Source organism: Bradyrhizobium genosp. A (assembly GCF_049949275.1).
In the GTDB taxonomy this organism is placed as follows: Bacteria; Pseudomonadota; Alphaproteobacteria; order Rhizobiales; family Xanthobacteraceae; genus Bradyrhizobium.
This window is the reverse complement of the sequence record NZ_CP188196.1, coordinates 6,994,154-7,109,496: the sequence shown is the minus strand read 5'-3', so window position 1 is coordinate 7,109,496 and position 115,343 is coordinate 6,994,154. Positions and strand designations below refer to the sequence as shown.

At 58.8% G+C, this 115,343-nt stretch carries 94 protein-coding genes and 2 pseudogenes (1 of these 96 cut by a window edge); 58 read left to right on the top strand and 38 right to left on the bottom strand.

The window, feature by feature from the left end:
* Window positions 1-58: 58 nt before the first annotated feature.
* The 4 genes from ACP2YP_RS33320 to ACP2YP_RS33305 form a co-directional block, all read right to left on the bottom strand.
* On the bottom strand, window positions 59-1,162 hold the full coding sequence (locus tag ACP2YP_RS33320) for a branched-chain amino acid ABC transporter substrate-binding protein (RefSeq protein ID WP_426420423.1): 1,104 nt from the start codon (window positions 1,160-1,162) through the stop codon (window positions 59-61).
* 595 nt (window positions 1,163-1,757) lie between these two features.
* On the bottom strand, window positions 1,758-2,465 hold the full coding sequence (locus ACP2YP_RS33315; protein ID WP_426426347.1) for a MerR family transcriptional regulator: 708 nt from the start codon (window positions 2,463-2,465) through the stop codon (window positions 1,758-1,760).
* A gap of 56 nt (window positions 2,466-2,521) precedes the next feature.
* Complete coding sequence (locus tag ACP2YP_RS33310; protein WP_426420422.1) at window positions 2,522-2,797, bottom strand: hypothetical protein; 276 nt, start codon at window positions 2,795-2,797, stop codon at window positions 2,522-2,524.
* 982 nt (window positions 2,798-3,779) lie between these two features.
* Window positions 3,780-4,745 (bottom strand): LysR family transcriptional regulator, encoded by a 966-nt coding sequence (locus ACP2YP_RS33305; RefSeq protein WP_426420421.1) that lies wholly within the window; start codon window positions 4,743-4,745, stop codon window positions 3,780-3,782.
* 500 nt (window positions 4,746-5,245) lie between these two features.
* On the opposite strand from ACP2YP_RS33305, the gene ACP2YP_RS33300 reads away from it, so the two are divergent.
* From ACP2YP_RS33300 to ACP2YP_RS33265, 8 genes are all read left to right on the top strand, one after another.
* Entirely contained in the window at window positions 5,246-5,881 is a 636-nt protein-coding gene (locus tag ACP2YP_RS33300) for a NodA family N-acyltransferase (RefSeq protein WP_426420420.1), read from the top strand.
* Window positions 5,878-6,534 (top strand): chitooligosaccharide deacetylase NodB, encoded by a 657-nt coding sequence (nodB, locus tag ACP2YP_RS33295; RefSeq protein WP_426420419.1) that lies wholly within the window; start codon window positions 5,878-5,880, stop codon window positions 6,532-6,534. The genes ACP2YP_RS33300 and nodB overlap by 4 nt, the downstream gene beginning before the upstream one ends.
* A 15-nt stretch (window positions 6,535-6,549) precedes the next feature.
* A complete protein-coding gene (nodC, locus tag ACP2YP_RS33290; RefSeq protein WP_426420418.1) occupies window positions 6,550-7,884 on the top strand; it encodes a chitooligosaccharide synthase NodC in 1,335 nt (444 codons plus the stop codon).
* Between the two features lie 89 nt (window positions 7,885-7,973).
* Window positions 7,974-8,537: a nodulation methyltransferase NodS gene (nodS, locus tag ACP2YP_RS33285; protein ID WP_426426345.1), complete on the top strand. Its 564-nt coding sequence runs from the start codon at window positions 7,974-7,976 to the stop codon at window positions 8,535-8,537.
* A gap of 132 nt (window positions 8,538-8,669) precedes the next feature.
* Window positions 8,670-9,677: a nodulation factor ABC transporter ATP-binding protein NodI gene (gene nodI / locus ACP2YP_RS33280; protein WP_426420417.1), complete on the top strand. Its 1,008-nt coding sequence runs from the start codon at window positions 8,670-8,672 to the stop codon at window positions 9,675-9,677.
* A gap of 3 nt (window positions 9,678-9,680) precedes the next feature.
* Window positions 9,681-10,469 carry an ABC transporter permease gene (locus tag ACP2YP_RS33275; protein WP_426426344.1) on the top strand — a complete coding sequence of 263 codons (789 nt, stop codon included), beginning with the start codon at window positions 9,681-9,683 and terminating at the stop codon, window positions 10,467-10,469.
* Window positions 10,470-10,656: 187 nt separating this feature from the next.
* Window positions 10,657-11,403: a sulfotransferase gene (locus ACP2YP_RS33270; protein WP_426420416.1), complete on the top strand. Its 747-nt coding sequence runs from the start codon at window positions 10,657-10,659 to the stop codon at window positions 11,401-11,403.
* Window positions 11,404-11,909: 506 nt separating this feature from the next.
* Window positions 11,910-12,704, top strand: coding sequence for an SDR family NAD(P)-dependent oxidoreductase (locus tag ACP2YP_RS33265; protein WP_426426343.1), 795 nt, complete (start codon window positions 11,910-11,912; stop codon window positions 12,702-12,704).
* Window positions 12,705-13,272: 568 nt separating this feature from the next.
* Here the strand turns inward: ACP2YP_RS33265 and ACP2YP_RS33260 are convergent.
* Window positions 13,273-13,719, bottom strand: coding sequence for a hypothetical protein (locus tag ACP2YP_RS33260; protein ID WP_426420415.1), 447 nt, complete (start codon window positions 13,717-13,719; stop codon window positions 13,273-13,275).
* A 1,837-nt stretch (window positions 13,720-15,556) separates the two neighbouring features.
* Between ACP2YP_RS33260 and ACP2YP_RS33255 the strand changes: the two genes are divergently transcribed.
* A complete protein-coding gene (locus ACP2YP_RS33255; RefSeq protein ID WP_426420414.1) occupies window positions 15,557-15,991 on the top strand; it encodes a hypothetical protein in 435 nt (144 codons plus the stop codon).
* On the opposite strand, the gene ACP2YP_RS33250 is transcribed toward ACP2YP_RS33255, so the two are convergent.
* The 7 genes from ACP2YP_RS33250 to ACP2YP_RS33220 form a co-directional block, all read right to left on the bottom strand.
* Complete coding sequence (locus tag ACP2YP_RS33250; RefSeq protein WP_426420413.1) at window positions 15,959-16,981, bottom strand: HoxN/HupN/NixA family nickel/cobalt transporter; 1,023 nt, start codon at window positions 16,979-16,981, stop codon at window positions 15,959-15,961. The genes ACP2YP_RS33255 and ACP2YP_RS33250 overlap by 33 nt on opposite strands.
* Window positions 16,982-17,069: 88 nt before the next feature.
* On the bottom strand, window positions 17,070-18,014 hold the full coding sequence (locus ACP2YP_RS33245; protein ID WP_426420412.1) for a GlxA family transcriptional regulator: 945 nt from the start codon (window positions 18,012-18,014) through the stop codon (window positions 17,070-17,072).
* Window positions 18,015-18,424: 410 nt separating this feature from the next.
* Window positions 18,425-19,426 (bottom strand): GlxA family transcriptional regulator, encoded by a 1,002-nt coding sequence (locus tag ACP2YP_RS33240; RefSeq protein ID WP_426420411.1) that lies wholly within the window; start codon window positions 19,424-19,426, stop codon window positions 18,425-18,427.
* A gap of 529 nt (window positions 19,427-19,955) precedes the next feature.
* Window positions 19,956-20,270, bottom strand: a complete 315-nt coding sequence (locus ACP2YP_RS33235; RefSeq protein WP_426420410.1) for a nitrile hydratase accessory protein — start codon at window positions 20,268-20,270, stop codon at window positions 19,956-19,958.
* A gap of 3 nt (window positions 20,271-20,273) precedes the next feature.
* Window positions 20,274-20,894, bottom strand: a complete 621-nt coding sequence (nthA, locus tag ACP2YP_RS33230; protein WP_426420409.1) for a nitrile hydratase subunit alpha — start codon at window positions 20,892-20,894, stop codon at window positions 20,274-20,276.
* Between the two features lie 9 nt (window positions 20,895-20,903).
* Window positions 20,904-21,626, bottom strand: a complete 723-nt coding sequence (nthB, locus tag ACP2YP_RS33225) for a nitrile hydratase subunit beta (RefSeq protein ID WP_426420408.1) — start codon at window positions 21,624-21,626, stop codon at window positions 20,904-20,906.
* A 132-nt stretch (window positions 21,627-21,758) separates the two neighbouring features.
* Window positions 21,759-22,757 (bottom strand): CobW family GTP-binding protein, encoded by a 999-nt coding sequence (locus ACP2YP_RS33220; RefSeq protein WP_426420407.1) that lies wholly within the window; start codon window positions 22,755-22,757, stop codon window positions 21,759-21,761.
* Between the two features lie 185 nt (window positions 22,758-22,942).
* Between ACP2YP_RS33220 and ACP2YP_RS33215 the strand changes: the two genes are divergently transcribed.
* Window positions 22,943-24,625: a methyl-accepting chemotaxis protein gene (locus tag ACP2YP_RS33215; protein ID WP_426420406.1), complete on the top strand. Its 1,683-nt coding sequence runs from the start codon at window positions 22,943-22,945 to the stop codon at window positions 24,623-24,625.
* Between the two features lie 124 nt (window positions 24,626-24,749).
* On the opposite strand, the gene ACP2YP_RS33210 is transcribed toward ACP2YP_RS33215, so the two are convergent.
* Window positions 24,750-26,108 carry a sigma-54 interaction domain-containing protein gene (locus tag ACP2YP_RS33210; RefSeq protein WP_426420405.1) on the bottom strand — a complete coding sequence of 453 codons (1,359 nt, stop codon included), beginning with the start codon at window positions 26,106-26,108 and terminating at the stop codon, window positions 24,750-24,752.
* A 224-nt stretch (window positions 26,109-26,332) separates the two neighbouring features.
* Here ACP2YP_RS33210 and ACP2YP_RS33205 point away from each other — a divergent pair, with 224 nt between their 5' ends.
* The 3 genes from ACP2YP_RS33205 (at window position 26,333) to ACP2YP_RS33195 (ending at window position 29,309) form a co-directional block, all read left to right on the top strand.
* Window positions 26,333-27,169, top strand: coding sequence for an alpha/beta fold hydrolase (locus ACP2YP_RS33205; RefSeq protein WP_426420404.1), 837 nt, complete (start codon window positions 26,333-26,335; stop codon window positions 27,167-27,169).
* Window positions 27,170-27,183: 14 nt separating this feature from the next.
* A complete protein-coding gene (locus ACP2YP_RS33200; protein WP_426420403.1) occupies window positions 27,184-28,806 on the top strand; it encodes an MFS transporter in 1,623 nt (540 codons plus the stop codon).
* Window positions 28,807-29,132: 326 nt separating this feature from the next.
* Window positions 29,133-29,309, top strand: coding sequence for a hypothetical protein (locus ACP2YP_RS33195; RefSeq protein WP_426420402.1), 177 nt, complete (start codon window positions 29,133-29,135; stop codon window positions 29,307-29,309).
* A gap of 235 nt (window positions 29,310-29,544) precedes the next feature.
* Here the strand turns inward: ACP2YP_RS33195 and ACP2YP_RS33190 are convergent, their stop codons facing one another.
* The 3 genes from ACP2YP_RS33190 to ACP2YP_RS33180 are packed head-to-tail and all read right to left on the bottom strand — an operon-like array spanning window position 29,545 to window position 31,254.
* Window positions 29,545-29,985: a DoxX family protein gene (locus ACP2YP_RS33190; RefSeq protein WP_426420401.1), complete on the bottom strand. Its 441-nt coding sequence runs from the start codon at window positions 29,983-29,985 to the stop codon at window positions 29,545-29,547.
* A gap of 28 nt (window positions 29,986-30,013) precedes the next feature.
* Entirely contained in the window at window positions 30,014-30,838 is an 825-nt protein-coding gene (locus tag ACP2YP_RS33185) for a DODA-type extradiol aromatic ring-opening family dioxygenase (protein WP_426420400.1), read from the bottom strand.
* Window positions 30,839-30,840: 2 nt separating this feature from the next.
* The gene (locus ACP2YP_RS33180; protein WP_426420399.1) at window positions 30,841-31,254 is read right to left on the bottom strand and encodes a DoxX family protein; all 414 of its coding nucleotides are present in this window, start codon (window positions 31,252-31,254) and stop codon (window positions 30,841-30,843) included.
* Window positions 31,255-31,394: 140 nt separating this feature from the next.
* Here ACP2YP_RS33180 and ACP2YP_RS33175 point away from each other — a divergent pair, with 140 nt between their 5' ends.
* Complete coding sequence (locus ACP2YP_RS33175; protein WP_426420398.1) at window positions 31,395-32,282, top strand: LysR family transcriptional regulator; 888 nt, start codon at window positions 31,395-31,397, stop codon at window positions 32,280-32,282.
* Window positions 32,283-32,460: 178 nt separating this feature from the next.
* Here ACP2YP_RS33175 and ACP2YP_RS33170 read toward each other — a convergent pair whose 3' ends face one another.
* The 5 genes from ACP2YP_RS33170 to ACP2YP_RS33150 form a co-directional block, all read right to left on the bottom strand.
* Window positions 32,461-32,703 carry a hypothetical protein gene (locus tag ACP2YP_RS33170; protein WP_426420397.1) on the bottom strand — a complete coding sequence of 81 codons (243 nt, stop codon included), beginning with the start codon at window positions 32,701-32,703 and terminating at the stop codon, window positions 32,461-32,463.
* Window positions 32,696-33,607 (bottom strand): LysR family transcriptional regulator, encoded by a 912-nt coding sequence (locus ACP2YP_RS33165; protein WP_426420396.1) that lies wholly within the window; start codon window positions 33,605-33,607, stop codon window positions 32,696-32,698. Before ACP2YP_RS33165 ends, ACP2YP_RS33170 begins: the two co-directional genes overlap by 8 nt.
* A gap of 451 nt (window positions 33,608-34,058) precedes the next feature.
* Window positions 34,059-34,685: a 3-isopropylmalate dehydratase small subunit gene (gene leuD / locus ACP2YP_RS33160; RefSeq protein WP_426420395.1), complete on the bottom strand. Its 627-nt coding sequence runs from the start codon at window positions 34,683-34,685 to the stop codon at window positions 34,059-34,061.
* Window positions 34,682-36,085, bottom strand: coding sequence for a 3-isopropylmalate dehydratase large subunit (leuC, locus tag ACP2YP_RS33155; protein ID WP_426426342.1), 1,404 nt, complete (start codon window positions 36,083-36,085; stop codon window positions 34,682-34,684). The genes leuD and leuC overlap by 4 nt, the downstream gene beginning before the upstream one ends.
* Window positions 36,086-36,282: 197 nt before the next feature.
* A complete protein-coding gene (locus ACP2YP_RS33150; protein ID WP_426420394.1) occupies window positions 36,283-37,746 on the bottom strand; it encodes an MFS transporter in 1,464 nt (487 codons plus the stop codon).
* Between the two features lie 585 nt (window positions 37,747-38,331).
* On the opposite strand from ACP2YP_RS33150, the gene ACP2YP_RS33145 reads away from it, so the two are divergent.
* The 7 genes from ACP2YP_RS33145 to ACP2YP_RS33115 all read left to right on the top strand — a co-directional run bounded on the left by ACP2YP_RS33145 (window position 38,332) and on the right by ACP2YP_RS33115 (window position 45,313).
* Window positions 38,332-39,288 carry a hydroxymethylglutaryl-CoA lyase gene (locus ACP2YP_RS33145; protein WP_426420393.1) on the top strand — a complete coding sequence of 319 codons (957 nt, stop codon included), beginning with the start codon at window positions 38,332-38,334 and terminating at the stop codon, window positions 39,286-39,288.
* Window positions 39,285-40,538 carry a CaiB/BaiF CoA transferase family protein gene (locus ACP2YP_RS33140; protein WP_426420392.1) on the top strand — a complete coding sequence of 418 codons (1,254 nt, stop codon included), beginning with the start codon at window positions 39,285-39,287 and terminating at the stop codon, window positions 40,536-40,538. Before ACP2YP_RS33145 ends, ACP2YP_RS33140 begins: the two co-directional genes overlap by 4 nt.
* Before the next feature lie 56 nt (window positions 40,539-40,594).
* Entirely contained in the window at window positions 40,595-41,251 is a 657-nt protein-coding gene (locus ACP2YP_RS33135; RefSeq protein WP_426420391.1) for a YitT family protein, read from the top strand.
* Window positions 41,252-41,406: 155 nt separating this feature from the next.
* Window positions 41,407-42,399, top strand: a complete 993-nt coding sequence (locus ACP2YP_RS33130; RefSeq protein ID WP_426420390.1) for a LysR family transcriptional regulator — start codon at window positions 41,407-41,409, stop codon at window positions 42,397-42,399.
* Window positions 42,400-43,450: 1,051 nt separating this feature from the next.
* The gene (locus ACP2YP_RS33125) at window positions 43,451-43,756 is read left to right on the top strand and encodes an HU family DNA-binding protein (protein ID WP_426420389.1); all 306 of its coding nucleotides are present in this window, start codon (window positions 43,451-43,453) and stop codon (window positions 43,754-43,756) included.
* Window positions 43,757-44,255: 499 nt separating this feature from the next.
* On the top strand, window positions 44,256-44,696 hold the full coding sequence (locus ACP2YP_RS33120; protein WP_426420388.1) for a hypothetical protein: 441 nt from the start codon (window positions 44,256-44,258) through the stop codon (window positions 44,694-44,696).
* Between the two features lie 224 nt (window positions 44,697-44,920).
* Window positions 44,921-45,313: a hypothetical protein gene (locus ACP2YP_RS33115; RefSeq protein WP_426420387.1), complete on the top strand. Its 393-nt coding sequence runs from the start codon at window positions 44,921-44,923 to the stop codon at window positions 45,311-45,313.
* A gap of 915 nt (window positions 45,314-46,228) precedes the next feature.
* Here the strand turns inward: ACP2YP_RS33115 and ACP2YP_RS33110 are convergent.
* The 3 genes from ACP2YP_RS33110 to ACP2YP_RS33100 form a co-directional block, all read right to left on the bottom strand.
* Window positions 46,229-46,435, bottom strand: coding sequence for a hypothetical protein (locus ACP2YP_RS33110; protein WP_027544430.1), 207 nt, complete (start codon window positions 46,433-46,435; stop codon window positions 46,229-46,231).
* Between the two features lie 357 nt (window positions 46,436-46,792).
* The gene (locus tag ACP2YP_RS33105; RefSeq protein WP_426420386.1) at window positions 46,793-47,011 is read right to left on the bottom strand and encodes a hypothetical protein; all 219 of its coding nucleotides are present in this window, start codon (window positions 47,009-47,011) and stop codon (window positions 46,793-46,795) included.
* 513 nt (window positions 47,012-47,524) lie between these two features.
* The gene (locus ACP2YP_RS33100) at window positions 47,525-48,781 is read right to left on the bottom strand and encodes a right-handed parallel beta-helix repeat-containing protein (RefSeq protein WP_426420385.1); all 1,257 of its coding nucleotides are present in this window, start codon (window positions 48,779-48,781) and stop codon (window positions 47,525-47,527) included.
* Between the two features lie 619 nt (window positions 48,782-49,400).
* Here ACP2YP_RS33100 and ACP2YP_RS33095 point away from each other — a divergent pair.
* The gene (locus ACP2YP_RS33095) at window positions 49,401-49,607 is read left to right on the top strand and encodes a cold-shock protein (protein WP_426420384.1); all 207 of its coding nucleotides are present in this window, start codon (window positions 49,401-49,403) and stop codon (window positions 49,605-49,607) included.
* Window positions 49,608-50,016: 409 nt separating this feature from the next.
* On the opposite strand, the gene ACP2YP_RS33090 is transcribed toward ACP2YP_RS33095, so the two are convergent.
* Complete coding sequence (locus ACP2YP_RS33090) at window positions 50,017-51,348, bottom strand: M16 family metallopeptidase (RefSeq protein ID WP_426426340.1); 1,332 nt, start codon at window positions 51,346-51,348, stop codon at window positions 50,017-50,019.
* A gap of 59 nt (window positions 51,349-51,407) precedes the next feature.
* Window positions 51,408-52,802 (bottom strand): M16 family metallopeptidase, encoded by a 1,395-nt coding sequence (locus ACP2YP_RS33085; protein ID WP_426420383.1) that lies wholly within the window; start codon window positions 52,800-52,802, stop codon window positions 51,408-51,410.
* Between the two features lie 1,026 nt (window positions 52,803-53,828).
* Between ACP2YP_RS33085 and ACP2YP_RS33080 the strand changes: the two genes are divergently transcribed.
* From ACP2YP_RS33080 to ACP2YP_RS33070, 3 genes are all read left to right on the top strand, one after another.
* On the top strand, window positions 53,829-55,898 hold the full coding sequence (locus ACP2YP_RS33080) for a prolyl oligopeptidase family serine peptidase (RefSeq protein ID WP_426426338.1): 2,070 nt from the start codon (window positions 53,829-53,831) through the stop codon (window positions 55,896-55,898).
* 1,343 nt (window positions 55,899-57,241) lie between these two features.
* The gene (locus ACP2YP_RS33075) at window positions 57,242-57,814 is read left to right on the top strand and encodes a GNAT family N-acetyltransferase (protein ID WP_426420382.1); all 573 of its coding nucleotides are present in this window, start codon (window positions 57,242-57,244) and stop codon (window positions 57,812-57,814) included.
* 1,178 nt (window positions 57,815-58,992) lie between these two features.
* Window positions 58,993-59,517 carry a hypothetical protein gene (locus tag ACP2YP_RS33070; protein ID WP_426420381.1) on the top strand — a complete coding sequence of 175 codons (525 nt, stop codon included), beginning with the start codon at window positions 58,993-58,995 and terminating at the stop codon, window positions 59,515-59,517.
* A 259-nt stretch (window positions 59,518-59,776) separates the two neighbouring features.
* Here the strand turns inward: ACP2YP_RS33070 and ACP2YP_RS33065 are convergent, their stop codons facing one another.
* The 4 genes from ACP2YP_RS33065 to ACP2YP_RS33050 all read right to left on the bottom strand — a co-directional run bounded on the left by ACP2YP_RS33065 (window position 59,777) and on the right by ACP2YP_RS33050 (window position 63,296).
* Window positions 59,777-60,685 (bottom strand): LysR family transcriptional regulator, encoded by a 909-nt coding sequence (locus tag ACP2YP_RS33065; protein ID WP_426420380.1) that lies wholly within the window; start codon window positions 60,683-60,685, stop codon window positions 59,777-59,779.
* Between the two features lie 501 nt (window positions 60,686-61,186).
* The gene (locus ACP2YP_RS33060; RefSeq protein WP_426420379.1) at window positions 61,187-62,374 is read right to left on the bottom strand and encodes a diaminopropionate ammonia-lyase; all 1,188 of its coding nucleotides are present in this window, start codon (window positions 62,372-62,374) and stop codon (window positions 61,187-61,189) included.
* A gap of 99 nt (window positions 62,375-62,473) precedes the next feature.
* Window positions 62,474-63,079, bottom strand: a complete 606-nt coding sequence (locus ACP2YP_RS33055; RefSeq protein WP_426420378.1) for an AMP-binding enzyme — start codon at window positions 63,077-63,079, stop codon at window positions 62,474-62,476.
* A gap of 58 nt (window positions 63,080-63,137) precedes the next feature.
* Window positions 63,138-63,296, bottom strand: coding sequence for an AMP-binding protein (locus tag ACP2YP_RS33050; RefSeq protein WP_426426337.1), 159 nt, complete (start codon window positions 63,294-63,296; stop codon window positions 63,138-63,140).
* 297 nt (window positions 63,297-63,593) lie between these two features.
* On the opposite strand from ACP2YP_RS33050, the gene ACP2YP_RS33045 reads away from it, so the two are divergent.
* The 4 genes and pseudogenes from ACP2YP_RS33045 (at window position 63,594) to ACP2YP_RS33030 (ending at window position 71,171) form a co-directional block, all read left to right on the top strand.
* The gene (locus tag ACP2YP_RS33045) at window positions 63,594-64,265 is read left to right on the top strand and encodes a TetR/AcrR family transcriptional regulator (RefSeq protein WP_426420377.1); all 672 of its coding nucleotides are present in this window, start codon (window positions 63,594-63,596) and stop codon (window positions 64,263-64,265) included.
* Between the two features lie 1,079 nt (window positions 64,266-65,344).
* On the top strand, window positions 65,345-67,171 hold the full coding sequence (gene glmS / locus ACP2YP_RS33040) for a glutamine--fructose-6-phosphate transaminase (isomerizing) (protein WP_426426336.1): 1,827 nt from the start codon (window positions 65,345-65,347) through the stop codon (window positions 67,169-67,171).
* A 252-nt stretch (window positions 67,172-67,423) separates the two neighbouring features.
* Window positions 67,424-68,016 (top strand): annotated as a pseudogene (locus tag ACP2YP_RS33035) (efflux RND transporter periplasmic adaptor subunit); the annotation flags it as partial.
* 44 nt (window positions 68,017-68,060) lie between these two features.
* Window positions 68,061-71,171, top strand: coding sequence for a multidrug efflux RND transporter permease subunit (locus ACP2YP_RS33030; RefSeq protein WP_426420376.1), 3,111 nt, complete (start codon window positions 68,061-68,063; stop codon window positions 71,169-71,171).
* Between the two features lie 252 nt (window positions 71,172-71,423).
* Here the strand turns inward: ACP2YP_RS33030 and speD are convergent, their stop codons facing one another.
* Window positions 71,424-71,816, bottom strand: coding sequence for an adenosylmethionine decarboxylase (speD, locus tag ACP2YP_RS33025; protein WP_426420375.1), 393 nt, complete (start codon window positions 71,814-71,816; stop codon window positions 71,424-71,426).
* Window positions 71,817-72,511: 695 nt separating this feature from the next.
* Between speD and ACP2YP_RS33020 the strand changes: the two genes are divergently transcribed.
* Both ACP2YP_RS33020 and ACP2YP_RS33015 read left to right on the top strand, forming a co-directional pair.
* Window positions 72,512-78,979, top strand: coding sequence for an amino acid adenylation domain-containing protein (locus ACP2YP_RS33020; RefSeq protein ID WP_426420374.1), 6,468 nt, complete (start codon window positions 72,512-72,514; stop codon window positions 78,977-78,979).
* Window positions 78,972-80,399, top strand: a complete 1,428-nt coding sequence (locus ACP2YP_RS33015; protein ID WP_426420373.1) for an MATE family efflux transporter — start codon at window positions 78,972-78,974, stop codon at window positions 80,397-80,399. Before ACP2YP_RS33020 ends, ACP2YP_RS33015 begins: the two co-directional genes overlap by 8 nt.
* Before the next feature lie 80 nt (window positions 80,400-80,479).
* Here the strand turns inward: ACP2YP_RS33015 and ACP2YP_RS33010 are convergent, their stop codons facing one another.
* Both ACP2YP_RS33010 and ACP2YP_RS33005 read right to left on the bottom strand, forming a co-directional pair.
* A complete protein-coding gene (locus tag ACP2YP_RS33010; RefSeq protein ID WP_426420372.1) occupies window positions 80,480-80,737 on the bottom strand; it encodes a hypothetical protein in 258 nt (85 codons plus the stop codon).
* 221 nt (window positions 80,738-80,958) lie between these two features.
* Window positions 80,959-82,674: an outer membrane beta-barrel protein gene (locus tag ACP2YP_RS33005; RefSeq protein WP_426420371.1), complete on the bottom strand. Its 1,716-nt coding sequence runs from the start codon at window positions 82,672-82,674 to the stop codon at window positions 80,959-80,961.
* Between the two features lie 48 nt (window positions 82,675-82,722).
* On the opposite strand from ACP2YP_RS33005, the gene ACP2YP_RS33000 reads away from it, so the two are divergent.
* A complete protein-coding gene (locus ACP2YP_RS33000; protein ID WP_426420370.1) occupies window positions 82,723-82,863 on the top strand; it encodes a hypothetical protein in 141 nt (46 codons plus the stop codon).
* A 178-nt stretch (window positions 82,864-83,041) separates the two neighbouring features.
* Here the strand turns inward: ACP2YP_RS33000 and ACP2YP_RS32995 are convergent, their stop codons facing one another.
* Window positions 83,042-84,001 (bottom strand): class I SAM-dependent methyltransferase, encoded by a 960-nt coding sequence (locus tag ACP2YP_RS32995; protein ID WP_426420369.1) that lies wholly within the window; start codon window positions 83,999-84,001, stop codon window positions 83,042-83,044.
* Window positions 84,002-84,009: 8 nt separating this feature from the next.
* Window positions 84,010-85,362, bottom strand: coding sequence for a radical SAM protein (locus tag ACP2YP_RS32990; RefSeq protein WP_426420368.1), 1,353 nt, complete (start codon window positions 85,360-85,362; stop codon window positions 84,010-84,012).
* Window positions 85,363-86,522: 1,160 nt separating this feature from the next.
* Here ACP2YP_RS32990 and ACP2YP_RS32985 point away from each other — a divergent pair.
* From ACP2YP_RS32985 to ACP2YP_RS32960, 6 genes are all read left to right on the top strand, one after another.
* Complete coding sequence (locus tag ACP2YP_RS32985; RefSeq protein WP_426420367.1) at window positions 86,523-87,146, top strand: hypothetical protein; 624 nt, start codon at window positions 86,523-86,525, stop codon at window positions 87,144-87,146.
* 26 nt (window positions 87,147-87,172) lie between these two features.
* Window positions 87,173-87,574 carry an SxtJ family membrane protein gene (locus ACP2YP_RS32980; protein ID WP_426420366.1) on the top strand — a complete coding sequence of 134 codons (402 nt, stop codon included), beginning with the start codon at window positions 87,173-87,175 and terminating at the stop codon, window positions 87,572-87,574.
* Between the two features lie 7 nt (window positions 87,575-87,581).
* The gene (locus ACP2YP_RS32975) at window positions 87,582-87,734 is read left to right on the top strand and encodes a DUF5989 family protein (protein WP_234684985.1); all 153 of its coding nucleotides are present in this window, start codon (window positions 87,582-87,584) and stop codon (window positions 87,732-87,734) included.
* 3 nt (window positions 87,735-87,737) lie between these two features.
* Window positions 87,738-89,573, top strand: coding sequence for a carbamoyltransferase family protein (locus ACP2YP_RS32970; RefSeq protein WP_426420365.1), 1,836 nt, complete (start codon window positions 87,738-87,740; stop codon window positions 89,571-89,573).
* A gap of 94 nt (window positions 89,574-89,667) precedes the next feature.
* Window positions 89,668-90,675 (top strand): SGNH/GDSL hydrolase family protein, encoded by a 1,008-nt coding sequence (locus ACP2YP_RS32965; protein WP_426420364.1) that lies wholly within the window; start codon window positions 89,668-89,670, stop codon window positions 90,673-90,675.
* 26 nt (window positions 90,676-90,701) lie between these two features.
* Entirely contained in the window at window positions 90,702-91,886 is a 1,185-nt protein-coding gene (locus ACP2YP_RS32960; protein ID WP_426420363.1) for an SGNH/GDSL hydrolase family protein, read from the top strand.
* Between the two features lie 76 nt (window positions 91,887-91,962).
* Here ACP2YP_RS32960 and ACP2YP_RS32955 read toward each other — a convergent pair whose 3' ends face one another.
* Complete coding sequence (locus tag ACP2YP_RS32955; RefSeq protein WP_426420362.1) at window positions 91,963-92,514, bottom strand: hypothetical protein; 552 nt, start codon at window positions 92,512-92,514, stop codon at window positions 91,963-91,965.
* Here ACP2YP_RS32955 and ACP2YP_RS32950 point away from each other — a divergent pair.
* The 18 genes and pseudogenes from ACP2YP_RS32950 to ACP2YP_RS32865 all read left to right on the top strand — a co-directional run bounded on the left by ACP2YP_RS32950 (window position 92,513) and on the right by ACP2YP_RS32865 (window position 109,557).
* Window positions 92,513-93,604: a hydrogenase small subunit gene (locus ACP2YP_RS32950; protein WP_426420361.1), complete on the top strand. Its 1,092-nt coding sequence runs from the start codon at window positions 92,513-92,515 to the stop codon at window positions 93,602-93,604. The genes ACP2YP_RS32955 and ACP2YP_RS32950 overlap by 2 nt on opposite strands.
* An 18-nt stretch (window positions 93,605-93,622) precedes the next feature.
* The gene (locus tag ACP2YP_RS32945; protein WP_426420360.1) at window positions 93,623-95,413 is read left to right on the top strand and encodes a nickel-dependent hydrogenase large subunit; all 1,791 of its coding nucleotides are present in this window, start codon (window positions 93,623-93,625) and stop codon (window positions 95,411-95,413) included.
* A gap of 17 nt (window positions 95,414-95,430) precedes the next feature.
* On the top strand, window positions 95,431-96,174 hold the full coding sequence (gene cybH, locus ACP2YP_RS32940; RefSeq protein ID WP_426420359.1) for a Ni/Fe-hydrogenase, b-type cytochrome subunit: 744 nt from the start codon (window positions 95,431-95,433) through the stop codon (window positions 96,172-96,174).
* A gap of 17 nt (window positions 96,175-96,191) precedes the next feature.
* Window positions 96,192-96,773 carry a HyaD/HybD family hydrogenase maturation endopeptidase gene (locus tag ACP2YP_RS32935; protein WP_426420358.1) on the top strand — a complete coding sequence of 194 codons (582 nt, stop codon included), beginning with the start codon at window positions 96,192-96,194 and terminating at the stop codon, window positions 96,771-96,773.
* Between the two features lie 26 nt (window positions 96,774-96,799).
* A pseudogene (locus ACP2YP_RS32930) lies at window positions 96,800-97,087 on the top strand (HypC/HybG/HupF family hydrogenase formation chaperone); the annotation flags it as partial.
* Window positions 97,088-97,319: 232 nt separating this feature from the next.
* Complete coding sequence (locus ACP2YP_RS32925; protein ID WP_426420357.1) at window positions 97,320-97,721, top strand: hydrogenase accessory protein; 402 nt, start codon at window positions 97,320-97,322, stop codon at window positions 97,719-97,721.
* 40 nt (window positions 97,722-97,761) lie between these two features.
* On the top strand, window positions 97,762-98,625 hold the full coding sequence (locus ACP2YP_RS32920) for a hydrogenase expression/formation C-terminal domain-containing protein (protein ID WP_426420356.1): 864 nt from the start codon (window positions 97,762-97,764) through the stop codon (window positions 98,623-98,625).
* Window positions 98,622-98,831, top strand: coding sequence for a rubredoxin (locus tag ACP2YP_RS32915; RefSeq protein WP_027544465.1), 210 nt, complete (start codon window positions 98,622-98,624; stop codon window positions 98,829-98,831). The genes ACP2YP_RS32920 and ACP2YP_RS32915 overlap by 4 nt, the downstream gene beginning before the upstream one ends.
* Window positions 98,828-99,343: a [NiFe]-hydrogenase assembly chaperone HybE gene (hybE, locus tag ACP2YP_RS32910; protein ID WP_426420355.1), complete on the top strand. Its 516-nt coding sequence runs from the start codon at window positions 98,828-98,830 to the stop codon at window positions 99,341-99,343. The genes ACP2YP_RS32915 and hybE overlap by 4 nt, the downstream gene beginning before the upstream one ends.
* The gene (locus ACP2YP_RS32905; RefSeq protein WP_426420354.1) at window positions 99,340-100,434 is read left to right on the top strand and encodes a hypothetical protein; all 1,095 of its coding nucleotides are present in this window, start codon (window positions 99,340-99,342) and stop codon (window positions 100,432-100,434) included. Before hybE ends, ACP2YP_RS32905 begins: the two co-directional genes overlap by 4 nt.
* A complete protein-coding gene (gene hypA, locus ACP2YP_RS32900; RefSeq protein ID WP_426420353.1) occupies window positions 100,427-100,768 on the top strand; it encodes a hydrogenase maturation nickel metallochaperone HypA in 342 nt (113 codons plus the stop codon). The genes ACP2YP_RS32905 and hypA overlap by 8 nt, the downstream gene beginning before the upstream one ends.
* Window positions 100,768-101,697 carry a hydrogenase nickel incorporation protein HypB gene (gene hypB / locus ACP2YP_RS32895; protein ID WP_426420352.1) on the top strand — a complete coding sequence of 310 codons (930 nt, stop codon included), beginning with the start codon at window positions 100,768-100,770 and terminating at the stop codon, window positions 101,695-101,697. The genes hypA and hypB overlap by 1 nt, the downstream gene beginning before the upstream one ends.
* Window positions 101,697-103,961 carry a carbamoyltransferase HypF gene (gene hypF, locus ACP2YP_RS32890; protein WP_426426335.1) on the top strand — a complete coding sequence of 755 codons (2,265 nt, stop codon included), beginning with the start codon at window positions 101,697-101,699 and terminating at the stop codon, window positions 103,959-103,961. Before hypB ends, hypF begins: the two co-directional genes overlap by 1 nt.
* Entirely contained in the window at window positions 103,961-104,197 is a 237-nt protein-coding gene (locus ACP2YP_RS32885) for a HypC/HybG/HupF family hydrogenase formation chaperone (protein ID WP_426420351.1), read from the top strand. Before hypF ends, ACP2YP_RS32885 begins: the two co-directional genes overlap by 1 nt.
* The gene (gene hypD / locus ACP2YP_RS32880; protein WP_426420350.1) at window positions 104,194-105,333 is read left to right on the top strand and encodes a hydrogenase formation protein HypD; all 1,140 of its coding nucleotides are present in this window, start codon (window positions 104,194-104,196) and stop codon (window positions 105,331-105,333) included. Before ACP2YP_RS32885 ends, hypD begins: the two co-directional genes overlap by 4 nt.
* Window positions 105,330-106,370 carry a hydrogenase expression/formation protein HypE gene (gene hypE / locus ACP2YP_RS32875; RefSeq protein ID WP_426420349.1) on the top strand — a complete coding sequence of 347 codons (1,041 nt, stop codon included), beginning with the start codon at window positions 105,330-105,332 and terminating at the stop codon, window positions 106,368-106,370. The genes hypD and hypE overlap by 4 nt, the downstream gene beginning before the upstream one ends.
* Before the next feature lie 784 nt (window positions 106,371-107,154).
* Window positions 107,155-107,460 carry a hypothetical protein gene (locus tag ACP2YP_RS32870; RefSeq protein ID WP_426420348.1) on the top strand — a complete coding sequence of 102 codons (306 nt, stop codon included), beginning with the start codon at window positions 107,155-107,157 and terminating at the stop codon, window positions 107,458-107,460.
* Between the two features lie 813 nt (window positions 107,461-108,273).
* On the top strand, window positions 108,274-109,557 hold the full coding sequence (locus ACP2YP_RS32865) for an NAD(P)/FAD-dependent oxidoreductase (RefSeq protein ID WP_426420347.1): 1,284 nt from the start codon (window positions 108,274-108,276) through the stop codon (window positions 109,555-109,557).
* A 1,836-nt stretch (window positions 109,558-111,393) separates the two neighbouring features.
* Here the strand turns inward: ACP2YP_RS32865 and groL are convergent.
* The gene (gene groL / locus ACP2YP_RS32860) at window positions 111,394-113,043 is read right to left on the bottom strand and encodes a chaperonin GroEL (RefSeq protein WP_426420346.1); all 1,650 of its coding nucleotides are present in this window, start codon (window positions 113,041-113,043) and stop codon (window positions 111,394-111,396) included.
* A gap of 87 nt (window positions 113,044-113,130) precedes the next feature.
* Entirely contained in the window at window positions 113,131-113,445 is a 315-nt protein-coding gene (locus tag ACP2YP_RS32855; RefSeq protein WP_426420345.1) for a co-chaperone GroES, read from the bottom strand.
* Window positions 113,446-113,791: 346 nt separating this feature from the next.
* On the opposite strand from ACP2YP_RS32855, the gene ACP2YP_RS32850 reads away from it, so the two are divergent.
* Complete coding sequence (locus ACP2YP_RS32850) at window positions 113,792-114,223, top strand: hypothetical protein (RefSeq protein ID WP_426420344.1); 432 nt, start codon at window positions 113,792-113,794, stop codon at window positions 114,221-114,223.
* 986 nt (window positions 114,224-115,209) lie between these two features.
* Window positions 115,210-115,343: the 5' end (the start) of a glycoside hydrolase family 18 protein gene (locus ACP2YP_RS32845; RefSeq protein WP_426420343.1), read on the top strand. It continues 1,033 nt past the right edge of the window; only the first 134 of its 1,167 coding nucleotides appear in the window; its start codon is at window positions 115,210-115,212; its stop codon lies beyond the right edge, outside the window.

Genomic DNA, 115,343 nt, shown 5'->3' with positions numbered 1-115,343 from the left:
GCATCACTGCATCGGGCGGCTGAACGAACCCATCGAACCGTGATGAGTTGCGATCAATTCACTCGGCCTGTTCGACGATGTTGTCTTGCCAACGGTAGACAATGAAGCCGGGAGCCGAATTGTCGCCCTTGGCGTCGAACCGGACGGCACCGATCACTGTGTCAATTGGCTGCGAACGAAGCGCAGCTGCCACTTTCGATGAATCAAAAGTGCCGGCGCGCTTTGCGGCCTTCGCCCATGCCTGCACAGCCGCATAGGCGTAAAGCGAATAACCTTCCGGAGACCGGTTGGAGGCCTTGAGACGTGCCACGACGCTCCCCGCCTCAGCATTCTTGGTGGGATCCGGCATAAAGGTGAACAGTGTTCCGTTTCCGGCTTTGCCCGCGATCATCGAAAAATCGTGGGTCATCAGAGGATCATTGCCCATCACGGTCATACCTGCACCTGCTTCTGAGGCCTGACGCACGATCAGCCCGATCTCATTGTAGTAGCCACCGATGTAAGCAAGTTTGATTCCGTCCGCTTTCATCCTCGAAACCAGGGCCATGTAATCCTTCTCCCCGGCCACGTAACTTTGTCGCTTCACATCCGACATCCCAACCTCCCGAAGATGAGCCGCAACGACATCGGCAATGCCTTTGCCAGCGGTGCTCCTGTCGTCAAGGACAGCAATCTTGGTGTTGGGGAAATGTCGGCGGATATATTCGGCCGCCACGACACCTTGCTGGTCGTCGCGCCCACAGATACGAAACACGGATTTGATGCCACGCTCTGTGAGCGCGGGATTGGTGGATCCGGGCGATATCTGAATAAGTTGCGCCTCGTCGTAAACGTTGGAAGCCGGTATTGACGAGGAAGAGCAAAAGTGGCCAACGACCAACTTGACCTGATCTGATGCAAGCCGATTGGCGACTACGACCGCCTGCTTGGGATCGCACGCGTCGTCGGCGACGCTCAACAAGACCTTCGTTCCTGGAAGGAGGGCTGACGCATTCAAATCATCGACGGCGGCAGCAGCACCGTCCCGCATCTGCGCTCCAAGCGCAGCATTGCTTCCAGTCATCGGTCCTGCCACGGCAATATTGATGTCGGCCGCAGATGCAGCGGACATCAAAGCAAGGAGTGCAATAGCTGCGAGAGAAATGGCGCCATGGATTGACATTAAGAGCTCCCCATGCGGGCTTGAGTTTGCGTCAGATTCTGCCTGGATTTGTTTTTGCTGAGGCGTCGAACAATGACAGCCGTCGGATCGGCGGCCCTTGCTGTGAGCCGTTCTCCGCCCGGTGTTCTCGCGCGTGCCGCGGTGAGCGAAACATGGGCGAAGGATGCCCAAAAGAGCCTTTCTTTCGGCAGGCACTCGGGCAGGGTCAGAGGAAAGCGGGCTCGAAGCACACTCGCGGTCGGCGCAAACGAATTCGCGCTGATCAGACTCTGGTAGCGCCATAACGATCCTTTATTGCGAGAACGCGCAGCTTGGAAAACCAGGCGTACAGGCCCAGGCCAACCCTCGCCCGTGAGAGCGTCCGCGCGTTAATCCGGGCGTCAGCCCGATTCAATCGTACAATCTGACGTTACGTCCGATTCAAGCCTGTTCGAGAGACGCATCTCTCGAGGTCGCGAGCGGTTCTCGTGGAAGGAGAAACAGCAACTAGGTTGATGGGGAGGCACGGAAGGAAGAGGCCGAGCCGGAAACGCAGCAGTCGCGACCTGTGGCCGCCAATCATTTAAATGAAGCATGTATCTGAATCGCGGCTGCGTTAGTGCCTGTCTTGCAATGCGGCCATTGCGAGATCAAGGTACTGCATCAAGCTGTGGTTCCAGCCGGACAGGTTGCGTGGCGTGCTCAGTCGCGCAAGAACTTTCAGCATGGTTGAGGCCGCTGGGTCGGTCCCGGCAATTTCTGTGATGAGCGTGCGCGCCTTCAGCGCCACGGCGGCGGCCCGCTCGCTGCACGGGTGCTCGCCATGATCGACACAATCGCGCAACTCATCCCGGATCTGCCGCCAGCGCTCTTCTCGATCAACGCCGAGCGCGCACGTGCATGGAGACTGGGGGCGCGCTTCAGCGCGCGAAGCTGCATTCAGAGCAGCAGGCAGCTCATGCATGCTGACTTGCGTGTCAGAGTCCGTCGTCATGTTACGCAAACGATCCCGCAACTGGGTCGTGCGCGTGACCTGAAGTTCAATTTGCTCCAAATGCTTGCGCAGGAGGTCAGTAAGTGACGTCGTGCCCCCCATTGCTGTGCGAATATCATTCAGCGAGAAGCCAAGCTCGCGCAGCGCGCGAATTTGCGACACTCGTTGAATGCTCTCGCGTTCGTACATTCGATGACCGCCGTCCGTGCGTTCGGACGCGCTGAGCAGACCCGTATGCTCGTAGTGATGCAGCGTGCGTACCGTTACCCCGGTAGCCTCCGCAAGTTCTCCAATGCGCCATCGACGCCTTCGTGGTGTAGCTTTGATCATGATGTTCAATTGGCAAGCCTACAACCTGACGTCACGTGAGAATCAAGCTACTTGAATCAGCTGGTTGAGCAGTCGTTCGTTCTGGCGCAAGCAGGCTGGCTCTCCTCCGATCGCCGCTCAACCGAGTGGGCAGATGGAAGGGCGTCGAGCAAGAGCATAAGGGACGCCAAGTCGGATTGGCTTGCTGCTGTACGCTCCAGAACAAGTTTGGCGATTGTGATCCGGTTTTCAGGCGTACGCATAGATGCCGGCAATGACGCGATGGCTTTATCAAAGATCGCGCCGATGACCGTGAGATCTTCCGGATCGTAGACACCACTATACTGCAGCATTGTTCGGCTCCCTGTTTGTGATCGTTAGCTGGCCGAGGCGCTTGACTGCGCCGTTGGGCGAAAAGACGACCGATCGGCGGCGTTCAGCGAGGAAGGCGCGATACGCACTCAAGTGACGCGGTTGAGCAACAGCGACGGACTTGCCTTGCTCGAAATCCAGGCAGCCGCTGCCAGGCGAATCTGGACAATCGAATGCTCTGCGGTATCCACGACCGACTGGTGCGCGAAACTGACGGCGAACTGTTCGGGTCAGAGCATCGCGACGCCTGAACGATCACCGCAAGGGCCGGCGGAGCGGGGTGATGGCAAGTGAGAACGACCGATGAGAGCGGGTGGTTTGCGGTGCGTGATTGAGGGAGAGCAGGCGCTCTTTTGCGCGAGCGGCCAAGGACTGTCGAACTATCATTCCCGTGCCCATGCGGATACTGGAGCCGGATGATCGGCTGATATCTGCGCGGTAGTGAGTTCAGGCTGGCGCAGGCGCGAGGCGGTTTTCGCATGATCTCAAAAACGAGATCAACTTGCGCGTCCGTGCAGCCCCTGGCGTGTTCGACATGTGAATCGGCCGCAAATTGCGCCTCGCCAGTCGCACCAACTGATTCGCAATTTCGTCGTCGATCGACATCGATCAGCACTGTCAGAGACCAATGACATGTTGGCTCCATTCCTAGAGACGATCGCAAGCGGCACATTGCATGTCGATGAGAACGACGGGACTGCGCGGCTATCACCAAAGGGGGGCGTCGTCAAATTTTCGCGGCGACTGGGTGATGTTGACGCAACACACTTGGCGCCGTCAGCAACCCGAGTGTGTTGCGTCTGCTCAGCCCTTCGCTCTCGGCTCGGCGTCATGCGCCGGCTCTGATGGCGGGGCCAAACAGTTGAACGCGAAGATGCAACAAGAGAGCGTTTTTCTGCTTCTGCCGCCGTTCACTAGCAGGTCGCTTTCAGTTCACACCTGAATTTTGCAATAGTGTTCTATTCACTTGGAAGGCGAACACTCTTCCAAGGCCTGTCGAGTTGCTGCAGTGGCGCGCGCCGATGGCATGCGCGAAGCCTGCTCCAACAATATTGTCCGCATCCAGATGCTTGCCGGATCGGTATTGTGAAGGGCCGGCCATTGAACGGCCTCTGTGAAAGACGGAATTGGCAGCGGAAGATCGACGATCCGCAGGGGCGTCGTCTTTCCGAAATGCCTGGCCAGCAACGAGGGCATCGTGCCTATACGACCGGTGCCCAGGAGCATGGGTGGAATCATGCTGAAGCTTTGCACGACAACCTCGAGGCGTCGCTTGAGACCGTGCTCAATCAAGAACCATTCCTCGATCGAAGGCCTTCGCGTACGCCCGAATTTAGCCGCTACGTGTCCCATCGACATGTATTTCTCGAACGTCAGGTTGCGTGAGAGCTGCTTGTTGCTCCGGCACCCCACGCATACGAGTTTTTCCTCGAACAGCGCCGCTCTTGGGTGGGAGCGCGACATGTACATTTCCGGCAAGACAAGGAAGTCAATTTCACCGCGCTGGAGAAGCTCATCGGGGTCGTCGGCGAGAGGCAGAAAGTCGAACGTAACGCCAGGAGCCTCCCGTGCGACCCTCTCCACGATGGCCTGAAAAAACACGACCATAACAAAGTCAGAAACGCCGATCCTGAACCGGCGGTCCGATAGAGCTGGATTAAACGCATCCCGCGAAATAATGGACAGCTGGATGTGCAGCAGGGCTTCGCGAATTGGGCCGGCGAGTCCTTCGGCGCGTGGTGTCGGGACGAGTTCTCGGCCCCTCATCGCGAATAGATCGTCGCGAAAGTAGGAGCGCAACCGGCCAACCGCCGCGCTCATGGCCGGCTGGCTCAAGTTGATTCTCCGCGCTGCCGCCGTGAGGTTGCGCTCCGTCATCAGAGCGTCGAGCGCGACGAGAAGGTTCAGATCAAGCCCTTTGAAACGCATGGTGGGAAGTATCCAATCGGTGGATGTCTACCATAGAAACAATCGATTTTACCAATTTGATGCAGTGCGAGATACCAAAAACGTCGGATCGGAGTGAGGCGTACCACAATGATTATTAATCGTTGGACCAGCCCCGAGAGGGATTTTCTAGCGTCCTCTAAGCATCCATCGCGGCGCATGTCGAACGCGACCCCGCCGTTCCTCGGTCCGCGTTCGGATGTCAGGCGCGCTGGCAACGCGTCCAAACGGATCGCGGCTCGAAGGCGATCTGCCCAAAGCGCTGCTGAAATATCCGCCCGGTCTTATGCGAATGGCGCCGCGCCTCGATGTCATCTTCATGTCATCTCCATCGCGAACGCGGCTTCTCCGAACGGTGAGCACTGGATCCAGGCGACCCGCGCCAACCTCTCCCGTTGGCGCATGAATGCGCCCGGCGAGAATAAGTGACGCGCGTGCACAAAGTACCAGATCAGATCTCGAACGTCGCAACGGGGACCACCATGAACATTGCCATATCCAACGATACAGGAGCGTTCTCCACGCACTCCAAAGTCCGGTGGAGGGTGTGCTGGGAAAACGAGTTGCAACTTGCTGAACACATCGAACTGTCCGAGTTCTTTCGTAAGACGTACGGGCCGACCGGTGAATTTAATGCAAAGCCGTTCGAAGGCGGACGAAGCTGGGCCGGCGCGAGGCCCGAGATTCGTGCCATCGGCTACGATGCGAACGGCATAGCAGCTCATATCGGCGCACTGCGCCGCTTCATCAAAGTCGGAGACGTCGACCTGCTCGTGGCTGAGCTAGGATTGTACGGTGTTCGTCCGGATCTGGAGGGGCTGGGGATCACCCACTCAATGCGGGTGATGTATCCGGTGCTGCAGCAGCTCGCGGTCCCGTTTGGCTTTGGTGCAGTACGGCAGGCGTTGCAGAAGCATGTGACCAAGCTGGTCGGCCGTCAGGGTCTCGCAACGATTTTGCCGGGAGTGAGCGTGCGTTCAACGCGGCCGGATATTCATCTGGACTTGCCGCCGACCCGTACCGACGACGACTTGGTGGTTCTGGTCTTCCCAATCGGACGTCCGATAAGCGAATGGCCGGTCGGGATCATGATCGATCGGAACGGGCCAGAGCTGTGACCTACCTTGGCCGCTTGTCGGAAGTGCGAAGCGAGCACGTTGGCGTCACCGGAGATCGTAACGTTTACCTGACCTTCGACGACGGTCCGGATCCACGTTGGACGGCGTCTATCCTTGATGTTCTCGCGGAGCACGGGGTGCCGGCGACTTTCTTCGTCATCGGGGCGTGCGCGGCAGCTCACCCGAGGCTGATCCAACGAATAATCGCAGAAGGGCATGAAGTCGGAAACCACACGATGACGCATCCCGATCTCTCCAGATGCGAAGCAGCTGAAGTGGAACACGAGATTCAGTCGGCGAGCGACGTCATCAGGACGGTTTGTCCCCAGGCGTCACTGCGGCACATACGTGCGCCGTATGGCATCTGGACTGACCAGGTACTCACGATGTCGACCAAAGCCGGACTGGTCCCCTTGGACTGGTCAGTAGACCCGAGAGACTGGTCTCGTCCCGGGGTTCCGGCGATTGTCGACGCAGTGCTGGCGTTGGTCCGGCCCGGTGCTGTTGTGCTCTTGCACGACGGATGTCCTCCCGTCGAGCGCGAACAAGCCATCGATTGCGGTCGCGATCAGACCCTCGAGGCGCTTTCCCGGCTTATTCCGGCATTGGGCGAGCAAGGATTCGCCATCTGCTCACTTCCTCAATCTCATTGAAAAAGAGCCGCCCCCATGAATCTGCTTGCCACAACAAGCGTTGTCGCTGTGTCGTCGTATGCCCTGCTGTCCTCCATCTACAGGAGCATGCAGACGCTCAACGCGCTCCGAACACAGATCCCGTCCCCGACTGACGACGCTTCCGAGACCGGTCCGCTGCCGAGCGTCGATGTGATCGTGCCCTGCTTTAACGAGGACCCGCGCACGCTGTCGGCGTGCCTGGAGTCGATCGCAAGCCAAGACTACGAAGGGCAAGTGCGGGTGTACGTGGTAGATGACGGCTCGGAAAATCGTAGGTACCTGTGGCCTGTACAGGACACCTACACAGATGATCCGCGGTTCAACTTCATGTGGCTGGGAAAGAATGTTGGCAAGCGCAAGGCGCAAATTGCAGCGCTACGCCGCTCGTCCGGCGATTTGGTTCTCAACGTCGATTCAGATACGACAATCGCCGTCGACGTGGTGACCAAACTTGTACGGAAGATGCAAAATCCAGCGGTTGGCGCTGTTATGGGGCAGCTCACAGCCAGCAATCGAAGCGGCACTTGGCTGACCAGGCTGATAGATATGGAGTACTGGCTGGCCTGTAACGAAGAGCGTTTGGCGGAAGCTCGCTTCGGAGCCGTCTTGTGTTGCTGTGGCCCCTGCGCCATGTATCGCCGATCGGCGCTCGATTTGGTCCTCCACGAGTACGAGACGCAGTATTTTCGAGGAAAGCCAAGCGACTTCGGCGAGGATCGCCATCTCACGATCCTGATGCTCGCGGCCGGATTTCGAACTGAGTACGTTCCTGACGCGATCGCAGCAACCGTCGTTCCGGATAGGCTGGTGCCATATCTGCGTCAACAATTGCGGTGGGCACGGAGTACCTTCCGGGATACAGCGCTTGCGCTACCCCTGCTGCCAAGCCTCGACTTCTACATCACGCTGGACATTGTCGGGCAGAACCTCCTTCCGCTTCTGCTCGGCGTTTCAATAGTGACCGCGCTTGCGCAAATCGCCATGACGAGCGAGTTGCCGTGGCCGACGGTACTGATCATCGCGTCAATGACCATGGTTCGCTGCAGCTTGGCAGCATTTCGTGCCCGACAGCTTCGCTTTCTCGGTTTCGCTCTACACAAACCGATCAGCATGTTCCTGTTACTTCCCGTGAAGGTATATGCGTTGTGCACATTGAGCAACAGTGACTGGTTGTCGCGCAAGTCCGCCAATATGCCAGATTCAGGTGAAGGCCAGGCCAGCACGCCGAGGCAGAGCGCCACGTTAGATGCCACAGGCCATTCGGGTATTGCACCGTCGATGGGCGAAACGGCTACACGTGCACATGCTTTTGACGTTGACGGTACCTGACAGGCCTGGAGGCGACGCGTAACTGTGCGCGTCAAAGAGGTGAGAAGCTCGTGAGCCTAGACAAGAACTATCAGTTGCTAGAGCGAGAAATGGTCGCCGATGATCCGTGGCGTCTGGACGCGAATCCGTTCGAGCGGGAGCGATACACGCAAATGCTTCGGATGTCGCTCTCCCGCCAAAGCATCACAAGCGCGTTGGAGGTCGGGTGCGCTGCGGGCGCATTCACCGAGATGCTCGCGCCTCACTGCAAGCGGCTCACGGTCGTCGACGTCGTGCCGCAGGCCATTAGCCGCGCACGTCACCGGACGGAGAGATGGTCACACATCGGCTGGAAAGTCGCCGACCTCCAACACTTTTCACCACCAGAGCGGTTCGACCTTATTGTTGTAGCAGAAGTCCTCTATTACCTCAGCGATACGCTGGAGATGCGCACAGCGGTCGACAACTTGGTCGGAATGCTCGCGCCAGACGGGCTTCTGGTTTTCGGATCGGCGCGCGACCACATCTGCCGACGCTGGGGACACATGGCCGGTGCAGAGACCGTCATCGCCATGTTGAATGAAGCGTTGGTCGAGGTCGAGCGTGTCCACTGCCAAGGTGAGTCGGCTAACGAAGATTGCTTGATCACTAGCTTTCGGAGGCCGTCTGCATAAGCAATCCGCTTCGCAGGCTGACATATCACTAAGTCAGAGTTGCCGTATCGCAGACGGATCGCATTGCGGTTGTTGAAGGCGAGATCAGCGAGCTGGTCCGGCCGACAAATTGTAGCAGAAGGAATAGAAAAAATGCTTGGCGGCGTCGAAGCAGCGCCAATCTCAAGGCGAACAATCGCGACGGAGCCGGCGCCGGTCACGCCGGCTGACAGGGGGGCCGGGCGCGGATCGAACGTGGCTATCGATTTCACGACCGTGAAAAAGTCCTATGGCGAGAAGGTGGTCGTCGACCAGCTGTCGTTCACGGTGGCATCGGGAGAGTGCTTCGGCCTGTTGGGACCGAACGGCGCGGGCAAGAGCACGATTGCGCGCTTGATTCTCGGGATGTCCACGCCCGAGGCTGGCAAGATAACCGTGCTCGGCGAGAAAGTGCCCGCACGCGCTCGATTGGCGCGCAAGCGCATCGGCGTCGTTCCGCAAGCTGACAATCTTGATCTCGAGTTCACCGTACGCGAAAACCTGCTGGTGTTCGGGCGCTATTTCGGGATGACAGCAAAGGATGTCGAGAAGATCACGCCGTCCCTTCTCGAGTTCGCCCGCCTTGAGAGCAAGGCAGACGCGCGGGTGACCGAACTGTCCGGTGGCATGAAGCGGCGTCTTACGCTGGCGCGGGCGCTCATCAACGATCCGGAGATCCTTATCTTGGATGAGCCGACCACCGGGCTCGATCCGCATGCGCGCCATTTGATTTGGGAGCGGCTGCGCGCGCTGCTGTCGCGCGGCAAGACCATCCTTTTGACGACGCACTTCATGGAGGAGGCGGAGCGATTGTGCGATCGCCTGTGCGTCCTCGAGGCAGGACGCAAGATTGCCGAAGGGCCGCCACACACATTGATCGACGAACAGATCGGTTGCCCAGTCATTGAGGTCTACGGTGGTGATCCGAACGAGCTCTGCGCACTCATCAAGCCGCTCGCTCAACGCACCGAAATCAGCGGCGAGACGCTCTTTTGCTATGCGCCGAATCCAGAGCAGGTGCTCGTGCGGCTGCGTGGGCGGAGCGGACTTCGTCTGCTTCAGCGGCCACCGAACCTCGAGGACGTCTTCTTACGGTTGACCGGACGGGAGATGAGGGACTGAATGATGTGGGAGCAGTACGCGGCGGCTCTGCCCGCCAATGCGTGGAACTGGAGCGCCGTATGGCGCCGGAATTACATGGCTTGGCGCAAAGCCGCGCTGGCATCGCTTCTGGGAAACCTCGCCGAGCCCATGAGCGCCTTGTTCGGTCTCGGCTTCGGCCTGGGACTGATGATCGGCCAAGTCGATGGCATTTCATACGTCGCCTTTCTGGCTGCTGGGATGGTCGCGACAAGCGCGATGATTTCGGCGACCTTTGAAACGGTCTATGGGGCCTTCGCTCGGATGAATGCCCAGCGCACCTGGGATGCCATCCTTTGCACGGAGCTCACGCTTGGCGACGTCGTTCTCGGGGAATTGGCGTGGGCAGCGACAAAGGCCGTTCTGGCAGGAACAGGAATTACGATTGTAGCCGCCGCGCTGGGCTATGCGGCGTGGCCCTCCATCCCTTACGCGCTGCCGGCTGTCGCGCTCACTGGTGTTGCTTTCGCCAGCCTCGCCATGGTCGTGATAGCGCTCGCGCCCAGTTACGACTACTTCGTGTTTTATCAGACCCTCTTTCTCACACCCATGATGTACTTGTGCGGTGCGATCTTTCCCGTAGCTCAATTGCCCATCGCGCTGCAGCGCGTAGCAGAGGCGATGCCGCTAGCACATTCGATTGATCTCATTCGGCCAGCAATGCTGGATCGGGACGCCAGCAGCGTCGGCCTGCATATTGGGGTACTTTGCATATACACTGTAGTCGCGTTCGTCGTATCGGCTTTGCTGCTTCGCCGCCGGCTGATGCGTTGAACAAACCATGCCTCACATAGTGTGAATAAGTTCTGCGGAAATTTGCGGGTATGGGAGCCAGCGGCAAGAATGCTCGTATCTCGCCGATATATCCGCCTTGTGGAAAGATAGTATCACGTGCGGGCTGATCTAGCCTCATTGGTTAGAGGCCGAACTGTCTCGACCGAGTCAATCAGGAGCTGTCACAATGTTGAAATCGGAACGATCGCCAGAGCCATTCGTCATCCTCGCGATGCCGAGGAGCGGCACCCACTATCTGGAAGAATTGCTCAATGAACATCCGAACGTGGTGAGCAACGGGGAATTGCTCAATGAGTACGATCAAAATTGGCCCGACAAGGCGCGGCTCCTACGTAGTGATCGAGAGCTTCTGGAGTGCGCCTACCTGCGCTATCCAACGCCGAGCGACAATATCGACGTGACTCATGTTGGCTGCAAGATTAACGAACCGCAGTTTCATGACCGTCCGGGGATGATGGCTGAGCTGGCCGGTTGGCCGCGCCTTAAGGTCATCGTGTGTCGTAGAAATCCGCTGGAATCGCTTCGCTCACTCGTTCAAGCGAGGCAAACCGGTGAATGGCTGAAATACAGCTCTGATAGCGACGACTCGCAACCGCCACTCGTCAGCCTAAGCGTCAGCAGCTGCGAAACCTACTTCAAGACCACCGCTGAGTTCCACGATAGGATCGGGCAATCCTTCGCGTCGACCAACATCCTCGAGCTGGAGTATGAGACGCTTCTTCGCGAGCCGCACCTGTGCTTGGAGTTGGTTTGGGAATTCCTCGGGGTTCGTATGCGGAATGTTTCCGGTCGCGTCAAACTTCAGCGCCAGGAAGTGCGACCGCTCGACCAAACCGTAGAGGATTTTGATGAGTTGCGTCGCCAATTCAAAGAGGGACCTTACGCCAGGTACTTTGAGGCTGCTGACGCCTGAGGATGGCCTTCTATTCCGCGGCGCCCGCGTTCGAATGCCTCTTGGTGGATTAGGGCAAGAGCAGCGGTATGAACCGCTGCGGTTGCCAGCGAGCGGGCGTCTCGAATTGGCATGCACCATTGGATGGACGGATGGGTGCCCCTCCTGTTGCTGATAGCTCCTCGAGGATCGGGACGAGCCGCGTGCGGCGGCATTCAACATCGGCAGGACCTTCACTCGCGCGTTCAGCCCAGATTTACTGAACGAAGTGTTGCGCAGCTGTGCGCGAAAAGAGTGAAGGTCATGTCGCGCGCAGTCCTCGCGTTGCCGCTGTCGGAAAACCAACGGACTTGATGTCTGGAACTCGCCAAGCAGGTCGTAAGCCACGGCGCTTTGCTTCGCGACACGCGTGAATCACTCTGTCGATAGAGATGGCCCAAATCCTGCAACCAAGAAGGTTGAGCGTAACCTGATAGGAGGCGTGTTTGAGGGCCGATCTGCCGAACAAGGATGCGGTCGCCAGACGAATGTCGGTTGACAACGAGGACAGTTCATTCAAATCGGACAAGGCACGCGTCCGGCGGAGAGACCGAAAGACGCTGCTGCTGACCGGAGCATCGCGTGGGATAGGTTACGCCACCGGAAAGCTGTTTTCGGAGGCCGGCTGGCGTATTATCTCCTGCGCGCGACAACCGATCGATGCCCGGCGATGCCCTTGGGAGGCCGCATCCGACAATCATGTCCAGCTCGACCTCAGCGAACATCGGTTGCTGCCGCGCGCCGTCGCCGAAGTCAAAGAGCGCCTCGCGGGCGCGCCGTTGCACGCCCTGGTCAACAATGCAGCGATGTCACCGAAGACGACGAGCGGCGCACGACTAACATCGTTGGCGACATCGATCGAGACCTGGATGGACGTATTCCATCTCAATTTGGTGGCTCCAATTCTGCTTGCGCAGGGGCTCTTTGGCGAATTGAAAGCCGCGTCTGGATCGATCGTCAACGTGACCTCAATTGCAGGCTCGCGAGTGCACCCCTTCGCCGGCAGTGCCTACGCGACTTCGAAAGCCGCTCTCGCGTGTCTCACGCGCGAGATGGCTCACGACTACGCGCCGCATGGAATTCGTGTGAATGCAATCGCCCCGGGCGAGATCAAGACGGATATTTTGTCACCGGATACGGAAGCACGGGTCGTCCCGAACATTCCGCTGCGCCGGGTGGGGACCCCTGAAGAGGTCGCTAAGGTCATCTTCTTCCTGTGCTCGGATGACGCCAGTTATATCACCGGCGTCGAAGTGCCGATCAATGGTGGCCAACACCTCTGATCGGCTGAAGATGGACCGATCGTGCACGACACAAGCGTGTCTCTCTGGCCGACGCCTGCGACGGTCAATCGAAACGGCAACGAAGCGACACATCAAAGAATTTAGGTCGGAGATCTGGTCAGGAGATCCGTGCGCCGACGAACGTCAACACATTTGCGCTTGCTCTTGTGGTTGCGTTGCGAAGGGCGCCGTTCGCAATCACGAGCCGCCCAAGCAAAGCTTGCGGGTTCGGATGCAAATTGGCTCGCGTCATTCACCTTCAGCAACACTGGATTGGCGAAAGACTGTAGTTGGCCGCGTTCACCCAAAGTCGCTGTAGAGGCTTGCCGCTACGGGCATCCGGCTGAGTTTCTTGTAGCTCAAAATTGCGCGCGTAAACGCGCTCATAAGCGGTGCTTTCAACGCATTTAGGAAGCGAAATGTTGCCGAGCAGGTTGATCTCATGGTGGCTCCATGAAAAAAGCCCACCGTTGAACTCTCCTGATACTGAACTCTTGCACCTTCTGATGGAACTCGGAGGCAAATCCTCGCGGATCGCCGGCGGATTGGTTTTCGGCGGCGCCGTACTTCAGCCGCTCTGTGAGGACGCGCTGTCATTCTTCTTCCTGCCTAGCAGCTTTCCGGTCTTGCGATCTACGAAGTGCAACTGGGAACAGGCGGGGCAAAACACGCCTTGAAACTGGTGTTCGGCCGCTTCGTCGTCATTTAGCCGGTGCTGAACCACAACTCGTGTGATCGGGCAGAGGAAAGTGATGGTGCGCATATCTGCCCCATGCTGCTGGGCTCGGGTGAACAGGAAAACGGCCCGGCAGTGCGTGACCTCGCAACCAGCGCAGGTCCCGGCATGCCACTCGGGATTAATCCAAACTACGACACCTGAACTGGGCCGCCTTGTTCTCGCGCAAAACGCCATCACCCAGTTTTTCAGATCGATGATCAATGCGTCGATTGGCACGATTGATGTCTTGCGGTCTTCTTCAATCGGAGTGAACCGAACTCCAATGTGCTGCGGCATCTCGATGGGGCATCGCACAAACTCGGATAGAGGTCGGTCAGGAGCGGCCTTCCGACGAAATGTGCTTCAGGAGCTGCAAGCGCTGCGCAAGAGCCAGAAAACAAGTCAGGTTGGAGATCACGCACGCTCGCTGCAAGCTCCTGCGACGTGCTGCATGAAGATGGTCGCCCGCGGGCGCCAACTGAGTCCGGATGCCGGTCATGCGGGAATTTGCGCCTTTGGCGTTAGAGAGCGCAAGCAGTCGCTGCAACATGATCGTTCCGGAGAGTTGCGCTCTCGGCAGTGTCCGTATGCAACTGCGGCCGACCAACCGCATCGACGCAGCTGGTGGCCTTGGTCGCGCCCATGGCGGGACGGGCTTGGCTCGATCGCGTCTAGCTGCGAGTCGTACTGGCAACGGCATTGCGACCAGCACGAGGCAGTCCTGGAACCAAGGGCGTGCTTGTGGAACGCACATGCGCTTTGTGGCGCTGAAGGGGCGTGTTGTTGAACTCGAAACGTGGCATTCGCTGGTATCTCGATCCATCGAGGATGCTTGCGCGTGCACGGCAGCGGGAGCGCCGCCAGATGGCCGCGAGCCCATGGGCGGCATGGCGCTTACGAGAACGTGGCGAAGAGCAAGAGAGCGCCCCAAAGCATCAAGCTGAGGAGAAGGGCCGCGAGCGGCCATAGATTCCAGGTCCTCAAGGGCTGCGAGGCATGAGACGACAAATAGCCATCGCCCCCATTCAGGTGTAGTCTTGGTGTGCGCCAGTGCATCATTCTTGTCCTATTCTGTGTGTTTTAATTGTCGATCGAAGGTTCGAACTTGGCGGCCAGAGCGAACGCGACCCGCTACGTCTGGCCACGATCCCTGTGTTGACAAGCTCCGATCATCAGCCGTCACATGTCCGCCGAGAAGGGCTCATGCGGCGCAGCGTGGTCCCCGGTTCGATCGTCGCCCGAGAGTGCCGCTCGTCTCGGCGCGATAAGTGTCTTCGTCGGCTCGTTCCCGCTTCTCAACGGCCCTGGTCATCGCGCTCTGCCAGACCATTGGGCTTTTGAAGCATCAGACAGGAAGCGAGCTCGGCTCATTTCCAGAGACTGGATCATCACGGAGCGGTTCGCCCTAGCTGAATTGGAGACACTCTAGCTTGGTCCGATCCAGTTCCGTTCGTCGGAATTGCTTCAGTGGACAAGCTCGGATTTGCATCGCTCGCGCGCCATTTAAAGTGGATGTAGCGGCCGGTTCGGCGGTCCATGGTCAGTCGAGTTCCTATCAGTGATTCGTTTACACTGCCGCCGGCTGATGAAGCCGGCGAGGGGTCATAGTCGGCGAAGCTGACCGCCCGCTGACGGACGTGAGGGGCGTGCGAGCGAGACCGCTTTAGGCGGTCCGCGTTAAGAGTCATGGGAATGCACACTTCCCGCACGAGCGCAGCTGCCGTCTCGGCGGAGAATTGAGGACGCGCGTCCTCTTGCGCGCAAAAATCGTTTCATCGCTCTTGCAGGGAAGTCTCTCGACGGAGCTATCGGCTCCGGCGCGCACCGGTTGGGGTGGAGGTGCCTCGTCGTAAGGTCGGCGAAGTGGTCATCCCGTGGTCCCACGGTCATGAAGGGTTACTGGCGACAATCCGAAGCGACGTTTGCGGCATTGCGCGACGGCTCGATGCATTCGTGACACGCCGGGGTGATGGATCAGACGGCTTTCATCTATATCGTCGACGGCCCAAGGACATGATCGTGACCGGAAGCGAGAATGTCTATTCCGTCGAAGTCGAGAATGCCATTTCACTGATGCCGGAGGTCGCCGAGGTCGCCGCCCATCGGGATACCGGACGATGCCTGGGGCGAAGCCGTGCACGCATATGTCGTGCCGAAGGAAAGTTCAGAGCTGTCGTTGGAGAACGTCCAGGCATTTTGTAGAGCGCATTTCGCAGGCTTCAAATGTCTTCGCAGCGCGGAAATCAGGCGCCAATCGCTGCCGCTCTCAGGTGCCGGAAAAATTCTGAAAGCCGAGCTGAGAAAAGCCATTTTGGTCCGCCAGGGAACATGGGTCAATTGGCCTTGTCCAACCTTTGAATGCCGCGGTGGCAAGGCTGTGGCGGAGGAGACCTGGCGTATCCGTCGAACGACCGAACGATCGGCCATGTCGATTATCGTGACCATCGGGGTGCGCAAATCAACAGCCTGCCCAGAGAGGTCAGGCGCGCGGCTACTGCACGCGTTTCAGCGGTACTGGCGTTACGCGCGATCTTGTCTACTGACCAGGGCTCGGCGCTGGAACACTTGAGGTGGCTTCCAACCGCAAGTTGTCATAACCTTTAAATCGATAGAGCAGGGCCGAGCAGATCCAGCTCGCGATGAAGATCGCAACAATGACATAACCCAGATTATCCATATGGGCGTTCAGACTGCGCACGATGCTCCATAGGCCGTTTTCGAGCCCGAGCTTGTCGCTCACCAAGCCAAGCACCTCGACGGTGCCGATGAACATTGCGACCACCACCGAGATGGACGTCAAGGTCAGGTTGTACCAGAGCTTGCGAGCCGGCTTGGCAAATGCCCAGCCGTAGGCACCGCTCATCAACGCACTGTCCGCGGTGTCCATCAATGTCATCCCAGCCGCAAACAGGAGCGGAAACAAAAGGATCATCCAAAAGGACGTGCCTTGGGCGGCTTCCGTGGCCGATATTCCGAAAAGGCCGATTTCGGTGGCGGTGTCAAAGCCGAGACCGAATATGAAGCCGACAGGAAACATATGCCACGATCGCGTGACGAGGCGGAAGAGCGGACGGAACACGCGATTCAGCGGACCTTGCGTCGACAGAAGCGACTCAAGATGATCGTCTGTGAGTCCGTGGCCGCGTTTTACGCCCGAGAAGGCCGCCCATATTGATCTCAGAATGAAGTAGTTGGCCAACCCGATCGCGAACAAGAAGAATGCCGAAACGCTGGTGCGAATCAGACTGAAGTCGCCGAGTGCGTTGGTAGGCACGGACAAGGCGGTCCCGGAAACTGCGATCGAAGCCAGCATCACGATGCTCGAATGGCCGAGCGCAAAATAGAAGCCGGTAAGGGTCGCCGGCTTTCGATCCTGCATTAATTTGCGCACGACGTTGTCGATCGCGGCGATGTGGTCGGGATCAAAGGCATGTCGCAAGCCAAAGACGTAGGCCAGCAGCGCCGTCCCGAGCAATTCTGGCCTTCCGCCGAAGACCTGCAGGGTCCATACCCAGATCGCAATGTTGCCAATGATCAAGGCGGAGAAGTTCGCGACCATCCCGACCTTCGATCGCGACCACTGAGGAATAAACATCACCGCCGCACCATCATCACTATACTTCCTCGCACTTCGTTGCAGGGGTTGTCTAGACGATCTCCATTGGAAAGTCAGAATCGGCCGCGGATTTGACGATTGTTTGGCGATACTCCGCAGGCGGAGCTTGGAAGGCGCGCACGAACGCGCGACGCATGTTTGCCGGGCTGCCGAACCCAACCCGATGGGCAATTTGCCGGATGGACAGCGGTGTCGTCTCCAGCATGATTCGGGCGGCCTCAACCCGGACCTTTTCGACAAATCGAGCAGGAGTGGTCGTCAGTTCGTCGATGAATGCACGGCTGAAATTTCGCGGGCTCATCGCCGCGCGCTCGGCGAGTGCATCGACCGACAAATCAGCATTCAGATTGCCCAGCGCCCAATCCATCACCTCGCTGATCTGCGTATTTCGGATCGACTGCGCCTTGAGGAATTCACTGACTTGAGGCTGATTGCCTGGCCGCCGCAAAAAGACGACCAGCATCCTGGCTACGTCCAGAAATGTAGCCTGTCCACAGTCGTTTTCAATCAGATACAGGCAGAGATCAATCCCGGCCACCCCACCGACAGCCGTATAATAGGGACCGTCACGTACGAAGAGCTGATCCGGCTCTATGCGAATGCGGGGAAACATGGCCGTAAATTGCAGGGCATGGTCGTGAAGCGTGGCAATCCGCCGTCCGTCGAGAAGGCCAACTGATGCAAGGAGGAACGTTCCAGTGCAGGTTGCGCAGATCCGGCGCGCAGATCGCGCCGTTCGCGTCAGCCAATCGATCAGGAGCCTGTCGCTTCCGGTCGCTCGAAATTCGTGGCCGCCGGCAATCAAGATGGTGTCGTAGACGGTATCAAGGCCAGGTCCGATGATCTTGTCGGGGAGGAGGCGTACTCCGGCGCAGCCCATGATTGGACCGGGAGTTGCGCCGATCAGATCGATTTTGTACCGGACTGAAGTCGCCGTCGACCGGCTCGCTGCGTTGAAAGCATCGATCGGCCCCATGAAGTCGATCGCCTTGGACCCGTCGAGGACGACGATCCCTACGCTAACAGTATGTTCGGGATCTCCACCAATTCCACTGAATGGGCGAGAGGAGGGAGCGCTAACGTGCGCCATTGAAAGAAGCCTCAATCCTGCGATGTCAGATTGTTGGTGCACGCGTGAGGCTTGGTGTTGCCGGCTCGCGCGCCCGCCAGTTCACGATCAGACAAAGCTGCTCGATTCAATGTAACGTATCTGGCGGCGGCGTTTCGGCCAAAGTTACGTCAGCATCGGCCATCTACGCGCAGTGTCTCCGTCCAGAGCGGGGGCTATGATGGGAATGGCGGGCTTGTAGACGCAAGCATGAACCCGCCGCGCCTGAGTTCTTCGCGCAGCGCTCCCGCCTCAGGCAGAAACGAGTCGAGCCCTGTTCATTGCCTGTTGGCTGCCGGATAGTTGGCAGGGGTATTACCCGTGCCGGCCCAAGCGCTTCGAAACCGAAGCCGGTATTCACCAGGACCAATGCCCAGATTTCGGACGAAAACGCGCCTCATGCCATCGGCATTGCCAAAGCCACAGCGTGTGGCGATCTGCTGGAGCGATCGTCCGGAATCTTCGAGGAGCAATCGTGCTGCGTCCAGTCGTGCCGCGTCCACAAATTCAGCCGGCGTCATGTTCATTTCCTGGCGAAACACACGCGCGAAATTCCGAACGCTCATGCCAGCTTGTTCGGCCAGATTTTCGACCGAAAGCTGCACGGCAAGGTTATCGAGAACGTATTGTTGAACCTGCTGAATTTTGGTTTTGCCAGACATTTGCGCAGCAAGATGGGCGCTAAACTGCGATTGTCCGCCAGGGCGCTTTAGGAACATGACCATGTAGCGCGCCACAGTCAGAGCCAACTCTCGTCCATAGTCTTCCTCGACCAGAGCAAGCGCCAGGTCCATCCCCGCGGTAACGCCTGCAGTGGTGCAGAGATTGCCGTCTCTGATAAAGATCTGATCGGAATCGACACTCAGATTGGGATAATCATTCCGCAAACGCGCGGCGCATTCCCAGTGGGTTGTTACACGCTTGCCGTCGAGTAAGCCGGCAGCCGCGAGCAAGAAGACGCCCGTACAGACCGATCCGAGACGGCGGACCGATCCGGCTCGCCGACGCAGCCATTGCACTAGCGCGGGGTCTATCGTCGAAAATGACGGATCACCACCGACCAAAAGCGTGTCGATCGGCTCGTCAGGTTCAAAAATGTGCCGATCAGCGACAAAGCGCAGTCCGCCCGTCCCCAAAATGGGATCCGCAGATCCGGCCATAACCTGCACGCTGTAGGCACTGGGATCTCCAAGCCGCCTGGCTGCCTCCCAGAACACTTCAGCGGGGCCGACAATGTCTAGAGACTGAACGCCGGGAGGCGCGAGCAACGCGATGCGCATTGGTAATCCTCGTTGGGTCCAACTCGATGCAAGTTTTGTTCCGCACCTCGTGCATGACGCGTCACTTTCGGCCAAATTACCGCGAGATTCGGACTCCTGCACGGGATTAAGATCTTCGGCTTGCGAAAGACTGCAGTAAATCCGGGGTAGGATGATCGCCGGCGGTCTTCCTTACGGATGCCGCTCACGCCAATATGGCTGCGGACTGGGTCTGGCCCTATCAGAGATCGCTCGGCGGAGATCGCGTGTCTCCGGCATGTGGTGCCGACGCAACAAGCGACCGGCCTCCTGCGCGTGCATCTAGCTCATATCACATCGAATTATCGCGTCGCAGGTATGCAGAGGCTGTCGCGACCGGCAACGGACCGATGCAAGCGTCTCGGATCACCGGTATGAGCAAAGAGATCGAACAAATTCATACAGATTGGGCAGCTTACCATGGAGATCGCGCTAACCGGTTCCGATGTTCTCGGCCCAAAAATGCCTTGCTGACCAGAATGCGGTCGACCATCTGATGCAGGAATGCCTATCAAGACCTCTCTGCTGATGGATCGACGCGGCCGGATCGCTCGACCATTCGCTCCAGGACAGTGAGCCAGATTTCATAGTAATTCCAACTCGGGTCGGTCCTTTCGTGGGTAGCCTCCCAAGCAGCAATCGTCGATATCAGCTCCGAACGGAAGTCATCCCATTCAAACACGCCCTCTTTGGAAAGCGCCAACGCCATACCAAATACCTGGCGCTGCCAAGGCGCGCCGAAGCATAAGCTGCCGTTGTCCTTGGGTGGCATGTCGGATTTCCCCAGCATGCTCCCCAACGCGAAATGCTCGAAATTCGTCTGCATCCCTCAACCACCTGGCGATTTGACAACGGCGACGCCCATCATCGACTCGGGCGTGACCAGAGCCGCTAATTGCTCTTCGCTCAAGCCATCGGTTCCCGCCGGTCGTTCAGGTACAACGAACCAGCGGATCTGGGCGCTGCTGTCCCAGGCTTGGATTTCCTTGTCTGGATCTATATGCAGGCCAAATTCGCTCAGCACCTTTCGTGGCTCGCGCGCAGCTCGTGCGCGGAAGGAAGGGTCCTTGTACCAGTAGGGCGGGAGACCAAGAAGCGGCCAAGGATAGCAGGAACAGAGCGTGCAGATGACGAGGTTGTGCACCTCCGGCGTGTTGAGGGCGGCTCGTATATGCTCGCCCTCCGCCCCGGCCCCCTTGGTGACGAAGTTCATCTTTGCGACAGCAGCCATGGTGTCTTCCGCTACAAGGGCCTTGAAAGCAGGATCAACCCAGGCCTTCGCAACGAGTCTGGCGCCATTGAACGGGCCCATTTCGGTTGCGAAGATCGCCATGATCTTGTCGACGGTCTCGCTGGTGATGATGCCCTTCTCGATGAGAAGAGCCTCCAGCGCGCGTGCGCGTGCTGCATTCACGATCTCGCGGTCCGCGGGATACTCGAAACGTTGCATGCTGGCTCCTCAGGATGCGTTAGCTGGCTCGAGATAGGCTTCGAACAGATCTGCATAGAAGGTGAAATTGCTCTCGGTATTGCCCGGCCAGAGGACTCCGGGATCGAACCTGACGCAGTAAACGGGCATCGCTGCGCCGATTCCATCAGGCCCGGTGTCGCAAAGGTAAGCGTAAGCATCGGGGTAAACGCCGTCGATGACGCCTGCCTTGTTGCGCAAATGGCCAGGCAGGCGAGTGTGGTCGACCGATTTCGGGTCGGCCACCCGAATAGCATCCCCGGCGGCGAACCGCGGTTCAGCCGACCGCTCGCGCTTTGGGTCGTCCCCAATCAGTAGATATTGTTTTACCCGGGCATCCACTGCAGGGTCTCCACCCTTTGGCAGTGCGGGGGGCGAGGCCAGGAACGCCTTCGTGCGCGCGTCGAGTTCGGCCTGCGTAATGTAACCGTTGGCGACGAAATAGCCCGAGATTCCGCCGAGCCACTTCTCATAGTAGCGAAACTTGAAGTAATCGAACGGGTTCATTGCTTCTGCGCCTTTGCGCAGGTCCGCCCATGTCCATTCGGTGTTGAATGTACTTGGCGTTTGCTCAAGGTCGAGCTGCGGGCTCAGCGCCATCATCGCGGTGTGGATTCCGAAGATTCGTTCTTCCCAGGGTTCCACAAACACGCGTGTTTCGAGCGGAGCCGGATCGAGGCCCTCAAGGCCTCCGAGATAGTGTTGTAGCTTCATGCGAGAGCCACTTTCATTCAGGTTGAGCCCACCCCGGTGCGCAGCCGGAGCGGCGGCGGATAGAACAGCAAATCGACCATGTCTCCGATGCCCAGGAAATGGCAGCGGGGGATACCTGACTGCCGATCCGCCTTAAGCAACGAGACTCGCATCTGGTTGAGTCAGCTCGGCGATCTCGTTACGAATTCGAGCCGGATCGAGTCCTTTTCCGATGAAGACGATCGCGCTGGTGCGGGGCTCCGTAGCGGCCCATGCGCGACCTGGCCGGCCTTCGAGCGTCATATGGACGCCGTGAAACACCCAACGCCGCGCTTCGCCCGCGAGCGAAAGAATGCCCTTGGTACGCAGGAGGGCTGCGCCGTTACTTTGAACGAAAGCATTCAACCATCGGAAGAACCTCGGTCCGTCCAGAGGATGCTCTTCGCGGATTTCCACGCTGGCAACGGCTAGATCGTGCTCATGCTCGAGGTTCGAAAGCAGTTGCGGCTCGATGGTCAAGCAGTTCCTCAAGTCGAAGGCCTTAACGTCGACAATCGAAGCCACATTCACCCGACCCTCGGTCGGCCTGATCACGCGAACCATCGGATTGATGGCTCGGATGGTCGCCTCGCATTTGGCGGAACCCTCTTCGCCAACGACGTCCAACTTGCTGATCACCGCGATGTCAGCAAAGGCGATCTGCTCTGCCGCGACGTTCTCGCCGGAGCTTTGGTCAGCAAGCCATCGGTCAATATGCGCAGCGTCCACCACTGTCACGACCGCATCGAGTATGGTCGTTGCAGAGAGCACTTCGTCGACAATGAAGCTTTGTATGATGGGGGCGGGGTCGGCCAGGCCTGTGGTCTCGATCACGATCCGGCTGATCGGTCTCGTTCCGGAGAAAAGATTGGTAATCGTCGAAACGAGATCCGTGCGTACCGTGCAGCAGATACAGCCGTTGTTGATCTGAAGGATCGTTTCGTCGACACCCACAACCAACTCGGCGTCGATGCTGATGGCTCCGAACTCATTCACGATGACAGCGGAATTCGCCATCAGATCGCTTTCAAGAAGTTGATTCAGCAGCGTCGTCTTGCCCGATCCCAGAAAGCCAGTCAGGACAGTGACTGGAATTTTGTGTGATGGTGCCATTAAATTCGCGCTTGCTCCGCCGTTCCATGGACGAGGCTAGTTCGGGCGGCCACAGGGCGCAAGTTTGGCCGGCGTGCAAATCCTGCCAAAGAGGCTCAACTTCATGCAGCTACTGCGATGTTTAAGCCTACGGTAACAGGCTCGGGACAGGTTACAGATCATTTTGCTCATTGTGAGAGAACCCTATGTCCCATGGCGGCTTGAGATCGAAATTCATCGTCATTATCGCCCTCGCCCTCACGGGCATGATCGTTCTGGTCCCGATTGCGCTATATACTATACGCAACCAGATGATGCTGGATCGACAGGCCAAGATCCAGCAGATGGTCGACATCGGACATGGCATCCTGGCGCACTATCAGAAGCTTCAAAGCGATGGAAAGCTTGGCCGCGAGCAGGCCCAGGCCGCCGCGATCGCCGAGATCAAGGAGTTGCGCTACGACAAGGTTGAGTTCTTCTGGATCAACGACATGGCTCCCAACATGATTATGAGCCCAGCCAAACCTGAGCTCGACGGCAAGCCGGTCGGAGAACTGAAGGATCCAGCTGGCAACTACCTGTTTCGGGGCTTTGTCGACGTCGTACAAAAGCAGGGTGCCGGCTTCCACAGCTACCTGTGGCCTAAGATGGGCTTCGATCAGCCCGTCCGCAAACTCTCCTATGTAAGAGGTTTTGCGCCCTGGGGCTGGATCATTGGGACCGGAATCTATCTCGACGATGTCGATGCAATCTTTGGGAAGATCGCATGGACCTTCGCTTGGATCTGCGTTGCCATCTTCGTTCTCGTATCGGCAGTTTCCCTGGCAATCAGCCGCACCGTGACACGGTCACTCATCACGATCACCGCGCTTACCGAAAGGCTTGCTGCGGGTGAAGACAATTTCGAAGTGCCATACACAGGCCGCCGCGATGAAGTCGGGAGCCTGGCGCGCGCTCTGAGTGTATTCAAGGAGAATACGGCCGCTGTCCGCAGGCTGCATACCGAGCAGCAGCAGCTCAAGCAAAAAGCTGACGAAGACAGGCGTAGGATCATGCTCGAACTCGCGGGCAAGTTCGAGGCAAGCGTCGAAAGAGTTGTGCGCGAGGTCTTCGATGAGGCAAGCGAAGTGCAGCACGCCGCCCAGGGTATGGCGGCGAGCGCTAATCACGCCAGCGGCCGGGCAAACTCTGTCTCGGAAGCGTGCCATCAAGCGTCCGAGAACGTACAGATGGTCGCCACTGCCGCCGGCCAACTGTCGGCCTCGATCAACGAGATAAGCCACCGTGTGACCCAGGCGGCCCAAATTGCCGACAAGGCCGCCAATGATGGACAGCGCGCCAATACAACAGTGCAGGGGCTCGCCGCGGCAGCCAGCAAGATCGGGGAGGTCATTGGGCTGATCAACCAGATTGCCGCGCAGACCAACCTGCTCGCGCTCAACGCGACGATCGAGGCCGCGCGCGCCGGTGATGCTGGCAAGGGCTTCGCCGTCGTTGCGGCAGAGGTGAAGTCGCTCGCGACGCAGACTGCCAAGGCGACCGACGAAATAGTTGCGCAAATCTCGTCAATACAAAGCGAGACATCGTCGGTCGTCGGCAACATTCAGAACATCCTCGCCACTGTCACCGAGGTCAACGAGATCTCGTCTTCCATTGCTTCGGCTGTCGAGGAGCAGGGCGTCGCAACGCAGTCCATCGCGCACAGCGTGCGGGACGCCGCATCTGGCACCAATCGGGTTTCGGAGAACATCTCCGAGGTCAATACTGCCACCCTGGCGACCGGGAAGGCGGCGGGCACCGTACTTTCTTCCAGCGTACGGCTCAGCGATAAGTTGCGCCTGTTGCAGGAAGAGCTCAGCAGTTTTGTTGCGGGGGTCAGGGCAGCATAAAGGGAGATCAGTTTCATGGAAAACGAGCGTCCGCTTGCTGCTGCCATCGGGGCCCGGCTCAGGGTCTGGTCCTCGGCGGCCGAGCTTGAGGCGGGCTGCTCTGGCGACGTGCCATCCCCGCGACTCATTGGGATGAGAAGCCCGGCTCGTTGATGAGCCGATATAGGTGCGCGCGGCTAATGCCAAGGAGCTCGGCTGCACGACGCTTGTTGCCGCCCGACTGTGCCAAAGCAGCCCGAACTTCAGTGGCCGTTTGCGACTGGATCCGCTGCTTGAGGAGTCGCGGCGGCTCTGGGCCTTGCTGTTCAGATGGTGGATGTTCGGGCAACATCATCAGCCGACCGGTCACGACGAACCGCGTGAGTACGTTTTCCAGCTCTCGAACGTTGCCCGGCCACCGATAAGCGACGAGCGACATCACCTCTTTTCGGGTCAAATCACGCGTTACCGTTTCCAATCGGTCCGCGATCCGGGTCAGCAATTGTCGCGCAAGATATTCGATGTCGGTCCGGTCACGAAGAGGAGGCACGTCGATCGGCAGCACACCGAGGCGATAGTAGAGGTCCTGCCTGAAACGGCCGGCTCGGGCCAAGTCAAAGAGCGATTGATTGGTTGCGCAAACGATACGTGTGTTGACCGCCACCGGCGCTGTGCCGCCCACCCGCACCATTTCACTTGTCTGAAGAACCCTGAGCAGGCTGCCCTGCAGGTGCAGCGGCATATCTCCAATTTCATCCAGGAATAGCGTGCCACCGGAAGCCAGCTCAAATTTCCCTAGTTTTCCGCGGTTGCGCGCCCCCGTGAATGCGCCGCCTTCGTATCCGAACAATTCGGCTTCGATCAATTCGCCCGGTATTGAAGCGCAATTGATCCAAACGAAAGGCCCATCGGCCCGGCTGGACTGGGCGTGGATCGCATGTGCCGCCAGCTCCTTGCCGGAGCCGGTTTCGCCAGAGATCAACACCGGAAGATCATGCCCGGCAACGACCTCAAGCGATTCTCGATATGAATGAAGCACCGGACCTTCGCCGATGATATCGCTCATGTTGAACCGGGTGCGCCAAGGCTTGTTTGCTTGAGGGATCGCCAGTTCGGCTTGCGTTATCCTGCGAAAGGTCTTCTTCAAAGTGGCAAGATCGGAGAAAAGTGCCAATCCGACTGCACCAATGATGCGGCCATTCTGAACCACCGGCACCTGCCGCGTAATAAGTTGGTGTCCACGCACCTTCAACGGATAGCCCACATGGCTCCCTTCGCCACGTGCAACGAGATGAAGTTTCGTTTGCGGACCCACCACGTCGGTAATATGCCGTCCGACGAACTCCTCGGCTTCCCCGCCCAAGAGCCTGCAATAAGGTTGGTTGATCAGTACGATCGTGCCGGACGTATCCACCGCGACGAGGCAGTCCGATACATGATCGAGGACGAGCTTCAGGAAGCCTGCTTCTTCTGACGATCCGGCAATCAATTGCGAAAGGACCATTGAGGAGACCTGGCTTTCCGGGTGTCACCCTGGCGTGACAGTCATGTCACGGAATTGATACACTAGCCCCGCTATCGATAAGCGTCAATCGAGGCGCCCGCTTGGGGCCTGCGAGGATTTAGATTGCAATACCATGATCTTAGGCTGCAGTACGGCGCCAGAACCCGAAATGGCACGACACTTGCGAACCTCCTGTTTGGACATAGACATCGGGGAGGAGTGCAATGACAGAAATCAGAACCATCACAATCGGGGATACCGTCGTGCAGGTGTCGGGAGCAGGAACGCCGCTGGTGTTTGTGCATGGCTTCACGACCACAGCGGAGTTCTGGTGCGAACAGGTGGAGGCGTTCTCAACCCGTCACCAGACCATTCGTATCAATCTGCCTGGACATGGACGTTCGCCGCGTCCGACGGATCGAAGCTATACGATCGAGGCCTTCGTCGAAGACGTGCTCGGAGTCTATCGTGCCTTGTCGATCGATTCGGCCGTTCTTGTCGGCCTTTCGATGGGGGGGACCGTGGCCCAAAGCTTCACGCTCGCCTATCCTGAGCGTGTGAGAGCGCTGGTGCTTGTCGGGGCCACGCCACACGGGTTGGGCGCAGATGTCAACGTCGATAACGTGCTCAAAGCCATTGACGACGTGGGCGTGGTCATCGCGAGTCAGAACGTGATCGAACGATCGTTCGGCTCTGCCGCAAGTCCTGGACTGGTCGAATTCGCCAAGAACGAAGTCGCAGAGACGCCCGCCTTCGTGGCTCGCCAAGCAATCGTCTCGCTAAACGTGTCGGACACCCGTGCAAGGCTTGGCGAGATCCGCGTGCCGACGCTGGTCGTGGTGGGCGAAGAAGACATCATCACTCCACCGAACGAATCGCAAACCTTGGCGGATGGCATTCCCAACAGTCAGCTGTACAGCATTCCATGGGCAGGGCATTTCCCAATGCTTGAGCGACCGGATGTCTTCAATCGCTTGTTGGGCGAATTTCTTCTGCGGCAGGGGATGCTCCCGCCACGGCTAACCGAAAATGCAACGTCTCGCGTGCATCAAAGCGTTTGATGCGGGAGGATCAGATGTCCGTTCAAGCTATCGAACCAGGAACTAGCTTCGCTTCCGATCATCTCGATCGCGACACCAAACGCATTGTCTTCGCGGCCGCCCTGGGTACCGTTTTCGAGTGGTATGATTTCTTTGTCTACGGTTCTTTGGCCGCGTTTTTCAGCACGCTGTTTTTTCCGAAGGGCAATGAAACAGCGGCATTGTTAGCCGCGTTGGCGACGTTCGGGGCAGGCTTCGTCCTTCGCCCCTTTGGCGCCGTCGTGTTCGGGCGTCTTGGCGATCTCGTGGGCCGCAAGAGAACGTTCCTTGTCACCATGCTCGTGATGGGGCTTGCCACCTCAGCCGTAGGCCTGTTGCCCACGTTCGAGACGTTCGGCTGGTGGGCTCCGACCATTTTGGTGGGCTTACGCCTGCTTCAAGGCCTCGCCGTCGGCGGCGAGTTCGGAGGCGCCGTCACCTATGTCGCCGAGCACTCCGATGCCGACAAGAGAGGCTTTACGACAAGCTGGATCCAGATTACGGCCACGCTCGGTCTTCTGCTCTCGCTGGTTGTGATCATTCTCTGCCGTTCTTCCATGTCAGCGGAGAATTTTGCAAGTTGGGGCTGGCGTATTCCGTTCATCGGATCAATCGCTCTTCTGGTTCTCTCGCTGTACATGCGACTCAAGCTTCACGAGTCGCCGGTGTTCCAGCGGATGAAGGCAGAAGGCAAAGGCTCCAAGAATCCGATCAGCGATACATTCGGGGATCGGCGTAACCTGCGACTGGTGCTGGTTGCGATCTTCGGAGTTGTAGCTGGTCAGGCGGTGATCTGGTACACCGGTCATTTCTACAGCCTGTACTTCATGACCACCACACTGAAGATGAGCCAGGAACAGGCCAACTTCTATCTGCTGGTCGCGCTCGTTCTAGGAACGCCGTTCTTTCTGTTCTTTGGATGGCTCTCCGACAAGGTTGGGCGCAAGTGGATCGTTGTGACCGGATGCGCATTATCTGCCCTGCTGATCATGCCGCTGTTCCAGGGCTTGGCAACCTACGGCAATCCCGCGCTCGCCGAATTTCGTTCCAAGACCTCGGTCGTGATTCACGGAAACGACTGCAGCGAGGATCAATCGTTGATTGGTCAGCTTTTCCGACCTCAGGCAACGAAGGAGTGCACTCGCGTCAAGTCATTCCTGACCGCACATGCAGTTCCTTACGTCGTCGAAAGCGATGGGACCTCTGTCACTGTTCAAATCGGTAAAGATGCCGCTATGGCCTTCGATGAAGCCAAGCTCGTGACAGCGTTGACCGAGAGAGGTCTGCCGGCGGCCAAGGCGGCCGCGCAGCCCAACGGTCCCATGGTGGTCGCCATACTCTTCGCGTTGGTGTTTCTGGCGACCATGGTCTATGGGCCGCTTGGAGCTCTCTTGGTTGAGCTGTTTCCGGTCCGGATCCGATACAGCGGCGTTTCTGTTGCCTTGCAGCTCGGCAACGGATGGATCGGCGGCTTCGCGCCGTTCGTCGCAACAGCAGTCGTCATCGCGACCGGAAATATTTTCGGAGGGCTTTGGTACACTGTCGCGATCGCCGGGTTGACCGCTGTTGTCGGGGCGCTGCTGCTCCCGGAAACGCGTGGCCACGACATCACGAGCTGATCGCACGACAAATGAGGACCGTGACGCCGAAACCTTCGGCGTCACGGTCCCGCAGCGATGTTAAGGTCTCGCATAGAGCGGTCTTCTCGGTGCCCGCAAGCTGGTCGCAGCAAGGACGAGTTTTCCTCCTCGGCGCGATGCCGCTCATGTCATGCCCCCCCTTTGGGACGCCCCCAAGTAGAAGCAATCATCCGCTCAGGCGTTTTTCGACAGGCATGCGGTACATGCCAAAACCGTGGCTGGAGAGGGGCTTCTTGTCCGTCGCGACAAGGGCAGCACTGGACTTGTCGGCCGCACACTTCCCCGTCTCAATTTGATTCTAGGTGATGGCACGGTTCGAACTGTCGATGATATTTCGGGCCATGATTTCCAGCTGGTGGGAATTTGCGGGCGGTGGGAAATCGCTGCGCGAGCTGTTGGTCCATCCGCTCGCTCAGCAACAGCGCTGGCGTGCCATCGCGATTAAACTCGAGCAGTGCAAATTGCGCGCAAGAAGGAGTTGAACTTGCGCGGATTGTTGGAGACGACATGCAACGAATGTTTGCGGCCTAACGCGGACACGTGATCCTGGTACGGCCTGACAGATATGTGGCGCTGGCAGGCGACCGTGAGGCGACCGGGGCCGATATGGGTATTCTCTGGCAAGAATTGGGAAGAGCCGGGCGAGCGCCGTGAGGCCAAGCCGTCTCGCGAGACGGCCTCCGCTACGTCCGGCAGTGGTTTTGCGTGCTGGCGGGTTCAGTATGTTGTTTGACGAGGCGCAATTGGTGCCTTCTTGCTCCGTCCCCAGAAAATGAACACAGACAGGGCAAGAAGGACGAGGTTGAGCGGCACGGCAGCTGCCTCGCCACGTGAAAGATGGAAAATAATCGCCACGATCTGCAGCAAGACACATCCCAGCGCAGCTAGCACCGTGAGGCCGGGGCGGATCCGGGTCACAGCGGGGACTAGCACGCCAATGCCGCCGGCAACATCCAGAACGCCGGTAAAATGCAAGAACCAACTCGCAACTTGGCCCGGCCAGACCCACATCTCGGCGAGCCTGTCGATTGGCATGAATAGCTTCATGCTTCCGAACAAGGTGAAGAGTATAAAGACGATAAGCTGGGCGGCCCAAAGCCCGATCTTGAGCGGTGTGCCGGGCGCCGGGCCTGATGAGGCGGTCGAGGTTGTCGTCATGTCGGATCTCCAGAGAATGTTGCGGCTTTCACGTCATTGGGATGCTAGAATCGCCGAAGCGGAAGCTCGATAAAGCCCAACTCCCCAGGAAGTCCGGCTCGTGGTAGACCAGACTTGCGGGCTCACCTTCGGCCGCGCCGAGCGCCACCATCAGCGGGATCAGATGATCCTCCCGGGGGTGTGCAATGCGCGCGTTCGGCGCATCCAACCAGTTAACGAGGTTCCGGCTGCGTTCGGCGCTTGAGGTTCGAAGCAGCGTCTGCTGCAGCCAATCATCGAAGCGGCGAGACGGCTCGATCGCCTCCGGACCCCTCAAGCCGAGATTATGAAAGCTCGAGCCGCTACCGATGATTACGACACCCTCGTCGCGGAGCGGAGCGAGCAGGCGCCCAACGGAAAGATGCGCATGTGGATCGAGGTCTTCTTTGATAGACAACTGGACGATCGGCAATTCGCCATTGGGACAGAGCGGCTTCATCAGGCTGAACGTTCCGTGATCGAAACCACGCTCCGTATCGCTGTCGCACACCAACCCTCCCGCCCGCAGCATGGCGCTTAGCCGCATTGCAAGCTCGGGTGAACCGGGCGCGTCATACCTGATGTGGTAGAGGTGTTCGGGGAAGCCGTAGTAGTCGAACACCATTGCGGGGAAGGCTCCTGAAGAGACGGCAAATTCTGCCGTCTCCCAGTGTCCCGAGACCACCAGGACCGCCCGCACGGCATCGCCCCATTGTGGCCGGATCGCAAGCAGTGAAGCCTCAAGCTTCTCGAACCGGCGGCGCATGCCGCCTTCCGTGTACGGCCACGGGCCGCCGCCGTGCGACAGGTAGTAAGTGGAAAGGCGCCTCGGCATGGTCATGCTCTTGCGAGGTGCTGCCGCGAGGCTGGCAAGTAAGCATCGACACTCAGGGCGCCAGCCCCCGTAAACACGAAGTACAGGAAGACAAAGCAGAAGAGGATGGCGGCGTCCCCCTGGTTGATTGCGGGCCAAAAGCTCTGCGGTGCATGGAATATGAAATAGGCGGCCGCCATCTCCCCGGAGCAGATGAATGCAGCGGCCCGGGTGAACAGTCCGACCGCAATCAGCGCACCGCCCACGACCTCGATGAGCGCGGCGGCGAGCATGATGCCCGGCAGGGGGGCCGGCAGCCCCGGAATTGCGGTCGGGAAGGCAACAAGTTTCATCAGGCCGTGCTCGACGAACAGCAAGGCGGCAATGATCCTCACGACGGCAAGCACGCGCGGGGACCAGGCTTCGAAATCAATCATCGGCTTTTCTCTCGGCTGGCTGGAAGCGATGATTTGAGGGTTTCTCTCCGATTGATCATGGGGGATATCATTGAAGCATCATTTCCTGATAGTTGATGATGGAGGGGCCTGTTAGTTAGCCGGGTCTGTGAGAAAGTCCGATGGATACACTTATGAACATCAGGGTGTTCTGCGCCGTCTCGGAGCTGAAAAGCTTCACTGCGGCGGCTGAGCGCCTCGGCATGTCGCCTGCTATGGCAAGCAAGCATGTGATGCATCTCGAGGCGCGCCTTGCGGTGCGCCTGCTCAATCGCACGAGCCGACATGTCAGCCTGACCGAAACCGGTGCCCTCTACTTCGAACAGGCTCGGCAGATGCTGGACGGGCTGGACGAATTGGAGGCAGGCATCAGTCGGACTGCTGTTGCTCCAAGAGGGCGTTTGCGTTTGACGGCGCCCGTGTGGATGGCGAATCCACTCTTCGCAGGACTGCTGGCCGATTATCGCGCGAGCCATCCTGATGTGATGCTGGATGTCGAGCTCAGTGGCAGGCTCGTCAACCTGGTCGAGGAAGGGTTCGATCTCGCGCTTCGTGTAACCGCCTCTCCTGATCCTGGCTTGATCGCGCGGACGATCGCAGATGCGCCGTTCTTCCTCGTCGCCTCGCGCAGGTTTCTCGACGGCCGAGGGCGTCCCAGTTCGTTTGATGATCTGCAGGGCGCGCCGCTCCTCGCCTACAGCCTCGTGCATGCCGACGGTGTGGTGAGGCAGGACTCCGAGCAAGGGCGCAGGGCGATCAGATTCACCCCTGTCTTGCAAAGCAGCAACGAAACGCTGATGCACCACGCTTGTCTTGAGGGCATGGGCTTCGCGTTCCTTCCGAAATGGCTTGTTGCTGATGATCTCGCCGCCGGTCGGCTGGAACGCGTGTTGCCCGACAGGCTGTTTTTTGCGGGCCGCCTGCTCGCGGTCTACCCCACGCGCAAATACCTCACAGCCAAGGTGCGCAGTTTTCTGGACTTCATCGCGCGCGATCCGCGATTGAAGTAGGGCCGGGTTTAAAACCGCCCAGCACCAAAATCGGGCCGCTCATGCTCATTCCGCGCGAACACCTCTCAGTCTGGCCCGCCTATTTGCGAATTGACTATTGCGACCGCACAAGGTTCGGCGGCCGGCTTAAATGTCTGACAAACAGCCGATCACAGATTTGTTCCACCATCGCTGGCGTTCAATGTTTCAGCACGGCCTTGCCCTGGATGCCGGCGGCGACCACCCTTCTTGCCGCGCCGATCTCATTCAACTGGAAAGTTCTCGTGATCGGGATCGTCAATACACCTCCTGATGCGGCATCGGCGATGGCCTCGAGCGTGCTCGCGTCGTTACGGTGATAGAGTTGGTGGATGGTCACGCGATTGTCCGCGTTCGCGCCTTCGTGTCGGCACGACGAAAAGAAATCCTTCGCGTTAGTCACACGCCATCTTAGATGCCGCTCGCTCGAAGATGTCCCGCATCCAAGTGATACCGGGGTCGCGGCTGCGGTACTGATGCCACTGCATCTGCTGTTCGAACCGCTCCAACGGGAATGGAATCTCCAGAACCGTAATGGGGAGGTGGCGCGCCCAGAGTTGCGCCGTACGGCGATGAACGACCGCAATGCGGTCGGTCCCGACGACCAGGTGGGGCACGGAGGAAAACGCGAACGTCGAGACTTCCGTGCGTCGCGCGATTTCCAGTTGATCCAGCAGGACGGAATCGAGAGCGCCCGCAGTCGGCGAGGAAAGATATCGCACGTGACCCGCCGCGACGAAAGCCCTTCGGGTCAGCGGTCCTTTGCCGTATTTGCCGCGCCGCCATGCCACGCAGCAATAATCGTCTTCGAAAAGCTTGACCGAAGGATGTTCCGGTGAACAAACAACGCGGGGCGCGATCAGAAGATCGGCCTCACCCCGCTCGATCATGACATTGGGCTTCTCGGTCAGCCGCAAAAATCGAAAGCGGATGTGATCGGCAAAGGACGCTGTGAGCTGAAGTACCGGCGGAATGATTGTATGTAGCGAATAGTCTGAGACGAGGAGCCGAAATTCTCGACTCGCGACCTTCGGATCGAAAGCCGGCTTGGTGGCCAATGCCGCCTCAATGCGCGTCAGCACGTCGGCAATTTCCGTGCGCAACGTTTCCGCACGCACTGTCAACTCCATTTTTTGGCCGACGCGAACGAGCAACGGATCGTCAAAATATTGCCGCAGCCGACCGAGCGCGCTGCTCATCGCCGATTGGCTGAGGTTCATGCGCTCTGCCGTCCCACTGATGGATTTTGTGACGATCAAGTGGTTAAGAGCCACGAGGAGGTTGAGATCGAGCTTGTTGAATCGCAACTGCAGCTCCGAATTTATAGATTTGCTGAATAGAGGGGATTTAAACTATCCATTAACTTGATGAATTGCCAGATCGTATGCTGGTCGCGCCGCGAAAGATCAGCCCTCGTCAGCAACGGGGGTGAGTTGGGGGCGTCCGAAAAAAGACAATAGTGGAGGACGACCGTGAAAATTATTGGCCCCAATGAGCTCGTGTTCGGTGTTGATAGCGTGGAGGCGTGTGCCACGTTCATCGCCGATTGTGGATGAAGATCCGGGCCTAGTGCAGGGAGGAGCCCAAGAGGGCACCTGCCGCCATTTGCCACTACTCGGCTCGCTGGCGGCGCGCGAGTCGCTAATTGTCTCCCAAGGACTCGCGTTCGCTCACGGCGGTAATCACTTCAGCGTCATTTGAGACGGCGCATGCCGCCAGTTGACCGGTCCTTATTCGTTGCCGCCGTGAAAGAACGTTTCAACTTTGAGGGTCGAGCCACGGATGCGCTTCGACCAACTGGTTCTGGCATGCCCTGATATCTGGCAAGTACCGTGCTGTGAGAGCGAACTCATCCATACCGGTGACAATCATTTCCAGTCCCATCTCGTCAGCGCTGAATGATCCGATCGCGTCGTCGCCAATTCGAATGCAGCTTTCGATGAGGTCGATCGTTACTGAGAGCGGGGATCGATGCAGTGCTGCGACGAGCTTTGCGTAGCTCGTCGCATCGACGGCAGCAGGCAGAAGCTGGTTCTTGTACGCATTTTGCTCAAAAATATCAGCGAAGTTGCGCGCGATCACGGCGCGAAAGCCGTAATCCTGCAATGCCCATACAGCGACCTCTCGCGAGGAACCGCAGCCAAAATTCTCGCCTGCGACCAGTATAGGTGCCCCCGCAAATTGCGCATCATTGAGCACGAAGTCTTGCTTGGGGGCGCCATCGGAATCGTATCTGAATTCATAGAAGAGGATTTCACCCGAACGCTCCCGCCCATTTCCGCCGAGCCTCTTGAGAGGAGCAGCAGGGACGAGCGCGTCTGTGTCGACGTTGTCCCAGAGCAGCGGAACCACCAGACCCTGAATACGCGTGAGCCTTTCAGTCATGCAAAGCTCCTGATATCAGTAATCGAACCGGTGAGGGCGGCTGCGGCAACCATCGGCGGGCTCATTAAATGGGTGATCGAGCCAGGGCCCTGGCGGTTTTCAAAATTCCGGTTCGATGTGGACGCGCATCGCTTTCCTCGACCGACCACATCCGGTCCGAGTGACACACAGAGCGAGCATGCGGACTCGTGCCACTCGAATCCAGCGCTGCGGAAGATCTGGTCGAGCCCCTCGGCCTCGGCCTGCCGCTTCACGCTGGACGAGCCAGGGACAACCAGCGCGCGCACTGTCTGGGCGACCTTTCGCCCTTTGACAACGCGGGCGGCCGCTCGAAGGTCGGACAATCGCGCATTGGTGCAAGAGCCTATGAAGGCAACATCAATCGGCGTACCGACCATGGGCGAGCCGGGTTGAAGCTTGACGTAAGACAGCGCTCGTTCCCAGCGCGAGCGCTGGGCTGGGTTGCGCGCCTGATCCAACTGCGGAATGGACGCGTCTACCGCAATGGCATCCTCCGGACTGGTCCCCCAAGTTACCATCGGTGCGATCGAACTCGCATCAAGCGAGTACTCCTTGTCGTAGGGCGCCTCGTCGTCGCTAGCAAGCCTGCGCCAGGCAGCCACTGCGTCATCGAACGCTGCACCTTTCGGGGTTCTGGGTCGTCCCTCAAGATAGGAAAAGACCGCATCGTCCGGCGCGATCAGGCCAATTCGTGATCCGAACTCGATCGACAGGTTGCAGAGCGTCATCCGCTCTTCCACCGTCAAGCGACGAATTGCGCTTCCAGCGTATTCGACGGCGCAGCCGACGCCACCATCCGTCGAAAAACGGGAAATAATCGCGAGTGCAATGTCCTTTCCACTGACCAGAGGATTGAGAAGGCCATCAACAGTCACGCGCAGGCTTTTTGGACGGGGGAGCCATAGCGCCTGGTACGCGAGAGAGTGTGCAATTTCAGTGCTGCCGATGCCGAATGCAATGGCGCCAAGCGCGCCATTGGTACAGGTGTGACTGTCGCCGCAGACAGCCGTCATACCCGGCAGGATCGCGCCTTGCTCGGCCGCCACGACGTGCACGATTCCCTGCGAAGGATCGCCAAGCCCGAACAATTGAATACCGCGGCCGATCACCTCTCGTCGAAAGGACCGCACCGTGGGCGCCATCACCGGATAGGTCTCCTCGGTCCTGCCTGGGGCAGTCGCGACGGTATGATCGATGACGGCCAGGGTGCGGCCGGTTTCTGCGACGGGCAGGTTGCGCTCACGAAGCAGCTCGAAAGCCGGGAGCGACGTCATATCATGGAGAAGGACGCGATCGACCGTCAGCAAGTCTCTCGTCCCACGGCTGGTGGCCGTGTGAGAGTCCCAAACTTTTTCGAAGAGTGTTCGTGCCGTCCTCATCGGAAACTTACCCTGCGTGCTTTCCAAGCGCTTGCCCAACTCCATCCGGTTCTCGCCGGCTTTCAAGCGAGCGAGCCTCTGGCCATGTGAGGCCGGCGTCGAAAGCCCTGCCAAGCACGCAGCCGTTCGTACACGATGTGTCGACACAGGTGCCCGTGCCTCCTGTAGCCATAGCCGTTACGCTCACCACAACGCACCTAACCCGAGATCTGCTCTAGCGACTTGTTCTTCGTCGCGGGGCCAAAGACAGCAATGACAATCATCACGATGGCCATTGCACCGACAATAGCAACGAATACCCCCGTGATGCCGTAGTCTCGCAAAAGGAAGGCAATGAGAAAACCGGAGAACATGGCGCTCAGACGGCTGGCGGAATAGACCACGCTCGCCGCTCGGGCGCGAATGCGGGTTGGAAACACCTCATTCTGGTAGGTGTGGAAGCAGAGCGACATCATCGAGTTGCTGAGGTTGATCAAAACACCGAGCATGATCAGTAATGCGGGCCCGGAGGCCTGCGAGAACGCCAGCCCAAAGATCGAAATCGACCCCGCGGCTGCCACGATGAGCCATTTTCGCTCGATGCGATCGGCAACCAGCATTCCGAGCAGTGGCCCAACGGGGCTCGCGACTGCAATAACGGAGGTATAGAGCAAGCTCTTCGTGACGACGATACCCTTGGCAAGCAAGAGTGTCGGTACCCAATTTGTGAAGCCGTAGTAACCGATCGCCTGAAACAGGTTGAACACGAGCAGAACCAGCACGAGCGATCGACTGGAGCCTGTGAGCAGTTCAAGGAACTGCACTTTGGGCGTCGGGGCGACGTTGCGGACCGGTGCCGGATCGGACAGTGCACGTCCAGTGTCGCGGGCAACCTGCTGCTCGATGTGCTCAACCACCCTGAGCGCGTCTTCCTTTCGGCCACGCTGGGCCAGCCACCTGGGACTTTCCGGAAGGCTCGCACGCAGGAAGCACACGACAATTGCACCCGTCGAGCCGATCAGCACGATCCAGCGCCAGCCCTCCAGCCCGAAATAGCTCGTCGGAACCAACCAGGCCGACAGCAGGGCCGCAATCGGCGAACCCGTGAACATGATCGCCTGGTTGAGCGCAATTGCCTTGCCACGCATGTGCCCTGGGACGAGTTCGATGATAAAAGTCGTAACAGTGATGATCTCGACGCCGATACCGATCCCTGCCAGGAAACGCCAGATCAGCAACCCTTCGGGAGACGTCTGGAAGGCCATCACAACAGACGCGACGGAGTACCACACGACGGACCACGTGAAGGCGGCTCGTCTGCCGAATCGATCGGTCAACCGACCGCAGAAGAAGGTCCCTACGAACAGACCGGCAAAGGTCGCAGCAATCAGGCCGGCAATTCCGGTATATCCGAAGAACGTCGTCGTCGTCGTGGTGAGGAGGCCGGAGCTCGTTAGACCCGGCGCAATGTAGCCGGTGTAGATGAGGTCATAGTACTCGAACCAGCCACCGAGAGAGACGAGAACAATGAGCTTCCAGAGATAGCGGCTCGCCGGCAGCCGATCGAGCCGTGCCGCGACTTCGGCGGCCGCCATCTCGGTCGACGGGCTGCGGACCTCGCCGCTGGTCGCACCCGTCATCGAAGTGCCCAGAGTACCGACTGCTACGTCGGTGACATTCACTATACTCATTTCCTCCCCTCCTGATTTATTGTTTGTGCGGTCCAAAGTACGTGCCGGACGGCCATCTATGGTCGTGGCTCAAGGCGATGACGACGATCGCGCGATCCAGGCGCGGCGCATCCATTGCTTTCATGCTGATTTCGAAGAAATCCGGCGGCCAAGCCAGAAGGCCCGCACCCATTCGGCGGTGCGGAACTAAGCCGCATCATCTGTCCTCCCGTTGTTGGTCTGCCGCTTCGTGTGAGGAGCGAACATTTTCCGGCTGGTCGACCGTCAGCCTTCAAAAGGATTGTCGCGCCCGATCGATCTGCACCAGTACAACTTAGCGATAGGGGCAATCTCGAAACCAGAACGGTCCCGTGCTGCCGAGGGAAGAGGCGCCGTGTTGGCGCGGCGGGCTGCCAAAGCGGCCGGAAAGACCAAAGGAGGATCATCCAATACGGATGGTCGAATAGCCTGACCACCGCCCCTCGCCAACAACAATCTAATTCCCAGAAGGACCCAATCTCCAAATTGTATTTGTCAGATGGCTGGCCGACATTCCACGTTCGGAGACTATCAAGAATAATCCGGGAGGCGAGGGCAATGGACCTGCCGAAGCGCGTCGTCATCAGCGAAGAGGGGCCGCGCGAGGGGTTTCAGATCGAGAAGGGCCCGATCGAGACAGCCGACAAGATTGCGCTCATCGATGCGCTTTCGGAGTGTGGCCTCTCACGCATCCAGGTGGGCTCTTTCGTCAATGCCAAGCACGTGCCTGGGTGGGCGGATGCCGAGGCTGTGTTCGAGGGCTTCAAGCCGCGCGCGGGAATCGAATATTCGGCCGTATGGTTCAACGGGGCGGGGCTCCAGCGCGCACTCGCGTTCAAGGAGAAATTGCGACTCGAGGGGTTTATCTCGCTGAGTGCATCTGAGCCCTTTGCGATCAGAAACCTCAACCGCGACCGCGCTGGCCAAATTGAAGCTATGACGGAGTACGTACGAGTCCATCGCGATGCAGGCCTGCCAGTCGGGAAGATCATCGTGATGGCGGCGTTCGGATGCAACTTTGCCGGCGACATCTCCACGGCAATGGTGGTCGAGACGGTCGCCGATGCGCTTGCAATCGCATGCGATGCCGGAGTCGAGATCCACGATGTCACCCTTGCGGACTCGATGGGTTGGGCTACGCCGATACGCGTTGCCTTTGCAGTGGGAGCGGTTCGCGACCGCTGGCCGAAGCTCAAGGTCGCCCTCCACCTCCACGATACACGCGGGCAGGGAATCGCCTGCGCTTACGAGGGACTGCGCGTGGGAGTGACGAGCTTCGACACAGCGGTAGGCGGGTTGGGAGGCTGTCCCTTCGCTGGCCAGCCGGGAGCGCCGGGCAACATTGCCACCGAAGAACTCGCTCTGCTTTGCGAGGAGATGGGAATTTCGACCGGGCTCGATGTGCCGGCCCTCATCGAGGTGGGTCGACTGGCGGAACGGATTGTCGGGCACAGCCTGCCGAGTGCGGCCCTCCGTTCGGGCACTCTCGCCTCATTCAGAAGGAACACCGTATGACGACAAGCTCGCCGACGCCTCTTGCAGGTCTGAGGGTTCTCGATTTTGGCCATACCATCATGGGGCCATGCGCAGGTGTCTTGTTCGCTGACCTCGGCGCAGACGTCATCAAGGTCGAACCGGTCGACGGCGATCCAACCCGGAGGCTGCCGGGGTTCGCGGCAGGGTTCTTCGCGACTTACAACCGCAACAAGCGCTCGATCGCCGTTGACCTGAAGCGCCCGGAGGGGCAGGCCGTCGTACATCGACTTGTCAAAGATGCGGATATCGTGCTCGAGAATTTCGGCCCCGGCACGATCGAGCGGCTGAATTGCGGATGGGAGGATCTACGAAAGATCAATCCCCGTCTCGTCTATCTTTCCATGAAGGGCTTTCTGAAAGGACCTTACGAAAATCGGGGTGCGCTTGATGAAGTCGTCCAGATGCAGTCGGGGCTGGCGTACATGACCGGGCCGCCGGGGCGCCCCCTCAGGGCAGGGGCTCCGGTTATCGATATTCTCGGTGGCGTGTTCGGGGTCACCGCAGCACTCGCGGCACTTCGCGAGCGGGATCAGACCGGCAAGGGCCAGAAGGTCACAAGTTCTCTGTTCGAGAGTGCGACCTTTATGCTCGGCTCCATGATCGTCGGAAGTGCTGTGCTTGGGGCGCCGATGCCGCCGATGCCGGCCCGGAAAAATGCCTGGGGCATATACGACGTCTTTACTGCGAGCGACGGCGGTCAGGTCTTCATCGGCTGCACGTCGGACGGTCACTGGCAGCGGTTCTGCGAACAGTTCGGGTTCGATGAGTGGCGCGACGACGAGCGGCTCGCAAGCAATGCAAAACGTTGCGAGGCGCGAGATTGGATCCTTCCCAAGCTCGAACAGCGGCTCGCAAAGCTTCCACTGTCAGAAATTCTCGAGACGTGCGAGGCCGCACGGGTGGCGTACTCCCGCGTCGGCAGGCCTGATGAACTCTCGACCGATCCGCATCTGCTCGCTCATGGCGGACTGCTTTCTACTGCGGTGTCGGGTTTCGGGGGCGGTCCCGAAGTCGGGATTCCGGCACTGCCGCTTGAATTCGGCGAGGCGCGGGAAAGATTGGGTCTTCACCGTCAACCGCCGCGCGTCGGTGAGCACACCGACGAGGTGCTGTTCGCGGTCGGCTATTTGGAGCGCGAGATCGCAAGCTTGCGGTCGTCAGGCGTTCTCGCAATACAAAGTGTGGAACAGCTCAATGCTCCCCAACTAGCCCAAGCCGGCCAACGTTGACGCTGCCAGCACTCGTGGGTAGCCCTGAAAGTCAGCTCAAACGGAGCTCAACCCTGGTGAATGCCGGCGGCGAGACATTGGCCGATGCCAGGCGCACAGCTGGCACCGAACTCCGTTCCGTTGTGCCACATACGCGCTGGGAAGACTTACAAGCGTTGCTGACTGGCTCGCTGTTTACGGCGCTGGCCATTACGCTCTTCAAGCAGGCGGGTTTGCTGACCGGTGGGACTGCAGGTTTGGCCGTCATCATCTACTACCTTGCTCATTGGCCGCTGGGTCTCCTGCTGTTCGTTATCAATCTGCCATTCTACATTTTCGCTTGGCTCGCGCTTGGGCGGCAGTTCGCATTTCGCACCTTTGCTGCGACCAGCATCGTCGGTGTCTTCGTGGAATGTTTGCCACATGTCATCGCCATTGCGTCAATCAACGCGGTCTTTGCTACTGTCATGGCGGGACAATGCGCCGGTGTCGGCATTCTGATCCTCATCCGTCATGGTGCGAGCCTCGGCGGTCTCACGGTTCTGGGCCTGTACTTGCAACAACGACGTGGATTCCGCGCTGGGTGGGTGCAGCTATGCGGCGACTGCCTGATTTTGGCTCTCGGGCTCTTTGTCGCGACACCTGAGAAGGTCGCACTCTCCATACTCGGCGCCGCGTCGCTCAACGCCGTAATCGCCATCAACCATCGTAGCGGTCGCTATTTCGGAACGTGATCTCGAGCAAGCGCAGGCGCTCCTGCGTTGAACTGGAGCCATAGACTTGGAGGCGTCTAAGAATTATACGTTCCATGTAGGAGCTATCGATATTTTAGATGTTGGCCGAGGCCGGCCGCCACCGGCCGCGCACATATTTGGAGCGCAGGATCCATATGACGCTCAGTCTCAGGCAACTGCGCTACTTCGTGGCGATTGCAGACGCCGGCGCGTTCGCACGTGCAGCAGAAGCACTCAACATCGCGCAGTCGGCGCTAAGCCATCATGTTTCGGAGATCGAGACCGAGCTCGGCGTAAGCCTGTTGGATCGGCGGCCGCGAGGGATCGTTCTGACCCCGGCCGGGCGCAGGTTGTATGAGCACGCGGGCGCTATTCTTTCTGCGATGACGAAGGCGGAGATCGACGTCAAGACATTCACGGAGGTGGCTACCGGGCCGGTCGCAATCGGCCTCAGCCATACCGCGGCTGCTGTCAGCGCCCTGTCGATCATGCAAGCCGTAGGGACGGCTTGTCCCAACGTCCATCTGACGATTAGCGAAGGGCTGAGCCCGCATTTAACCGAGCGGGTGCTTTCGGGCGCCCTCGACTTTGCTCTTGTGTTCAATCCGTCGAGCGATGCGCGATTGCAACGCGAGGCCCTCTTGGAAGAAGAACTGTTTCTCATCGGCCGACCTGAGATCATCGGGCGTTCGAACGCGCCGATTGCCTTTGTTGATATACCTCAGGGCGCGGTGCTCGGACTTACGCCGCCGACGTCGCGCGCGATCATTCAAACGCAAATTCTCCGTAATCAGATCAAGCCAAGCTCGAAGCTTGAAGTCGATTCGCTGAACATTATGCGCACAGCGCTCGAGGCCGGTCTCGGGTGCGCCATCTTGGCAAGGTCAACTGTGGGAAGCGATCTGTTGAGAAGCGCCGTTCATGCGCGGAGGATTGCTCAACCTACTCTGACGCGGGAGCTCAGCCTGATTTCGCTCGCTGAGCACCCTCAAACCAGAGCCTTCGTGGAGGTGAGGGAGGTGTTGAAACAAGCTGTGCTTCAGGATGCGAAAGCCGGTCGGTGGCCAGCCGAGATGCTGGACAAGGCGAAGAAGAAAAGGGCCGCGCAGGATCACTCAGTCAAGCAGGCAAAGTCTGCAGAAGAGTAATGGCTGTGACGAACGCGCAGCGTGATAGCAGAATTCGCGACGCCGCCTGGACCTCTACGCGAATCAAAATCATCCACTGTCGACAGATTTTCCGAGTGCAGCACTACAAATGGCGCACACACAGATGATTCAGCGCCGAGACCTGCTGCCAGTGCCACCATCACTCCTATCGCATGCGATGCACACTTGACGGCGGTACTATGACGCGCGCCCCCGAACATCGGGCCGCCATTGCGTCCGGAAAGCCCTTCAGTGTCTCAATTGTAGTTGACTGAATAGAAGGCAGCATTTTGCAGATATCAGGACGAAGTGAATCCGCAAAAGCGGTCTATAAATCGCATGAAATGCGACGCGTCGCAACATTGCTAATTTGGTCTTTCGTGCTAGAAGCCCCGCTCAACAAACGAGTGGAGATTTCCAATGGCGAAGAAAGTGAAGAAGGTAGTCCGCCGCGAGTACACGAAGGCGGACGTCAAAAAACTTCGCGCGCACTCCAAGGCTAGGGTGCCCGTAGCGAAGATCGCGAAGTCTATGAAAAGGACGGAAGGTTCTCTCCGTCAAAAGGCAATCAAGCTCGGTATCTCTCTAGGGCATCGCCGGTAGGAGAGAGGGGATCAGCTTTGTGCTTCTGTCCCGACGCTACCAGTACTCGCGGGCCCTGAGTTCCTTCGGAGGTGACCTGTCAGCGCGAGCGTTACGAAGTCTGAATTAGAATGAGGCTCGCTCTGTCATCGCGAATGAAGCTAATGCGATCATTACTCGTCTGCGAGAACCGAGATGGACTGGCTCTGATTGCTGCATTGACTAGCTCGGCCGATTTCAAAACATTGACCTGCATACCGAATAGGGCATGCGCCGTCCACCTGTGACCAGTGAGCGAGTGCTGGAAACAAAGATCGTTGTGTTTTTGCTTCCGATAGGTTTTAAGCTGGTCGACTTCATCGCCTGGTGAACGAACCAATTTCGTGTAGTTTTGCCGTGTTCGCGCAAGAGCAATAGAGCCGGCGATACGCCACGCACTGTATCGTTCCGCGCTACAAAGGAATTCATCGTGACCAAGATGACCAAAAATCAGCTCATTGACGCAATTGCTCAAGGAACGCAAGTTTCCAAAGGTGACGTAAAGGCCGTCATCGAGCAGTTGGCGACCGTCGGCTACAATCAGTTGAACGAGTCTGGCGAGTTCGTCATCCCGGGCTTCGTCAAGATGTCGGTCGTGAACAAGCCTGCTACCGAAGCCCGCAGCGGAGTTAATCCTTTCACGAAGGAGCCGATGGAATTCGCAGCCAAGCCAGCCAGCAAGTCGGTCAAGGCGTCGCCGCTCAAGGTTGCTAAAGACGCAGTCGCGACATCATGAGGTCCGCTACCGTGAATCGCGCTACGTGACGTTGGTGCGAGGGCGGATGGCGGACCGAGCTTGCCACTGCCGGCGTAGGGATGCCGTAAGAAGCTCACCGGCCAATAGCTGGCTGTCAGCCGAGTGAGTGCTGACCCGCCTGGCAGGGCGCCGCCAGTTGGGAAACGCAGTCCGGGACGACGGTCACGACCAGACGTGCGGATCGTTGGCGAAGACGAAGCGGATCTCGCTCCTCTTGCCGCCTGTCGAGGCGCTGGCGAGGCATGGCCGTCGGCGGCAGACGTCAAAATCGTTGCGATCGGTAACGCCATAAGTAAAACCAAGCCCTAATCGACGCCGCGGCGCGAATTGGTGCGATCCGAACGTTGGTTTCAGCGAGCCCGAGGAAAGAGGCCATTCATTGCGGCGATGTGACGATCGTGGCCTTTGCGCTTCCGGCCGTAGAACTGCGCCTCAACGGAAACTAAGCCGGAAAACGGCCGCAGCCTTGGTGTGGCGGATGGTGCCTCGTAGCCGTTCTGATGCTGCTGCCGAACGATATGTCGATGATGATGATGGTTATCATGATGGCGGCGGCGTCGGATCGGCAGCTCCATCATCGTTTGGTATCGGCGGCAACCGGCAGCCGCCTGGACTCATGCCGACGTTGATGATCGGCGCCGATCGGCCGGCGGTTCCTGACGTCTTGAGGCAACGGCCGGTCATCGGCAGCATTGCCATGGGAGGACTCGGCACTGCGCGGAACAAGACGGCGGCCCATACGGCGTTAGAACCGGATGTGGCCCGGACGTGGTCTGCGCCCCAGTCGGTGAGTTGCATTCGGTATGGCTCCTCGGACTATGCAGGTATCGTCGAGGGGCCGTTGCAGCTCGCGATCGCGAGGCGTAGTTTGGGTTTCGGCCAGTCTATTTATACCAGCATAGCCCGCCCATTATTCTAGTTTATGGTCATTCAGGTGGTCATTCTTGCTCGGATGCGCAGGGTGGTTGACGAGATCTGCGAGTATGTGTCCCGGTACGACAGCGGCGGCCGGACCAATGTCGCCTCAAAAGCCCTGGAAGCACCCACCGGGGGAGAGACGTCGACCGACTGTGTACGGCAGGTTCGCCGCGAAGCGCTCTCGAGGGCGCCGACGATGTGGCGATAGTCACAAGAGGGCGCAGCGTGAACTTCCAGGTCACGGTTCTTAAGATCCTGGTGAGCTATCCGGACGGGTTTGCCGTGATGGCGGACTTGAAGCGCGACATGGCGATCCTGGCGACCAGCGGTAGCGATTGGGCCGAACGCACCCGACGACTGGGTTCGCTTGTGCCCGAGCTTAACATCTTCTCGCAAGCCTTGATTGAACGTATCAACGGCGGGTGGCGCATAACGGAAAAGGGACGCGCCGTCTTGGAGTTCATGGAAGCGCGCCCCAGTCGCCCGGAGCCCGCAAAAGATCCGCCCGAGTGCTCCATCCCCGCGGCCCCGCTGCCAGTGCTCGCGCGCTCAGGTCGGCGCGGGCGGCGGCAGCGCCGCCGCTCCGACCATGTGCGAAGAAGCGCGAACGCTTCCTGACCCGCTCGCACAAACGGGACGTTCCACCGGCCCGCAGCTTCAGAGCAGTAGGCGTCAGCCCGCGCCGATAATCCAGTCTACTCGCTTGGTCCCGCTGGTTTTGAGGGCGTGCTCTAGAGACTCCATAGCAGGGCGAGCAAAAGACGACCACGATCAGGAAACTTGCGCATTTGCATCACCATTGAAGCGCGGCCCTGAAAATGCGCCCCAGAAAAAACGCAGCTGGGTTTTCTCGGATTACACAACCGGACAATCCACAAATCTGTTGGGTTAGAGACAAACCGCTCTCGTGTTTGCGCTAGATCAATTCAACCTCCCCGGGAGCCGGTACAGTTTTGCACATGCCGAAACCGCTCGCCGACTGAGCTGTTGCGGCTGCGTGGCTTGGGAGGTCCGGACACCTCCTTGCCACGCTCCTCGCGAAAGGGTGGGAGAAGTGCAAGACCCAGTCAGAAACCAAAACTGCCGTCCTCAAATCTTCCTTGTTGATGAGTCGAGCGCGCGCACGAACGCAGCAGCGCAAGTGGCCGCAACTGACGCATGGCTTGAGGCATGGCTTGCCCGCTTCCTGCAGGTCCTCAGACAACTTGGAAAGCGAGGCTCCGCCTAACGCAAACCGGTCCGACCTCCCAGAGAGATGGAAGCACGTTGTCGCGCAATCCGCGCTGTTTGCGCCAAACCTTCGGCTTTAGGGTACATTGACCGGTGGCATGGATGCGGTTGGGCGCGGCACGAAACCAATCTTATGCTGGCTGCGCGCCGCCAGCATAATCACAAAGGTCACAAAGAGAATTAGCAGGCCGCGCATCTAAAAAAGGCTCCAATATCGGTAGCCGATATATGAATTTGCTGACGTGAGTGCCATAGCGGCGCTCCTGCGCGCGTAGGCCGTCGCCATCGACACGGCCGTACCGGCTAGGAGGCCGATATCATCGGCCTGGGGCTCTCGAACACCATGGGAAAAATCGACGCTCGCAAGCTTTCGAGCGCGCACTCTTCCTCCGACAGGCGTCTGCAGACGTACTGCCGGTCGTGTTCGGTGAGCTTGGTCTTCAGCAGTCTTCGGTGGCGCTGGATGGCGCTCAGATGTGTGCGCATCCGAGCCAAATTGTCGTCCATCATGGCCGTCATCCTTCCAATGCTCGTCGATGATGCTTTTCAGTTGCTTGATCGGCCTGAACTTCCGATCAATTCAAGAAGGTCGGGCGGCTCAAGCGAAACAACCGAGAGCGAGAGCGCTTGGTTTCGCGCTCGACAACTAGTTGAGCCCCAATTCCGTGCTCAGCCGGTCTCACATGCGTCCCGGACGCATGCCGCTTGATCCAGTCGCGTTCAACCGCCAATGTCAGGCCCGTTCGGAAGCCGCCGCCGGTGCGGCTGGCATCGCAAAGGAACTGGCCATCGTTGGGCTCGATGCCGCCAGCGATCGCTTGCGTGCCGCGGCTTCCGGATCAGCGAAGGGGTGGCCTGCACCGAAGTTCATCCAGCTTCGCCCGGACCTGAAAAGATCGATGCGGGCGGCGCGGTACGCGGAATCGGCAGCGGACGCTCCGTCGGGCGTGGCGCCCGCGCCAGATTTCCGCCCTTCACGTCATAGCTGCCGGCCAGCTTCAGCAACCGCTGCCTGGTGAACGGATCGGCCCGCTCGGCGAGATCACGCGCCTGCTGCGCCAGTGTTCTGTAGAATTCATGCCCCATAACGCACTCTTACTGGCCGCCCGGGATCCATGGGCGTGGCGTCAAGCCGTCGCTCCGGAAGACTGCTGATCCAAATTACTCATGCCAGCCCTCTCAAATCTGGGATATTCCTTTATTTGCGCCGCAAGAAGCTAAATGTCCCGCATTCACGATGGAAAAATGCGTTCTTTGGTTGCAACAGCAGGAATAGGGCGCCGCATCCGAAAGTCTTTTTGCGTTAGCCCATTGAAGCAGCGCGGCACAGCAAGAGCTGCTTTCGGCGACACAAGCCGGGCATTTTGTTTTTGAACCGATCGCAGCTGCCGATGAGGTCTCAATCAGTTCGGAGAATATCGTGTTTCGTGGACGGAGACTTGGGCGAGCAGGAGGCTGAGCTAGACCCGCCAAAGCTTCGAGGTAGTTGCGCACTCGCAAAAAAATCGATGCGTCCCGGAGTGAGGATCGACTGGCCTGAAGCTCAAGGCGCTCTTTGAACTCGCGCGGTCGCAGCTTCGTTGGATCCTATCGGAAAATTCAAATGTGGCCGGGACCTGCGTTGGCGGTGACCAATGCCGGGACATCATCCGCCTGGAAGGGACGATGAATAGCCGCCTTCGGAAGAGCGCCAAAAGATCTAACGACGCTTTCTTCCAACCGGAATCCATTGATCCGCGGCGCGGGCCTCGCGATGTTGCCCGCACACATGCGTCCAAGCATGGCTAGGCAGAGGTCTTGCATTTCTCGATTTACGCCTCCCAGCGCGCCAAAGACATGCCCACTCTCGGCCCTGATCGGGGTTTCAATGTTGTCGAAGTAGTTGCCCTCAATCAGGCCTTGAACAGATGGTCCAGCATCCAGGGCGTGGAAGAAACCATTGCGTTGCAGCAGCTCGGTGTTGTGAAAGTAGTTGTTCACCAGGTGAATGACCGACCGTAGACCGTCAATGTGCGGAGCCCGTCCGGAGACCTCATGGAAGTAGTTGTTGGCAACCGTGATCGACTGAGGACTGCCAAGAAAAAGGAGGTTCCAGTAATGCGCTCCGTTGCAATAAGAGGAGTAGTTATCCCTGCCATCAAAATCGTTCCACGAGACCGTGATATTCGTCGTCGCCCCAAGGCCGCCGGCAATCATCTGGCGCCCGATGTTATGAAAACGGTTATGATCGATCCAGACCCGGTTCGCTCGCGAAATCGCAATCGCATCGCCCGCGAAGACAATGCCGGGATTGATGTCACTGATGGTCAGGTTGCGGACAATGACGTTGCTCACACCATTCAGTCGCAGTCCCTTGCCCCTGATTGTAGCGTTTGATCGGACGCCAATCACGGTCTTGTTTGATCCGACCTCCAAGGGATGCTTGCCCGCTCTATCGAAGCTGACCTCCATTTTGAGCTTGCCGTCGCAGTGTGTATCGAGCCCATCCAAGAGGAGAAGCGTTTCACCCTTGTAGGGCGTCTGACAGGTGTTGCTGTATTGGCAGCCCGGACCCTCGCCGCGCCCTTCCGTTCCTGTGAAGTCTATGGTCCCGACGATTTGGACAACGCGCGGACTATCGTCATTGCAGATTCCAGAGCTATACGACCGACACAATTGATAAGTCAGATCTTTGAGTGAGCTGACCTGAACCACTTCGCCTCCCAGGCCGCCCGTGGTTCCAGCACCAAACCCCTGTACGCTGTCCCATCGCGGATTGCTCGCAGCGATAGCACCGGAGATCCCCACAATGCCGGCGAGTCCAGCGAGCATTCCCAATAACTGTTTCAGCTGGCACACCGCTTGCCTCGTAGACATCGACTCTCCATCGGCAAATGAAAGAAACGTTGAAACGACCCATCGTCTGATCCAACGGCCAGCCACGCGGATCGAGCCTCCGTGGCATTGTTTGCATCCCGGCTCGACGGTGCCGATCCTGGGAGCTATCTAAATGCACCAGCCTAGCATGCCACAAGAAGAATCTGGAACGTAGCGCACACGTTCCGTGGTCTGGCGGTGGATGGCCCATTCCCATAAGATTAAAGTCTGCCAATGATTGAGCGGCTCGCCCGGCCCGCAGAGATCTGCTGGTCAATTGGACCGCTGCCAACGTCAGTCGCAACGAACTTCAACATCACTTGGATAAGCCGATCCAGCGAGTCTCGTGATGTGATCTGCACGGGACAGATGAGTACAGGAGAGAGCGGCCGAAGTCATCGCCCTCGGTATTTTGTCGTACCAGTGTTGTCGGGTTGAAGACATTCGCTGTGTGGCACTCAAGAACGACAGACAAAGAATCTCGCGAATTCGCGCCAAACACACGGTCTTCTACACCTATCCACAGCGCGTCGGGAGCGGCACGCGAGTTGCTGAGGTGAGCAATGCGGCTGCTGGATCGCAGCGCGCGATTCAGTGTCGTTTTTAGGGAGCAAAGACCGTGGCGACTGGAACCGTGAGATGGTTCAACCCGACTAAAGGCTACGGCTACATCGCGCCGGACGATGGCGGCCGTGACGTGTTTGTTCATATCTCTGCGGTGCAGAAGGCTAGCTTGGTCCTACTCCCACAAGGAGACAAGATCAGTTATGAACCAAAGATCGGCCGCTCGGGGAAAATATCAGCCGAAAACCTCCGCCTCATCTAGCTTCTGCTTTGGCAAGCGGGGGCTGAGGTCAGGGGCCATATTGGCGTGCGCATTGTGCTTTCATGACTTGGTTTCACTTTTCCAAAGTAAGGCTCTGGCGACGCTCATTCCACAGGGATATCGATCATCGTTTTCGAACTAAAAGGCTGGCTCCCAGCCGGCGGCAACACAGTTGCCAGTTGGGAAGCTTCGCCAGCAGATATCGCTCGACGGCTTTGTTCTTTGTCCGGCCGCGCTTGAGGCGCAGGCGAAGCCGAGTCAGCATGTCGGGTTGGCGATGGCAATATCGCGGGACTACCCGGAGCAGGGTGTACCAGCGTGGGCGCCGAGAATTACCAAGAATATATATCAATAACGCGGCGTCACTGAGGTTGATGGCCGGAACAAGCCCAGCCATCAAGTGCGCCAATCACTCTGACTTCGGCGCCGGAGCGGCGGCAGGCAGTGCCGCGGCTTGCGGTGCGCGGCCGACAATGACGGTGAGGAGGCCCTGGCCCCACAGCCGCTTGGCAGCTGCCTTGGCGTCGTCCAGCGTGACCGCATCGACAATGGCGTTGCGCTTCTCGATATAATCGATCGGCAGCTGATCATGCTGATATTGCAGCAGCGCATGAGCCAGCTTGGAGGAGGTGTCGAGCGCCAGCATCTGCGAGCCCTTGAGGTAGGACTTGGCCTCGTCAAGCTCCTTTTGCGTCGGGCCCTCCTCGGCGATGCGGCGTACCTCCTTCTCGATGGCGTCGATGGTGTCGCCGGCGCGGTCGGCGCGCGTGCCGGTATTACCGATGAACAGCGCCGAATGCTCCATCCAGTGCAGCGATTCCGACACCGAATAGGCCAGACCCTGCTTCTCGCGGACTTCATGATAGAGCCGGGAGGACAATCCGGCGCCGCCGAGGAGGTGGTTGACGACATAGGCCGCCATGAATTGCGGATCGTCGCGCTTGAAACTGGGACCACCGAAGGTGATCACGGTCTGCGGCACGTCAAGCGGCACGAAGGCGCGCTGCGGCGGCTTTGCGGCCTCGACGTCGGGGACCGGCGTCAGCGCGGCCTTGGCAGGCAAGCTCCCGAACGTGTGGTCGAGCAGCTTGCCGAGGGTGACCGGATCGACGTCGCCGACCACTGCAATCTTCAGCGTGTCCTTGGCGAGGATGCGGCCGACATAATCCTTCATGTCGGCAACCGTGATGGTCGGCACGCTCTCCAGCGTGCCGTTGGTCTGCCGGCCATAGGGATGATCGCCGAAGGTCATCTCCAGGAATTTGCGGCTCGCGAGCGAGGTCGGATTGGTGGTGTCGCGGCGCAGCCCCGAGATGACCTGCGAGCGGATGCGCTCGACATCGGCCGCGTCGAAATGCGGCGAGGTCAGTGCGGACCGCAACAGGTCGAAGGCCTCGTCCTTGTTGTCGCGCAGCATGCGCAGGCTACCCTGGAACCTGTCGTGGGTGGCACGGAAGCGCAGCTCGATGGCGCGGCGATCAAGACGTTCATGGAAGGTCTTGGAGTCGAGATCGCCGGAGCCTTCGTCGAGGAGATCGCCGACGAGATTGGCGACGCCCGGCTTGTCCTTGGGATCCTGGGACGAGCCGCCGGCGAATGAATATTCCATCGCGATCAGCGGCACGGTCGCGTCCTGGACGAACCAGGCCTCCATGCCGCCGGGCGAGACCAGGCGCTGGATCTTTGCGGCGGCCTTGGAGGGCAAAACCGGAGCCAAAGCGAGCTCTGCGCCGGCGGCCATCGACTGGACGATGCGTCGGGCGTGATGGAGGGGATGGATCACGAACGTTTCTCCTCGCGCTAGGTGGTAGTCTTGGCGTTAGTCTTGGCGGTAGCGGTGCCCTTGATCAGATAGCCCGTGACCGAGCGCTTCTTATCGAGCCATTTTTGCGCAGCCGCACGGACCTGTTCGTCGGTCACGCCGCGAATTCGGTCCGGCCAGCTTCGGATTTCCTTGATCGAGAGCCCGGTGCTCAGCGCGCCCCCATACCAATGCGCTAGCGCCACCTGGTTGTCCTGGGCGTAGATCGCTGCTGCAATGAGCTGCGTCTTGACCCGCTCGAGGTCCTCGGCGGGGATCGGGTTCTGCACGATGCCGGCGATGACGCCGTCGATCACCTGCTCGACCTCGGCAAAGCCCACGCCGGTTTTCGGCGAGGCCGAGACCGAGAACTGGGTCGGATCGAGCGAGATGCCCGAATAGCCGGCACCGGCGGAGACCGCGAGCGGCTTGTCGACGACGAGGGCGCGGTAAAGGTAGGAGTTGCTGCCGCTGCCCATCAAATGCGCGAGCACGGCGAGCGCCCCGCTCTCCCCGGGAGCGACCGTGGTCGCCGAGGGCACTAGGTAGAAACGGTGCAGGACGGGCTGCTCGACGCGCGGGTCGGATAGCGTGACAGTGCGCGGGGCTGCCGGTTCCGGCTCTTGCGGGCGAACGCGCTGCACCGGGATCGCGGGCTGGGTCGGGATGGGACCGAAATTGCGTTCGACCAGCGAGCGGACTTCGAGGAGTTCGACGTCGCCGGCGATTACGACGATCGCGTTGTTCGGCGAATAAAAGCGGCGATAGAAGGCGAGCGCGTCCTCGCGGCCGAGCTTCTCAATTTCCTGATGCCAGCCGATCGCCGGCCGGCCATAAGGATGATTGAGATAGAGCGCCGTCATGATCTGTTCGCTCAAACGCTCATTGGGACTGTTGGCGACGCGCATGTTGTACTCTTCGAGCACGACGTCGCGCTCGGGCAGTACGTTTTCGTCCTTGAGGATGAGGGCGTTCATACGATCGGCCTCGAACTCCATCACCATCGGCAGTTGCTCGCGCGGGACGCGCTGAAAGTAGCTGGTGTAATCAAGTGAGGTGAAAGCGTTTTCGTTGCCGCCGACGCGAAACACGATCTTGGAAAATTCGCCGATCGGGTGCTTTTCTGTGCCCTTGAACATCAGATGCTCGAGAAAGTGGGCAAGCCCGGATTTGCCGGGCGCCTCGTCGGCAGAGCCGACCTTGTACCAGATCATCTCCGTGACCACGGGCGTGCGATGATCCGGGATCACCACGACCTGAAGCCCGTTGCTGAGCGTGAAGCTGGCGGGCGGCGCCGACGTGAGCGTCGTCTGGGCAAATGCGCCGCCGCTAGAAAGACTGCAACTCGTGAGCAGTGCAGCAAGAAAACAAGCCGCCGATCGGTATGAGGACATTGAGACTCGTGTAAACATCCGAACCAAAAGATCACAGGAGAAAGCACGATAGAGCGCTCGGCATTTGGCTCTATTATTGCCATCGACATAGTTCGTCGGCTGCTGGATCGGCATAGCTGTTCAAAAGCTCCATTTCGGTTCGTCAGGAATGAGGATGAGTGATGAACAAATTTCATCTCTCGGTGGCTCTATACTCTCGATCATCCAATCGAGAGTCGTTGCGTTTCGGCAGGACCCTATCGGTCCAACGCGATGCGCATTTCCCAAAGCATTAGCCGTGCCAAGAAGTAAGCTTCGCAAATACAAAGAGCAGCTCGAACAAACGATGTTGCGTCTCCGACATAGTCGTATATCGGACAATGCCAATCTTCATTGCAAAATGGTTCAGGAAGTGAACGCCTTTCAGACCCACCACCGCGTTCACAAATAGAGCGCGAGACTGATGGTGCAGGTCGAACTCTGACGCAAGTCAATTGCGGTCGCACGGCGCCCAATCGTGGTAAGTAAGCCGCGCTATCGGACTCTCGCGCTAGTGATCCGGTGTTACGTTTGCGGATGTGTCGCCCTCTACGTCATGTGATGCGCTCATCTTTTGTTGTATGGACTAGGCGCAGGTGCGCAGCAGAACTCTTTGACGGACGTGTCGCGAAGATTGTTGTTCTGGAAGAGCGCGCGAGCCTGCACCGTAGAAGTCATTGACCAGCAACGGCGTAGTGTTATCGGGTTCAATTACGAATGTCGGTAGTTGCGGCGCGGAATGCCGCGCGCGTCACGTTTTTGTGCACACATCCATTTGCAGCCTACGTGCTTGGGGCGGCTATTCTCGTGGCTTCCTAGCCGAAATCTCTCCACTGCATGCGTGTGCGGCGTTCACTTCGAAAGAATGAACTTGAATCGCATGCCGCGTTAGGTTGTAGGCTTCGTTCTCGACCAAACCACGTCATCCAAACCTCGATCACGTATCGAAAGTGCGCGCCAACGCCAGCCTGGGAGTGAACGGTGTCTAAAGCAAGCTCGCCGACAAAGTTGCAAGCTGGAACGCCAACGCTCTCCGCTCCCGATGATGATCCGCATCTCTGGCTGGAAGAGATAGAGGGCCGGCGCGCGCTAAACTTTGTCGAGCGGCAGAACAGCAAAACGTTGCGAGCTTTTGGCGGAGCGGCCTTCGAGCGGGATCGCGACGCGCTGGCGTCGATCTACGATCGGCCGGACAATATTCCCTATATCGCGCGGCGTGGTGGCTATCTCTACAATGTCTGGAAGGACGCCAGCAACCTACGTGGCCTCTGGCGACGGACCACGCTAGATGAATTTCGCAAGCCGAATCCTTCCTGGGAAATCTTGCTCGATATCGACCAGCTCGCGGCAAAGGAAGGCGAGGACTGGCTTCTGAACTCGACGGCTTCACTGCCAGGAGATCATCCGCGAATCATTGTAAGCCTGTCGCGCGGCGGCAGCGATGCCGTCGTCCTGCGCGAATTCGACCTCAATGCGAAAAGCTTTGTGGCCGACGGCTTCACCCTGCCGGAAGCGAAGAGTGGCGCCACATGGGTAGATCCCGATACGCTGCTGTTGTCCAGCGCGCATGGCAACGGCATGGCAACTACATCGGGCTATCCGAGGACCGCGCGATTGTGGCGCCGCGGTGAGCCTGTGGAGCGCGCGGCCGTGGTGTTCGAGACCACACCCGACCGATTGGGCGCCTCTTGCAGAGTCGATCGAACCGGAAAAGCGTCGCGGGCTTGGTTCGTCAATCAGCTGGATTTCTTCAACTCTGAGGTCTGGCTCGGAACCGAATATGGCGCGAACGTGAAGCTCGATCTTCCCTCCGACATCTGGCTCCAAGCGCACCGGGACTGGTTGATCGTCAAATTGCGCTCGGCATGGAGGATTGCCGGCGTCACCCACGCGCCCGACACCGCGCTTGGCATATCGCTGTCGGCCTTTCTCGCCGGCGATCGCAACTTCACGGTCATTTTCGCGCCGCGCCCGCGCCGCGCGCTGCAGGGATTTTTCTGGGCCAACGGCAAGCTCGTGCTTTCCATCCTTGACGAGTTGCGCCCTTCATTCCAGACTTGGACACCCTCGTCCGCCGGCTGGAGCCATGAGGAGCTACGCGGCCTTCCCGGCATCGGCGCCGTCGACGTTTGGCCCCTCGATTGCGATCGGTCCGAAAGCAACGGCGACCTGCTCGCCTGTGCCCAGGATCCGCTCACGTCGCCTTCGCTGATGCTGATCGAACGGAGTGTCTCGAGCCCAATCGTGCTGAAGCACGCCCCAAAGACGTTTAGCCCCGAGGGCCTTGTGGTCACGCAGCACGAGGCCATCTCGATCGATGGTGAGCGGATTCCATATGTACAGACCGGTCCTGCCGCGGAGAGTGGCAAGGCGCCGGTCCATATGAGCGGTTACGGCGGCTTCGGACTTTCCATGAGGCCGCACTACAATTCGGCCCTCGGCAAGCTCTGGTTGGAGCGTGGTGGCACCACCGTACAGGCGAACCTGCGCGGCGGGGGCGAGTTCGGCACACATTGGCACGACGCCGGACGGCTTGCCGGCAAGAAACTGTCGCATGATGACTTCGCGGCTGTGGCCGCCGATCTGGTGCGCCGCGGCGTGACTCAGCCGAGGCGGATAGCCGCCGAAAGTGGGTCCAACGGCGGCATCCTCATCAGCAACATGCTCACGCGCTATCCCGAGCAGTTCGGCGCATTGTTTTGCACGATTCCTCTGATCGACATGCGTCGCTACACAAAGCTCCTTGCGGGGGCGAGCTGGATCGCGGAATTTGGTGATCCCGACAACCCTGCGGAGTGGGAATGGCTCAAGACGTATTCCGCCTATCATGCGGCAAGACTGGGTCAAAACTATCCGCCGATCCTGATTGCTACCACGCGGCGGGATGATCGGGTTCATCCAGGGCACGCCCGCAAGATGGTCGCGAAACTGCAGGTGATGGGCTACGAAGCCTATTTCTACGAGGCAGCCGCGGGCGGCCACGGCTATGGCAGGGACAACAAGGAGCATGCCAGCTTTCGGGTGCTTGGTTTCCGGTTCCTGAAGAGCAAGATCGGCTGGTTGGACGACGAGGCCTAAGCGAGCTTCGCCCTTGACCTATGGCGAGTGCTGATCGAGCGGGACTGAAATCTTGGGCACAGACGAGGAGTGCCGTCACTGCTCCAGGCTCTGGCGAAGGTGAGAGCGCCGTGACAGTGGCGGACGTAGTCGAGAGCGATCGCCGAAATGACCGCGGCAAGGACATGCTTCGCAGTTTAGGCCTCGAGGAGGGGGCCGAGGTGGATTGGCCGGGCCGGCCAAAAGCACGGCGTCGCCCACAGAACGCCTTCGCAGCATTTTGGCTCCACGCGCCGCGTACTGCTTTTCGACAATCCGAACAAGAGTGCGAAAGCGGACAGTCGGCATCATCGCCGAGCTTGCGCATGCGTGTGTGCTTCTGGTCGGCAAGTTCGCCGCTGAACTTCCCGAGATCGTCGGGCGCAACGCCGCCGCGGCCCTCACTGTGGCACGTCACAGCTGGTCGTCCTCGACGAGGTTCGATGAGCGGCTTCGAGCAAGGAATGAGTTCAACCGGAGCACTGGATCGATGAGATGGCCCAAAATGGTGTCTCGATCAGGCTCCCTCGGCACCTTCTTCAGCTTCTCCCAAATTCGAGGGATGTCTGCGACCGCCGAGGATGAACTTGTTTGAGGTACGATCAATACAGTTGCTCTGGTCGCAGACACGTCCGTTGTCGCAGGCGATGATGCTGGCACGCGCAACAAACGATCCGTTCGTCGCAAATTTAAGAAAGCTGGTTTTTCAACCACGAGCAAAAAGAGTGCGTCTTCGACTCGCGCCGTAGTTCATTCTCTGAGACTATTGGTGCCCAACCGGTTCGTTCATAGCGGTGGACCGAGAGATCGAATGATGCCTTCGACGAACTCGACAACTCCGATCCACCCGGCACGATGCGACATGGGCGTCGTGGGACACCTCTACAAACGATTATTTGGAGCCGCATTAAACAGCCGCGGGCCCGCTCGCATGGAGCAAAATGCGACCTGCGTCAATCGGTCGCCAGTCTGATCGAGCTCATCCAGTTCGCCAAGCAAACCAGGATTCCACGGAACGACTCATAGGGTCGCCCCTCGGGATGCAGAATGTGTTTGGTGGCCCTGTCGTTGCGTTGGTCAAACAACGCTTTGGCGTGAGGCCGGATGCGATCGGAAGCTCGCCAGAACAGTGAGAAAGCCGGTTTCGACTAAGTCTCGAGCCAGCATCGTCAGCTAAAGGCAGGGCGAAGATCTAGCGACCTCTCAATGGTGTGAACAACGGCGTCATTGGACCTTCAATTTGTTAGAATATCTACTTTGGGTTGCGGGCTGCGGCAGCTTTCGTCTCCGTTGCTGCTGCTGAACCGCGTGGTGGAGGATGTGACATGGTGACGACGTGCGAGGTATCCGTCAATGATGCTGCAACGGTGACTCAGATGGTCAGTGCTCTGCTTGCCGAACTTGGGGCCGGTCACGTGCAGACCGGAGTAGACACTCAACTGGTTGCCGACCTGCTGGCCATGAAAGAGCGCATCTCGGGGTTTCTTGCTTTTACGGAGGAACGCCCTGTCGGCCTCATCATGCTATCGGAAAGTGCCGCCCTCTTTGCGCGCGGAACCTACGGCATTATCACGGAGCTCTACGTCGTGCCGGATCAGCGCTCATCTGGTGTTGCGATGGCGCTCATCGACGCAGCCGTTACCCTCGGGACGACAAAAGGCTGGGGCCAACTTGAAGTCGGGGCACCAAGGCAGCCGATGTGGAGCCGCAGTCCCAACTCAGCATTGTACTTGAAGCTCGGCTTCTCAGAGATTGGCCCGCGCCTCAAATTGCCGTTGCACTGCCTCGCTGGCCCGCGAGAGCAGGGTAGTCCTGCGGCTCCATCTGGGCCAGACTCTCGGCGGCGGCGCACACCGCGACGCCGTATCCCGAAGTCATCCGATGCAAAGGTTGCATAAATTTTGCGTAGCACATTCGGTGGATTGTGGCGGCTATGCCGCGCCACCAGGCGAGGTTGATCTCTCACGGGGAGGGCGGACATGCGCATTGGCGTTTTACCCGACCAGATAGAGCATATGCCTAGCTAAGCCCCTCGCGGTCTTTTAATTGAAGTCTGCAAACGTGGAGGGCCTCGGCGGAGCCATCCTCAAAGGGCCAGAACTCCGACGGCGACTTCTGTCTCTGACAACTCCACTACGGATTGGGGAAGACAGCCCATACACCGGTACAGTCCGGCAAAGGGAGTCTCGTTCCCGGGCCGTGATCAAAGGCCTCGTTGGTAGATGATTGCCGATAGTTCGCATTCATATAGACAGCTGTTCGACCTCTCCTAGCCGATCAATCATGTTGCCACATTGCGTTCTTCCTCGGGCGTCCGATCCTTCAAATGAAATGCACACCCTGAAGACGAGATCGGATGGGAGTTAACGTTTGCCCTACGCACAAGTGGGCCCCACAACCAAGTCACCCCCATCGTCGCGATGAAATTAGGCTCAAGACCAGGTTTGGAGCCTGCGTTTTTCCGTTCAGGATGCAGCATTTGTGCGTGATACCGGTTCTTGCGCAAAAAAGCGTTGAACGATCGGACCACTAACGCGGAGCGCTGGAAGGGTAATCCCAAATCTCTTCTGCATGCGATTCTCGGGCCAAAGCGCAAGCGGAAAGCTGCATTTGACTGTCCGGGAAAATAACAGCATCTCGCGACAACGGGCTAAACTCGTGCCCCCGTGCAGGGCACGATTGGATTATCTAAATATCGGATAGCGAGTATAGAGCCTCGATGTCCGTTCGCTCTTGAACAGCTCCGAACCGTTTTGCGGCGAAGAAGCGCCGAAAGCAGACAGGCGCTCCCAATAACGCTTGTGCAAGGAGATCGCTGGAGCTCGACGAGAGCGATCTTGCCAAGATGGCAACTCCTTTTGGCGCTCTTTGGATCGCAACTTCGAATCGTTCAGTTTCAAGGAAGTATGGATATCTGGGCCTCACCGCGCCGGCTTGTTAATGCGCCTCATGGGATGAAACCAAGCGATCAGACAAAGTTGCGCAAGAATGCGCGTTCGGCGCCGGGAGCTCTTGACCATCGCCCTTTATCGCGTCACGAGAAAAACCGACGCGGATGAGAATGGCAGGCTGAGGGATGACGAATGTGATTGATCAAGTGAGCAGCTTGGAACCACCCTCTGTCTTGCACAAGTCGTCAAGACGTTTTGCGTCGGTCTTCGCGCTCGTCGCGGTATCCATCGGCCTGTGCGCCGGAGCAGCCTATTATTGGATCAGTGTCGAAGAATTTTTCGAGAAGCCGTCGGCTCGTGAAGTCGTCCCAACGACAGGCCTGTCACCTGAAGACAGGGAGGCACTTTTGGAAATTCGGTCCGAGCAGCAGAAGGCAAGTGATCAAATTGGAGAGATCAATCGTAATATCGGTGCGCAGCAGGACGATTTGAAACGCATGGCGGATCAGATCGAGGCGCTGACATCGAGAATTGAGTTGTTGCAGAAACCGGCCGTCCCTGCCCCCGTTCTTCTCGCGCCTTCTTCTCCCCCGCCGTCCCATCCCGTTTCGAGCCCGGCCAAGCGAGCCGTCCAACCCGCTAAGCCAGAAGGGCCGGTCTCGGTCGGGGGCGCGCCACTGATCTCCGAACCGAGCACGAACCAGCGTTGATGATCAGGCGATGGCGTTCCCATAAACGGTGTCGTTTTTCGGCGAAACGAAGACTGGCTGCGGGACGTTGGCCGACGAAATGGAGATCGAGGTCGGCCGGATAGACAACGAAAATCCTACCCGGCTCAAGCACGGCAGCCAAATAATCCAATCAGACTACGGCCCACGCGGATGCGTACGTCTGAAGTCGGTGGCTCGATAGATCGTGGATCGCCACGTGCTGTGGTTGATAAAGCTGCGCGTTCAAGTTTAGGCGAACTCATGCGATGCGGGACGCCTCCTGCACAAAAATGTTCCGCATCCAAATGCTCGCCGGATCAGCGTTGTGAAGAGCAGGCCATTGGACGGCCTCGGTGAACGCAAAGGCCGGCAACGGAGCTTGGATCGTTCGCAAGGGCATTGTGTTCTCGAAATGCTTGAACAACCTCGATGGCATTGACGCTATACGATCAGTCCCCAATATCAGCGGGGGAATCAGGCTAAAGCCCGGCACACCGACCTCAACGCGGATCTTGAGATCGTGCTCGACCAAGAGCCATTCATCGAACGAAGGTCTGATCGTCGGCCCGAATCTGGCCGCAACCTGTCCAATCGACAGGGAACTCTCTAATGTAAGCGGCTCAGCTAGCTGCTTGTTCATACGGCAGCCGACGTACACGCATCTTTCGTCAAACAGCGGCATTTTGGGATGCGTGCGCGACATGAACAATTCCGGACAGACTAGGAAGTCAATCTCGCCACGCCGGAGAAGCTGATCGGGGTCCTCTTCGGGTGGCAGCAAGTCGAAGGAGATGGCGGGAGCTTCCTGCGCGACGCGGTCCACGACCTTTCGAAGAAACACGGTCATCATGAAATCTGACAGGATGATCCTGAAGCGACGAGTCGACTGCGCCGGCTTAAATCCGTCGGGGGAGATAATGGAGAGTTGGATGTGCGACAGAGCCTCCCGAACCGGGGCAGCAAGCGCTTCGGCTCGCGGCGTGGGCACAAGCTTGCGGCCCATCATCGTAAAGAGCTCATCGCGGAAATAGGCGCGCAACCGGGCCACGGCCGCGCTCATGGCCGGCTGACTCAGGTTGATTCGCCGCGCCGCCGCGGTGAGGTTCGGCTCCGTCATGAGAGCGTCGAACGCGACGAGAAGATTCAGATCAAGGCCGTTGAAACGCATGGCGCGAATTTATCCATCGTGTGGATGTGCTTCATCTAAACAATCGATTTTACCTGCTCACGGGAGTCGCGGCAAAATGCTAGATGAAGAGTTAGAGTTAAGACATAGCAGGACGATGACGAACTGCTGCATACAAAGGGTTGGAAAAGCTACACCAAGGTTTGCCGTACGCAACCCGCCGAACGCCTGCCGCTTCTATGTCAGCTACTTGCTTCCGTAGAATCGAGGGGCTCTCCGACTTCGCTTTGGGTTTGCCGCGAAACGCGAGCAGGCGACTGCAGCTATCAACTGTAACTGCAACCCGGCCATGGAATCGCAAACCATTCCAGAATGCAGAATGGTGTTTGAAATCCACATGCAATGGCCGGTGTTTGCAAGGCATGTGAAAAACCGAAAGCCCTGTCTCATCGCGACCGCCACAGACAGGGCGGTCACGCGCGGTCACTGCAAACCACATAAACGTCGGACAACTCGGCATGCTATGTGCACTCCTCCGTCGGTTCAGCCGGTCACGTCCTCGGGGCGAGCGCCCACGAGCTTCTCATAGAGCGCTGGGTCAGTCGCGCCCTCGGTATTGATCAGGAAGACACAGGCATTAGAGTCGAGCCCGATCTCCGAACGAAACGCTGGATCAGCCGCCGCCTTTGCCAATCCAGCGAGACCTACTGCGCCACTTTCGCCGGCGACGATCGCCGGATCGCCGTCGACGGGATAGGCAAGCTCCTTCATCATCGTAACCGCCTCGTCGTCCTCGACGGTCATAAAGGCATCGGCAACGCGCGAGAGAATGCGCCAGGCAATAAGTGATGGCTCATAGCATTCAAGCATCGCCATGACGGTAGGTCTGTCGTGCGGCACCTTCACGATCTGGCCGGCCTTGGCGCTCTCGAGAAGGCAGGCGGCTCGATCCGGCTCCACCACAGTGAAGAAGGGTCTGTCCTTTCCGAATACAAGCGAAAAATGAGCGGCAGTCGCCGCTGCGATGCCGCCGACACCGGCCTGGACAAACACGTGGGTTGGAGGCTTTGGCAGCGCACCAAGGGCCTCACGAAGCAATGCTGTATAACCTTGCATAACGAGGTGAGGGATCCGTTCGTAGCCCGGCCAAGATGTGTCGGAGACCACAATCCAGCCCTGTTCGCTGGCGATTTTAGATGCCGACGCAACGGAATCATCGTAGTTGCCCTGAACACGTTCGATACGGGCACCATACCGCGCGATCGCTCGGCAGCGCTCGTCACTCACTCCAGCATGAACAAAGATGACGCAGTTGGCGCCCACGAGTTGGGCGCCTTGTGCAACCGATCGGCCGTGGTTGCCGTCGGTAGCGCACGTCAGGGTTATTCCAGCGGCGACTGTGGCGACTTCGGGTGAGCGCCACTCAGAAATGTCTACTGGACGGCCCCATCGTTGCGACGCGAGCTCAAGAATAAGCTGTATTACCGCATAGGCTCCCCCGAGTGCTTTGAAGCTACCGAGACCCAGTCGTCGTCCTTCGTCCTTGATGTAAATGGATCCGACATCCAGACGACGGGCAAGGGCAGGAAGTGAAACCATCGGGGTAGGGGCCGTCCCCCGCCTATGCTGGAGGAAGCGCTCCACTGCCAGGGCCGCCTCGACGCCGAGAGCATCGGCATCGGAGGAATCGAGCGGCAAGCGATAGTTACTGAGCGTATTGCGGAGCAGCATGGCGTTGTGTTGTGTTGACCAAATTTAGCGGCATACATACGACAGCGCATTGGCGAGGTCGCAGAGTAGAGCGGTTCATTCCATTCCAGGCGCTTGATGTCAGGCTGCCTTCTCCGACCAATACCGATTACGGAATACCTGCTTCATGAGCTTGCCCGTCTGTGAACGCGGGACTTCATGCACAAAATCGATGCTGCCGGGCGCCTTGTAGCCGGCAATACGATTCTTCACGAAGGCGATGATTTCTTTGGCCAAGTTCTCGCTGCCTTCCGTGCCCGGCAGCAATTGCACTATGGCTCTGACCTGTTCGCCCATATCAGGATCGGGGATTCCGATGACGGCTGCGTCCGCGATAGCAGGATGAAGCACCAGAAGGTTCTCAATCTCTTGAGGATAGATGTTGACCCCGCCTGAGATGATCTTGAACGCCTTGCGATCGGTCAAGAAGAGGTAGCCGTCCGCATCGACGTGTCCGATGTCACCGACAGTGGTCCAGTACGGATGCGCCGGATGTTGCGCGGCCCGCGTCTTTTCCGGCTCGTCATGGTAGACAAACGGCATCTTATCGCGTTCGAAATAAATCGTACCTGTCTGACCGGCTGGAAGTTCGCTACCGTCCTCATCGCAGATGTGAATCTTCTCTAGCACGGCGCGACCGACGGAGCCGAGCTTCCCGAGCCACTCCTCGGGGTCGATCACGGTCATCCCGTTCATTTCGGTGGCCGAGTAGTACTCCCACAATATCGCCGCCACCACTTCATCATCACTTGCTTGACTTCAACGGGACATGGTGCGGCAGCGTGAATCGCGATACGCCCACAACGTCGCCGGGCCGCAAGCCGGCGTCGAAGAGCCAGTTTGCAGCCCGTCGAGACCGATCCTCCAATTCGGCGTACGTCACGATCTCACCGGTTGCCGTCATGATGAGGGCTGGGCGGTCCGGATTAGTTAGCGCGTGGGTGCCCGGATACATCAACACATCCCTGAATGTGGCCTTTCCGACGGAGAGGCGAAATTTGAATTTCGCACGGAATTGCCGCGACGGAGCACCCGAGGATGCCCCTCCTCGAGGATACTGGCTGCATCGACGGGCCGGGCGAGCTCTGCAGCTCCCGCCCTTGAATTGATTACGATTCGGGTCTGGTCAATAACTGACATTGACGTCATATTATTGGATTCCCAGCTGGTGGTCAAGCGGCCGCGGTGCTATGGACGGCAAATGCTGGAGACCGATTCTGCGTTGGAGCCGTTAGCCCCTGCCACCGCGAAGGGGGCGGCGATGCGTCAGCGCCTGCTGAACGCCTCGGCACGCGTATTCGCGCGCAAAGGATACGAGGCCACCCGGGTCCAGGACATCGTCAAGATCGCTCGAACGTCTTACGGAAACTTCTACCGGCACTTTCGAAATAAGGACGAGATTCTGCTCGCCGTTTTGCAGCCATTGGTCGACGAGATCTACGTCGCGAGTAAGCGAAGGTCGGGCCGCTCATTGAAGGCAACGGAAGCCGAGTTCGTTGAGAATACCATCGCTTATCTCAAGATCTATGCCCGACATCGCAAGCTGTTGCGTGTCATGCGCGAGGCGGCAGCTCGCGGAGAGAAAGCAACATTCCTTTCTCTCTATGTCACCGAACGTAGCCGCTTCGTAAGGCGCACCGCGACTTGGCTGACCCGCCTTCAGGGATTGGGCGAACTAAGCCGTGAACTCGATCCTGAAATGGCTGCTGAAGTGCTCGGCGCCACGATGGAGCAGGTTGCCTATATGAAGTTTGATCTCGCGTCGGAAGATCCAAGCGACGCGGAGATTGAGCACATAGGGACGCACTGCGCAAAGGTCTGGTATCGAGGCGTGTTTGGTGCCGCCAAAGACGATCCCGCGGCTCCCAGCTAGCATCCCTTCTGCCGTTGATGCGAGCGCGTGTGTCGCAGCCAAACAGGCGTGACGCTGCTCATTCATGAAATCTGCCCAAGGATCGCGAACAGGCGTCCGAGCGCTGACAATCATCCAGGAGACAAAGCTGCGCGTCTCAATACCGAACCTCAAAACTTCTTTGATTGATTCGCGGTCTTAACTAGCTCGCACGGAGGTTGGCGATCGAAACCGCGAAGTCGCCAATGACAACGTGACGTGAGCCGCATTTTGACAGCTATCCATGGTGTAGATGCGGCCCATCAACACAATCGATTTTACCAATCCTACAAGATCCCGCATAAGAAAAACGTCTCGGTTTGGAGAGAAGCCTTCGGCCAATCAGAATGGTCTCGATCCTTGCCTAGAGCCGAGGAAATATTTTCGGTGGTTGCCGAGCATCAACTCAAGCGCATTTTCAGTCCGGCCAGTGCTTGGGCGGTTACATCGGTCGGTAGGCCCTGCCCGTGTCGACGGAGCCGGCGGAATGTAACAGCGCGTTCCTCCGAGACTGACTTCTGTCCGGTCACCCAAGGCGGCCGGGGTTCTTTTGTGTGCCATATGCGAGCGACAGCTTCGAGATTGAAAATCCTCTATCCAGCTATCCGCTTTACGAATCTCTTGAGAAGGAGGCCGGGCCATCATGCTTGGCTCTGAACCCAGCCAATGATGATGAAGTTCATGCCGACAGATAACTGGACTCCGCGCGGGTCGTCGATCTGCATCGAGTGTCATCGATCTTTGAGTGGCAACTTGCGTGATGTGTCCACGCGTCGGCCCTACCGCGACTACGATGTTGTTTCCTTGTCGGGAGAAGAGTCTGCACATGCGATGGCGCTCTGTTCACCACGCGCTCGCGCCTTACCGCCTCCTGCTGTCGCGACATGCTGGCATTCGATCGTGCTCGTCCAAACCGCGCTTCGGCTGGCGATGCTTGTTCTGCCCCGCAGAATCCGAACGACCCAGATCCACAACAATCTGAGCACCTTCAATCGAAGGTCTCAAGTAAAGTGTAGCTGTTCTGAAAGCATTATTCTCGAAATTGGGGGATGTTGACCCGCATGTGTGGGATTGTAGGCATTTTGGGGCGCGAACCCGTTGCTGAGCGGCTGATCGAAGCGCTCACTCGGCTGGAATATCGCGGCTACGATTCAGCGGGAGTCGCAACGCTCGACGGCAATCATCTTGAGCGCCGGCGCGCCGAGGGCAAGCTGAAAAATCTTGAGACCAGCCTACGCCGCAATCCGCTGCAGGGTGACACTGGTATTGGTCATACCCGCTGGGCTACTCATGGCAAGCCCACGGAGTACAATGCGCATCCGCATACGACGGACAATGTCGCGGTCGTCCATAACGGAATCATCGAGAATTTTCGTGAGTTGCGCGCCGAACTTGAGCAGAATGGCGCCAGATTTGCTTCCGACACTGATACCGAGGTGGTGGCGCATCTGGTCGAATCCTATCTGAAGATGCGCTACTCGCCCCAAAAAGCAGTGAAAGAATCCCTAGCGCGACTGCGCGGCATGTTTGCCCTTTTATTCCTGTTCAAAGGGCACTGCGATCTCATGATCGCCGCCCGGAAGGGATCCCCGCTCGCGATCGGCTATGGCAACGACGAGGTGTATATCGGTTCGGATGCCATTGCGCTCGCGCCGTTCACCGACACCATCACTTACCTTGAAGATGGGGACTGGGCCGTGCTTACCCGGAAGATCGGCGTCATCTACGATTCCGAAGGCGCAGTCGCGCACCGTGAGGTCCAGAAGTCCGGTGTGTCGTCGCTCCTGGTTGACAAGGCGAATTATCGGCACTTTATGGCCAAGGAAATCCATGAGCAGCCGGAGGTGGTCGGGCAGACTCTGGCGCGCTATATCGACGCAGCCCGCGAACGTGTTGCGCTGCCCATCAAGCTGCCGTTCGACTTCAGAGACGTCCGGCGCATCACGATCACCGCTTGCGGCACAGCGAGCTATGCAGGCAACGTCGCAAAATACTGGCTCGAGCGTTTTGCCCGCCTGCCGGTTGAAGTCGACGTCGCCTCCGAGTTCCGCTACCGCGAATCTGCCGTGCGCAAAGGTGATCTGGCGATCTTTGTTTCGCAGTCGGGCGAGACAGCGGATACGCTTGCTGCGCTCCGCTACGCCAAGGCGGAAGGCGCACACACACTTGCCATCGTCAATGTACCAACATCGACCATCGCTCGCGAGAGCGAAACCGTGCTGCCAACGCTGGCCGGCCCGGAGATCGGCGTTGCCTCAACCAAAGCCTTTACCTGCCAACTGATAGTGCTAGCCGCACTTGGAGTCGCGGCCGCCAAGGCGCGCGGCGAACTGTCCGAGGATGAAGAGATCGAGTTGGTGCGTGGCTTGGTTGAAATTCCTCGCCTGATGTCGGTAGCGCTCAGCACCGAGCCGCAGATCGAGAGGCTTGCATGCGACATCGCCAAAGCGCGGGACGTACTCTACCTCGGTCGCGGCACGAGCTTCCCGATCGCGCTAGAGGGCGCATTGAAACTGAAGGAAATCTCCTACATCCATGCAGAGGGACATGCTGCGGGCGAGCTCAAGCACGGGCCGATCGCGCTGATCGACGAGACCGTGCCAGTAGTGGTGATCGCACCGCATGACCGCTTATTCGAGAAAACGGTCTCGAACATGCAGGAGGTGGCAGCGCGCGGCGGGAACATTGTCCTCATGACCGATGCCAAGGGCGCTGAAGAGGCGACACTGGATACGTTCGCCACCATCGTGCTGCCCGACATGCCGGCCGCCTTCACGCCGATGGTCTACGCGATCCCCGTCCAGCTGCTCGCCTACCACACGGCCATCGTGATGGGCACTGATGTCGACCAGCCGCGGAATCTCGCCAAATCCGTGACCGTCGAATAGTGATCCGGTCGGTCGCTTCTGGTCCTCAAACTGGCCTAGACAATTATGTCTGAGCATTCACGACTGGCCAGCGCCACCAAGGTTGGGGCTGTCAAAGACGCCAGCGTCTCCCCCTCGCGGGTTGGAAGCTGCGACGATGTCGGACAGGTCCGCGACACGCGCATTAAGGAAGCCGTCCGCATGCTAGGTTCGTTGGCATCCCGTTTTGACAGTTCTTCCAGAAAGTCGGCGCCCCGCCGAATTATCACTTCGCTGGCGTCGCGCCAGTTCGGTCTGCAGGCGACGGTCGAGCAGGCGCAGGCCGGCTACGACCAGGCGCAGGCGGGCATCGCCAAACTGTTAGGTGCCGTTCTCCGGCGATCTTCGCGTGCGCCAAGCCGCGGTTGGCCAGTATCTCACCGCTGGCACTGCGATCGTCTCGCTGACCGATCTCTCGCAGCTGTGGGCCAACTTCACGGCGACGCGAAAGGATTCCGTCAACCTCGAGGTCGGCCAGGTGGTCCGGCTCACGTTGGATGCTTGTTCGGGCCGCGTCTTCGAGGGCAAGGTCACGACCACCGAGCCGCAGATCGCCAGCGAGACCCGCAACATCCGTGTGCAGGCGACGATCACGAACCGGGACAAGATCGTAAAGCCCGGCATGTTCGTCACCGCAACGGTCGTGCTGCCCGGCAACCATGTTGAAGGATGTGCCGAAGGGCGTGAAGCTGGGCGACAATGTCGTCGCCGTCGGCCAGCTCAAGCTGCAATCGGGTGCGGCTGTAGCGATTTCGTCCGATTCGGCGCCGTCCATTCCAGCCCAACCGGCGCGTTACCGATTAATGCGCTCGCGTGATCCGGCGTGAGGCCGGGTCACACCACTCAAGCAAACGAATTCGAGATCGCAGCGATGACAGTTACCGATATCTTCATCAAGCGACCGGTTCTGTCGGTCGTCGTCAGTCTGCTGATCCTCCTGATTGGTCTGCGCGCGGCGATGGTACTGCCGATCCGGCAATATCCGAAGCTTTCGAACACGGTCATCAACATCACGACGGTCTACCCCGGCGCGTCTGCGGACCTGGTCCAGGGATTCATCACGACGCCCATTGAGCAGGCGGTCGCTTCCGCCGAGGGCGTCGACTACATTACCTCGTCCTCGGTGCTCGGCACCTCGACCATCCAGGTCTACATCAAGCTTAACTTTGACCCGAACCAGGGGCTCACCGAGGTGCTCGCCAAGGTGAATTCGGTCAAATATCTGATCCCGAAGGAATCCAACGATCCGGTCGTCACCAAGACCACCGGCCAGACCACGGCCGTGATGTATATAGGCTTCTCCTCTGAAGAGCTCTCGGGCTCGGCAATCTCGGACTATCTGACGCGCGTCGTGCAGCCCGTGCTGTCGACCGTCGATGGCGTGGCGTCCGCCGATATCCTGGGCGGCCAGACCTTTGCGATGCGGTTGTGGCTTGACCCAGTGAAGATGGCTGGCCACAACGTGTCCCCGGCTGATGTCGCGGCCGCGATCACCGCCAACAACTTCCAGTCCGCGGCCGGCCAGACCAAGGGCTACCTCATCCTCTCAAACATCTCGACGAACACCAGCCTGACCGACGTCAACCAGTTCCGGAAGATGATCGTCAAGGCCAAGGACGGTGGCTTCGTGCGGATGGAGGACATCGCCACCGTCGAGCTTGCAGCCCAGAGCACGGATGCGAGCGTTGCCTTTAACGGCGAGCACGCGATCTTCATCGGCGTGAACGCAACGCCGCAGGGCAACCCGCTAACCCTTGTGAACGGTGTGCGCGCGCTGTTCCCCGAGCTCGAGCGCAATCTGCCACCGTCGATGAAGATGAAGGTCGCCTACGACTCGACCAAGTTCATCCAGTCCTCGATCGACGAGGTCGAGAAGACGCTGGGCGAAGCCGTGGTCATCGTCATTATGGTGATCTTCCTGTTCCTGGGCTCGTTCCGCTCGGTGATCATCCCGGTCGTCACCATTCCCCTGTCGATGATCGGCGTCTGTACGCTGATGCTGGCGCTCGGCTTCAGCTTCAACCTGCTGACGCTGCTCGCCATGGTGCTCGCGATCGGCCTCGTGGTCGACGACGCTATCGTGGTGGTGGAGAACGTCCATCGCCATCTGGAGGAGGGTGAGACGCCGGTGCAGGCGGCGCTGCAAGGCGCGCGCGAGATCGTCGGTCCGGTCATCTCCATGACCATCACGCTCGCCGCGGTGTACGCTCCGATCGGCTTCCTCGGGGGCCTCACCGGATCGCTGTTCCGTGAATTCGCCTTCACGCTGGCAGGTTCGGTGATCGTGTCGGGCGTCATCGCGCTGACGCTGTCGCCGATGATGTGCTCGGGGCTGCTGAAGAACACGGAAGAGGGCCGGTTTGCAAAGCTGGTGAACAGGTTGTTCGGCGCCGTCACACACTGGTATGGCCGCAGGCTCGACCGTTCGCTCGACTATAAGGCCATCACCGGGCTGGTTGCGGTGACGATCCTTGGGCTCGTCGGGTTCCTCTACATGCACACATCGAAAGAGCTCGCGCCCGAGGAGGATCAAGGTATCGTGTTCGCTGTGATCAAGGCGCCGAAATATGCCAACATCGACTATCTCGATTTCTATGGCGACAAGCTCGACAAGAAATTGCAAGGCTTTCCTGAGACCGACCTGCGCTTCGCGCTGAACGGCATCAACGGTCCCCAGAACGGTATCGCCGGCATGCTGCTGAAGCCGTGGGATGAACGGAAGCGCTCTTCGATCCAGTTGGTTCCGCTGGTTCAGGCTGAGCTCAGCAAGATCGAGGGCGTCCAGGCGTTCGCCTTCAACCTGCCGCCGCTGCCCGGTGGACCCGGCGGCCTGCCGGTGCAGATGGTGATCAATTCGACCGCGGGCTTCCAGGCCGTCTATGAGCAGATGGAGAAGCTTAAGGGCGCCGCGCGCAAGAGCGGCATGTTCATCGTCTCCGATAGCGATCTCGCCTTCAACCAGCCGACCGTGAATGTGAACGTCGACCGCGCCAAGGCCCAGGATCTCGGCATCAACATGCAGAACATCGGCAGCGCGCTCGCGATCCTGGGCGGCGGCAATTACATCAATCGCTTCAACCTGGAGGGCCGTTCCTATCAGGTGATCCCGCAGGTACCACGCGCCCAGCGGCTCTCGCCGGAAGCGCTCGGCAATTACTACGTGGCGACCAGCACCGGCCAGCAAGTGCCGCTATCGACGGTGGTGTCGATCGAAACGTCGACCGCTCCGAATTCATTGACCCACTACAACCAGCTCAACTCGGCGACCTTCTCGGCCGTGCCGATGCCCGGCGTGACCGTCGGCCAGGCCGTCGACTTCCTTGAAGGCGAAGCCAAAAAGCTGCCGCAGGGCTTCAGCCACGACTACCTTGCCGACTCCCGGCAGTACGTGCAGGAAGGCAATCAGCTCGCCGTCACCTTCAGCTTCGCGCTGATCATCATCTTCCTGGTGCTGGCGGCACAGTTCGAGAGCCTACGCGATCCGTTGGTGATCATGATCTCGGTGCCGATGGCGATCGTCGGCGCGTTGATCCCGCTGTTCTTCGGCGCAGCGACCATGAACATCTACACGCAGGTGGGTCTGTTGACCCTGGTCGGCCTGATCACCAAGCACGGCATCCTGATGGTGGAGTTCGCCAACGAGCTCCAGCTCAACGAACGGCTTGACCGCCGCTCGGCGATCGAGATGTCGGCACGCATCCGCCTGCGGCCGATCCTGATGACGACGGCCGCGATGGTCACCGGCCTGATCCCGCTTCTGACCGCGACCGGCGCCGGGGCGGCCAGCCGCTTCTCGATCGGGCTGGTGGTTGTCGCTGGCATGTCGATCGGCACGCTGTTCACCCTCTTCGTGCTGCCGGCGGTCTATGCGGTGCTCGCGACCGATCACCGTGCCCCAGACCAGATCCGTGCGGAACAAGCAGATCGAAGAGCTGAGTCTCGGCTCGAAGGCGCTGCGGCTGACCTGAGGGCGCTCGATTGAACATCAAAAACGGCAATGGCCATTGCCAAGGCGCATCCACGCCGAAGCAAGTGCTAGCTGTGCGGAGATGAGGGAACCACCATTGGAAAGCGTTGCGCCATAAGTCCGTGCAATTTTTAATGATGGTCGTTATTGACGGCCAACAAATAAGCAGATGTCAGGATTCCCCGCGGTCAAGCTTTGATGCTTGAGGTTAATCCAAGATATTTTTCGATTGAAGCAGCGAGCTCGATGCCCTCACCACCATCTGCTTCAACCGGTTGGCTTGATCGACACACCTCTCCGGAAGCTGCGAACGTCCGACCGTTCGGGCTGAAAGGCCTCAACTAGAACTGGCACGGCGCTCGCAGGATTGCTGTCGCCACATACGAATACATCAACGGCTGCATAGGACCTCTCAGGCCAAGTATGTAAGGTCATGTGCGATTCAGCCAACAACGCTATTGCCGAGACGCCGTTGCCCGGACAAAACTTATGAACATGAAGGTGGAGCAATGTCGCACTCGCCGCATGGATGGCTTTTCGGATGGCTTCTTCCGCAAGGTCCGGATCGTCGAGGTTTTTCGCTCCCCATAGCTCGATGAGCATATGCGTCGCACCGGTTGACAGAGCCGCTGGTACTTCCTCTTCGTTTTCAATAATCATAAGCAATCTCCGTTGAATTGACGGCTCAATAAGATGAGCTATTCGGGATTGGGGTGACGAGGTGATCAGGCCGCGTGTTTTGCCGGTACGTGCATGACCTCAATACCGCCGTCGTATCCGACAACTGCGATGACCTCGGCGACTGATTTGTGCCTTTGAGCCGACGCCAAGCCCTTGATGTGGCGATCGGCAGCTCGAGCACCATCGGCTTGGCGGTGATTGGCGACTGTCCTTCGTCCGCCTTTCAGCGCTTGACGACTACCCTCCAGCGGCTGTGAAAACGACGTTAGTCTCATGGAAACGGTAACATGTGTCTGTATTGGTTGTTGCACAATCGATGCTACCGCTTGAGCGCTATAGGATTCCGCAGCCCGGCGAGGGCCAACTCCGCTTTCATGAGGAGAGCACTAAACCATAGTCCAGGCGCCCGTTGGTTGCGGGTGCCATGCAGACTCACGCGTGTCGACTACAAGATCCGGTAGGTGCCAACGCCAATGTGGGGCCCTAGGGTCCGGCCGCGTTCCCTTGGCTATCATCCAGGTAACAGTAGTGAACGCAAAGGACGGGAAGCTAAGAAACGGACAAACCGGCTCACTATGACCGGCCGATACCGGGGGCTACGCGCTGCACACCCTCAATCAGGATCGTCGGTGTTTTGATTAAGGGCCCCAGAAGGCGACGAATGGGGGACGCGTATGCCTAGCCAAGATCTATCCAAAAAAAATCAGTTTGTAGAACGTCCACCGATCGAGGCGATCACGGTGATCGATCGCCTTGCAAGATCGGATCCAGAGAGGATTGCGCTGAGAAGCGGCGCAGACCAACTCACCTACGAGGCGCTGCGACTAAGATCGGATGCCCTCGCAAGGAGGCTACGAGAGCATGGCGCTCGGTGCGCGGTCGTCGGATATTGGGGTGAGCGCGGCTTCGACTGGGCGACGGCGGTCGTCGCAATTTTGAAGGCCGGATCAACGTACCTACCGCTCGACCCATCCTTACCGGCTTCACGCACGTCGTTCATAATTGAGCAGAGCCGCTGTGCTCTGATTATTGGCCCCGACCAGCAGCATTCGCTCAGCCCGTTCCGGTCGAGCAGCAAAGACACCACCCAATTCATGCCGATAGAGGCGGCGCTGCGTGAGGGCCAGCCTTCGTCTTTCGTGCCATCATCGAGCGCGGATGGACTCGCCTACATTCTGTTTACGTCTGGTTCGGCGGGCCAGCCTAAGGGCGCAATGATTGCGCATGCAGCCTTAAACAATCATTTGGCGGCAAAAATTGATGCCCTAGCCCTCACTCGGACGGATTGCATCGCGCAGACGGCATCGCATTGCTTTGACATCTCGCTGTGGCAACTTCTGGCAGGGCTTTGCGTCGGAGGCAGTATCGCGATCATTGATGATGCGACACTGAAATCGCCAGTATCTCTTCTTAAAGCAATTCAAGGGCACGGCGCGACGGTTGCTCAATTCGTCCCGTCAATGCTTGCAGTATTTGTTGAATATCTGCAGCCCCTTGCGGCGGCTGAGAGAGCTCTGGACAGTTTGCGGACTATCTCTACGGTTGGAGAACCCCTGACACCCGGACTGGCGCGCGCATGGCTTGGCTTGTATCCGCAGGTCCCCATTCTAAACCACTACGGGCCGACCGAGTGCGCCGACGGCGTTACACACAATCTGGTTTCAGTACCGCCCGCGGTGGCTGACACTTATGTGCCGATCGGCAAGCCCATTGCGAACCTTGAGGTCTATGTCACCGATGGATCTCGTCTGTGCGACACGGGGGAGGTCGGCGAAATCTGTGTGAGCGGCGTTGGTGTCGCTGCTGGTTACGTCAACGACGATGTTCGCACCAAGGATGCCTTTGGGCCAAACCCGTTCTCTAACAACCCGGGGTTCCGGCGCCTCTACAGGACAGGTGATCTCGGACGCGTCCGTTCCGATGGTCTTTTGGAATGCCTCGGTCGACGGGACCGTCAGGTCAAAATCCGTGGGCACAGAATTGAGCTGGGAGAAATAGAGGCCCGCCTCTGCGCTCATCATTCGGTACATGGCGCTGTCGCGGTCGCCTCCGCCTGCGCAGGCGTAAAGCTTATGGCGCGAGACATAACAGGCGCGGAGCGGGAAACTGGATCGAGACGGCTAATCGCATATGTGTCAGCTCCGGCTGAAGTGACGGAAGCCGAGCTTCAGAACTTTGTTGCCGAAACGCTTCCTACCTACATGCTGCCGGAAAGGATCATCCACGTCGGCGGTATTCCGCGGACTAGAAACGGAAAGGTCGATTTTGGAGCATTGCCGGACCCGACCAGTGTTCGTCCTTTATTGCCGACGCCATTCGAGGGGCCGCGAACAGAGCTCGAAGCCCAGCTGTGGCAAATTTGGGCAGGCGTTCTGCGCATCGAGAACATTGGCGTGAATGACCAGTTCATAAGCCTCGGCGGCGACTCGCTCCGAGCAATGCTCATATTGGGTCAATTGCAGACCCAGCTCGGAGTGAGAACGGATTTCAGGCTGGTCCTGAATGGAACGGTACGGTCTCTTGCGGCTTCGATCGCGTCCCGAGTCGAATCCAAACCGTGCACAGCGCCCGCGTGCGGAAAGCTTGCGCGAGCGCCTCTGACGAGAGTTCAGGAGCACCTATGGTTTCTTTCCCAGCTCGATCCGTCTGCCAGGAACTACATCATTCAGGGCGGCCTGCGAATAAGAGGCTTCTTTGATCTGGCCGCATTCAACCGTGCCTGGACCGATGTCGTTCATTTCCATCAGGCACTTTCTGCACGCTTTATCGACGAGGATGGTCCGGTTCAGATTTTTGATGATCCGCAATGCGAAAAACTTGATTTGACTGATGCATCACATCTCACGGCACAGCAAGCCGAGGAGCTGATCACAGAGTTACGGCAAACAGAGCTGAGCGGCAGCTTTGATCTCAGCCAAGGTCATCTGTTTCGCGCGCGCATGATCCGTTTTCACCCTGACCACCATCTGGTACTGATCACCGCTCACGAAATTATTATCGATGCCTGGTCGATCTCTGTTCTTCTCAGAGACCTCCGACAAAGATACCTGGATGCCACGGCGTCTTTGCCAAAGAACTGCGCCTCCCTTTCGACCTACGCGGTCTGGGAAAAACAGCACGTGACCCCAGAGGCGCTGGCCAACCAGCGCAGCTATTGGCGCCGTCAGATTGGTGATGATCCGCCGGTGCTTTCGCTTGGAACAGGACAAGCGCGACCGCGGGTAAATTCTCACCGCGGTGCCTCATATGCGGTGCTGCTCGGCAGCGAACTCTCCAATCAGGTACGGGAGTTTGCGCGTCGCCATAGGTGCACAACGTCGACAACCCTCCTCGCGTGCTTCAAGCTGCTGCTACGGATGTACAGCGGTCAGGACGACATTATCGTCGGCATACCGCATGTCGTACGGGATCAGCCCGGCAGTGCCGACATTGTCGGCTTTTTCCTGAATATGCTGCCAATCCGTTCCGCGATCGATGTTGGTCAGTCCTTTGCGGTTTATGCCTTGCGCGTCCAGGGCCTGGTCAGCGATGCCATCGCAAATTCGGCATATCCGTTCGGTTGGATGGTCAGGGATAGCCGGCTATATCGCGAAGCGGAACGATCGCCGATCTTCCGGGTCATGTTCAACATGTACTCCGAGGCCGCGGAGCCACCGGATCAGCATGAGCTCGATCTGACTTTCCGCGAATACGACACCGGTTACGTAAAATTCGATCTGACCTTGTACGCACAAGATCAGGGCGATGAATTGGCCCTCCAGCTAGCATATGCCGAAGACATCCTTTCCAGCGATCTCATCGTCCGTATGGCTGATAATCTGCGCTGTCTGATTGCTGCCTGCGTTGAGAATCCACTTGCGCCCGTTAAGGATCTGAGTTGCCTCAGTGGGGCGGATGTCGTTATGCTGGACTCGCTGCATGGCTCGGCGCAGTCATACCCGACTGAATGTCCGCTTGTGGAAGCGTTCGAGCAAATCAGTGCCACTCATCGTAGCCAAGTGGCATATTTTGGTGATTTCGGTGAGATCACAATCGGCGATCTGCGGGAGCGCGTAACAGCAATCCGGTCGGTCTTGAAGGCGTCCGACGTGGGAGCTGGCGACAGGGTCGCCATGCTGGCCGACCGCTCGCCTGACGTGGCCGCTGTTATTCTTGCGGCACGAGCCTTGCAATCCATCGTTGTCCCTATATCGCCGGATTATCCACGTGATCGGATCGACCATATCCTGCGAGATAGTCGAGCAAAGCTTTTGGTTCACGCAAGTACCACTGACCTTGGTTTTGACCTGCCGTCGATCTGTCTGTTGACCCTAGAAGGGTGCGGCACGCTCGCGCACGAGTCTGAGTGCAGCGACAAACCATCAGATCCGGAAATTGCGAGCCTTATATACACGTCGTCCTCGACCGGGAAGGCGAAGGGGGTTCTCATACCGGAGTCGGCAATTCTTAATCGACTGAACTGGATGTGGCGAACCGCTCCGTTCGAGAGCACCGACGTGATGGTTGTTCAGAAGTCCGCATCACTTGTTGCGTCCGCTTGGGAATACTTCGGTGGACTCCTAAGAGGTGTGCCCGCGCTGATCCTGACCCGTAGGCAGTTGCTGGATCCAGATCTGCTGTTGAGCACGTTGGCGGAACGTCGCGCGACACACTTATTTGCCTCGCCGCCACTCCTGACCGGCCTCGTTGCCTCCCAAGAGCGGCAGCCAAGATCCACTTCCTTGCGGTTCGTCACAAGCAGCGCTGAACCGATGCCATCTTCGCTCCCAGTTCGCTGGCGTACATATTTCCCGGACGTGCCGTTGTGGAACTTCTATGGTGCTACGGAATGTGCGTCCAACGCCGCAGTCTACAGAACGTCGGATTCCGATGACGGCGCGTCGCTCGTCCCCGTTGGGCGCCCAATCGATAACGTCAAACTCTACGTGCTCGATGCTGCGTTGAAGAGAGTCCCTGTCGGAGTCACCGGTGAACTCTGCATCGCGGGACGCTGCGTAAGCGCTGGGTACTGGAGGGATCAAGAGCGGACAACACGTTGTTTCGTGCCAAATCCTTATGGTGACGGACAGTACAGCGTCCTTTATCGAAGTGGCGATATCGCCCGCATCTCAACCAGCGGCCTTCTTGAGACTTGCGGCCGATCGGACAACCAGATCAAGGTACGGGGCTATCGCATTGAGCTGGAGGAGGTCGAAAAGGCTCTTGAGTCTCATCCCGCAATCACAAAGGCCGCGGTCGCTGCAGATGGCATGGATGGCGATCGTCGTTTGATCGCCAGCGTGATTCCCGCCCGTGACGGTCTAAGCTCTGAAGAGATTGTTACCCACCTGAAGCACACATTGCCGTCCTACATGATTCCGGCCGCCTTTCGTTTGGTTGACAGTATCCCTCTTACGGCGAACGGAAAGATAGATCGCGCTCACCTGTCGTCCGTTCCTTACCGCGAGGTCGGGCCTGCTCCATCTGTCGAGCCCCGCACGAGGAAGGAGCTTATTCTTGCTGGGATCTGGCAGGATCTATTGGACGTCGAGCGGGTCGGAATTGATCAGGTCTTCTTTGATATCGGTGGAGATTCTCTTCTAAGCGTACGCTGCGTCACGTTGGCGCGCAAAGCCGGGCTGAATCTTACTGTTGACCAACTCTATCGAACGCCGACAATCAGGGAATTGGCGGCGGATCGAGCGACGGTTGCACACCATACCGCCCCTTCCGTGGACGGCTCGTTGCCGATTACCCCCGCAATCGCATCTTGGAAGCGTCTTGTCGGCTTCGATGAGCACTACAACATAGGCGATCTGTTCTTCCTGCCCGGCGGGATCCTGGATATCCGGCTGCTGGAGCGCGCCCTTGCTCATGTCATGGATAGGCACGAAGGCCTCAGGCTCCGTATCGCCCGAACCGATGATGGTCTACGTCTGACGATCGCAGCTTCCGCGGCCGAACGCCTCGTGGAGGAGATCAATCTTGTCGGAATGACCAGCCTGCGGCAGCGTAAGGCAATCGAGAGCATCTCAGCAAGACGTCAGCATATGTTTCGCTTTGACGGCCAGACGCCTCTTGTTAACGTCACGGTGTTCCGCACATCGGAAAGCGGCGATTACTATCTGCTGGTCCTGATGCATCATTTTGTAGCGGACGGGATAGGCTATCGACTGTTCCTCGATGCATTGGACGCGGCCTACGACGGCCTTAGCTCAGGCCAGGCCGTAAGCGGCCCCGAGAACATGCAAATGCTTGCTCTATGGTTGAAGCGCCTTGAGCACTACGCGAACAGCGAGGCGCCATCCGAACTCGAATACTGGGAGAGGATCGACTCCGATCAGTGCAATTTGCATGTCAGCCCCACGTCGGCAGGTGGCGCAAGCTTTTCGCAAGTGACCGCGAGAGAGCTTCACTATGCACGCCTTGAAGGTCGCGCGGATGACGCGAATTGCCGAGGCCTTTGGGAAGATCAGGCCAAGCATCATCTGGAGATTGGCAAAGAAGCGACAGCTGATCTGCTCAATATTGCAGCCAGATCGGCGCATTGTAAGGACATTGACGTATTTCTTGCCGCCATATCCGGCGCCTGTGGACGTGTTTTCGGCAACTATTCGCTCTGGATTGATAGCCTTACCTCGACCCGAGGTCGGCTGTTTGAAGATATTGATCCATCGCAGATCATTGGCCATATCAGCGAGCTCGTTCCGCTTTCCTTGAGTCTTTCCGGAACGGAGGCTCGTCCCGATCGTGTTCGTTCAATAAACCGCCAGCGCAATGCCCTCCCGCGCAGAGGAGTAGGGTTTCGGGTTTTGAAATTCGTAAACCGAGATCCAACCGTGCGGAGCCGGATTAATCGTCTGCCCTTACCTAAAATCGGACTGAATTACCGAGCGGGTTTGCAGCGCCATTTTCCGCGCCGTCTCCTAGCCCAGGACCCGTCTCCAATCTGGATCGGCGAAGACATGGATGAAGCCGCCGCGAGTCACCTTTTCTGGTTCGACGTCGGATATCAAGCCGGCCGTCTCCAGATTGAAACAAGGTATGATCCAAGCCAGATCGGTTATGAGGCGACCCGTAATCTTTGCACGGTGTTGCAACAGGAGCTGTTGCTGACGATCAGCGAATTCGGAAGAGCCGGCGACACTGTCATCCATGAATGAGCCGGATGCGGAAGTGGCGGTCGAGTGCGATCGAGATGTGATGGCAAAGAAGAAGCAGAACATCGATCTATCGGATCCCAATCTGGCGAGCCTTATCCTGCGGCTCGCAATTCCGTCTATTGTTGGCCTATCGATCAACGCGGTACAGCAGGCCGTCAATGCGATCTTTGTTGGTGCACTTGGCGCGCAGGCGATCGCAGCTGTCAGCATGACCTTGCCCGTCGTGGTTCTTCTGACGGCAGTCGGTCAGGGAATCGGTGTTGGAACAGCCTCGTTCATATCTCGTCATCTTGGTGCCGGTGAGTACCTGGAGGCAAGCAGGGGCGCGAGTACTGCACTGGCCCTGGCCGCTCCGATCGGGATCATGTTTACGGTTCTCCTACTGCTAAACTTGCGACGGATCTTCGTATCCCTCGGGGCAACTCCAACCATCATGCCCGTGGCGCTCGACTATGCGGCGACGCTATTGTTCGGATACACCCTGATGCTTCTAAACATCGTCAACGGCTTCATCGTTAGAGCCGAGGGCAACACACGTTTCAGTATGTGGACGATGCTTACCGCCTTCATACTGAACGCGGTGCTCGATCCGGCCTTCATCTTCTTACTGGACCTCGGTGTGCGAGGCGCAGCCCTCGCAACGCTGGTATCTCAGATCGCTGCCATTAGCCTCTATATCGTGCATTTTTCGAAGCTGGGCGGGATAGTCCTCGTCAAGGTATCTTACGTCTCATTACGAACAAGTCGCATCAGACAGCTCGCGTTCATAGGAGCGCCAGCCACCATGACCGGCATTTTGTCTGCCATTGCCTCTATGCTCTTGTACGGAGCTGCTGCGCCGTTCGGGGACGACTGCATCGCGGCCATGGGAATAGCCATGCGATTGCTGACGATCGGCGCACTGCCTGTCACCGGCTTTTGTATGGGCTCTCAAGCTGTCCTCGGTTTCGGTTGGGGCGCACGCGATCTTCCCCGCGTATGGAAGGCCGCAAAGCTCATGCTGTTCATGACTGTCGCGCTTTCGGTTGCGTATTCTGCGGCCGTTGGGAGTTTTGCCAGACCTTTGGTCAAACTGTTCAGCGATGACGAGAACGTCACGGAAATTGCCGTCTTGACCTGTATCGTTTTCCATCTCTTTTTTGGGCTTTTTGGTATTGAGAGTTTCGTGACGGCGATGCTTCAGTCGTTCGGGAGAGCACGCCTCAGTGTGATTGTGTCCTTGGCGAGGCACGGCTATTTCTTCATACCTGCCGTACTGGTGTTGCCAGTCATATCGGGTTTCGACGGACTGTTGGCCAGTCAAGCAATCGCTGAGCTGGGTGCTGGAATGATTGCAATGATTGTCATGTTCCAGCAGTTTTCGGAGCTCAGACGAGCACTCGGGCGCCCTACTTCAAGAGGGATCGAGATCGCGGGTTGACCTGACCATCGTCGCGGTCCGGAGCATTGAGCCTACATAGCCGCGGAGGCATTGCGCTCCAGGAAGTGTCGCACGTAATATCAGCGGCCCGCAGAATCTGTGCTCGCTCTAGTTTGCAGGACACAGGACACATGCTTGCCGCCGCTAAGCGGTGTCTTGAGTGCGGTGCGCTCGATATGGCTGAAGGTCGACGCCGAAGCTTGGACGAACGTGGCCCATCGCTCAAGGCGATATTCCGCAAGAGCGAGATACTGAATTTCGGTACCCTGGACGTTGGCGTTGTCGGTGACATCGGTGTCCTGTTTGGTCCACATTGACCCAATATTTGCCACCATCACTGAAATTAGTCCACGGCAGGTAAGCGATGTCGATGCTCACGCGCTGCAACACCTCAAAAGGCCTGGCCTTTATCTTGAGCAAATCAATGCAAGCTTTCGGGCTTGAAAGGCCCGAAAGCTTGCAACTTTATTCTACTGTCCGCCCGACGCGAGCGCCAGGCTCCGCGATTTCGTCATGTATAGTCGCTGCTTCCGAAGCTTAGAGCGGTGAGCGAGCAGTTTCAGTCAAACTTGTAAGAGGCCTGCAGGAACGTGCCCCATCGCTCCATGCGATAGTTCGCAGGAAAGACCCCCAAGGCAACAGGAGAGCTGCCCTCCCTTTGGGCTTGATTGGGGAGTATGTCGCTATGCTTTGGAGTCCACATGGCCCAATAACGGGCGCCGACGCCGAGGCTGAAATTATTGGTGATGAGATAAGACAGGACCCCTTCGACCTGCACACCACCGCCACCGCTCCCGCGTTGATCGCTGAAGTACGTCAAGTCTCGCAACAGATGGTTGTCGCGCCCCTGGAAGTCTGTCCAGGGCAGGTAAGCAACATCAGCGCTGACGCGCCAACGGTCGAGCAACGTGGTCTCGGCGCTGAGGCCGATGCGCAGCGCATTCCAATCAGTGTCCTGGCTGATGATGACCGTTTTACCGCCGACTGCTTGACGACGGCATGGCGCTGAAGACGCGATCTGCGTGCATCCTGTCGCGTCAGAGTTCTGGCCGTAATATGTCCAGCCCATAAACCCACCGACCCTGAAGGCGGTGCCGCGCAAGAAATCGTAGCCCGCATCGGCCGTGTAGTACATGAACCTTCCGTTCGCCTGGCCCGATGTCGTGTTAGAATACGCAATGTTGTCAGCAATGCCCCAATCTTCATCATTCATATTTCCGTTATTGAAGCGCCCGAAGCCGATATTGCCCTTCAGGAATATCCCCCAAGGGCTGTCCACACGTTCGAACAACTCACCGGCGATTCCATCCAGTTTGTGGTAGGTGAGCCTTGATACGAGATCGTCGCGCCCGTTGTCCCATTGAAACCTTCCTCGGCTCAGCCAGAATCGTGTGCCGCTTTCCAGTGACCATCCGCGAGTGAAGGCAACCGGCGGCGCGCTGACGGGCGGCGTCGTCCCGTATAGCGGCCCGTCGAACCATGCCGCCGTCCGTGGGTCGGCATCAAAATGGTAGTTTAGGCTAATTTTGCCGATGTGATAGCTGCTGGATAGGCTGGTGATGTTGGCTGGGACCTTTGCCAGCGGAAGCTGCACAGTCGGAGGGGTTGCCACACTCAGTCCGTCGAACCACAGATAATCGTACTCAAGTCCAACAGACCATGCAGGCGTGAGCGCTTGCTCGACGCCGGCGCCGATTGTACCGCCGACCCGACCATAATCGAAATGGGTGGCATTCTGCGGCGCCCAGCCGTTCGGGCGGCCTTTGTGATGAAATTCGTTGTTGTTGACGACATCGCCCTGAGTGCGTTGCCAACCTACGCCTCCCTTGAGATACACCAGCGTATGGCCCTGCGGGCCAAACGCATAACCCAGGCGACCGGTCCCGGTGATAAAGACGTTTGGATTCGCATTGCAGTTTGCGCTCACGACAAATCCGGAGGCGGCAAGACAGGTATTTGTGCCGTCCGACGCGGCGCCACTGGCATCCACTTCAACGCCAAAGACCCAGCGGTCCTTCTGCCAATTGTAGCCGATCTGGCCTCCCAGCAGGAACACTGGGGTATCGACGACATCCCCATAGATTGACGGACCATACGGATCACTGAATGATGTCTGGCCGTAGCCCCCGCCAACGTGCGCGCCGAAATATCCTCCGGTCCAGCTCCACCGCACCGGTGGGACTTTTACTGCCGGCTTAAGATCTGCCGAATTGACCGCTCCGCTTGCGACGAGCGCTGCTGTCGCGGCACTCCAAGAAAGAACTCCAGATCGCATGTCACCTCACGAAACACAACGCGCGCGCCAGCTTGGAACGAGGCCCGAATGGCCGATGTTGTTGGCGCCGCTTCCACGCTGCTTGTAGTGTGCAGGATCGAGGCCAGCAGACGCGATGCGCACCGCCTGCGGGTTTCGCTGGCGATGTCGTCTTCTCCTCTCAAGGATGGCGGATTTGAAACGCGATGAGTCTGATGACGGACACAAAGCGCGCGCCGCATGCTCGGCGATTCAGGATTGAATACGTCACCGCTCTCTTGCGAAATAGTTCATCTCTTGCTCCAGCGGCCTCGCAAGCTTGCAATTATTGTTCTTTGAGCTGGAAGGGCAATGCGAACCCTCAGCGGCCAAGGCGGCTAGTGAGAACTTACGTTCGAGGATCTCGAATGATTAAGCGCTTCGGGGGCGTAAAGTATCGATACTTGCCGGCGAGCGTGCCGTTAACGAATTGCAAGCCGTGATTGCCATAAATCATATCCTCACGCACGTATCCGTCGGATATGGCTTCTTGATTGTTGCCTCCAACTGTCTTCTGAGCGATTGTCATCATCTGCCCGCCTGACGGCCGACCAAACATTTCAATTGCAGCAGCGCGTTGTGTGCCAAGTTTCAAGGTATCAAACTGTTTGGCCGGGATTACTCCGGCTGCCTTAATGGGCTCAGCTCTCATTCGCGAGAGATTTTCAGATCCAATTGGCTTACGAGCCACAACTTTCTCGATGCAGTGAGAATGAATTGGAATGCCGGGGTGCGAGTCCCATTTAATGTAATGATCGGACCGTAAGATCTCCCAGCCGCCTTGCGAATAGATTGCCGCAAGCTCTCCACGCGAGAACGATTTCTTGTGACCGCATGCCAAACTCTCCTCAGGGATAGGATGATCTGCTTGATCAAGCGTGTTGGTGAAGCAGTGGAACCCTCCAGGCCGTGTCCGATCCATCAATTCCGTCACGAGCGGCCTCCAGATGGCCCGTTCCGTGAAATGCAACACGCAGTGCGCTATAAAGACGTCGAGGTAAGCAGGCGACTGGAACGTTTCAACAGGAGCGACAGCGCTCGTTATATTCACGCCAAGAGCGCCTGCGAGCCGATTCAGTTTGGAGATAGCGGATTCAGATATATCGCTTGCGATGACCTGATGACCAAACTGGGCCAAATAGAGGACGTTGCGCCCCTCGCCGCAACCCAGCTCGACAATCACACTCTTGGCGCGCAGAGCCGGGGTTATCTCGAAGATTTCGGGACTCGGGCCACCCATACACGACACGTCGTGGTTGGCGTAGCCCGAATCCCACCAAAAATGTGAATCCTTCGCCATCTTTTGCATGCCGGACCTTACGCTGCCTGATATTGCTCCTCGAGGGCTGCCATCCTGGCGGAGTAAAACATCCGAGCTATGATGCTGGAGTACTTAAGCCCCGTTCGAGTCAGTTGATAAGCGTCCCCATCTGCCAAATTCACGAGTTGCAAAGATTCAAGCGCCTCGAGTTCTTCGCCAAAATCAGCCGCGAGCGCTCGTTCGAATACTGCAGCATAATTACTTCTGCTCAAAGCTGATAACGTGAGGCCAAGCAGGACGTAACGACGCCGAAGATCTTCCTGCGTCAGCCTGATTCCGTGCGAAGCTATCGCGTCGGGATCGAAGGGGCGAGCCGAGAAGGCGTTGATGATGGGCGAAGCCGCACTCGAGGCTACGGCATAGTCCGTGCTACAATGATATTGGCCAAAATAGCTTCTGGCGCCGGCCCCCAGTCCTAGCAGGGGCGTTCCCTTGAAATCCGACACCTCCTGCCGGTAGGCATGATCGCCAGCGATCCTGGTGAAGCGTGTGAAGGATTCCTGGCGGTAACCTTTGGACGCCATCAGTGCAACGTTCTGATCGTAGACCTCATACTTTTCCGCCTCGGAGAGGAACAGTTCAGGATTGTGCGCCTTCGAGATAGTGATGCTCGTCATCGGACGAACAACAACGGGATAAAGAGAGAGTGTCTGCGGCTCATAGTCGAGCACCCGGCCAAGCGAAGAGATCAAAGAGTCTCGGGTTTGACCACGCAAGCCGTAGATCAGATCAAGATTGACGTGAGAGAAACGCGCGATGAGGGCGTTGATTGCCGCTGCTGCAGTCTGGAGCGAATATGGCCTGCCAGCGTGTGCAAGCTCGCCGGGCTCCATGCTTTGGATGCCCATGCTCATTCGGTCGACGCCAAGTGCCTTCAGGCAATCCAGGAGGTTGTTGTCGAAAGAGTCTGGCGTGCTCTCCACCGTAGTCTCACATCGCGGGCTTCGTTTTGGAAAGGCTGCATCGAGGGCGGCGAAAAGCGCGCCGAATTGATGCTGCGTCAGAAGGGTTGGAGTACCGCCGCCGAAATAGATACTTACAACCTCCCGATCTCCGAAGTATTCTCCATATCGAGCGATGTGCTCCACCAGTCGAGCAACGTAAGACTCCCCGGTCTCTTCTCCATGGCGCGTTGTAAGAAAAAGGGTGCAGTAGGTGCAGCGATAGCGACAGAACGGAATATGGATATAGATGTTGATTTGTTTTGAGCGATTGGCCTGCTCAACGAGATCAGTTATGCGGAGTGGCTGGGAAAAAGCCCGATATGCTCGCTTCGAAGGATAGCCGTAGACATAGGTTGGCAGCTCCTTGTTCGCTATGTTTGTCCGAAGAAAGTCTAGACGATCCATGACTTAACCCGTTGATTGCCGAAGCAGATGAATGCCTGAACGCCGTCTTCTCGAACGCCCTGGAAGCTGCTAATCCGCATTCATGATGGCGTTTGCGCCACTTATGTTCTTCAGATCCAACCGTGCGGCTTAGGTGCAAGGGACCAAACGGCGCATATATGGCTACAGCGGCTGCTACACCAATCCGTCAACTGCGCCCACAAACGGTCAAAGACACCTTCGAAGTTGCGATCGCCTTTTTCAGGAGTTAGTTCGGTCACACCATAGGGTGGCATATCGGTCTTCATTGTTAGCTCCTTCTCAAATGCGAGGATCAGTAAGTGAGGCCGGTTGGCAGCTCCTGCCGCCGCGCAATGAGCGAAACTCAAGAGTCGTGCCAATTTCGCAAGACGGGCCCCCAAAAAAAGTCGTTCTGTATTGTGTTCAGCAGATTAACTGCAGCGCAGCGGCACGTCGGCCGAACATCACTGTCGTGGACGCGACGCGATCGGATCCACTTGACCTCAGGATCAAGCACCTAGGCACTCGGGTCACCCGACGTAGCGATCATGTTCGATTACCCGAGAATTTCCGTCGTTCTCAGGCTACCGCCTTGAGATATTGAGTGCGGTAGGTCCAGGGCGGTAGCTGGTCGACGCGATTTGGCCGTCCGTTGATGATACCTATTAGTACATCGATGAACCAGGCGACAGGATTGGCGCCGAGCGCCTCAGGTTAAGCGGTCGTCTTTGGTAATCGCTCCAGCAGTCGATTCGGCGTCCCGCCCCCTAGGGGCGGCGCGATGCCGACGCTCCTGAGGCTATTTTTGCTGGATGAGAAGCTGAGGCGTCCGTTTTGTCCATTCACATTCGAGCGTTATCGGGCGACCTCGATCCGAACGAATCGATTCTGCAATCGCGAAGGCGGTGCTGTCCTGGTGAGCGCGCGCTGGTGACTGTCCTCACTACCAGCAAACGCAGGCTCTGTTGATGTCCGACGTTGTCGGGTTTGTAACAGCGGTCTGCGGCTAGGTCGGGATTACAACAATGTTCGGAGAGGCCGCTCGCGCGCACTATCTGCTTTCAAACGCACGGATTTGTTTCCCTGACGCAGTCTTGGCACGATCATTGCCAAACCTTGGCCGAGCGCTGTCAACGCCAACAGGGAACTCCGAGGGGAGCATGAGTACTGTCACCACTCGCAAGGTCGCAGACATCACGGGCAGCGCTAAGCAACCTATCCGCAATAAGCTGCTTATCGAGCAGGCGCTAAAGGTCGACCCGGATAAGACAGCGAAGAGGCGCGCTTGGCATGTCCGCTTCACTCGCATGCGCGTGAACGAGCCAGGCGGCGGCCCTAGGTTCATCCGCTGCAGGGACGCTAGGCAGTGCGACCTCTCAAAAGAGTTCGCAGCGGTATTTAGAACACTGCATTGTGCGGACGCACTAACGAGTTCTTCGGTGAAGAACGCTCTGCTCACGGTTGGTTTCGGATTTCATCGTTCTCTGTCCGCGACATTCGCGTCCAAGCGATTGGTCAGGACATGGTTCGGGATCGATCCATTGAATTGGCGCTCTGTCGCGCCTCTCGTCAACGTTATCCATATCCGCAGGGTGGCGGCGTTGTGGCAACCGGTCGATGATCTCGCGCGGTATCTACCTGTCCACGTCACAGCGATTCTGCAGCCATCCAACACAGGCTGGCTCTACGCGGAGACGAACGGAACCGTCGCGAGAGCAGTCGCCCTTGGAATGATGTCGTCCGGACGTCTGGCTCAGATCGCCACAGCGCGGCCATTCTTGTGAGTCGGCTACGTAGCAGGAGGCATAGCATGAGAGTGCCGGCCAAACTGCCGTCCAGTCGACGCTTCGGCCTGACATTTTGCGCCGTATTTCTTGCGTTGGGCGCATGCGCGGCCATCAAGGGAAGAGTCGCTGCCGCTTACGTGTCGCTCTTTGCGGTCAGTGTCGCTTTCGGCGGCATAGCATTGACCGTCCCGCGAATTCTCGCGCCGCTCAACCTACTCTGGTTCTACTTCGGCGAGCTGCTTGGACGGATAGTCAGCCCGCTGGTTCTGGGCATCATTTATTTCGGGCTTCTAGTACCGATCGCCTTCGTCGCTCGCGTGCTCGGGCGCGATGAGCTTCATTTGAAGCGACGACCGGTCGCAAGTTACTGGATCAGTCGTAGCCCGCCAGGTCCGACAGCTAAGTCCTTCACCCACCAGTTCTGAGGCGCATATGTTTCTCTTCATCAAGGAACTCTGGGCGTTCATGCGTGTTCGCAAAAAGATGTGGCTCGCCCCCCCAATTCTCCTCATGGTTGTCATAGCCGCTCTGCTAGTTCTGGCGCAAGGCTCTGTCATGGCGCCGTTCGTTTACACGCTGTTTTGACCAGTGAATATCCTGGGTATCTCAGCCTACTACCATGACTCTGCCGCTTGTCTCGTCTCAGATGGCGAACTGGTAGCTGCCGCGCAGGAAGAGCGCTTTACGCGGAAAAAACACGATCCAGGCTTTCCTGCCAGTGCGGCTCGTTACTGTCTCCGCGCTGCAGGGCTATGTCCAGCCGAGGTCGACTATGTCGTCTTCTACGACAAACCCTTTAGCAAATTCGAGCGGATATTTGAAACCTATCTAGCTTTCGCGCCAAAGGGATTTAAGAGTTTCGCAACGTCGATGCCGGTTTGGCTAAAGGACAAGCTGTTTCAAAGAACGTTGATTGCTGAGGCCCTGAAAGAGCACCTCGGGAGCGAAGTTGATTGGTCGAGGCGACTCCGCTTTTCAGAGCACCATCTCAGTCACGCAGCGTCGGCGTTCTTCCCGTCGCCATTTCACGAAGCCGCAGTGTTGACGATGGATGGTGTCGGAGAGTGGACGACAACCTCGCTTGCGATCGGCAAGGGAAAGGACCTATCAGTCTACAAGGAGATTCACTTTCCGCATTCGCTTGGCTTGTTGTACTCAGCGTTCACTTACTACATCGGTTTCAAGGTGAACTCCGGTGAGTACAAGGTAATGGGACTGGCGCCCTACGGCGAGCCAAAGTATGCGCATCTGATAAAGGAGCACCTGATCAACATCAAGGAGGATGGGTCATTCCACCTGGACATGAGCTTCTTTGATTACTGTACCGGACTAACAATGACCAATGGTCGCTTCGACACGCTATTCGGTGGTCCGGCCAGACGCCCGGAAAGTGGGTTGACGCAGAGGGAGATGGATCTAGCGGCCTCCATTCAGGCCGTTACCGAGGAGGTCGTCCTAAGGCTTGCAAAAGAAATCCGGACCACGACCGGCCAGAGAAATCTCTGCCTCGCGGGAGGAGTGGCGCTCAATTGTGTTGCGAACGGAAAGCTCATGCGGGAAAAGCTCTTCGACAACATCTGGATTCAGCCGGCTTCTGGCGACGCCGGCGGCGCAGTGGGCGCAGCACTCGCTGCCTACCATCTCATGCTTGAAAAGCCCAGGAGCATCCATGCGGGCGACAGCATGAACGGCGCGTACCTCGGCCCGGAGTTCAGTCAGCGCGAAATTGAAGAGCGTCTAGGAAAGGCCGGCGCGGTATTCACGGCCGAATTCGATGAGGCACTGATTGACAGTGTCGCACATGCTCTCGTCGACGGTAAGGCGGTTGGGTGGATGCAGGGTCGGATGGAATTCGGCCCGCGTGCGCTCGGCGGACGTTCCATCATTGCTGATCCCCGCTCACCGACCGTCCAGAAGCAGCTAAATCTCAAGGTGAAGTATCGCGAGTCCTTCCGCCCATTTGCGCCGAGTGTTTTGCGAGAGGACGTGTCGCAATGGTTTCAGCTTCATTCCGACAGCCCCTATATGCTCCTTGTGGCCGACGTGCTGAGCACGAAGCAGTTGCCGATGTCGGAAAAGCAAAAGCAGCACTTCGGCATCGATAAATTGAACGTCGTGCGCTCGGAAATTCCGGCCGTCACACACGTGGACTACTCCGCGCGCGTGCAGACTGTGCACAACACGACCAATCCGCGGTTTCACAGACTGATATCGAAGTTCAAGGAGCTAACCGGATGCCCTGTTGTCGTGAACACCTCATTCAACGTGCGAGGAGAACCGATTGTTTGCACTCCAGAGGATGCGTTCCGCTGTTTCATGGGAACGGAAATCGAAATGCTGGCCGTCGGCAATTCGCTCTTACGGAAAGAAGACCAGAGCAGGTCGTTGATGAAGGACTATCGTCGTTGCTATGAACTTGACTAGAAAGCGGGCCTTCAGGCTGTGCGCCAGGCAGCGGTCGTGATCTCTATTTCCTGTACGAACGATTTCGGCGCGCATTGCGAGGAAAACCATCCACATGGATGTCAAAACAAAAAACGCAATCTTCGGGATACTTTCAATAGCGACTAGCCTGATGATGGCTGCCGCCCTACTGGAATTCTATGTGCGTTTAACGCAGGCAGACGGCACCAATTTTGACATCGAAATGTGGCGTTACGCCAAAGACCTGAAAGCGGTTAGCGACATACCCGGTGCAGGGCACGAACATACCCCTGGAAAGCGTGGGTTTTACATGGGGGTCCCCGTAACGATCAACTCAGCAGGTTGGCGCGATCGCGAACATTCCATGGCGAAAGAGAATGGCACTGTTCGGATCATGATGCTTGGCGACTCCTTGACGTTTGGATGGGGCGCAAGACCTGAAGACGTCACATCATACCGATTGGAAAGGCTGCTGAATGCGAAGGAAAAAAAAGTCGAGGTCATAAATACTGGGATTGGAAATGCGAACACAGCTATGGAAGCAACGTACTTCATGAAGAAGGCGTACGTATACAAGCCTGATATTGTCGTACTGAACTATTTTATCAATGACGCAGAGCCCACACCGCGAAGAGCTGAGAATTTCCTTCTAGAGCACTTCTATTCAGCAGTATTCATCGCGGGTCGTTTCGATGTCCTTATGCGAACATACTTCGGCAAGGCTGATTGGCAGCACTATTACCGCGGTCTCTACCAAGAGAATGAACCCGGCTGGTTGGGTGCACAGGGTGCGTTGAAAGAACTTGCGAGCTATTGCAAGGCTCGAAACATCAAACTTATTGTGGTTAACTACCCGGACCTGCACGAGCTGTCTCCATACCCATTTCAAGGCATAACGAGTCTCGTAGCCTCCAAGGTGAAAGCTCTCGATATACCATTTCTGGACCTTCTTCCGGCTGTGGAAAATCAAGCTCCACAATCCCTCTGGGTCACGAAGACAGACTCCCACCCAAATGGTAAAGCGGCCGGACTCTACGCGGACTCAATTGCGAGAGTCCTAGTGACCCAAATTCCCCAAGAGTTTCGAGGGTCTGTAAATTGAAAGAATCCTCTTCCACGGAAAACCCTATGGGAGCAAATGATGCGCTGCTGAGAACATCCGTTGCGAGGACGAGGGTCATTCGCTTGACGGCCCTATTGATTGAAATATGGGTCATCCTTGGTGTTGCCCTTCTTTTCCTGACGATTCTGGAAGTATCGCTGACCCCTTACTACGAGAGAGCTGACAAGAGAGAACGTCAAGGTGCCGCCAAGGCTGCAGCCAATTCTGGGGTATATGCGGATGCCGACCTCGCGGAAGAGTACTTCAAAGAACTCACCGATGCTAAGCATCGGACGTGGGCTCCATATACGCAAACACGCGAAGCGGACTACAGGGGGAAGTTTATTAATGTAAACGACGGCACCAGAAGAACTTGGGATTCCGAGGCAATCAACGATGATGGGAGGACCAGGTTGAAAATATTCTTTTTTGGCGGGTCGACTTTGTGGGGGCTTGGATCTAGCGACGACTTCACCATTCCCTCACTTGTCGCCAAAATGTTAGCCGAAAATGGAATCGGCGCCAAAGTCACAAATTATGCGGTCATTGGGGATGTAACTACCCAAAGCTTGATTCGCTTCGTTATCGAATTGAGAAAGCGGAATGTTCCTGATTTGGTGGTCTTTTACGGCGGATCGGTTGAGGCTTTCTCCGCTTGTTATGAAGGAGAACCGGGCGTTCCGCTTGGCAACTCAAACCTCGAAAAAATATCTCCTAAAAGGGAGGCAAAAGCGCGCATAAGTATAAGGTTAGAAAACTTCGCGCTGATAAGACTGCTCACCGGCAAAACACAGCTCGCAGGCTGCTCGAAAAAATTGGACGTGCTGTCCGACGGAGCTCTGGATGTCTATCTAGGTAATGTTCGGTTTATAGAGGCGATTTCAAGGAGCTTATCCTTTAAAACATTATTCTACCTTGAGCCCCAGTTGGCCGATAAGACACACAGGACAAAATATGAAGAGGATCAGCTTTTAAAATCAGAGAAACGGTTTCCAGGAAAAAACGATCTTTACTCTCTGATGAGAAGCAAGTTGGTCAAGAGAGAAGATGAGAGTTTGGAGCAAAACGTGATTCATGACTTACGTACGATCTTTTCCGATGTTACCAGCCCAATTTACATGGACGGCGGGCATTATGCCGAGGAGGGGAATGAACGGATATCTCGGAAGATCGCAGCCGACATATTGGCACTATATGCTCCCGTGAAGTGAACAACAGAGCTGGTCCCGGTTGTCTGATCAGAGTTTTTAGCGCACCGCTCCGCACTCGCCTGAGTCTGACTACTACTTAGACGCTGAAGACCGTGCCGCCTACAGCGGCCCGTCGGCATCGAAGGAAATACGCGAAATTCCAGGTGGTCGGCGCATTGATCTGATAGCGCTCGATCCTGCCATCGCCGACCCCATCCAATGCCTGGCTGCCGTGCGCGGCCTCGACCAAGCCGACATAGGCATCATCAGGCGTTTCGCGCGAGTTGTGGCAGAACGGCTGTTCGATGAAAGCGACATTGAGCCGGAGAATGAGCAGGGAGACGATGACTTCCAGCCGGTTGTTTGGCATCTCCCTGTTCGCGGCATGTTGCGGGAGAAGTGAGTTCGCGAACGATCTCTGCAAGATATTTCCGAATCGTTCGGTATGCTTCCCGTAAACCTCGTTGCCAGCTGCAATCGAATTGTTCCGTTTCTCACTGTCGCGATCTCTTCCCGCACTGTGAATTGGGCGGTTCAAAATCCGTAACATCTCGGAGCGTCCCCAGTATCCGCGCGCCGCTTGCGGCTGGCCTGCTTCTTGCTGTCCTTGTTGCAGCGATAAGTCAAAGCCGAAGACGGGAGGGGTCATGGGCGCGGCAATGGAAACATTTTACAGCGTGATCAGGCGGCAGGGGATCACGCGTCGGAGTTTTCACAAATTCTGCAGCCTGACGGCGACAAGCCTCGGGCTTGAGCCGTTGGCGGCGGGTCGCATCGCCAACGCGCTCGAAACCAAACCGCGTGTGCCGGTGATCTGGATGCATGGTCTTGAATGCACCTGCTGCTCGGAGAGCTTCATCCGCTCCGCGCATCCGTTGGCGAAGGATGCCGTACTGTCGATGATCTCGCTAGATTATGACGATACCATCATGGCGGCCGCAGGTCATCAGGCGGAAGCGATCCTCGAAGAGACCCGCGCCAAACACAAGGGCCAGTACATTCTTGCCGTGGAAGGCAATCCGCCGCTGAAGGAGGGCGGCATGTTCTGCATCGACGGCGGCAAGCCCTTCGTCGAGAAGCTTAAGCTGATGGCCGACGACGCTATGGCGATCGTTGCCTGGGGCGCATGCGCGTCTTGGGGGTGCGTGCAGGCGGCCAAACCCAATCCGACGCAGGCCACGCCCATCGATCAGGTCATCACCAACAAGCCGATCATCAAGGTGCCGGGATGCCCCCCGATCGCCGAAGTGATGACCGGCGTCGTCACCTTCATCACGACCTTCGGCAGGCTGCCCGAGCTCGACCGCCAGGGTCGGCCGAAAATGTTCTACTCACAGCGCATTCACGACAAGTGCTATCGGCGATCGCATTTCGACGCCGGGCAGTTCGTCGAGGAGTGGGACGACGAGGCGGCGCGCAAGGGCTATTGCCTCTACAAGATGGGCTGCAAGGGCCCGACCACCTACAACGCCTGCTCGACCGTGCGCTGGAACGGCGGCGTGTCCTTCCCGATCCAGTCGGGCCACGGCTGCATCGGCTGCTCGGAGGACGGCTTCTGGGACAAGGGCTCGTTCTACGATCGCCTGACCAACATCAAACAGTTTGGCATCGAGAAGAACGCTGACCAGATCGGCATGGCTGCGGCCGGCGCCGTCGGTGCCGCTGTGGCGGTGCACGCGGCCGTCACCGCCGTGAAGCGGCTCGCCTCCAAGCGCGAAGACGCAAATCAAGATCATTAGTCGTCAGGGAAAGTAACGATGGGTATCCAGACACCCAACGGATTCAAACTCGACAATTCCGGCAAGCGCATTGTCATCGATCCGGTCACTCGCATCGAAGGTCACATGCGCGTCGAGGTCAACGTCGACGCAAATAACGTCATCCGGAACGCCGTATCCACAGGCACGATGTGGCGCGGCATCGAAGTCATCCTGAAGGATCGCGATCCGCGCGATGCCTGGGCGTTCACCGAACGGATATGCGGCGTGTGCACCGGCACGCACGCCCTGACGTCGGTGCGCGCCGTCGAGAATGCGCTCGGAATCACCATTCCGGAGAATGCCAACTCGATCCGCAACCTGATGCAGCTCGCGCTGCAGGTGCACGATCATGTCGTTCACTTCTATCACCTGCACGCGCTGGATTGGGTCGACGTGGTCTCGGCGCTCTCGGCCGACACGCGGGCGACTTCCACGCTCGCGCAGTCGATCTCGAACTGGCCGTTGTCATCGCCCGGCTACTTCAAGGACCTCCAGACCCGCCTCAAGAAGTTCGTCGAGTCGGGGCAGTTGGGTCCTTTCAAGAACGGCTACTGGGGCAGCAAGGCCTACAAATTGCCGCCCGAAGCCAATCTGATGGCTGTGGCGCATTATCTGGAAGCGCTCGATTTCCAGAAGGAAATCGTAAAGATCCACGCCATATTCGGCGGCAAGAATCCTCATCCGAACTGGCTCGTCGGCGGCGTACCCTGTCCGATCAATGTCGACGGTACCGGGGCGGTCGGAGCCATCAACATGGAGCGGCTGAACCTGATCTCGTCGATCATCGATCGTCTAACTGAATTCAACGAGCAGGTTTACTTGCCTGACGTGGCGGCGATCGGGTCGTTCTACAAGGATTGGCTCTATGGCGGTGGTCTTGCGGGCAAGAGCGTGCTCGCCTATGGCGACGTGCCGGAACACGCCAACGACTACTCCTCCAAGAACCTGAAGCTGCCGCGAGGATCCATCATCAACGGCAATCTCTCGGAGGTGTTTCCAGTCGACCATGCCAACCCCGACGAAATCCAGGAATTCGTCGTTCACTCCTGGTACAAATATCCCGACGAGACCAAGGGCCTGCATCCCTGGGATGGCGTCACCGAGCCGAACTACGTGCTCGGGCCCAATGCGAAGGGCACCAAGACGGCGATCGAGCAGCTCGATGAGGCCGGCAAATATTCCTGGATCAAGGCGCCGCGTTGGCGAGGCCACGCCATGGAGGTCGGTCCGCTCGCGCGCTGGGTCGTCGGTTACGCGCAGAACAAGGCCGAGTTCAAGGATCCGGTCGACAAATTCCTGAAGGACCTCGACCTGCCGCTGTCGGCGCTGTTCTCGACGCTCGGCCGCACCGCGGCGCGCGCGCTGGAATCGGTCTGGGCCGGTCGCCAGATGCGCTATTTCCAGGATAAGCTCGTCGCCAATATCAAGGCGGGCGATAGCTCGACCGCCAACCTCGACAAGTGGAAGCCGGAGAGCTGGTCAAAGGAGGCCAAGGGCTTTGGCTTTACCGAGGCGCCGCGCGGCGCGCTCGCGCACTGGATCAAGATCAAGGAAACCAGGATCGACAACTACCAGTGCGTGGTGCCGACCACCTGGAATGGCTCGCCGCGCGATCCCAATGGAAATATCGGCGCATTCGAGGCCTCCTTGATGGATACTCCGATGGTGAATCCCGAGCAGCCGCTCGAGATCCTTCGCACCATACATTCCTTCGATCCGTGCCTGGCGTGCTCGACGCACGTCATGAGTCCGGATGGCCAGGAACTGGCGACCGTCAAGGTCAGATAAACCAGGGGTGAAGCACCATGAGGGATGCGGTTGAACGTCTCGCGGAATCAGAGCCGGATCTCGCCGTGATCGCAGCGGACGCGGTCAGTGAACATGCGATCGGGCGTCCCACCGCCTATGTCCACGAAGCACCGGTGCGAATCTGCCACTGGGTCAATGCGTTCTCGATCGTCGCGCTGATGGTGACCGGCTACCTGATCGGAATGCCGTTGCCATCGGTGGAGGGTGAGGCGTCGGCGAACTTCGTCATGGGCTATATCCGCTTCGCCCACTTCGCGGCTGGTCAGGTACTGGCAGTGTTCTTCATCACCCGCGTCTTCTGGGCTTTCGTCGGCAACCATCATTCCCGGCAGATCTTCTATCTGCCGGCTCATCGCAAGCAGTTCTGGCGAGAAATGCGGGATGAAATCCGCTGGTACGCGTTCCTGGAACAGGAGCCGAAAATGTATGATGGCCACAATCCCTTGGCGCGGGCCGGGATGTTCACGGGCTTCACGCTGTTCGTGGCCTACATGATTATCACCGGCTTTGCGCTCTATTCGGAAGGCAGCGGAATCGATAGCTGGCAGCACAAGCTGTTCGGCTGGGTGTTCGCGATCTGGCCGAACAGCCAGGATGTGCACACCTGGCATCATCTCGGCATGTGGGCGCTCGTGACGTTCGTCATAGTGCACGTCTATGCCGCGATCCGCGAAGACATCATGTCGCGTCAGGGCATCATCTCCTCGATGGTCTCCGGCGAACGGCAATTCCGCGACTGAAGCCGGAAACGAGGCCTATGCCGACATCTTCAACAGACCGCATTCTGGTGCTCGGCATCGGCAATATCCTGTGGGCCGATGAGGGGTTCGGCGTACGGGCGGTGGAGGAATTCCACCGCCGCTACGTCGTATCGGACAATGTCACCATTCTCGACGGCGGCACGCAGGGCCTCTACCTCGTCAGCTATCTGGAAGAGGCCGATCGTCTGATCGTGTTCGACGCGATCGACTATGGGCTCGTGCCGGGAGAGTTGAAGCTGGTGCGCGACGAGGAAGTTCCGCGTTTCACGGGAACGAAGAAGATGAGCTTGCATCAGACCGGATTTCAGGAGGTCATCAGCGCGGCGGATCTGCTCGGGCGCTGCCCGAAGCATCTCGCGTTGATCGGCTGCCAACCGCACGATCCCGAAGACTGGGGCGGCCCTTTGACCAAGCCGGTGAGCGACCAGATCGGGCCGGCGATCGAGCTGGTCTGCGCAATCCTGGCTGAGTGGGGCGCAACGGTGAGTCCGCGCAGCGAGCCGCTGCCGGAGTCCGAACGGCTGCTCGCCAACGATATCGACCATCAGCACTACGAGATGAGGATGCGGCCGGTCTGACCGGCGTGCGCGACCGGAGACGCGGGATGTGCCTTGGCCTGCCGATGACGATTGTTGAGACTGACGGGGTTTCGGCGCTATGCGAATTTCGCGGCGAGCGGCGGCGTGTCTCGATGCTTTTGCTCTCCAACCTGCCGGTCGGCAGCAAGGTGCTCGTCCATATCGACACCGCGATGCGTCTGCTCGATGAGGCAGAGGCGCGACTGATCGCTGATGCGATCGAGGGGCTGACCGCGGTGCTCGGTGGCGAGGATTGCGACCGCTTCTTCGCCGACCTCATCGAGCGAGAACCGCAACTGCCCGAGCATCTCCGGCTCGACCCGGCGGCCGACCTTCCAAATCCGATCCTCGATGTCACCCGCATCGCGGGCGGCTCGGGTTGGTCCGCCGCGGATGAAAGACAAGTTTCATTCGAAACCATCCCGCTTCGCGGACGCGAAAATGAAGGATCTATATCAATGAGATCGGCCAGGAAAGGCGATAACTGATCGTGACAAGTGCCTTGCTAACCTCTCACGTCAGAGAAACAGGCTTGCCAGGGGGCTGATGGAATTGCAGCAGGGAAAGCATAATCTGACGCGGCACGGCCTGCCCGAGATCGATGCCGCGAGCGTCGATCGGTTTCTTGGCGCGGCCAATGAGGCCGGCGCGGTGGCCGTACTGTTGTCGGCGGGCGATCCCGCGCGTTTTATGGAGGCGATCGACGTCGCGGTCGTGTTGCCGGAACTGATTGACGTTTTTCAGGGGCGGCTGCGGGGTGCCGTGATCGCGCGTTGCGCCGAGAGCGAGCTCGGCCAGCGCTTTGGCGTGCGGGTGCAGCCGACGCTGATCTTTATCGCCAAGGGCGAAACGCTTGGATTGATCGCCAAGATCCAGGACTGGTCGGTCTATGTCGACCGCATCGCCAAGCTGATCGACCGTCCGCGCGGCGCGAGCGTGTTGTCGTGACAGTCATCATTCCCGAGCGTCGCTCACAGGGTGTCGAACTATGAAAGCGGGTTTCTGGACCGCGCCTGGAGGCGCCGAGCAGCCGATCAACGTGTTTCCGATCGGCGAGGAAAGCCTGAATGCATCGAGCGGCCGCCTGATGGCCGCGGGCGCCTTGGCCAAGCTCGCCACGCTGGATAGCGCGGAGCTGGCCAAGCGCTGTCCGAACGCAATCGATCTGCTGTCGAAAGTGGTAGCGGCCATCGCAAGCCAAAAGACCGAGGTGCCGACACGATTGTTCCGGCTCGCCAATCTCAACGATCTCGAGCGCAAGCTGATTGCGGACGTGCTCGGCCAAGGTGAGGTTGCCGGTTTCGTCGCGTTGCCGGACGGATCGCTGGTGCAGATCCAGGAATCGGCGCTGGCCGGAATCTGGCACGTGCGGCTCGAGATCGACGCCAATCATGAGTACCTCGAAGTCGGCGCAATCCCGGAAATCGTTAAGCGCGCCGCTGCTGATCTTACAACTGCGGATTTCGAGATCAGGCAGGCGCCGGAGGGCGCGATGAACGCGCTGCCGGTGCTCGCGGAAATCCGCGAGCGCGCGCTGGCCTGGCGGCCGAGCATTCGCTCGCAAATCATCAATTTCACGCTGCTGCCGATGAGCCCCGTCGACATGAGCTTCCTCCAGGACACCATCAGGAATGGGCCGATCCAGCTCATTTCGCGCGGCTACGGCACTTGCCGGGTGCTCTCGACGGCTATCCGCAACGTCTGGTCGGTGCAGTTCTTCAACGCCATGGATGCCATCATGCTTGACACGCTGGAGGTTGGCGGTGTGCCGACCGTGGCAATCGCGGCTGACGAGGACTTCGAAGACTCCGCTGAGCGCCTCCAGGAAATCATCGAGGCCTATTTCAAATGAGCGTATTCGAGAATTTTGGCGTTCGCCAGGATGTCACCGAAGGCACGCGACTGGAATGCGGCATCTGCTGGACGGTGTACGATCCCGCCGATGGCGACGATGTCGCGCAGATCGCATCCGGCACGCCCTTCGCGGTCCTTCCTGACGATTGGCGCTGCCCGAACTGTGACGCGCCGAAGTCCAAATTCATGGCCATCGCGTCATGAAGCCTCATGCGCAAGCGCCTGCCACTGACGCCGACGCGGCAGCTTGGGGGCAGCGGCTGGCTCACGTCTACCGGGACATCGGCGAGCGCGCGATGCGCGACCTTCCGATCTACAACGACGCCCTCGACGTCGAGGCAGTCGGCTTCCGCGTATTCAACGGCACGATCATCGGTATCATGGTCACGCCCTGGTTCATGAACGTGGTGGTGCCGGCCGGCGAATTGGCGCCGGCGGCCTCAGCTTCGACATTGCGCTTTCGCTTTCCGGCCGGCGATATTGAGTTCATCCTCAGCGACGTCAACCATGTGGGCCGCATCGCGAGCTGTTCGCTGTTCTCGCCCATGTTCGGGTTTGCCGACGTGGCCTCCGCGCGGGCAACGGCGGAAGCTGCCATCAACGAACTCATGTTGCCGGCCGACGGCAAGGAGGCGACCCGACGCCGCGAAACCGCTACAAGCGCGATCGATCGGCGTAGCTTCATGCGGGCTGTTCTGACGGAGCAGCACGAATGAACCCGGGCTTCCGCAACGAGATCGACATCACGGTGTGGCTCGCCAAGGATACGATCGCCGACGTCGCAATCCTGCCCCGGAGCCGGCTGCCGTTGACGCGTCTGTTTGCGGGCAAGCCCGTCTCGTCGCTGCTCTCCGTGCTGCCGCGGCTGTTCTCGCTGTGCTCGGTTGCACATCAGGTGGCGTTTCTGGGAGCGGTGGAAGCCGCGCGCGGCGAGGATTGTCCTCCGGAGACCATGCGTCGCCGCGTCACCGCTGTCGTCGCCGAGCGCCTGGCGGAACTGTTCCGTGGTCTGTTCGTCGGCCAGCTCACCCTGGACGGCGCGAGCGCCACCGCGGTCCGCGCCATGATGCAGGCGACCGGCGTCCTTGGTGGCGTCCTGGGCGAAGGCGGGCAGGTGTTGGCGCGTTGCGAGGCGGTACCGCACATCAAGGCGGTGCTCGCTGCACTCGGAATCGCGGGCGAAGGAGAGGCGCTGACGCCAGGCAGCGCGCTGGCAGCGCATTTTTCGAGCTTCGATGGGCATGCGCTGCTGCAGCCGGTCGTCGAACACTCGTTTCTTTCCGTCGCCGATGATCTCGATGTCATCATGCGGCTGCTTGCGGATGGCGCGAGCTTCTCCGATGCCCCCGATCTCCACGGTCGAATTCCCGAGACCGGTGTGTGGGCACGCCGGCTCCGGCGCCAGCCGGTCCTGCCGCCGAGTGCCGGACCTGCCGAGCGGCTGAAGGCGCGGATTGCCGAAGTGGCGCGCCTCTGCTCCTGGCTCGAGACGGGCGACGAGGCGCTCGCGGACGGCGTTGTCGATAGCTACCGGCTTGGCGCCGGCAGAGGTGCGGCGGCCGTCGAATGCGCCCGCGGCCGGCTCTATCAAGTCGTCGAGTGCGATAACGAAAACCGCATCGTCCGCTTCGAATCGCTGGCTCCGACCGAATGGAACTTCCATGCGCGTGGACCACTGGTCCGCAGCCTGCAGGGTTCGGCGCTTGCCGCCGGTCGACAGGGGCAGAATGCCGTCCGTGCGCTCGTCGGCTCCTTCGATCCCTGCGTCGGATTTAACCTCAGATTCCGTGAGGTTGGCCATGCATGAGATGGCGCTTTGCCAAGGCATCGTTGAGATCGTCGAGGAGGAGGCCCGCGGGCGCGCGTTCTCCAAGGTGAAGGCAGTGTGCCTCGAGATCGGTGCGTTGAGCCATGTTGCGCCGGAGGCGATGAAATTCTGCTTCGAAGCGGTCGCCGTACGCACCATTGCACAAGGTGCGACCCTGGATATCGTCGAGACGCCTGGGACGGCCTGGTGCATGGCCTGCTCGACAAGTGTCGAAATCAAGCGGCGGGACGCGCCATGCCCTGCCTGCGGCAGCTATCAATTGCAGGTGACCGGTGGAGAAGAGATGCGGGTCAGGGCATTGGAGGTCGACTGATGTGTACAGTATGCGGCTGCGGTGACGCCAAAGCTTCCATTGAGCGTGGGCACGATCACCCCCATGGGCATGATCATGCGCATCCTCATGATCACCATCACGATCATGGTCACGATGAACACCATCATCACGATCATGATCATCATCACCTTCATCATCATCACCACGACCGAACGCGCGGCGATCCGGGCCTGCTCGACTGCGGCGCCGACCCGGCCGGCCAGACGATCGCCGGCATGAGCAGCGACCGCATCATCCAGGTCCAGCGTGACATCCTCGGCAAGAACGACCGCCTTGCGGCCGACAACCGCGCGCGGTTCCGCGCGGATGACGTGCTCGCCTTCAACCTGGTCTCGAGCCCCGGCGCTGGAAAGACCACGCTGTTGGCCCGCGCCGTGTCCGAACTGAAAGACAATTGCCCGATCGGCGCGATCGAGGGCGATCAGCAGACCTCGAACGACGCCGAGCGGATCCGTGCGACAGGCGTACCGGCGGTCCAGGTCAACACCGGCAAGGGCTGCCACCTCGATGCGGCCATGATCGGCGAGGCCTATGACCGGTTGCCCTGGCTCAACGGCGGCATCCTTTTCATCGAGAATGTCGGCAATCTCGTCTGTCCTGCAGCGTTTGATCTCGGCGAGGCCTGCAAGATCGTGGTGTTCTCGACTACCGAAGGCGAGGACAAGCCGCTCAAATATCCCAACATGTTCGCAGCGTCGTCGTTGATGCTGATCAACAAGATCGATCTCGCGCCTGTGCTCGACTTCGATCTCGCCAGGACGATCGAATATGCGCGGCGGGTCAACCCAAAGATCGAGGTGCTGACGGTATCGGCGCGGACCGGAGAGGGATTTGCGGCATTCTATGCCTGGATCCGGAAGCGCGCCGAGAAGGCGAGGGCGGCATCCCTGAGTGCCGTATCGGCATGATGATGATGAGCGGCGGAGCCGCAGCGCGTGACGGTCGAAGGCTGCGCCTGCACGTGCGCGGCGCCGTGCAGGGCGTTGGCTTTCGCCCCTATGTCTATGGCCTTGCCATGCGCTATCGCCTCGGCGGCTTCGTGGCCAATGACCCGCACGGCGTCGTGATCGAGGTCGAAGGTGCGCGCGTTGCCGATTTCGTCGCTGCGCTGCCGCTGGAGAAACCGCCGCTGGCACGGATCGACGGGATCTCCGTGCAGCAAATCGGCGCCGTTGAAAGCAACGAGTTCTGTATTCGCGCCAGCGAGCAAGGCAGGGTGTCGACGCGGATCGTCGCCGACGCCGCCACCTGTGCCCGGTGCCTGAGCGAGCTGTTAGACCCGAGCAGCCGCTTCCATCTTTACCCCTTCGTCAACTGCACCCATTGCGGTCCGCGCTATACCATTGCCGAGCGGCTGCCTTATGACCGCCGCACCACCGCGATGAAGCATTTCGCGATGTGCGCAGCTTGCGCCGCAGAATATGCCGATCCCGCGAGCCGTCGCTTTCATGCCGAGGCGATCGCCTGTCCATTGTGTGGTCCGCGCTTGAGCCACGGCATCGAGGAGATCGCTGCTGAGATCGCAGGCGGGAAAATCGTCGCGCTCAAGGGACTCGGTGGATATCAGCTCTTGTGCAATGCCCGAGACGACGAGGCAGTGCGGCGTCTGCGACAGAGGAAGCAGCGGGAGCAGAAGCCGTTTGCGGTCATGATCGCCGCAGTCGACGCTGTCGCGAAGATCGCTAGCGCGGATGCAACAGAGCTGGCATTGCTGGAGTCAACGGCGCGCCCGATCGTATTACTGACATCGCGTCGGCAACTCGCGCCGGCAATCGCGCCGGACCTGTCGCGGATCGGCGTCATGCTGCCGGTCGCGCCGCAGCATCATCTGGTGTTCCATGTGCTGAACTCGGCACACCCGCGTGCGGACGGCTCTCCTTGGGTGATCGTGGCGACGAGCGCCAATCCGGGCGGCGAGCCGCCGGTCATCGAGAATGACGAGGCGGAGCGGCGGCTCGCCGGCATTGCCGACCTGATCGTCACCCATGATCGCGATATCGTCACGCGTGCCGACGATTCCGTGGTGTCGGTCGTTGCTGGACGCGCGCAATTCATCCGGAGGGCCCGCGGCTATGTTCCCGAGCCGATTCGGTTGGCGCGTGCCGTGCCGCCGGTGCTCGCAGTGGGCGGCGCGCTGAAGGCATCTGTCACAATTACGCGCGGTGATGAAGCCTTCGTCTCCCAGCACATTGGCGATCTCGATACCGTGGAGGGCATTCGCTTCTTCGAGAAGACGATCGAGCACCTGATCTCGACGCTGGATGTCGAGCCGGCCGTCGTGGCGCATGATCTTCACCCCAACATGGCCTCCACCCGCTTTGCCGAGGCGAGCGGCCACAGGCCGATTGCGGTCCAGCACCATCATGCACATGCGGCGTCCGTGATGGCGGAGCACGGTATCGACGGACCCGTGCTGGCACTGGTGCTTGACGGCTTTGGTCATGGTTGCGACGGCGGGAGTTGGGGCGGCGAGCTCTTGCGATGTGAGGGCGCGCGCTTCCGGCGGATCGGACATCTGGTGCCGCTCAGGATGCCAGGCGGCGATCGCGCCGCGCGCGAGCCTTGGCGGATGGCTGCCGGCGTGCTTCAGGCGCTCGGGCGCGGCGCGGAGATTCCGCCTCGCTTTGCGGCGCAGCCGTTGGCGGCGGGTGTTTTAGCCCTACTCGACCAGCCCGACGTGCCAACGACGACCAGCGCCGGCCGGATGTTCGATGCAGCCGCCGGATTGCTGGGACTCTCCACGCGGCAGAGCTATGAAGGCGAAGCCGCGATGAAGCTGGAGGCGCGTGTTCGCCGTACACGCGTCGCTGAGAATGCCTGGACAATCGAACAAGGTGTGTTGTCGCTGTATCCGCTGTTTGAACGTCTTGTGGCTGATGCCCCCGATCCGACCGTAGGCACTGAGCTATTTCATGGCACGTTTGCCGCGGCCTGCGTCGACTGGATCGCCTGTGCGGCACGAGAGACCGGCCTCACCACCGTCGTTTTGAGCGGCGGCTGCTTCCTCAACGCGATCCTGAGCGAGGAGGTGCAGCGCGGCTGCGTCGCTGTCGGCCTCAATCCGCAGCTCGCGCGCCAGGTGCCGCCGAATGACGGCGGCTTGAGCCTCGGCCAAGCCTGGGTTGCCGCTCTTCAAATGCTCGAACAACAAAGGCTGGAAGGAAATGCCTGATGTGTCTCGCCATACCTGCAGAGGTTACGAAGCTCCTTCCCGACGAGATGGCCGTCGTCTCGATCGACGGCGTCACCAAGGAGATTTCGGTGGCGCTGATCGAAGATCTTGCCGTCGGCGACTACGTGATCATCCATGTCGGCTATGCCCTGACCAAGATCGATCCGGATGAAGTGAGGCGGACGCTGGAGCTCTTGCGTGAGCTCAGCACCGAAGGGCACGGAGCAATGCAGTGAAATACGCCGACGAATTTCGCGACAAGGCAATCGCGCTGGGGTTGGCCAGGGCGATCCGGTCTGAGGCCAATCCGCAGAGGTCCTACCGCTTCATGGAGTTCTGCGGCGGACATACGCATGCGATTTCGCGCTATGGCCTGGAGGACATACTGCCCAAGAACGTGCGGATGATCCACGGCCCCGGCTGTCCCGTCTGCGTGCTGCCGGCGGGACGTATCGACATGGCGATTCGGCTGGCCGATCGGCCGGAGGTGATCCTTTGCGTCTATGGCGATCTGATGCGGGTGCCGGGCTCGCAAGGTGCCTCGCTGTTGAAGGCAAAGGCACGTGGGGCCGACGTCCGCATGGTCTATTCCACGGTCGATGCGATCCGGATCGCGGAAGAGAATCCGGAGCAAGAAGTCGTGTTCTTCGCGATCGGCTTCGAGACCACGACGCCGCCGACCGCGATCATGATCCGGCGCGCCGAGAAGAAGCAGCTCGAAAACTTCAGCGTGTTCTGCAACCACGTGCTGACGCCGCCGGCAATGCAGAACGTTTTGGAGAGTCCCGACATCCGCAGCATCGGCCGCGTCGAGATCGACGGCTTCGTGGGGCCCGCGCATGTCAGCATCATCATTGGCACCGAGCCCTACGAGGTCTTTGCCGAGGAATTCGACAAGTCGGTGGTGATCTCGGGCTTCGAGCCGCTCGACATGATGCAGGCGATTCTGATGCTGGTGCGTCAGGTCAACGAGCACCGGAACGAAGTGGAGAATCAATATAGCCGTGCCGTAACGCGCGATGGGAATTCGCGCGCCAAGGAGGAGGTCTCGAATATTTTCGAGCTGCGCGACCAGTTCGAATGGCGAGGCCTCGGGCTCGTGCCCTATAGCGGATTGAAGCTGAAGCAAACCTACGCCAGATTTGATGCGGAGATACGTTTCGCCATGAACGAGCTGCGCGTCCCCGACAATCCGGCCTGCGAATGCGGCGCGATCCTGCGCGGTGTCAAGAAACCGGTCGACTGCAAGCTGTTCGGAACGGTGTGCACGCCGGAGACCCCGATGGGATCCTGCATGGTCTCCTCGGAAGGCGCATGTGCCGCGCATTGGACCTATGGTCGCTTCCGCGATCAGCAGAAGCGGGCGTCATGAGAGCCCATCAGCGCAAGCTCGACATCAAACACGGCTGCGTCGACCTGTCCCACGGTTCCGGCGGCCGTGCGATGTCGCAGTTGATCTCGGGCCTGTTCCACGAGGCCTTCGGCAACGAATGGCTGGCGCGCGGCAACGATCAGTCCGCCTTCGACGTCGGCGCCGGGCGCATGGTGATGACGACTGATGGCTATGTGGTTTCGCCGCTGTTCTTTCCCGGAGGCAATATCGGCTCGCTTGCGGTGCACGGCACCGTCAACGACATCGCCATGGCCGGTGCCCGACCGCTTTATCTGTCTGCGAGCTTCATTATCGAGGAAGGCTTTCGGTTTTCAGACCTCAAGATGATCGCGGACTCCATGGGCCAGGCGGCGCAATCCGCTGGCGTCCATATCATCACCGGCGACACCAAGGTGGTCGAGCGCGGCAAGGCCGACGGCCTGTTCATTTCGACCGCGGGCGTTGGCCTGGTGCCTGAGGGATTCGATCTCTCCGCTGAGAATGCGAGGGTCGGAGACCGGGTGCTGATCTCCGGCACACTCGGCGATCACGGCGTCGCCATCATGTCAAAGCGCCAGAATCTCACCTTTGAAACGGAGATCGTCTCGGATTCGGCCTCCCTTCATGATCTGGTCGCCAGGATGGTGGCCGCGGGCGGTCGCGGCATCCGTCTGATGCGAGATCCCACGCGCGGCGGGCTCGCGGCGACACTGAACGAAATCGCCCAGCAGTCCGAACTAGGCTTCGGCCTCCAGCAAGAGGCGATCCCGGTCAAGCCAGAGGTGGCGGCTGCCTGCGAGTTGCTCGGGCTCGATCCGCTCTACGTCGCCAATGAGGGGAAGCTGGTTGCGATCGTGTCGCCTGATGTCGCCGGAGCCGTGCTGGCCGCCATGAGAGCGCATCCGCTCGGTCGCGATGCAGCCGATATCGGTGAAGCGGTGCCGGATGACCATCACTTCGTACAGATGGCGACGAGCTTTGGCGGTGCCCGGATCGTCGACTGGTTGTCGGGCGAACAACTGCCGCGGATCTGTTGAGGCCCAAGGCGCGCATTCTGCTCCTGTCGCATTCCTTCAACAGCCTGACGCGCCAGCTGCATGTCGAGCTTCACGAGCGCGGCCACGCGGTTTCGGTCGAGCGACAACTCTCTGGCCGCTGCGTGTGGCCACAACCGTGAACGACGCCCCGCCCTTCACGTCGCCCGCGGAGAAGCTTTCGGTATGAATCCGCTCCTTGAGGCAGCCAGCCTTTCTCGCACCGCCGACGGCAAAAGTCTATAAAGCCTCTCGGTCCACATGAACTGCTCGCCAACTGACTGGCCAGAGATAGCACGCGAGTCCGACTGTGGGCGTCGGGCTAGGTCAGACGACATGAATCCTGCGCATCATTGCGTTCACATATATTCTAGTCCGACGCCCGCAGGTGGGACTACGGCGGCAATTCTCGATGAACTGGCTCGCGGGCCTTTTACTGCATTGTTGCTTCGGACAAGCCTGTGGTGAGACTATGCAAGCTGCTGCGTGCTCGTATCCGCCTCTAAAAATCATAAGTCACCAGCGGATCCCAAGCAGCTTCCTGGTGCCGATCATGGTCCTGACATTGAGAATCTTCGGTCCGGCAGTTGAATTGCTTGCGCAGATGCTCGACGCATCGCCGATAGGAAGGTAACTCCGCGAAATCGCCTTGAAATCTCTAAACGATGACCACAAGAATCACGTTCCGTGCTGACGGCGCCGTTCGCAGTATTGACGCGTTGAACGATCCGGTGAAAGCGAATGGCGTCGCAGTGATGGAATCGTTCAATCGCGAACAGGAGAGATGATGAAGTTGGTGAAGACCTCTGTAGTCGCATGTGTCCTTTCGGCTCTGCTTGCGGGCCAGTTGCTCGCGCAAGACCTTTCGACCGGCGCCAAGAGTCGGGGCGGCATGCAAGGCAAGAGCATACAGAGCGGCATGAGCGATGATGAGGATTCGACCGCTCAGCTCGGCGCTGCGGACCGAAAGGAGGGGATGAAGCCGGTCAAGAGCACAAAGGGTGCAGGCGGCACCACCGGAATCGCTCCGAACAAGGGGGCAGCTGACGATCCCTCAGACGGCGGGACCCCGGCGGCCGGCAAGCGCCACTAACGCGGGCGACTCTTATCGGCAAACCTCCGGTCGCGCGCAGGCGGCCGGAGGTTTTTCCGTGCGTCGTTCGATCTCGGCGCGAATCGTCCAGCAGCAAGCGATCAAGTTGATTGCTGCGTCAAGGCTATCAGCGCCCCCTTGCGGCTCGTCCACCAAAATGAGTTGCTGTTCGACATAGGGCGGAAGCATTTGCCGTTGGTCTTGCCGCGGAAGGCTCCGTGAGCTGGTCGAGTTTGCGCGCCAACACGGCGGCACTTCAATCCGCGTCATGATCTGGCTTGATTATCAAGTGATATTTCTGGTTTCTCCCGGCGCGAGCGCGGATGATATGTGTTGTCAGCCAAGCGTTGGGTGCGCCCCCACTGCTGATGCTATCGCTTATCGAGGCCGCGCAGTGCCGAATGGTGCTGTTCGGGGCGACACCTCAAGCTCTGCAGCGGAGTGCGTCCAACCGCCACCCGCATGGATGAGATCGTCACAGCACGTTCCGGCAGGATATCGCCAGCTCGGCTGCCCGGCTCGGGAGCTGACAACTAGGATCAGGCCCTCTTTGCCGATTTGCCGTCGAGCCGGATGCAGTGAAGAAGTAATCGCGGCGTTTCGCGCAACGGTGGCTTTTGCCTTCCTCTTGCCAATCCGCTTTGCGAGCTTCATGCCCAGGCTGTTAATCAGCATTCAAAGTTGACCTCCCGCGGATTATTCGCAAGCTTGCGCCGTACTTCCGGATTTCCTCCGCCATGGCCTCGGAGCTCGAGGAGCCTTGTCGGCGCATTTCCGACGTGACGGACAATTGCAGCCGAGGGAGTTTACCTGATGCAAGGCGATCCGACATCGCACGGACTCTGGGAACTAACGGCTCCGCATGCACCTCAGACCGGTCGTCTGGCCGGGGAGATTGACGTCGATATCCTCGTCATCGGTGGCGGATATACCGGGCTTTCGTCCGCTCTCCACCTTGCAGAAGGCGGAGCGCGCGTCGCGGTCCTCGAGGCGTCTGAAATCGGCTTCGGCGGCTCCGGACGCAATGTCGGTCTCGTGAATGCCGGTATGTGGGTCATGCCGGACACTCTCGTAGCGACGCTGGGACAAACCCTTGGGGAGCGCCTGATCGATCTGCTCGGCCATGGGCCGCGACGGGTGTTCGATCTGATCGCGCAACATGACATTGAATGCGAGCAAGAGCCCACGGGCACGTTGCACTGTGCAGTCGGACGCAGGGGATTGGAAGAAATCGAGGCTCGTGCTGAACAATGGCAGCGACGTGGCGCGTCGGTCGAGATTCTCGATGCCAAGGAGACGCGCCGGAGGATCGGTGGCGGCGACTACGCCGGTGCACTGCTGGATAAACGCGCTGGCACAATTCAGCCGCTGGCCTATGTTCGTGGTTTGGCTCGTGCCGCGCTTGCTGCGGGCGCGAAAATATTCACCCAGAGTGCCGCTCTCACCGCCAGCGACGGCGGCTCGCGCTGGAAGGTCAATACGGCAGCCGGATCTGTGCGTGCAGATTGGGTGATTGTTGCCACCGATGCCTACGCGCGAGGACCCTGGTCGCAGGTCCGGCAGGAGCAGATTGAACTGCCTTACTTCAACTTTGCGACCCAACCTCTCTCGGATAATTTGAGAGCATCGATTCTGCCCGAACGCCAGGGAGCCTGGGATACGAAACAGGTGCTCAGTTCATTTCGCTTCGATCGTGCAGGTCGGCTGGTTTATGGCAGCATCGGTGCTCTTGGGCGGAGCAGTGCAGCAGTGCACAGGGCGTGGGCACTCCGCTCGCTGGGCAAGCTGTTTCCTCGGCTCGCCGACATCGAGTTCGAGACCGGTTGGTTCGGGACGATCGGTATGACCTCGGACAACCTACCCCGCTTTCACAAGTTGGACCGCAACGTAATCGGGTTCAATGGATACAACGGCCGCGGAATTGCGCCAGGCACGGTGTTCGGCGGCGTGCTCGCGTCCTACGTGCTGGGGCACCTTGCGGACCAAGACCTTCCGCTTCCGATCACAGCGGTGGAGGAGCCGCGCTTCCGCGACACGCGGGAGGCGCTCTATCGCATCGGGGCGCAACTCGTTCATTTGACCGAAGCCCGGCTCTGATCCGTCAGCTCTCGTTAGTCCGCGAGTTCCACGCAAGGCACATTGCTGGCTTCTCGCCGACATATGGCAATTCCGCCGGCCTCGGAGACGGCTATTGCCAATCTCGCTCGATCGCTGACGTCAGATGCCGACAACATGGTCGAACTCCCGACAGCGTTCTCAACGTGCCCACGAGTTTGAAAGAAGGAACCGAGCCGACTCCAGTCGTGATCTCCGCAAGTCAATCAAGCGGATCAGCGGTGTTTTCTCCCTCGATGAAACTGGACGTCCGTGCTCACGCGCCATGGATTTGGCGCAGATCGGCACGCTTTGGACAAGCGCAATGCGAGACGCGTTCGCTTTGAGCATAATTCCAGGCGGCCCTTGCGACGCTGACAGCGCATGGTGCGAATCTTTGTAAGTTTGTCAGCTTGGCTACCATTGTCCGTGAGATGACGCTCCGCACATGATGCGAAGGGTCTGTGATCCAGCTGTTTTCGTGGCCGGCACGCGTCTTGCTTCGGTCGGCACACCATCACCAATCCAGGGCTTGGTGATGCAGGGGCGGACCAGACGCATCACCTGCGTTTGAGTCCGTCCCGTCGATCTGCTGCGAGGCGACATGAAACAGCAGCCGGAAGAACCACGCAACCATCAGGGAGTGACCCAATGGAAATCGTCTTGGGATGTTGCGCCGGCTCGTTTTCGCCGGCATCCTGGTTGCTTGCTACTGGGCAGTGCGGTGACAAGGAGCCGCAATGCGCGTCTTTGCTTTTGAAATTGATCGAACCTGACCCGCACCCTAGCCTCCTGAAGCGAGCCTTGTCGCACGGCTCGCAAGCATTTGGGCTCGTCAACAATAATCTTTGGTATCGTCTTCCGAATAGAACGCTGCAAAGTGCGTTTCCCGACAGTTCTGTTGCGGAGGCTGCATTTGAGGGATCCGCGCGCAGCCAAGCGCGAAAGATGCCCCGTCACCGCTACCAAGTCGATCATAGCGTACGTCTCCGCCCCGCTGATTCCGGCGAGTGATGAGACGCGACAATGTGATGATCCGCTCGGCTTTAGCTGTTCCGCCTAGCTTTGGTCAACGCTGGATTGGAAATCATAGGGCCGACGCTGCCCACGGGCATAGCAGGCCAATGTTACCTTGACTGGCCAGTCTTATGGCTCGCGTTGACTCGCTGCCGCGGATCGCACAAGCGCGGCTAATGGAACCGGATGTCGCATCTCAGTCAGCCGATCGAGCTCTGTGCCGCAATGGGCTATGCAGACGTGCTCATTGCTTCAAAGAAGTAAACCATTGCGGGCCATATGAGTTGCCAGCTGACGGGAATGTCCGATGCCCCGACGATCGGTCGTGGCGTCAGTTCTCCTTGGCAACTATCGTCGCGCGATCGAGGACATCCCGATGTCCGGAGCAGCCTGCCGAGTAGGCTCTGAACGGACAACGTGGAGAGGCGACTTGCATGGAACGGTACACGGTCTACATGGTCAGACACGACGGGCATCTCGTAGGCTTTGTCGAGTTTATCTGTTCGGACGAAGGGACCGCCACAGAGCGGGTGCGGAAGCTTGCAAGCGACCACGCGGTTGAGCTTTGGCAGAACGATCGTAGGATCGCAGCATATGAAGGACGCCGGTGTCTCTGCGAAAAGGAGATCGATTGAGATAGGCACGCGACGAAATTATTCGACGTATAGAGCTGGCCGCCCGCCCCGGAATCGGCAGATGTTCGATGTTCGCTAGCCAAGCAGGTTGATCTCCGCAGAGCTGTCGAACATGCTCGGCACACAACAAAAACCCCGGCATCGCTGCCGGGGTTTCGCATTCCGTGGTTCGCCTGAGTGGCCGGACTCAGAAGTCCATGCCGCCCATGCCACCCATGCCGCCGCCCGGGGGCATGGCGGGGCCTGAGCCGCCCTTCTTGGGCAGCTCGGCGACCATGGCTTCCGTGGTGATCAGCAGCGCCGCGACCGAGGCTGCGTTCTGGATCGCGGTGCGAACGACCTTCGTCGGATCGATGATGCCCTTGGTGACGAGATTGCCGTACTCGCCGGTCTGCGAGTCGAAGCCATAGGCGTACTGATCTTTCTCCAGGATCTTGCCGACGATCACCGAGCCGTCTTCACCGGCGTTGATCGCGATCTGGCGAGCGGGCGCGGACAGCGCCTTGCGTACGATCTCGACACCAGTCTTCTGGTCGTCGTTCTTGGTGCGCAGGCCCTTGAGCTGCTCGGAGGCACGGAGCAGGGCGACGCCGCCGCCCGGGACGATGCCTTCCTCGACAGCCGCGCGGGTCGCATGCATCGCGTCATCAACGCGATCCTTGCGTTCCTTCACCTCGACCTCGGTCGCGCCGCCGACGCGGATCACCGCGACGCCGCCTGCGAGCTTGGCCAGACGCTCCTGCAGCTTCTCACGGTCGTAGTCCGAGGTGGTTTCCTCGATCTGCGCCTTGATCTGGGCTACGCGCGCCTCGATGTCGGCCTTCTTGCCGGCGCCGCTGACGATCGTGGTGTTCTCCTTGTCGATCATCACCTTCTTGGCGCGACCGAGCATGTTGAGCGTGACGTTCTCGAGCTTGATGCCGAGGTCTTCCGAGATCGCCTGGCCGCCGGTCAGGATCGCGATGTCCTGCAGCATGGCCTTGCGGCGATCGCCGAAGCCGGGAGCCTTGACGGCCGCGACCTTCAGACCGCCGCGCAGACGGTTCACGACGAGGGTGGCGAGCGCTTCGCCTTCGACGTCTTCCGCGATAATCACAAGCGGCTTGCTGCTCTGCACCACGGCTTCCAACAAGGGAAGCAATTCATTCAACTGAGATAACTTTTTCTCATTGATCAGGACGTAGGCATCTTCCATTTCAACGCGCATCTTGTCGGCGTTGGTGACGAAGTAGGGCGAGATGTAGCCGCGGTCGAACTGCATGCCCTCGACAACTTCGAGTTCGGTCTCGAGCGACTTGGCTTCCTCGACGGTGATGACACCCTCGTTGCCGACCTTCTTCATGGCGTCGGAGAGGAACTTGCCGATCTCCGCATCGCCATTGGCCGAAATGGTGCCGACCTGGGCGATCTCGTCGTTCGAGGTGACCTTCTTGGAGTTCTTCTGCAGGTCCGCCACGACCGCGTCTACGGCGAGATCGATACCGCGCTTCAGGTCCATCGGGTTCATGCCGGCGGCGACCGCCTTGGCGCCTTCGCGCACGATCGCAGCCGCGAGAACGGTCGCGGTGGTGGTCCCGTCGCCGGCCGCGTCAGCGGATTTGGAGGCGACTTCGCGCACCATCTGGGCGCCCATGTTCTCGAACTTATCGTCGAGCTCGATGTCCTTGGCGACGGTGACGCCGTCCTTGGTGATCCGGGGAGCGCCGAACGACTTGTCGAGCACGACGTTGCGGCCCTTCGGACCGAGCGTGACCTTCACCGCGTTGTTGAGGATGTCGACGCCGCGCAGCATGCGGTCGCGGGCGTCGACGCCGAATTTGACTTCTTTGGCTGACATATTGGTTTCCCTGACTTGATTGGTCTCATCTCACTCTTGAGGCGCCCGGCAGGCGCTCCTCAGGGGTGAGCGGTGCGAGCGGTTGGATTAGGCGGCCTTCTTCTTGGCCGACGCATCGGTGAGAACGCCCATGATGTCGCCCTCCTTCATGATCAACAGCTCCTGGCCGTCGATCTTGACCTCGGTGCCCGACCACTTGCCGAACAGCACGCGATCGCCGACCTCGACGTCGATCGGGATCAGCTTGCCGCTCTCGTCGCGGCCGCCCGGGCCGACGGCGACGACTTCGCCCTGGGACGGCTTTTCCTTGGCCGTGTCGGGAATGATGATGCCGCCGGCGGTCTTCTCTTCTGCGTCGATGCGCTTGACCACGACGCGGTCGTGAAGCGGACGGAATTTCATGCAGCTCTCCTAAGCATTTGCTTGGGTTGGTGAATTCAGATTGTTAGCAGTCGATACACGCGAGTGCCAATGCGTGCGGAGCTGAAGTAGGGTGGGTCTTTTCGGGAAGCAAGGGTCTGGCCAGAAAAATCGGCGCTCAGGGTATTCACCGGCTGTTCGGGGTCATGCCGGCGAACGACCGGACCGGAGATCTGCCCTTGGTGCCTAGGATTTTCCTCACGATCCCGCGCGGACGCGAACTCGTGATGGCGCGCTGGGGACGTGGCGGGTTCTGTGGACGCCACCAAGAAGCTGGAAGCAAAGGGCAGGCCAGTCGACTTCCAGCAGCTGCTGAGGATAGAGCTCGATGGCGGCACGACCAACGTCCGGTAGCGAGAGCGCGCACTGGAAGCGCTGGCTCGATCCGCAGAGCCGCTGCCTGGTGCCGTTCACCTCGTTCTCCGAGGACGACACCATCGATGGCAAGAAGGTGTCCGTCCGGTTCGCTCCCGACGAGAGCCGGCCTGTTCTCGACGATGGAGTTGCAGCCGGCAAGACGAAATGCATTTCCGCCAACGCCGCCGTGAGGCGTGCCGAGGCGTTGTCCCGCAAGCCCGGCATCATGGGCGCGGTCGCCTTCTCGGGGGCCGAAGGACCCATCGCGCAGCGACTTCGGCGACGCCAAGGTGATCCGGAAATGCGGCGACGTACCCGAAGATCTGAGCACGCTGATCGTCCCGACGTCGCTACACCGCGGCGGTGGCATCAGAGCGGAATTAGCCCGCGGACTCGCATTTGAGGCATCGCCACATCGTGGCTCCCTGCTATCACGATTGCGGCCAAGTCATGGACGCAACAAGGGCAGACGCGAATGACGCTGGAAAGTGGCTGGGCGACACGAAGAAGGCGAGAGATCAACTGAGAGGATCCGCCGGATGCTCGGCGAAACCAGATGAACCGGGCAAGCTCGAACCCGATCCCGCAGGCTCCTCCGCGGCGAGCCTTTCGACCTGTTCGACGAACCCGGACCGGGTGCGTTGATCGCGTATCCGGAGAAAAGCGCGGATCAGCCTAAGCCCCTGCAGATCGCTTCGCGTTGAAGACGCGTTATCGTTCATTTTCGAGCTCCCTGGCTTTCTGTAGGTGGTTCAAGTCGCAAGTGCAAGAATGATCCGTATCACGCGTCGGTTGCAATATAAATCCTACCAAAACGAGGGGGTTCCGCTCGGGCCCGAACGCAGGTTCACACGGCCCCCGTGCGGGGTAGGATACGGGCCACAGTTTGCCCTTCATAGCCTCCCATCCTGGCAGAGACGATGAAGCGAAGCGCAATTCAGCGACGAGCGCGGCTGTAGCTGCTGCCCACACGTTCCAATACACCGAATCTAGTTGTGCGCCTTTCGACATATTCGGATAGGACAACGCGGCGGATGCGAGCCACAAACGGTCGGAAGCCAGCCACAGAACAGCTCTAGAACTTCCATACTTCGTCTTAGACGAGCCTTCCTCCAACGCATTCAATTCGTCGTATCCTCGCCATTCGAGAGCCGAATCCGTCGCGCAGCAAATACAGCTCTCGATGAAGAATGCTGCCATGAAGTCGTAGCGATCAGGTGAAACGAAGAGAGCCAGTGCCACGCAGATCGAAGGCTCGCTGAGGTGATCGCGTTATCGGTTGGCGCAGGGTAAAATCAGACAGAGAGCATAAGGTCGAAGCCCGTGGCAATTAATCGTCGAAACTTCGCTGCAGCCGGATTTTCTACGCTCGTGTGCGGATACGCACTGATGCAGCCGGGACGGGGCACGCCGTCCCGGAGGCCGGTGGTCGCAGGCTATGTCGCCCCGTGGAAAGCCCGGACGGGCGGTCCAAACATCAAGACGATCCCGGCTCGCGAGCTGACCCACTTGATGTACGCGTT

Excerpts from the sequence above, each read along its gene's own strand:
- ACP2YP_RS33320 (WP_426420423.1), bottom strand. The coding sequence starts at position 1,162 with ATGTCAATCCATGGCGCCATTTCTCTCGCAGCTATTGCACTCCTTGCT.
- ACP2YP_RS33315 (WP_426426347.1), bottom strand. The coding sequence starts at position 2,465 with ATGATCAAAGCTACACCACGAAGGCGTCGATGGCGCATTGGAGAACTT.
- ACP2YP_RS33310 (WP_426420422.1), bottom strand. The coding sequence starts at position 2,797 with ATGCTGCAGTATAGTGGTGTCTACGATCCGGAAGATCTCACGGTCATC.
- ACP2YP_RS33305 (WP_426420421.1), bottom strand. The coding sequence starts at position 4,745 with ATGCGTTTCAAAGGGCTTGATCTGAACCTTCTCGTCGCGCTCGACGCT.
- ACP2YP_RS33300 (WP_426420420.1), top strand. The coding sequence starts at position 5,246 with ATGAACATTGCCATATCCAACGATACAGGAGCGTTCTCCACGCACTCC.
- nodC (WP_426420418.1), top strand. The coding sequence starts at position 6,550 with ATGAATCTGCTTGCCACAACAAGCGTTGTCGCTGTGTCGTCGTATGCC.
- nodS (WP_426426345.1), top strand. The coding sequence starts at position 7,974 with ATGGTCGCCGATGATCCGTGGCGTCTGGACGCGAATCCGTTCGAGCGG.
- nodI (WP_426420417.1), top strand. The coding sequence starts at position 8,670 with ATGCTTGGCGGCGTCGAAGCAGCGCCAATCTCAAGGCGAACAATCGCG.
- ACP2YP_RS33275 (WP_426426344.1), top strand. The coding sequence starts at position 9,681 with ATGTGGGAGCAGTACGCGGCGGCTCTGCCCGCCAATGCGTGGAACTGG.
- ACP2YP_RS33270 (WP_426420416.1), top strand. The coding sequence starts at position 10,657 with ATGTTGAAATCGGAACGATCGCCAGAGCCATTCGTCATCCTCGCGATG.
- ACP2YP_RS33265 (WP_426426343.1), top strand. The coding sequence starts at position 11,910 with ATGTCGGTTGACAACGAGGACAGTTCATTCAAATCGGACAAGGCACGC.
- ACP2YP_RS33260 (WP_426420415.1), bottom strand. The coding sequence starts at position 13,719 with ATGCCGCAGCACATTGGAGTTCGGTTCACTCCGATTGAAGAAGACCGC.
- ACP2YP_RS33250 (WP_426420413.1), bottom strand. The coding sequence starts at position 16,981 with ATGGTCGCGAACTTCTCCGCCTTGATCATTGGCAACATTGCGATCTGG.
- ACP2YP_RS33245 (WP_426420412.1), bottom strand. The coding sequence starts at position 18,014 with ATGGGGCCGATCGATGCTTTCAACGCAGCGAGCCGGTCGACGGCGACT.
- ACP2YP_RS33240 (WP_426420411.1), bottom strand. The coding sequence starts at position 19,426 with ATGCGCATCGCGTTGCTCGCGCCTCCCGGCGTTCAGTCTCTAGACATT.
- ACP2YP_RS33235 (WP_426420410.1), bottom strand. The coding sequence starts at position 20,270 with ATGCAGACGAATTTCGAGCATTTCGCGTTGGGGAGCATGCTGGGGAAA.
- nthA (WP_426420409.1), bottom strand. The coding sequence starts at position 20,894 with ATGCAACGTTTCGAGTATCCCGCGGACCGCGAGATCGTGAATGCAGCA.
- nthB (WP_426420408.1), bottom strand. The coding sequence starts at position 21,626 with ATGAAGCTACAACACTATCTCGGAGGCCTTGAGGGCCTCGATCCGGCT.
- ACP2YP_RS33220 (WP_426420407.1), bottom strand. The coding sequence starts at position 22,757 with ATGGCACCATCACACAAAATTCCAGTCACTGTCCTGACTGGCTTTCTG.
- ACP2YP_RS33215 (WP_426420406.1), top strand. The coding sequence starts at position 22,943 with ATGTCCCATGGCGGCTTGAGATCGAAATTCATCGTCATTATCGCCCTC.
- ACP2YP_RS33210 (WP_426420405.1), bottom strand. The coding sequence starts at position 26,108 with ATGGTCCTTTCGCAATTGATTGCCGGATCGTCAGAAGAAGCAGGCTTC.
- ACP2YP_RS33205 (WP_426420404.1), top strand. The coding sequence starts at position 26,333 with ATGACAGAAATCAGAACCATCACAATCGGGGATACCGTCGTGCAGGTG.
- ACP2YP_RS33200 (WP_426420403.1), top strand. The coding sequence starts at position 27,184 with ATGTCCGTTCAAGCTATCGAACCAGGAACTAGCTTCGCTTCCGATCAT.
- ACP2YP_RS33195 (WP_426420402.1), top strand. The coding sequence starts at position 29,133 with ATGGCACGGTTCGAACTGTCGATGATATTTCGGGCCATGATTTCCAGC.
- ACP2YP_RS33190 (WP_426420401.1), bottom strand. The coding sequence starts at position 29,985 with ATGACGACAACCTCGACCGCCTCATCAGGCCCGGCGCCCGGCACACCG.
- ACP2YP_RS33185 (WP_426420400.1), bottom strand. The coding sequence starts at position 30,838 with ATGCCGAGGCGCCTTTCCACTTACTACCTGTCGCACGGCGGCGGCCCG.
- ACP2YP_RS33180 (WP_426420399.1), bottom strand. The coding sequence starts at position 31,254 with ATGATTGATTTCGAAGCCTGGTCCCCGCGCGTGCTTGCCGTCGTGAGG.
- ACP2YP_RS33175 (WP_426420398.1), top strand. The coding sequence starts at position 31,395 with ATGGATACACTTATGAACATCAGGGTGTTCTGCGCCGTCTCGGAGCTG.
- leuD (WP_426420395.1), bottom strand. The coding sequence starts at position 34,685 with ATGACTGAAAGGCTCACGCGTATTCAGGGTCTGGTGGTTCCGCTGCTC.
- leuC (WP_426426342.1), bottom strand. The coding sequence starts at position 36,085 with ATGAGGACGGCACGAACACTCTTCGAAAAAGTTTGGGACTCTCACACG.
- ACP2YP_RS33145 (WP_426420393.1), top strand. The coding sequence starts at position 38,332 with ATGGACCTGCCGAAGCGCGTCGTCATCAGCGAAGAGGGGCCGCGCGAG.
- ACP2YP_RS33140 (WP_426420392.1), top strand. The coding sequence starts at position 39,285 with ATGACGACAAGCTCGCCGACGCCTCTTGCAGGTCTGAGGGTTCTCGAT.
- ACP2YP_RS33130 (WP_426420390.1), top strand. The coding sequence starts at position 41,407 with ATGACGCTCAGTCTCAGGCAACTGCGCTACTTCGTGGCGATTGCAGAC.
- ACP2YP_RS33120 (WP_426420388.1), top strand. The coding sequence starts at position 44,256 with ATGGTGCCTCGTAGCCGTTCTGATGCTGCTGCCGAACGATATGTCGAT.
- ACP2YP_RS33110 (WP_027544430.1), bottom strand. The coding sequence starts at position 46,435 with ATGATGGACGACAATTTGGCTCGGATGCGCACACATCTGAGCGCCATC.
- ACP2YP_RS33105 (WP_426420386.1), bottom strand. The coding sequence starts at position 47,011 with ATGGGGCATGAATTCTACAGAACACTGGCGCAGCAGGCGCGTGATCTC.
- ACP2YP_RS33100 (WP_426420385.1), bottom strand. The coding sequence starts at position 48,781 with ATGTCTACGAGGCAAGCGGTGTGCCAGCTGAAACAGTTATTGGGAATG.
- ACP2YP_RS33090 (WP_426426340.1), bottom strand. The coding sequence starts at position 51,348 with ATGGCCGCCGGCGCAGAGCTCGCTTTGGCTCCGGTTTTGCCCTCCAAG.
- ACP2YP_RS33085 (WP_426420383.1), bottom strand. The coding sequence starts at position 52,802 with ATGTCCTCATACCGATCGGCGGCTTGTTTTCTTGCTGCACTGCTCACG.
- ACP2YP_RS33075 (WP_426420382.1), top strand. The coding sequence starts at position 57,242 with ATGGTGACGACGTGCGAGGTATCCGTCAATGATGCTGCAACGGTGACT.
- ACP2YP_RS33070 (WP_426420381.1), top strand. The coding sequence starts at position 58,993 with ATGACGAATGTGATTGATCAAGTGAGCAGCTTGGAACCACCCTCTGTC.
- ACP2YP_RS33065 (WP_426420380.1), bottom strand. The coding sequence starts at position 60,685 with ATGCGTTTCAACGGCCTTGATCTGAATCTTCTCGTCGCGTTCGACGCT.
- ACP2YP_RS33060 (WP_426420379.1), bottom strand. The coding sequence starts at position 62,374 with ATGCTGCTCCGCAATACGCTCAGTAACTATCGCTTGCCGCTCGATTCC.
- ACP2YP_RS33055 (WP_426420378.1), bottom strand. The coding sequence starts at position 63,079 with ATGACCGTGATCGACCCCGAGGAGTGGCTCGGGAAGCTCGGCTCCGTC.
- ACP2YP_RS33050 (WP_426426337.1), bottom strand. The coding sequence starts at position 63,296 with ATGACGGCAACCGGTGAGATCGTGACGTACGCCGAATTGGAGGATCGG.
- ACP2YP_RS33045 (WP_426420377.1), top strand. The coding sequence starts at position 63,594 with ATGCTGGAGACCGATTCTGCGTTGGAGCCGTTAGCCCCTGCCACCGCG.
- glmS (WP_426426336.1), top strand. The coding sequence starts at position 65,345 with ATGTGTGGGATTGTAGGCATTTTGGGGCGCGAACCCGTTGCTGAGCGG.
- ACP2YP_RS33030 (WP_426420376.1), top strand. The coding sequence starts at position 68,061 with ATGACAGTTACCGATATCTTCATCAAGCGACCGGTTCTGTCGGTCGTC.
- speD (WP_426420375.1), bottom strand. The coding sequence starts at position 71,816 with ATGATTATTGAAAACGAAGAGGAAGTACCAGCGGCTCTGTCAACCGGT.
- ACP2YP_RS33020 (WP_426420374.1), top strand. The coding sequence starts at position 72,512 with ATGCCTAGCCAAGATCTATCCAAAAAAAATCAGTTTGTAGAACGTCCA.
- ACP2YP_RS33015 (WP_426420373.1), top strand. The coding sequence starts at position 78,972 with ATGAATGAGCCGGATGCGGAAGTGGCGGTCGAGTGCGATCGAGATGTG.
- ACP2YP_RS33005 (WP_426420371.1), bottom strand. The coding sequence starts at position 82,674 with ATGCGATCTGGAGTTCTTTCTTGGAGTGCCGCGACAGCAGCGCTCGTC.
- ACP2YP_RS33000 (WP_426420370.1), top strand. The coding sequence starts at position 82,723 with ATGGCCGATGTTGTTGGCGCCGCTTCCACGCTGCTTGTAGTGTGCAGG.
- ACP2YP_RS32995 (WP_426420369.1), bottom strand. The coding sequence starts at position 84,001 with ATGCAAAAGATGGCGAAGGATTCACATTTTTGGTGGGATTCGGGCTAC.
- ACP2YP_RS32990 (WP_426420368.1), bottom strand. The coding sequence starts at position 85,362 with ATGGATCGTCTAGACTTTCTTCGGACAAACATAGCGAACAAGGAGCTG.
- ACP2YP_RS32985 (WP_426420367.1), top strand. The coding sequence starts at position 86,523 with ATGAGTACTGTCACCACTCGCAAGGTCGCAGACATCACGGGCAGCGCT.
- ACP2YP_RS32980 (WP_426420366.1), top strand. The coding sequence starts at position 87,173 with ATGAGAGTGCCGGCCAAACTGCCGTCCAGTCGACGCTTCGGCCTGACA.
- ACP2YP_RS32975 (WP_234684985.1), top strand. The coding sequence starts at position 87,582 with ATGTTTCTCTTCATCAAGGAACTCTGGGCGTTCATGCGTGTTCGCAAA.
- ACP2YP_RS32965 (WP_426420364.1), top strand. The coding sequence starts at position 89,668 with ATGGATGTCAAAACAAAAAACGCAATCTTCGGGATACTTTCAATAGCG.
- ACP2YP_RS32960 (WP_426420363.1), top strand. The coding sequence starts at position 90,702 with ATGGGAGCAAATGATGCGCTGCTGAGAACATCCGTTGCGAGGACGAGG.
- ACP2YP_RS32950 (WP_426420361.1), top strand. The coding sequence starts at position 92,513 with ATGGGCGCGGCAATGGAAACATTTTACAGCGTGATCAGGCGGCAGGGG.
- ACP2YP_RS32955 (WP_426420362.1), bottom strand. The coding sequence starts at position 92,514 with ATGACCCCTCCCGTCTTCGGCTTTGACTTATCGCTGCAACAAGGACAG.
- ACP2YP_RS32945 (WP_426420360.1), top strand. The coding sequence starts at position 93,623 with ATGGGTATCCAGACACCCAACGGATTCAAACTCGACAATTCCGGCAAG.
- cybH (WP_426420359.1), top strand. The coding sequence starts at position 95,431 with ATGAGGGATGCGGTTGAACGTCTCGCGGAATCAGAGCCGGATCTCGCC.
- ACP2YP_RS32935 (WP_426420358.1), top strand. The coding sequence starts at position 96,192 with ATGCCGACATCTTCAACAGACCGCATTCTGGTGCTCGGCATCGGCAAT.
- ACP2YP_RS32925 (WP_426420357.1), top strand. The coding sequence starts at position 97,320 with ATGGAATTGCAGCAGGGAAAGCATAATCTGACGCGGCACGGCCTGCCC.
- ACP2YP_RS32920 (WP_426420356.1), top strand. The coding sequence starts at position 97,762 with ATGAAAGCGGGTTTCTGGACCGCGCCTGGAGGCGCCGAGCAGCCGATC.
- ACP2YP_RS32915 (WP_027544465.1), top strand. The coding sequence starts at position 98,622 with ATGAGCGTATTCGAGAATTTTGGCGTTCGCCAGGATGTCACCGAAGGC.
- hybE (WP_426420355.1), top strand. The coding sequence starts at position 98,828 with ATGAAGCCTCATGCGCAAGCGCCTGCCACTGACGCCGACGCGGCAGCT.
- ACP2YP_RS32905 (WP_426420354.1), top strand. The coding sequence starts at position 99,340 with ATGAACCCGGGCTTCCGCAACGAGATCGACATCACGGTGTGGCTCGCC.
- hypA (WP_426420353.1), top strand. The coding sequence starts at position 100,427 with ATGCATGAGATGGCGCTTTGCCAAGGCATCGTTGAGATCGTCGAGGAG.
- hypB (WP_426420352.1), top strand. The coding sequence starts at position 100,768 with ATGTGTACAGTATGCGGCTGCGGTGACGCCAAAGCTTCCATTGAGCGT.
- hypF (WP_426426335.1), top strand. The coding sequence starts at position 101,697 with ATGATGATGAGCGGCGGAGCCGCAGCGCGTGACGGTCGAAGGCTGCGC.
- ACP2YP_RS32885 (WP_426420351.1), top strand. The coding sequence starts at position 103,961 with ATGTGTCTCGCCATACCTGCAGAGGTTACGAAGCTCCTTCCCGACGAG.
- hypE (WP_426420349.1), top strand. The coding sequence starts at position 105,330 with ATGAGAGCCCATCAGCGCAAGCTCGACATCAAACACGGCTGCGTCGAC.
- ACP2YP_RS32870 (WP_426420348.1), top strand. The coding sequence starts at position 107,155 with ATGAAGTTGGTGAAGACCTCTGTAGTCGCATGTGTCCTTTCGGCTCTG.
- ACP2YP_RS32865 (WP_426420347.1), top strand. The coding sequence starts at position 108,274 with ATGCAAGGCGATCCGACATCGCACGGACTCTGGGAACTAACGGCTCCG.
- groL (WP_426420346.1), bottom strand. The coding sequence starts at position 113,043 with ATGTCAGCCAAAGAAGTCAAATTCGGCGTCGACGCCCGCGACCGCATG.
- ACP2YP_RS32855 (WP_426420345.1), bottom strand. The coding sequence starts at position 113,445 with ATGAAATTCCGTCCGCTTCACGACCGCGTCGTGGTCAAGCGCATCGAC.
- ACP2YP_RS32850 (WP_426420344.1), top strand. The coding sequence starts at position 113,792 with ATGGCGGCACGACCAACGTCCGGTAGCGAGAGCGCGCACTGGAAGCGC.